We start from the raw sequence: 87928 nt of genomic DNA, 5'->3' as shown, positions 1-87928 counted from the left end.
ATCATTTATACCTAGTGAAAAACTAGGTATAAATTTTTCCTTCAATTTAAATTTTTCATCAAAGTTTCTAAAAAGTTTCCAAATATTTTTATACTTCCATTGTTTTAAATTTTAATATGGAGTAAAAATAAATGGAAAGAAGATTGTTTTTAAAAGGTTCAGCTTTAGGTTCTATGGTGGCTTTTTTTGCAAGTTCAAATTTAAGTGCTGCTATGCTTAAGGATAAGGATTTGCTAGGTTTTAAAGCTGTTAGTGCAAGCACGCAAGATAAAGTTATAGTACCACAAGGTTATGAAGCAAAGGTTTTAATTTCTTGGGGTGATCCACTTTTTAGTAAAGCAAAACCTTATGATGAAAGTAAAATCATCGATATGAATGCAGTTAAAAATGCTCATTTGGTTTTTGGAGATAACGATGATGGTATGAGTTTTTTTCCACTTTCAAAAAATAGAGGAATTTTAGCCGTTAATAATGAATATATAAATCCTGAAATCATGTTTAATCATCATGGTAAAAATTTAAGCAAAGAAGATATTTTATATGAGCAAGCCAGTGTGGGTGTGAGTATCTTAGAAATCGAAAAAAAGGGTGATGATTGGACTGTGGTTTTAGACTCTAAGTATAACCGCAGAATCGATGCAAACACTAAAATGCAAGTAAGTGGAGCAGCTAAAAAAGAAGTTTTAAAAAATGAAAAATTTGTTCATGGAACTTTTGCAAATTGTGCAAATGGACAAACACCTTGGGGAACTTATATCACCTGTGAAGAAAATTTTGACGATTTTTTTGGAAGTTCAGACGAAAATCTAGAATTTAATGACTCTCTTAAACGCTACGGATTTAACAAAACTAGTCTTTATGGATGGGAAAAATTTGATGAAAGATTTGATTTAGCTAAAAATATCAATGAAGCCAATCGTTTTGGTTGGATAGTGGAAATCAATCCTTTTGATGCAAAAAGCACACCTGTTAAAAGAACTTCTTTAGGGCGTTTTAAACATGAAAATGCAGAAATTATCGTAGAAAAAGATGGTTCTGTTATAGTTTATATGGGTGATGATGAGATGAATGAATTTATTTATAAATTTGTTAGCAAACGCAAATACAAAAAAGGTACTGATACAAGTAAAATTTTAGATGAAGGTACTTTGTATGTAGGACAGTTTAATGGCAAGGTGGGAGATTTTAAAGGACAGGGAAAATGGATAGCTTTAGAATATGGCAAAAACAGCTTAGATGAAAAAAATGGTTTTAAGTCTCAAGCTCAAGTACTCATCAATACGCGTCTTGCTGCAAGCATTGTAGGTGCAACTCCTATGGATAGATGTGAATGGATAGCAAGCCATAAACAAAGTGGTTCTAAAGAGGTATTTGCAACACTAACGAACAACAAAAATCGCCAAGAACCTAATACAGCAAATCCAAGGACTAAAAATGTTTATGGACAAATTTTAAAATGGATGCCAAAAAATTCTCATAAAGACGATGATTTTACTTGGGAAATTTTTGCTCTTGCTGGAAATCCTGATAACCAACAAGGCTTATATAAAGGCTCAAATAATATTACAAGTGAAAATAAATTCAATTCTCCTGATGGACTTAAATTTGATAGAGATGGAAGACTTTGGATACAAACAGATGGATCTTATTCTAATAAAGATGAATACGAAGGTATGGGAAATAACTGCATGCTAGCAGCAAATCCAAAAACAGGGGAAATCAGACGCTTTTTAACAGGGCCTATTGCTTGTGAATTAACAGGGATTGCTTTTAGTGAGGATTATACTACAATGTTTGTAGGCATACAACATCCAGGAGAAGGTTTAAAAGGTAGTACTTTTCCTTATGGAAAAACACCAAGATCGAGTGTAATAATGATAAGAAAACTTGATGGTGGAGTGATAGGAAGCTAATAAATTCCAAGCTTAAGGCTTGGAATTTAATTACTGCATTAGTAATTACCAGTTTTTAAATATTTTATAATAGCTTCGCTAGCACGATAGGCTAAAGCATTTAAGGTTAAGGTAGGGTTGTAGCCTGGATTATGTGGAAAATTTCCTGCACCTATGACAAAAAGATTATTAACATCCCAATGTTGTAAATAAGGATTAACTACACTTATGTTTTTATCTGTATCCATTATAGTTCCGCCAGCAATATGTGTAGAAATATACCAACCATTTGAAACTACTCCATAATCTCCTAATTTTGGCGAAGTGTAAATATTTTGCGCTCCCATTTCTTGCATGATACTTTTTAGTTTTGGAAGCATAAAATTATAAAGATTTTTATCTTGCTTGGTAAAATTATAGGTTACGCGGATAAGCGGTAGTTCATAAGCATCTTTATAAGTTGGATCAAGGGATAAATAATTACCCATATAAGGAATAGATGCACCCTGAGCTCCAATATAAGTAAATCGAGTATAATTATAAATAGAAGCTTTTTTAAATTCGGCTCCCCATGAAGGTGTGTTAGGTTCTGTAGGGTTTGAAGCTATAGGACGAGTCCCGTTTTGAGAAAGTCTAAAGCTTGCTCCATGAATAAAATCAAGTTTGGAATGATCGAAATTATCCCCATTAAAATCATCTATCCAATTGCAAAGTGCCCCAGCTCCAAGATAAGAATTAAATGGATCTTTGAAAAAACCATTAACACTAGGTGTGATTTGATAACTATAATTTTTTCCTAAAGTTCCTTTGCCTGTTTTTGGATTATAAATTTCGCCTATATTAGAAACCATTAAAAGTTTAGCATTGTTGCAAACATAAGAGCCTAGCATAACCACTTCTGCAGGTTGTATGAATTCTCCCAAAGTTAAAGTATTAACAAATCTTACTCCTGTAGCCTTACTATCTTTATGCAAAATTTCTAACACATTAGCATAAGTTTTAATATCTAAATTTTTTGTTGCTAAAGCTGAAGGTATAGTTGTTACTATAGGAGAAGCTTTTGCACCATATTCACAGCCAAAATGCTCACAAAAAGCACAATATTGACATGCTCCTAAACTTTGTTTATCGGGATTTGTATAAGTTTGAGATGAGTTTGAAGCAGGAACCATACATGGATGATATCCAAGTTTTTAGCCGCTTCTCCAAATTTTTTAAGTATAGTAGTTTTTTCCAAAGGTGGATTAGGATAAGGATTGCTTCTTTTTCCTGAGAAAGGACTTTTATCTTCTCCAGAAACCCCATCATTTTTCAGCTTTGTCGTAGTAAGGTTCCATTTCATCATAGTTTACACCCCAATCTTGAATAGTGTATTCTTTAGAAACTTTATTTTTGCCATATTTTTCTTCTGTTAAAGATTTTATTTGAAAGTCATAAGGTAGAAAACGATAACTCATACCATTCCAATGAACTCCTGCTCCACCAACATTATTACCGACATCAAAAGCATAATTTTTTCTCATTGGCAAAGCAATTTCATTATCATTATTCCTAACACATATACTTTCTTTACTTAAATCTTGTTTCATTGCAGCATTATTTACATATTTATATTCATCGTGTGCGCCCAAAAAATCAGAAGTATCTTGATATCCACCCCTTTCTAAGGTGACAACTTTAAGTCCTGCTTTAGCGCACTCATTTGCAACAATAGACGAACTCCAACCTAAACCTATAACAACAACATCTGTTTTTTAAGTATTTTTGCCATTTGTATTCCTTTAATGCGACATATCAGCCAAAGAAATAGGCTCTATCACTTCAAATTTATCTCCATCTAAAACTTGAGCTGTGTAAGTCATTTGTGCCCCTGGAAATTTTTTCATACGCCAAGCTTGTATATTTGCATTGCCACTATAAATTGGATCAGCATAAACTCCTGCTATAGTTATGTTTCTTAATTCTGTGAAAAAATCACTCGCCTTTATCTTATCTTCAAAAGAAACCTTGGTTTTATCTTGCTCAAAAGCTCTTAAGACTTCATCTTTTTGATTTGCGCTAAGCTCTACAAAGCCTTTTTTATAACGAAGTTTTACTTCTTCATCTAAAGCATTAATTCCCATTTTAAAAAGTTCAGCTCTAGTTAAAGGATATTGATAACCTTGATTTTTCTTTCCTTGTATAAAAGGTCCAAAGCGATAATTTTTTGCTCCACTTCCGTAATTTCCTGCAAGTTCATTATCTATAAAAATAGCTACACCTAATTTTTTAGCACCTGGTCCTAAATCATCTTTGGGAAAAATTCTTTCTACTGCTTCACTCAGAATATCAAGTTGTGCAGAATTATTAAAAAAATTCTAGCACGATAATTTTGAGTAGAATTCAAATTGTTTTGATTGTGCGTATGAGCAAAAACCATACTTGGTGCGTTAGCACCTACTAAAGCAAACAAAGATGAGGCTTTAAGAAAATTTCTGTGACTTTGTTTTTTGTCCTTATTTTTTCCTTCCTTATTTTTTTAACATAAATAAGTTATAGCTTTTAATATAAAAATATTAATTTAAAAAAATAATATTTTTGTATTTTTTTAAATATATAATTATGTAACAAAATTAAATATAATTTAAATTATATTTAATAATATTTTAAAACATTATGAAAAAATATTTTATATTTTTAAGGAGTGTTGATATAAAGATTTAGGCTAGGAATTCTAGCCTACAATAAGAAAAAATCAATGCAAGCTTTCTATATAAGCCATAGCACTTAATGCAGCTACAGCTCCATCACCTGCAGCACAAATCACTTGCTTAGGTGCATCTTTTCTAAGATCTCCTGCGGCAAAAAGTCCAGCAACACTAGTTTGCATTTTAAGATCAACACTTACTTGCCCACCTTCTTCCATATTGCATAAAAACTTACCATCGTCTTGTTTTAAAATTTCATTTCTTACATTAAGACCAACAAAAGTAAAAATTCCTGGAACATTTAAATCTCTAATACTACCATCTTTTAATTTTACTTTTACACCAGTAACACCCATTTTATCACCATATACTTCATCTACACTTGCACTAGTAATGAGTTCTATTTTTTCATTTTTCTTAACTTTTTCTACTGTAGATGGAGCTGCTCTAAACTCATCTCTGCGGTGGATAAGATAAACCTTAGAACAAATATTTGCTAGATATAAAGCTTCTTCTAAAGCCGTATCTCCACCACCTAAAACTGCAACTTCTTTATTTTTATAAAAAAATCCATCACAAGTTGCACAAGTACTTACACCTTTTCCAAAAAATTCATCTTCGCCTTTAAAACCTGCTCTTTTTGGAGCCGAGCCTGTGCAAACTATCACAGCTTTAGCAAGTTCTGTTTTGCCACCTTCTAATTTGATGGTAAAACTTCCATCACTATTTTTTAAAATTTGCTCTACTCCAACCATTTCATGTTTTAAACCAAAACGCATACATTGTTCATTCCAAGGAGCCATAAAAGAAATTCCATCCATAACTTGGGCTACACCTGGATAATTTTCTATTTCAGAACTTGAGGTAATTTGTCCACCAGGCATACCTTTTTCAAACATTACTACATTCTTAAGACCACCTCTAGTTGCATAAAGTCCGGCACTAAGTCCAGCAGGACCTCCACCTATGATTGCTACATCTAACATTTACATTTCCTTTATATTGAATTTTATTATTAATAATGATATAAAAATTATTCTTAATAGTAGTTAATAAAAATTATTATTTAGTATAAATTTGAAATTTTTAAGAAGAAGGCTAGTTATACTAGCCTTTAGTTTATAGTAAAGAGTTTAGTTTATCGCTAATTGCTTGTTTAGATTGTGCACCAACGAGTTGATCTACAACTTCACCATTTTTAAAGAAAATAAGTGTAGGAATAGAGCGAACACCAAATTCAGCTGCTAAATCACCTTGTTCATCTGTATTTACTTTGCAAATTTTAGCTTTACCATCGAAGTCATTTGCAAGTTCATCAATAACTGGAGCAAGCATTCTACAAGGTCCGCACCATGGAGCCCAAAAATCAACTAAAGCTACACCTTCTTTTGCTTGAGCAAAATTATCACTTGTTAATTCAATATATTTTCCCATAATTTTTCCTTTCTTTAATTTTTGTCTAATTGTATTTTATTTTTTTAAATATCAGCTTAAAAACTTATATTTTCGCAAAATTGTATCACATCATTTTTAATGCAAATCAGATCAATCTGAAAATCCGATGAAATTCCATTTTTAAGATGATAAAATTCTATAGTTTTTAAAATTTTTTCAAGTTTTTTTCTATCCAAACGCTCGGAAACTTCATAATCATCTTGAGTAAATTTAACCTCTATAAAATGTAAAATTTCATCTTTTTTGGCTATTATATCGATTTCTCCAAATTTAGAATGGAAATTTCTTTTTAAAATTTCAAAGCCCTGTTTTTTTAAAAATTTACAAGCCTTATCTTCACCTAAAATTCCATCTAAATAAGCTTTTAAACCCATTATTCTATACGCATCATAAAAGGTTTGGTTTTTATAAAATCTTGTTTGCGTAAAATTTCAAGCAAATTTTGTATGCTTTTTTCATAAGTTAAATGTGTAGTAAAAAACAAAGTGCTGTAATTTTCATCATTTTTTTTAGGTTTTTGTAAAAAACTATCGATAGAAATATTATTTTCACTCATCAATTGTGTGATTTTAGATAAAACTCCTATTTTATCTTCAACTTTCACCCTTAAATAATATTTTGTATAAATTTCATCTTTGCTTAAAAGCTTGTATTCTAAAGTATTCACAAAACCAAGCATTGGTGCTTTTACCTGATCTCTTGCTATATCCATAAGATCTGAAATTACAGCACTTGCAGTAGCCTCTCCTCCTGCTCCTGCTCCATAATACAAACTTTCACCTAGCAAATCTCCATTAATGCTTATAGCATTCATCACTCCATCAACTTTTGCAAGCATTTTTTCTTTATCTATCATAGTAGGATGCACTCTTAATTCTACTTTATTTTCACGCACCTTAGCTATACCTAAAAGTTTTATGGTAAATTCAAACTCATTAGCAAAATACATATCTTCAGGTGCAATTTCGCTAATACCCTCGATCAAAATATCTTCAGGTTTAGCTTTAAGATTATAAGCGATACTTGATAAAACAAGCAGTTTATGTGCTGCATCTTGCCCTTCTATGTCAAAAGTTGGATCAGCTTCTGCGTAACCTAAATTTTGAGCTATTTGTAAGGCTTGTTCAAAACTCATATTTTTTTGACTCATAGAACTTAAAATATAATTACTCGTACCATTTAAAATCCCTTTGATAGCCAAAATATTATTTGCACTTAAACCTTCTTTTAAAACCTTGATAATAGGAATTCCTCCAGCCACACTTGCTTCATAACCAAAAGCTAAATTTTTAGCCAAATTTTCAAGTTCATAACGATGATAAGCAAGCATAGCTTTATTTGCAGTAACAACAGCTTTTTTCTTTTTTAAAATTTCACTCACTATTTTAAAAGCTTCATCCACCCCACCCATTAATTCTACAAAAACATCTACATCAGCATTTAAAATTTCTACAACGCTATGAGTAATTGGAATTAAAGCATTTTTTTTAGGACTTCTAGCAAGAGCGATCACAGGAGTTATGCTTTGCCCACATCTTGCACGAATAAGTTTATCATTTTCTAAAAGAAATTTAACCACCGCACTTCCAACAGTGCCATAACCAAGAATCGCTACTTTCATAACTTACTCTTTTAAATATTTTTTGATATTACGTGCAGCTTGGCGTATGCGATTTTCATTTTCAATTAAAGCAATTCTTACATACTTATCACCTGCTTCGCCAAAACCTACTCCAGGACTTACTGCAACACTAGCACGCTGTAAAAGTTGCTTTGAAAATTCTAAACTTTTTAAATGTCTTTTGCTTTCAGGGAGTTTTGCCCAAACAAACATACTTGCTCTTGGTTTTTGAAGTTTCCAGCCTGCATTTTCAAAAGCTTCAAGTAAAATGTGCATTCTTTTATCATAAGTTGCACGGATTTCATCTACACAAGTTTGATCTCCATCTAAAGCTATGGTAGCTGCTACTTGAATAGGTGTGTACATACCATAATCAAACCAAGATTTTATTTTTTTAAGCGCACTGACTAAGCGTTTATTTCCTACTACAAAACCCACGCGCCAGCCTGCCATATTGTAAGATTTTGAAAGAGTGTAAGTTTCTACCGCTACATCTTTTGCGCCTTCAATTTCCAAAATAGAAGGAGTTTTATAGTCATCATAAGTTAAATCTGCATAAGCAATATCTGAAATAATATAAAATCTTTCTTTTTTTGCCGTTGCTATCAATCTTTCATAAAAACTTTTCTCACAAGTTACTGTTGTTGGATTATGCGGGAAATTAACAACGACATATTTTGGACGCGGGATGCTTTCATTTAAAGTTTTATGTAAATTTTCAAAAAATTGATTTTCATCAAGCTCAAATTTTTCATTATAAGCTAAAGGCATTTTTGCTACATTACCTCCTGCTATAATAAAAGCTTGAGTATGTATAGGATAAGCAGGAGTAGGTACAATAGCAACATCTCCAGGATTTATAATCGCTCTTGCAAGATTTACAAAACCTTCTTTTGAACCCATGGTAGCTACAACTTCATTTTCAGGATTTAGATTAACATTATATTTTCTTTTATACCAATTACAAATTGCTAAACGAAGTTTATAAATCCCCATGGATGTAGAATATCCTGAGGTTTTATCTTTGTTAGCACTTTCACAAAGTTTATCTATAATGTGTTGTGGAGTTTTACCATCGGGATTTCCCATTGAAAAGTCGATGATATCCTCTCCAGCACGTCTTGCTGCCATTTTTATCGCATTTACTTCTGCGAAAACATAATTTGGAAGTCTTTCTATGGTATTAAAACGGATTTCATCAAACATTTCTTAATCCTTTATTTTTTAAGTGTGATTTTTAAACCCCTGCGTATATTATCTAAACTATACATATCGCTTACAATAGCATATATAGCACCATTTGGAATAAGTTCTGAAAAATGATTATTTTTATTTTCGCTTTTTACTGCTTTAATTAGATTCAGATTTTTATCTAAAAAGAAGATTTTAGGAAACCAATTGTCTAAATCATTTGCATCAATAATCAAATTTGTAGCATTTTTTAAATCAAGCACATAGTCTTTAAGGGGTTTTTCTAATGATTTTGGAGTATTTAAATTAACATTTGTATTGGTTTTTAATACAGCATTGGAAAAATTTAAATCATATTCATAATCATATGTCCCAATGCGCTTAATATTATCTATATAGACAGAATTTTCTTTTAAGAGATTGTAAAGCGTTCCAGGATCTAAAACATATTGAGATTCTACTTGTATGGTATAGTCAATATTTCCTTCTCTTAAAATCAAATCTGTGGGGATAAAATATATGTATCCAGCATCTGTTAAAACATCAGATAAAATTTTAAAAAACATAACTTCATCAGCTTTTGCTTTAAAATTTAATCTTAGACTTTGAGGATTTGATAGTGTTAAGGCGATTAAAGAATTGGTTTTTAATATTTGAGATATTTTTGCAATATCGCAATTTCCATTATTATCTATGTAAGAATTATTTGAAAATAATAATTCTAGTTGAGAATTTTTACTAGGATTGTTTACTAAATTTTTTGCCAAATCAAAACTTGAGATTGCAAAAGATATATTAACCCAAAGAGTAAGAATAATAATTTTTTTTACCATTCTTTACCTTTATTTAATTTTGCAAATTCAGCAGGTGAAATACTTGTAATTTTTCCATCTTTAATCAAGAAACGTTTTGAAATTCCTGCAGGAAATTTTTGTTCTTTATTTTCTTGATTAAACATTGTTAAAGCTGCAGCCCCTGTTAAAATTAACTGATCTTTATCTAAAGAAATGTTAAAATCTTTTTCTTTAACAAAGCTTGTTTTTTTAAGGTTTTTTAAATCTATCAAACCTATCCATATCTTGGAAGAAGTTTTAAAATGTGCTTCTTTTAAAGAATCAGTTTTTGGTGTATTTGTGTCTTCTTGGATTTGGGTATTTTTTTCTTCATCAAGTAGGGTTGTGTTATTTTCACTGATGTTATTTTCTATGCTTATGTTTTTATCATTTTCTTGTAATGAGATGTTTTGGCTTGGTAAAACGCTCTCTGTTTGATTTGTTTCTTGTGCTTTATTGTTGTCTATAACAACAACATTGTTTCCACCTAAAGATTTTAAATTTTCTTGTGCTTGTCCTATGATATCTATAACTGTTGCGCTAGTATTATTTTGTTCATCTTTGAAAAAAGTTTTAAGTGTATCAAAATAATAAATTCCACTTCCTATAATCACTAAAACAATAAGAACAATCAAAAAAGGCCAAGCGTTAGAGGATTTTTGACTATAAGCATCTAGTTTTGGGGTTATCATTTTTGATTTTGTTTGTGGAGTAGGATTGTTTTCGTTAAGATAAGCTTCATACTCTTCGTTAAAATCACTAAAGTCGAGTTCGTATTCTCTGCTTAAAATTTTAACAAAACCTTTAACATTAAAACGACTTAAAACAGCAAAATTCTTTTCTACTAAAGCTTCAAGAAAATCAAGTTCAATTTGCGTTTTTGCTGCAACTTCTTTTAAATTTAATTCTTGTATTTTTTTCCAATTAAGCATTTAACATCCTATCACAAAGTATTGCAAAAGCAGCGCTGACATTAAGACTATCAAAATTATTTTTCATCGCAATGCCTACACATTCATCGCATTTTTTTATAATTTTAGAGCTTAAACCAAAACCCTCACTACCCAAAACTAAAACTTTTTTACCATTGCTTATTTTTACACTGTGAATTTCTTTTCCCGAGCCATCGCTCGCATAAAAATAAAAACCTACTTGTTTTAGTTCGTTTATTACACTTAAAGCATCGTTGCTTATTGCAATAGGTAAATCAAGAGCCGCTCCGCTACTTGTGCGAATTACTCCTTCCATGGCTAATTTTTCACCAATAAAAATTAAAGCCCCAACCCCTAAAGCATAAGCTGTACGCGTGATAGCCCCTATATTTCCTACATCACTAATTCCATAAAGCATAACAATAAAATCATTTTTTTTGATCTCATTTAAATTTGCAAAAGAACTTTCTTTAATATCTAGCAAAAAACCTTGATGATTTCCACCTTTCGCATAAGCTTGAGCAGTTTTAAAATCAAGTTTTTTGATTTTAAAACCTGATTTTGCGATTTTGGAAAAAGTAGTTTTATCACATTCTTTTGCTAAATAAAGCTCATTGATACAGTCTTTATGATATTCTAAAATATAAAAAAATATTTGCTTCCCATAAACTATCATATTAAAATTTTACCTAATCTTGACTTAAAAGCAGTTTTTGATAAATTTCTTTTGCATTTTTTCCATTGATCTTTGATAATAATTTTGCTTTTGCTTTTAAAGGCAGCTCTAAATCCATAATATCTTTTTCACAAAGAGTATTTTGCAAAAAATTTTGTTCTTTTGATTGTAGTACTACAACCCATTCACCGTTTAAATTAGACTTTTTTAAAATTTCAAAAAGCTCTTTAGCATTGCCTTTAAATTTTTTTTCAAATTTTTTACTGATTTCTTTAATCAAAAAAATTTCTCTTTGGCTGTCTAGAATCATAATTTGTTCTACTAAAGATAAAATACGCTTAGGGGATTCGTAAATAATACTTGGATAAGGAAGATTTAAAATTTTTTCTATATCTTTTTGTCTTTCTTTGCCTTTATTTGCTAAAAAACCGATAAAGATAAATTCTTTTTGACAAAATGCCGAGCTTACAAGAGCAACTAAGGCTGCATTTGCACCTGGTAAAATTTCATAGGCGATATTATTTTCTTGTGCAAATTCTACCAAAGTCTTGCCAGGATCACTAATCCCTGGCATTCCTGCATCGCTTAAATAAGCTACATTTTTTTCAAATATCTTTAAATCAATACTTGCTAAAACTTCTTTTTCATTATGAGAGTGTAAGGCTATAAATTTAGAAATATGTATATCAGTGTGAAATTTCGCATTTAATAGTGAAATCAAAGACTTACTTACTCTTGTATCTTCACAAAACACAAGATTGCAAGTCTTTAAAAGTTCTAAGGCTCTAAAAGAAATATCGCTTAAATTTCCTATGGGGGTAGGAATAAAATAAAGCATAATTATTGCATTGCGTATTTTTTCTTAAATTTCTCTACACGACCTGCAGCATCTACAATTTTTTCACTACCTGTAAAAAAAGGATGGCAATTTGAACAAATATCTACTCTTAATTCTGCTTTGTTTGACTTTGTTGTAAAAGTATTTCCACAAGCACAACTTACTTTGCATTCTACATATTCTGGGTGAATTTCTTTTTTCATTAGTTTTCCTTAAAAATTAAAACAATAAGCCGTGATTATAAATTATTTAACATAAAAAAGAGATTAATTTAAGAAAAGTTAAAGCAAAATTTTTGAAGCTATAGCTATAATAGCTGTTTGACTTTTTAGAATATTAGAGCTTTTAAGAGAGATTTTCCGGTTAAACAATAATCTCTCATCATTGTTAAATCCACCTTCAGGACCTATAAAATATAATTCTTTTTCATCGAAATGACTTTGTTGTTCTCCTTGAAAATCAACCATAATTGCATTTGGAAATTTTTGAACAAATTCTTGAGTGCTTTGGTGGATAATTAAATCCATTTTAGTATTTCTACCGCATTGTTCACAAGAAGAAATAATGATTTTTTCAAATCTTTCTAAATCGATTTTAAAATTTCTTTGTGAAAAATTTGTAAAAACCAAATGTAACTTTTTTACTCCAAGTTCATTTAAGAAAGGTAGAGTTTTTTCTAAAATTTTAATATCTATAATGGCTAAGGCTAAGTTTAATTCACTTTGTTTTATATTTTGTGATTTTTTGTTTAAAAATTTTAAAGTGCAAGAATTTCTTGTTAAATTTGTGATTGTATAGTTGTAAAGAAAATTATCTTGTAAATTTCTAAGATTTAGCTCCGAATTTTCCTTTACTCTTCTTACTTTTAAATGGTTAAAGTTTTCACCTTGAAGTTGTATAAACTCTTCTCCAGCTTGCTTGTTATACAAAAATTGCATTTTATAGATATCTTTCTATTAAAAAAGGCAAAAACAATAAAAAAATTTCAAAAGGTAAAATCAAACAACTAATCCATCTAAAAGTGGCATATTTTCTAAATCTTCTTGCTTTTTTAAAACAAACAAAGTGAAAAATTGCTAAGGCAAAAATTAAGATCCAAGAAAAAATCATTACCCAGATATTGACATTCATTTGAAATTGTTTCATTGCTGATAACAAACAACCTGTAAAAATAATCAAAGCTAAAAATAAATAATAAATTGGTAAAAATAATCGTATTCTGCGAATAAAAATGAATTCGGTTTTAAAATTTCCTTGTGTTAGTATAAGATAAAAAAGCATTAAAAAACCGCTCGCATAAAGACTATAAAGATGTAAAGCTAAAAAGAATTCGTAACTTTGATCCATTATTTTCCTTTGTTTATAAAATCAGCTAAATTTTGAATTTGTTCATCACTTAAAAAACTATGGTTTTTATCTTTTATCGTTTTTATTTTTTGTATAAAAATTTTATTGCTCAAGGTTTTAATGGCCGTGCTGTTTTTAGGTTTTAATTCCCCTTTTTCTCCATGACAAGTGGCGCATTTTTGTTTATATAAAGAGTTGATAATAGTAGGATTGGCTTCATGTTCATCATTTGAACTTTGTGCTTCATCATCTACAGGTAAAGGCAGGTTGGAGTCACTTAATTCTGTTTTTTCATCGTTTTGTTCTATTTGGACTACTTCTTGATCTGTATTTTGAGTCTTGGAAATATTTTTTTCATCATTAGAACAGGCAGATAAAACTAATAAAAAAAAACTTAAGGCAATTAAAATTTTAGCTTTTTGCATTAAATCTCCTTTGGATTTATAAAAATTTCTTCATTTTTTAATTTGTTATAAAAATCTATATCATTCCATTCTACTTTAATGCCATTGGAAAATTCTATGTCTTGAAGTGAAATTTTTGGCATTAGCTCACTATAGGCATCTTCTCTAAAACCTTGTGCATAGCCTGTTCTTGTTTCATGAACAATGATACTTTGTAAAGTCACTCCTTGTTCTCCATTTACCATTTTTGTTTGTTTTAATAAAGCATCTATAAGTATGAAAAATACACGACAAAAATTTTCAGCACTTACATTAACAGGCAGGCAAATCCAACGACTTGAATATTTTTTCATTTCTTCTAAATATTTTGCGTCATCATATTTAAAAAGAGTTATAGCATGATCAAAACTATCAATAATTTGGCGTATATAGGTTTTTAAAAGTCCAAAATCATAGACCATTCCAGCATTATCTAAATATTTGCTTTCAAGTAAAACTTCAACTTTGTAAGAATGTCCATGAATGCTACTTTTGCAACGCTTAGAAGAACAAAATCTAACAATGTGTGCGTTTTCAAATTCAAATAATTTTCTTATAATCATACACCCTCTTTATCGTTCCAAAGACGAATATGAATTCTATCAGAATAATTATAACCATTCTTAATACAAAATTCAGCAATTTTTTGAGCATTTTTTTTAAGGTTTTGCTCATTTTCACCCATAGGCATACAAAAAATTTGATTTGGAGCTTCTTTTAGAATTTCATTGATTTCTAAAAATGAATTATCAAGGGTATTGGCATCTAAAACAAATTTATAAAAACTATCTTTTGCGTAATTTTTAAATGCTTTTAAAGCTTTAAAATTTAATCGTTTATCTTTTTTTATCCCACTATTTTGGAGTTTAACGCTTAAAGCAAAAATACATTCTTTGTAAAAAGGATATCTATCAAAATCAATTTCTATACTTCCATTGCTTTCAAAGTGTATTTCAAATTTATTTTTTAATAACATTTGGATAAATTTTATAAATTCAGGATTTTCATAATGGATTAATGGCTCTCCACCTGTGATAACAACTATAGGATCAAAGTCTTGTTTTAATTTTATCACTCTTTTTAAAAGTTCATTAGCATTTAAAGTTTCATAACTTTCTTTAAAATCTTTTGTGAAAACAGCTCTTATCGTGTCACATCCAATGAGAGTTTTATCGTTTTTTGATATTTTTACATTAAAACCTAAACAGTTGAAATTGCAACCAGCAAAACGCATAAAAATAGCTAATTTTCCATTATATTTGCCTTCTCCTTGAATGCTTAAGAAACTTTCAACAAGTTGCAAAATTAACCTCCAGTTTGATAAAAAGCACGAGATGAGGTTTCATTATCAACAACACTCCATTTATTTTTTTCTGGTTTATTTCTTAATACTTCTTGTAATATTTCTACAGCGGCTTTAATATCACCTTTTCGAACCGCTTCTTTTATGCTTAATGCTTCATCAAAATAAAGGCAAGGTATTAACAAGCCTTCAGCACTTAAGCGTATGCGATTGCAAGAATCGCAAAATTCATGGCTATGAGGATCTATAATTCCAAATTCATAATCATCTGCCTTGTAAATACTCACAGGTGCTTTTTCATCTTTTTTTATAAGTTGAATTTGATATTTTTGACTCAAAATTTGTATAATTTCATCTCTTTTTAATCCTTGTAATTTACCATAAGCATGAGTATTTTCCATAAATTCTATAAAGCGAATTTGAGCTTTTTTTGATTTTGCAAATTCCAAAAGAGATATCAGTTCATCATCGTTTAAATTTTTAAGAGCTACAGTATTAAGTTTTACTTTCAAATCTAGATTTAAAGCTTCATCAATTCCAGATAAAACACTATCTAATATATCTTTTTGCGCAAGAGTTTTTGCTTTTTTGTGATCTAGGGTATCAAGTGAAATATTAAGTCGTTTAAGTCCAGCATTTTTTAGGTCTTTAGCAAAGTCTTTTAGTAAAAATCCATTTGTAGTTATAGCAAGGTCAATATCGCTTTTATAATCGCTAATCATTTTTATAAAAATACTTAAATCTTTTCTTAATAAAGGTTCTCCACCTGTTATACGGATTTTTTCAATTCCTTCGTCTATAGCTGCTTTAACAAATAAAAAAAGTTCTTCGAAGCTTAATAAATTTTCTTTTGGCTGATAATCGAAAGGAATTTTTGGCATACAATAAAGGCAGCGAAAGTTACATCTTTGTGTAACTGAAATTCTAAGATAATTTATCTTTCTACCGAATTGATCTATAAGCATTTATTTTCCATTCTATTTTATTAATTTCTTAAATTTTAAGACAAGTTCTACATTTCCAGTGCCAATGCGTAAATCTTTAGCGATTTGTTCTATGCTTTTTCCTTCTTTGAAAAGATTTTCTATTTTTTGTTCTTCTGTATCGTAATTTGGTGTAAGTTTAGCCATGCTTTGTGCTTTTTGTTCCAAATTTAAAAGACGATTTTGTTGTTCATTTTGAAAATCTTCTATGATATGTTCCATAGTTTTTAGTGTTCTTAAAACAGGAGTGATTTTTGAACTGATTTGTTTATCAAGTTCAATCATAATTTCTTCTTTTAAAAGAGAGGTTTTATAGTCTTCATCCTCTTCGCTATCATCTTTAACTCCTAATTCTTTACGAAAATAATGAAGTTCTTTGGTAATATCTTCTATCACATTTTGAAGTTTTGCTATTTTTGCATTATTTTCTCTTTCTTTGATATTCATATAGGCTAGCATTGCAATTAAAAGCACAATTATAAAAACTAAATAAAGTACATCATCACTCATTCTTGGCCTTTCTTATTTCTTATCATATTTCTTTGAATTTCAACAACAAAAGCATCAAAAGCCATTTTGTCTTCAGGCTTAATTTTGATAATTTTTGCCAATGTTTGACTTTGAGCTTTGATAAAAATAGCTATTTTTTGATTATTTAAATCAAATCTTAAATAATATTCTTTATCTTCTTCTAAAATAGTATCCAAAAAATTTAGATATTCAAAATTTAAAGATTCTATTACCCCTTTTTGCTTAAGCGGTATAAGTTCTTTATTTTTATCTAAAGAATTTTCAAGCCTTAAAATATCTTCTTTTAGGCTTAAAAGAAGATCAAAAATAATTTTTTCACCCTCATCAAAATCAATGCGTAAAGCAAGTTTTTTCCATTTTAAAATTTGAGAAATTGCTCCAAGTTTTAGGTATTCTCCAAGAAAACGGTTATTTTCTATTTCACAACATTCTAAATGAGCTTCAAATCCTGCTTTAAAAAGTGCTAATTCCATAATAAATCAATCCAAATAAAAATAAAAAAGATAATACTTAAATAACCATTTAGAGTAAAAAATGCTCTATCAATATGAGCAAAATTCTTGTGAACAATTTTATGTTCCAAGGCTAAAATAATACCGCTTATAATTACCCCAATAAGTGCTATTTTTCCAAGTGCTACACCCCAAACTTCCCACACAAAAAGAAGCCAAAATAATACCGCTAAAATATGGCAAAAAGCTGATATAAATAAAGTAGCCTTTGAACCAAATTTAGCAGGAATAGAGTGAAGTCCTATTTTTTTATCATACTCCATATCTTGTAAAGAATAAAGCAGATCAAACCCAGCTGTCCAAAAAGTTACACCTAAACATAAAATAACGCTATAAATGTGAATTTCACCCATAATTATAACACTTCCTGCAATAGGCGCAAGTCCTAAACAAAATCCTAAAACTAAATGTGCTAAAGAACTAAAGCGCTTAAAAGCTGAATAAATAGCCAATACCAAAAGCACAGGAAAAGACAAATAAAAGGCCAAGGTATTAATAAAATAAGAACATGATATAAAAATAAGTGCATTAATAATGATAAAAATCCATACGCTTTTTCTACCTATTTTTCCACTGACATTAGGGCGATTTGCACAACGAGGATTATCCTTATCTATATCTTCATCCATTAAACGATTTGTAGCCATGGCAAAATTTCTTGCACTTACCGCACAAATAATGCCTAAAATCAACGCCTTAAAACCAAACCAAGCAGTGTCATTTACAAGTTTTGATGCTACAATCATAGAGGAAAATAAAAAAGGCAAAGCAAAAATAGAATGCTTAAATACTACAAGTTCTAAAATATCTTTAAATTTTATCCAGAATGTGTTCATTTTTCTACTTTAAAATATTTTTTGCTATGATTTTACTAAAATTTTTATAAATTTTAGGATAAATATTAAAATGTTTTTTGAAATAGCATTAATAGGAACAACTGCGAGTGGAAAAACATACATAGCCAATACTTTAGCAAGAGAATTTAATGCTGTTGTTTTAAGTCTTGATAGTCTTTGTGTTTATAAAGAGATTAATATAGCAAGTGCCAAGCCTTCACAAGATGATCTTGCGAGTATAAAATACTTTGGGGTAAATTTATTGAGCGTGAATGAACATTTTAATGTTGAGTTATTCATAAGAGAATATCAAAAAGCAAAAGAATTTGCTTTAGCTAGAAATTTACCTCTAATTATAGTAGGTGGAACTGGATTTTATTTAAAAACTATGATAGATGGTTTAAGTGAAAAAACCTTAGAGTCAAAGAGTTCTTTAAATAACGATGAAATTTATGCTCTTTTATTAAATATTGATCCAAACTATAAAATAGAAAAAAATGATACTTATAGATTAAAAAAATGGCTGGGTATTTATGAACAAACAAGAGAAATTCCTAGTGAATTTTTAAAAAGAACACAAAAAACTGGGGTGCTTAAAGATATAGAAATTTATGAGCTTGCGTGGGATAAAGAAATTTTAAAAAAACGTATTAAAACTAGAACAAAAGAAATGCTTGATAATGGACTTTTAGATGAAGCAAAAATTCTTTTTTCTAAATTTGATCATAAACTTAAAGCATTAAATTCTATAGGTTTGAAAGAGTGTAAAGAATATTTAGATGGAGAAATTTCCTTTAAAGAGCTTGAAAATTTAATCACGATACATACTACACAACTTGCCAAAAGACAAAGAACTTTTAATAAAAAATTTCAAAGTAAAGCCTTGGAATTTGATAAAGCTTTAGCTACTTTAAGAATGAAATTTTCAATCGAAAAATAAATGTTCTATTAGAATTTTTACTCCTAGTATAATTAAAACCAATCCGCCTAAAAGTTCAGCTTTATTTTTAAGATAAATTCCAAATTTATTCCCTGTTTTTAGAGCAATGATACATAAAATGAAGGTGATAATACCTATTAAAAATATAGCTAATAATAAATTTACATTTAAAAATGCAAAACTCACACCAACTGCTAGTGCATCGATACTCGTAGCAATTGCTAAAGCTAGCATGGTTTTAAAGCCAAATTGATTGGCATTACTATCGCAATTTTCATTTTCCAATGACTCTTTGATCATTTTTAATCCTATTAAAGAAAGTAAAATAAAAGCTATCCAATGATCAATACTCGCAATAAAAGATGCAAAAGTTATGCCTATAAAATAACCAATAGTTGGCATCAAAGCTTGAAATCCACCAAAATAAATTCCAACAATAAGATAATGTTTTAAATGTAGTTTTTTAACACTAAAACCTTTGCATAGTGATACAGCAAAAGCATCCATTCCTAAAGCACAGGATAAAAAAATAAGACTATAAAAATCCATAATAAATCCTAAAATTTTATAAAAAATTGAAGATGAAATTATAATCAAACAAAGATAAAAATCACATAATTTTGATATATTTAATTAAATTTTAAGAAATAAATATATATAATTCAATTTCATTTTTATTTTTTACTCCTTAAAAGTGGCCCATTCGTCTAGCGGTTAGGACATCGCCCTTTCACGGCGGTAACACGAGTTCGAGTCTCGTATGGGTCACCACTTTTTAATTTTTCTTTTAAAATAACAATTTTTTCATTTTTTCTATTGAAATTTAATAAATATTAATAATTTATTTTGTAGAATACGAATAGCTTTTGATATAAGTCTATTATAGACTTATATCAAGGCTGGGCATTATTGAGCTGGTGTTTGCTCTTTTGTTTTTTTGTGAGTTTTAGCTTCATGTTTTTTATCAGCTTTAGCTTTTGAATGATGAGCTTTTGTATGTGTTTGATTTACATCGCTTGGAGTATTAGCTGCAAAAACATTAGCTGCGAAAGCACCTAGTAATGCTGAGATTAGTACAACTTTTTTCATATTTTCCTCCTTATGAATAATTTTTAGTTGCAAATTAATTGTAATTATTAAAAATCAACAAATAGATATTTTTGTAAAAATATTTCAAAAAAATATAATTTTTTATATATATTTAAATTATTATTAAAATATATTATAAATGTATCTTATTTTATTTAGGTTAAATAAATAGAAATTTTACCCACTAAGCTTTTAAGATATTTTTACTCTTTTTAATATTATTATGGTAATATTTTCAATATCAAACTAAAAATAAAGGAGAAATTATGTTTGAATTAAGAAAATTACCTTATGATACCAATGCTTTTGGTGATTTTTTGAGTGCTGAAACTTTTAGCTATCATCATGGAAAACATCACAATACTTATGTTACAAATCTAAATAATCTTATTAAAGATACTGAATTTGCAGGTAAAGATCTTGTAAGTATTATCAAAACTTCAAATGGGGGCGTATTTAATAACGCAGCTCAAGTTTATAATCATGATTTTTATTTTGATTGCATTAAGCCAAGTACAGGCTGTGGCTGTGGCGGTTCATGTCAAAGTATAGATGCTAATTTACAAGCGGCACTAGAAAAAGAATTTGGATCTTTAGAAAATTTCAAAGCTGAATTTATCAAAGGCGCTACAGGAGTTTTTGGTTCAGGATGGTTTTGGTTAGTTTATAATACTAAAAATCAAAAACTAGAATTTGTAGGTACTTCAAACGCAGCTACACCAATTACTGAAGATAAAGTTCCTTTACTTGTTGTAGATGTTTGGGAACATGCTTATTATGTAGATCATCGCAATGCACGCCCTGCTTATTTAGAAAAATTCTATGCTCATATTAACTGGGAATTTGTTGCAAAAGCTTACGAATGGGCTTTAAAAGAAGGCATGGGATCAGTTAGCTTTTATGCAAATGAACTTCACCCTGTAAAATAACTTTAATCCTTTTTGTGCTAGAATGGATTTTGACATTAAGTCAACATTCTACACAAAAAGGAGCAAAAATGGATAATTCTTTATCTGCATATACTCAAAAATATGACAAAGAAGGTTATGGACTTCAATATCCTGATGGTCATGTTATAAGATTTTACGAGAGAATCTTAAAATACAAACTAAGCAAAACAAGTGGAAAATTACTTGATTTTGGTTGTGGAAATGGAGTGCATTCTAAGTATTTTAAAAATATAACCGGGGGGGGGGTATAGAGCCTTATGGCATTGATATAGTTCCTAGTTTAAAAAAAGTTTGGGAAAAAGATCCTTGCTTAGATTCTAAAAATTTTCACATCATATCTCCTAATTCTAGCTTTAAAAAACTCTTCAATACAAAAATGGATTTTATATTTGCAAATCAAAGCTTATATTATCTTACAAAACAAGCTTTTAAAGAAGCTGTGCAAGAATTTTATGAACTATGCAATGAAGGAGCTATTATATTTGCAACCATGATGAGCGATAAAGGCTATAGTATGTATGAAAGAGGAGAACTTATGGATAATAGCTTGCGTGAAGTAAAAGGATGTCCAAGTGGTAGATTGAGTGGTTCTTCATATATACGCTTTACTAAAGACATAGAAGAATTAAAAGAAGATTTTAAACCTTTTAAACCTTTATTTTGGGGAGATTATGAATTAATTAATCTGTATAATTTTGAAGGCAGTGTGGAGCACTTTATTTATATAGGACAAAAGTAAGTGCTCTAGCACTTACTCTCCTAAGCTTGGAGTCATTTCGATAATCTTCCAAGGAAGTCCTTGAGAATTCAGCTCTTCCATAAAAGGCTTAGCGTCAAATTCTTCCATATTAAACACGCCTTTTCCTTGCCAAATTCCTTTAGCGATTAATTTCGTACCTATCATAGCAGGAACACCTGTAGTATAGCTCACAGCTTGCGCGCCAGTTTCTTTGTAACATTCTTCATGATTGCAAACATTATAAATATAAACTTGTTTGTCTTTTCCATCTTTTTTACCACGAATCACGCAACCTATATTGGTATAACCTTTAGTGCGTGGTCCTAAACTTGCAGGATCAGGAAGCAAGGTTTTTAAAAATTCTATAGGAATGATTTCTTTACCTTGGTGTATCACAGGTTTAATCCCTAGCATTCCAACATTTTCAAGACATTTCATGTGAGTTAAATAACTTTGTCCAAAAGTCATAAAAAAGCGTATTCTTTTTAAACCTTTGATATTTTTTACCAAGCTTTCAAGTTCTTCATGATAAAGCAAATAGCTATCTTTCACTCCTACTTCTGGATAATCCCACTCCATTTTTATTTCCATAGGCTGCGTTTCTATCCACTTGCCATTTTCCCAATAACGCCCTTTAGCAGAAACCTCACGCAGATTGATTTCAGGGTTAAAATTCGTCGCAAAAGCATAGCCATGATCACCTGCATTGCAATCTAAAATATCTATATAAGAAATTTCATCAAATAAATTTTGCTGCGCATAAGCACAAAAAACATTAGTTACACCAGGATCAAATCCACTTCCTAAAAGTCCTAAAATTCCTGCTTGTTTAAACTCATCATTTCTCGCCCATTGCTCTTTGTATTCAAATTTAGCTAAATCAGGATGTTCATAATTTGCCGTATCTATATAATCAATCCCTGCTTTTATACAAGCATCCATTAAACTCAAATCTTGATAAGGCAAAGCCACATTGAGTAAAATTTGTGCTTCTGTTTTCTTGATAAGTTCTACAACTGCATTGCTATCATCAGCATCAATTTGCGCCGTTTCAATTTGAACCCCTAAACGCTCTTTGATAAAAGCAGCGATTTCATCACATTTGCTTTTTGTTCTACTAGCTAAAGTGATTTTACTAAAAGTATCAGAATTCATTGCGCATTTTACAGTAGCCACACGACTTACCCCACCTGCGCCTATGATTAAAAGATTTTTCATGAAATTTGTCCTTAAAAGATTTTTAGGAATTTTAACTAAAAATTGATAATATCAAAATTTATTTTTTCTTCTAAGTTATAATTTGAGCTTAATAACATAAAAAATTCTATATTTTTATATCTTAACTTAAGTCTATAAAAAGCCCCTAAAAATTCTTTTTGTAAAATTTTAGCCTCAAAGCGATTTCCTATTTTAAGTTCTGCATAACCAAAAATATAATTTTTTGAAGCTATCCAAGCAAAAAATTCATCTTCTAAATCAAGTTTTTCTTCTATGATATTTAAATCAGGTAAAATTTGCGCACTTTTAAAATCGGGCTTAAAATAAAGCTCTTTAGGATTTGCATGAGCTAAAATTTTTCCTTTTTCTAAAAAAGCGATTTGATCAGACATACAATAAGCATCTTCAATATCATGAGTTACCATAATAGCCGTAATGCCTTGATTTTCTATCATTTTTTTCAATTCTCTTCTTAAATCCTGTTTTAAATTTTGATCCAAATTAGAAAAAGGTTCATCTAAAAGCAAAAGCTGACATCCTCTTGCTATAGCTCTAGCAAAAGCCACTCTTTGCGCTTGCCCTCCTGAAATTTCATCAATTTTTTTATATCTTAAATCTTCAATTTCAAAAGTTTTAAGCAAATGATTTAAAATTTGATTTTTATCTTTTTTATCGTAAAGTGCAAAAAGTATGTTTTTCTCAACATTTAAATGAGGAAATAAAGCATAATTTTGAAACATTAAAGCCACTTCACCTTTGCAAGAAAACAAATCATAAGAACTAGCTTGTTCAAGCTTAGCAATAATCCTTAAAAGCGTGCTTTTTCCACTTCCACTACCTCCTAAAATGCTTAAAAATTCTCCTTCTTTGACATGAAGATTGATATTTTCTAAAGCTTGTATTTTTTCAAAATTTTTAGATAAATTTTTAATTTCTAACATCATCTTTCCTTGTGATTTTATCCATCCAAACAACAACCATTAAAGAAAGAAAAACGATAAACAAGGAAGGCAAAGCTGCATCATAAATTCTTTCATCACTTGCAAACCAGAAAGCTTTAACACTTAAAGTTTCAAAGCCAAAAGGCGCTAAAATTCTACTTAAAGGAAGTTCTTTAATCGTATCAATAAAAACAATAATAAAAGCCAAAAATAAAAAATGTTTCATTAAAGGTGTGTGAATTTTAAAAAATAAAATAAAATAACTCGCTCTTAAATTTAAACTTGCCTCATCAATATTTAGATGAATTTTATTATATCCTCCTTCTAAAGAATAAATTGCACTCGCTAAAAAACGAATTATATAAGCAAAAACAAGAACAAGTAAAGAATTTCCCAATAAACTCATGTGAAAAAATTTATCCAAAAATACAAAAAGCACTATAATGCTAATCCCTAAAGCAGCAGCAGGTATAGAATAACCCAAAGAACTTATTTTTAAAATAAATAAATTAAAAAAATGATTTTTAACTATCCTAGAGCTAAACATCAAAAAATAAGCTAAAAAAGTGGTAATTAAAGCAGTGATTAAAGCTAAGATTATAGTTTGAAAACTGATAATATAAAATTGCGATTCAAAAAGCTTATGATCTTTTAGCCCCCAATAAACTAGCCAAATAAAAGGTAAAATAAAACCTACAAAAGCAATCATAAAACAATAAATACAGGATAGAATTTGTTTAATAGGATTTAATTTTCTTTTTTTGATAAAAAGAGCTAAATTTTGATTAAAACTATAATGATGTTTATTTTTATAATAATAATCCACATACATAATCAAAAATACAAAAAGCATTAAAATACCCGATAAAACACTAGAAGAATAAGAATCATTCAAATCATACCAGAGTTTAAAAATTCCAGCCGAAAAAGTATCCACTCCCAAATAAGCACTTGCACCATAATCACTCAAAGTTTCCATTAAAACCAATAAAGCTCCAGAAAAAATGGCAGGTCTTGCACTCAAAAGTGCCACGCGTGTAAAAATTCTAAATTCAGAATATTTCATGATTTTAGCTACTTCATAAGCCTCTTTAGCTTCACTTTTAAAAGCTGTTTTAGCAAATAAATAAATATAAGGATATAAAGAAATAGCCAAAACAAAAATAACACCATAATGATTGAAAAAATCTATCCTAAAGCCAAAATTTTCGTGAAAAAATCCTTGAAAATCCATAATTCCCACATAAACAAAGGCTAAAATATAAGCAGGTATGGCTAAGGGTAAAATGAGTAATTTTTCTAAAATTTTACAGAAATAAAAATCATAATTTGCGATCAAATAAGCAGAACTCACACCCAAAATCAAGCTTAAACACAATACTCCCATGCTAATTATAAAAGTATCTTTGATGAATTTTAAAAATAAATAATCAAAAAAATGACTCAAATTTTCTTTAATAGATGAAAATTGGGTTAAATCACTTGTATTAAAATTTTGAAATAAAATATAAAAAAGTTCAGCAAAAATACCAAAAATAGGTAAAGCAAGAAAAAGGGCAAGTAAAATTGCCCCGAGTTTATAGTATTTTAAGGTTTTATACATTATCTAAAACCGACTTCATCGTAAATTTTAACCGCTTCTTTAATATTTTCTGCTATCTTACTCACAGGGATTTGATCTTCTTTGAAAGTTCCAAAATCTTTTACAGTTTGGCTTAATTCTACATCATTTCTTATAGGAAATTCATAATTACTATCAGTAAGAATTTTTTGAATTTCAGGACTTAACATAAATTCCATAAATTTTTTAGCCGCATCTTGATTTTTACTTGATTTTGTCATAGCAATACCGCTAATGTTAATATGCGTTCCTCTATTGTCTTGATTAGGAAAAATAATACCCAAAGAATTCCCCACTTCTACATCTTTTGGATTTTTAGAATTCTTTAAAAGCCCTATATAATAAGTATTCATAACTGCAAATTTAGCTTCGCCTGCAAATACTTGTCTGGCTTGATCTCTATCCCCACCCTTTGGATTTGTCGCAAGATTTTCAAGCACACCTTTAGCCCATGCTTTAGCCTCTTTATTTCCGTCATTAGCTATAATAGATGCTAAAAGAGTTTTGCTATAAGGAGCTGTAGCACTTCTCATAACAATTTCTCCTTTAAATTCAGCTTTTGCTAAATCTTCATAATTTTTCATTTTGCTAATGTCAATATTTGCGTTTTTATTATAAGCAATAATTCTTGCTCTTTTTGTAATCGCAAACCATTCTTTATCCTTATCTCTTAAATGAGCGGGTATAAATTCTTCTAAATATTTTGATGAAACAGGGGATAAAAGTCCTAAATTCTTAGCTTCTGTAAGATTTGAAATATCAGCTGTGATGAAAATATCAGCAGGAGAATTACTTCCTTCAAGAGAAAGTCTTTTAATAAGTTCTGAAGCTTTAGCTTGAGTATGATTGACCTTAATGCCCGTTTTTTCTTCAAATTTCTTAATAATCTGAAAATCAGCATCATAATGTCTTGCTGAGTAAATATTAAGCTCACTAGCACCTAAAAATGAAACAGCCGTTAAAAACATAAAGAAGATTTTTTTCATATTTTATCCTTTATTGAGAATTATACTCGGTCTTATTAAGATCTTTAAAATCAGTATGAGAATGTTCAGAACAAGCAAAAGCAAAGCCAATGCATAATAAAAATAAAATTATTTTTTTCATAGACATTAATTCCTTTTAGATATTTTGATAAGAAATATTAATATTAAAAAGTAAATATGACGTAATCTTTATATTTTTATATTTCTTTAAAGAATAAAGAGGTTTATTTTTGATACATATGTTGATAAATTTATGTTTTTAATAAACTCTTGATTAAATAAAGTTGATTAAAATTTTTCTTTTAAAAGGTGGTAGCATGTTTTCTTCATTTTTTGCAAGTAAAAAATGGGCTTTATGGGCTTATTTAGGACTTTTTTTACTCTTATTTTTTCTTTTCATTCAAACAAGTCTTAATGTTGCTATAAATTCATGGTATAGTGATTTTTATAATGTCTTGCAAAAACCTAAAATAGAAATTTTAGATTCAAATTTAACACAAAAAATAGACACTAATTTCGAAAATAATACCACTTTAATCCAAGAGGCTAATCAAAGAGCCGAGCAAAATTTCCAAAAAGCTAATTTTATCAATAAAGGCGCATTGTATTATTATCAAAATTTATTAGAATATTTTTTCAACTCTAGGGCTATGATTGAAAAGCTAAATTATTCAGCAAATGATTTTTATGCTTTGATTTTAGTTTTTTTGGCTATTGCTATTCCTTATGTTTTAATCGCTACGATTAATATCTATTTTGCTAGTGTCTATGCTTTTAAGTGGCGTGAGGCTATGACTTTTTCTTATTTAAAATTTTGGAAAAATAAAGATGACAATATAGAAGGAAGTTCGCAAAGAATTCAAGAAGATACTTATAATTTTTCCAAAATCGTAGAGAGTTTAGGACTTAGTTTTATAAAAGCTTTGATGACCCTTGTAGCATTTATTCCGATTTTATGGAGTTTAAGTGATGTTGTGAGTAAAGCTTTATTTGCAAATTTAAGCGAAAATTCTTCTTTTTATTTTTTAAAAAACATTGATGGTTTACTTGTTTATATTGCACTTTTGATTTCTTTAGGAGGCTTGGTTGTGTCATGGTTTGTAGGTATTAAGCTTCCCGGACTTGAATATAACAATCAAAAAGCTGAAGCAGCTTTTAGAAAAGAGCTTGTTTATGCTGAGGATAATCGCAAAGAATACGCTAAAAATGAGACTATGATAGAGCTTTTTACAGGGCTTAAATTTAACTATAAAAGACTTTTTTTACATTATGGATATTTTAATATTTGGCTCATTTTATTTGAGCAAATGATAGTTATAGTGCCATTTTTAATCATGGCACCAGGGCTTTTTGCTGGAGCTATAGGACTTGGTATTGTAATGCAGATTAATAATGCTTTTGATCAAGTGCGAAGCTCTTTTAGTGTTTTTATCACAAACTGGACAACTATCACTCAACTTAGAAGTATATATAAGCGTTTAAAGGAATTTGAGAAAAACATAGCTTATAAAGAACATTAGTGCCTATAAAAATATCTAAATTTGATAAAAACAAGTAAAGCAATAAAAAGCAAAGAGGCTGTGAATATACATAAAAATTCCCAGCCAAAACTTTCATAATAAAAACTTGGTAATACAGAACCTATAGCACCCCCACTGTAATAAAATGCTAAGTATAGCCCATTTGCCAATCCTTTTTTATTGGTAGATGAATTTAAAAGTCCTGAAAATATGCAATGACTGATAAACATTCCGCTACAAAACACAAACATGGCAAAAAATGTGAAGTAAAAATTATTTATTAACATACAAAAACAACCTGTAATAAAAACAACAAAACCAAAAATGGCTGTACGAATTTTTGAACCAAAAAAAGCTATAGTTTTTCCTATAAGTAGGGAGCTAATAACTCCTGTTAAAAAGCCCAAATAAACAAGTCCAATTTGTGTTTGTGTTATATTGGCTACACTTTCTTTTAAATGGAAAGGTAAAAAACTTACTATGCTTTGAAAGGAAAAAAAGATGATAAAAACACAGGATAAAATCACTATAAATTTAACCTCTTTAATAAAAGGTAAAAAATCTTTTAGTGAAATTTGCGTATTTAAATTGGTGCAGTGTTCTTTAAAAAATAAAAACAAAAAACCAGAACAAAGCATTAAAATAGCAAAAAAATTTAAAGCAAAATGCCAAGAAAAAAGATCACTTAAAAAGCTCCCAAACACTCTACCAACAAAACCTCCAAAAGTTGTAGCACCTACATAAATTGCTATATTTTTTTGTATATTTTCATTTTCTAAACGACTAAGTAAGGTAAGAAGTGCTGTAAGTATAGCAGGTATGCAAAGAGCTTGTAAAAATCTAAAGAAAAGAAAAAAATAAAAATTATTGCTTAAATTTCCGATGATTCCAAAAAATGCACACATAAACAAAGAAAAAATAAGAATTTTTTTTAAGGAAAAAATTTCAAGCAAATATCCATAAATTAAAGGAGCTACAGCCAAAGGAATGAGTGTGATACTAATCACCCAAGAAATTTGATGCAAACTCACATTAAAATAATTAGAAAGTAAAGGAGTTATAGGTTGTGGAGCATAAACGATAGCTAAGGTTAATAGGGCGCAAAAAATAATTAAAATTTTTAGTATTTTCATAATTTTAATTAAACTATAGCAAAAATTAAAGTTTAATTAAAAGAGTCTTTTAAGCAAAAATTTTACTTTTAATTGTGTATAATAAGGTTCAATAATATTTTATTTCTTAAGGAGCTTCATTGGACCCCAGTCAGGTTTTGGATTTAAACCAAACTTCTACAGCATCTTTTGATGCAGGATATTCTATGCTTATGGTTGTTGTTGCACTTGCTCTAGTGTTTTTAAATGGTTTTTTTGTTTTGTCTGAATTTAGTATTGTTAAAGTACGTCGTTCCAAGCTTGAAGAGATGGTAAAAGAAAAAAAAGCTGGTGCCAAGAAAGCTTTGGAGGTTACTTCAAGGCTTGATACGTATCTTAGTGCTTGTCAATTAGGAATTACTTTAAGTTCTCTAGCTCTTGGTTGGATAGGTGAGCCTGCTATTGCAAAAATGCTAGAAATTCCGCTTATTAATCTTGGTTTTAGCACTGTTATTATCCATACTATAGCTTTCATTATTGCTTTTAGCATTATTACTCTTTTGCATGTGGTTTTAGGAGAACTTGTGCCGAAAAGTATAGCTATTGCAGTTGCAGATAAAGCGGTTTTATTTATAGCTAGACCGCTTCATTGGTTTTGGATGCTCTTTTTGCCTTGTATTAAAATTTTCGATTTTTTAGCAGCTATAAGTTTGAAACTTTTTGGAATAAAACCTGCTAAAGAAAGCGAGCTAACTCATAGCGAAGAAGAAATTAAAATCATAGCAAGTGAGAGTCAAAAAGGTGGAGTTTTAGATGAATTTGAAACAGAGATCATACGCAATGCTGTTGATTTTTCAGATACTGTTGCTAAAGAGATTATGACTCCTAGAAAAGATATGATTTGTCTAAATAAACAAAAAAGTTACGAAGAAAATATGCAAATCATTTGTGAGCATAAACATACTCGCTTTCCTTATATTGATGGTTCTAAAGATACTATTTTAGGTATGATACACATACGAGATATAATACAAAATGAATTAAACCATAAAAGTCAAAATTTAGATACTTTTGTTAAACCTTTGATTTTGGTTCCTGAAAATATCAGCATTTCAAAAGTACTTGTAATGATGAATAAAGAACGCTCTCATACTGCATTAGTAGTTGATGAGTATGGTGGAACTGCTGGAATTTTAACCATGGAAGATATCATGGAAGAAATTATTGGCGAAATTAAAAGCGAGCATGAAGAAGACAGCTATAAAAAACTTGCTGAAAATATCTATGAATTTCAAGGACGATGCGATATAGAAACTGTTGAAGAAATGCTTGTAATAAACTATGATGAGGATTTAGAACAAGTTACTATAGGTGGTTATGTATTTAATCTTTTAGGACGCTTGCCTATGGTAGGAGATCGCATTGAAGATGAACTTTGTTACTATGAAGTTAAAAAAATGGATGGGAATTCTATAGAGCGTGTTAAGGTAGTTAAAAAAACAAATAAAGATGAAGAATAAGCCTCTTTAGGCTTATTTCTTTTTGTAAATTTGGTTTTTAATTTCTATACACTCAAAACCTTTTTCATCTAGTGTAACTACGCGTAAATATCCACCATCATCTATTTTACCCTCGCATAAAAATACTCTTTTGGCTATTTTCATAGGAAGTTTTTCTTTATTTCTGTGTCCAAAGATTTGATAAAGATTGTCCGAGGTGAAATTACAAAATTGATTTGCTACTTTTTGACTGTCTTCATATCCACCTACACCATAAATAAAGTCATGGCTTGGTATAAAACTTATTTTTTCAGGTTTGGAGGGTATAAAATTTACTCCTCCATGTGAACAAAATATGAATTTATTTTGGAATTTGTAGTATAAACATTCTTTTAGATGAGGATAGAGTTTTCTAGCATCTCTTGGAGTAAGTTTTTCTTTTCTAAAATCCTTTAAAGTATTTTCATTAAATTCTTTGGAATTTGACAATTCTCCATTAGCCCATTTTATAAGATGTCTTTCGTGATTTCCTTCTAGTAAGCATACATTTTCTTTTTCACAAATTTTTAAAAGAAATTTTATTACTTTGCCATTTTCTATACCTCTGTTGATATAATCTCCTAAAAATATATAAAATTCATCTTCTTTGATTGTTTTAATGTATTCTTTTAAAACACTATAACAACCTTGTAAATCTCCTATATGATGAATTTTTTTGTATTTGCTTAAATTTGGCATTTGGTAAAGACATTTTTTCCAGTCACTTGAGTCTAAAATTGCGTATTTTTTTGGATTTTTTTTGAGCAAATCTTGAGTTTTTTCCAAAAGAGCATAAGGGATGATATATCCATTTTTTTTAGCTTCTAAAAGATTTTTTTCTTGACATTGTTTTAAAGAGCTATCAAAAACAATAACATACATTTTATAGCGATATTGTTTCGCTAAGTCTTTGTAAATTTTTAATGTTTCATTGTAAGCGTTTATGATGCAAAACTCACCTTTTTGCATACGCATTTCTAGAAGTTTGAGTAAAATTTTACTCAAATCTTCATCATTTTTAACATTTAAAATTTTATATTCACTGACTATATTTTTGACGCTTCCTGATAAAAGACGCAAAGCATTTAAATCAAGTGTATAATTTTGAAGTTTATTATTTTTGATAAATTCTTCTTGTCCTGCGTAATAATTCCCTCTTAAAACAAGTAAGATTCGCACATTCTTTGCCTAGATTTTCTTTAAAAATTCAGTTTTTAAAACAATAACGCCAAATTTATCTACTCTAGCTTCAATTTCACTTTCTTTAGAAGTGAGCTTAATATTTTTTATAGTAGTTCCACGTTTTAAAGTTGTGCTTGCACCTTTAACTTTAAGATCTTTTATTACACTCACGCTATCACCTGTGTTAAGTTCTATTCCATTAGCGTCTTTAGCCATTTTTTTCCTTTCTTTGATCTAAAATATTTAAAATTTGCACCACTAAAGCAAAAGCCATAGCGGTATAAATATATGCCTTATCAATATGAATATCAAAACTTTCAGCAACTAAAACTACGCCTATTAGCACCAAAAAAGCTAAGGCTAAAATTTTAATGCTTGGATATTTTTCAACAAAATCTGCTATAGGTTTAGAAGCAAAAAGCATCACAGCTACTGCGATAATAACAGCGATAATCATGATGGTTACATCTTGAGCAATTCCTACTGCGGTAATAACACTATCAAGTGAAAACACTATGTCAATCACAGCAATTTCGGCCACAACTATCCAAAGTTTATTGCTTGCTTTAAAATGACTTTGGCCTTCTTCTTGATGAGAAATTTGTTCTTTAATTTCTTTAATAGACTTTACAATCAAGAAAAGCCCACCTAGTAAAAGAACTAGATCTCTTCCTGAAATTTCATTGCCCAATACACTAAACAAAGGTGTTACAAGTTTCATTACCCAAAAAAGAGATAAAAGAAGTAAAATTCTTGTAATCATTGCAAAAGCTAAACCTAAGATACGTCCTTTATCACGATGTTCAGGGGGTAGTTTGCTTACTAAAATAGCTAAAAAAATGATATTATCTATCCCTAGTACAATTTCAAGAGCGCTTAAAGTAGCTAAAGTAATCCAAGCATCAATACTAAATATCCATTCAAACATAAATTTCCTTGAAAATTTTAAAATTTTTTAAAGCGATATTTTATAGTTTTAAAGCAAATACCTTTAATTCTTTAAGAAAAAATTTCAATCACACTTAAGGGTAAAATTTCATGTTCTAGGTTATGGATTTTTTTTTCAAATTCTTCAAAACTCAAATTTCTTTTTTCAAAAGCTTTTTGAGCTATAATCATTCCACCATCAAGTTCTTCACTGACCCAATGCACACTGACTCCAGCCACTTTCATATCACTTTCATAACTTTCTTTAATCGCATGTGCTCCTTTAAAAAGGGGTAATAAAGAAGGATGAAGGTTAATTGCCTTAATATTTTTTGTAAAAACAGGACTTAAAATTCTCATAAAACCTGCTAATATAGTAAGATTTGCTCCACTTTCTTTGATTTTTTGTACCAAAATCGTATCAAATTCTTCACGAGTATTATAAGCCTTATGATCAACAATGACAGTATCAAGACCAAATTTTTTTGCTCTTTGTACACCAAAAGCATCTTTTTTATTACAAATGCAAAGTACTACTTCATAGGTATTTTCCCCTATGGTTTTTTTATGAAGTTTTTCTAAAATATTTTCTAAATTACTTCCATTTCCGCTAAAAAGCACGGCTAATTTTACAAGCATTTTAATCCTTTGATAAGTTTTAAAGCGTCAAAGCTATTTTTATTAAATTTATATTTTTTTGCAACAAGTCCATGAGCTAAAGTAGCATTTTTTGCTGCTTCTAAAGCGCTAAAACCAAAACCTAAATGTGCAGCAATCATTCCACTTAAAACATCTCCACTCCCACCTTTAGCTAAGGCTTGATTTCCTAAATTTACAACAAATAATTTTTCTTTTTGCACAATAATAGGATTTGCTCCTTTTAAAACAAGAACACAATCATAATTTTGCGAAAATTTTCTAGCATAGAAAAAGCGATTTTTTTGCAATGTTTCTATATCTAAATCCTCATCAAAGCACATTTTATAAAGTTTTATAAATTCTTTTGGATGAGGGGTTATAACAACATCTTTTCTGTTTAAATACCAAAGCAAAGCTTCACTTAAAAAGCAGTTTGCATCCAAGATCAAAGGAGTGTTTTGCAAAATTTCATCTTTTAGAAAATCCAAATTTTCAAGCCCCATGCCTAAAGCAATAGCACTTGCATTATTTTCAATTTTTTCTTTTAACATCAAAAGAGGCGAGAAACTTTTTTGTGCTACTAAAGAAACAAGACCTGCTCCAAAATTTAAGGCTCCAAGTCCTGCTAAAGTTCCAGCACTTGCATTGGCAACTGTATAAATATGGCCAAAATTTCCTTTATTGGCGTTGATTTTTCTATCTATAGTTTTTAAATCTTTTTTTTCAAGCAAAAAAGCTTGAGAATTAGGGTAAAATTTCTTAGATCTAATGCCTAAATTGGCTATTTTAATCCTTCCTACAAATTCCTTAGCAAAATCTTCAAGTAAAATTTCCTTTAAAGCTCCCATACAAAGTGTAATATCAGCTTTAAAACAAGGATAAAATCCCAAATTTGTAGGTATATCACAAGCTATTTTTAAAGCCTTACTTTGATTAACTTTTTGAATAATTAAACTTGTTTTTTCATCTAAACAACGATTTGAACCTGTACCTAAAATACAATCAATGATAATATGAAATTTTTTAAAATTAGGCTCCTTTTGACAAAATTTAAAAGCATAATTTTGTAAAATTTGCTCTTGTTTTTTAAAAAGCGTATTTTCTTTAAAGCCTATTTTATAAGCTTTAGCGTGTTTTAAATTTCTTAAAGCCACCAAGCCATCTGAAGCGTTGTTACCCCCGCCTAATAAAAAAAGTATTTTTACTTTTTTAATCTTGCGTTGAATACGGATCTTTTTAGCTTCTTTTTTAATCAGTTTAGCTAAATTTAATCCCGCATTTTCCATTAAAATAAGCTCATCTAAGCCTTTATTTATAGCATTTTGTTCTAAAATTTTTATATTATCAATAATAGCTTTCATAGTCTTTTTTCACCAAAAAATATATATTTTTTTCTCTTTCTTCTTCAAATTTTTTCATTTTGGGTAAAAATTTCTGGATCAAAGCGCGAAAATTCTTAAAACCATAATTTTGCGGATGAAAATCCGAGTATTTGCGGTTCATATTAGTGCGGATTTGTGCGTATTCGGCACGCCCTTTTTCATCGATGAGTTGTTCGGTGATATTGATTAAAGCTCTTAAATAATCCTTGCTTAAAATATCTTCTTTTTTACTCTCGTCTTTATCTAAATAAAAAAATTCACTAAAAGCATTTACATAGGATTTTATAGATTTTTCAAGCCCCATTCCTATAATTTGTTTTTTATTTTCTCTTAATTTTTGAATGAGTGAAGTATAATCACTATCGCTTGAAACAATAACAAAAATGTCTATATTTTTTTCATAAAATATAGACATGATTTCAGTGATTAAATACATATCGCTTGAGTTTTTGTTGGCTGCAAAATTAAATTGTTGCATAGCGATTAAAGAATATTCAGCAATTTGCTCTCTCCAACCTTGTATATTTTTTTGAGTCCAGTCTCCATAAATGCGTTTAATGATAACTTCTCCGTAATCTGAAGCAATATCAAAAATACTTTTAGCGTATTTTGCAGGGATATTTTCTGCATCTATAAAAATAGCTATACTTTTATTTTCCATTTTAATTCCTTGCTCTAAAGCTTAAAGCTTCTAAAATATGGGTTTTGTTAATATTAAGACTTTGTTCTAAATCTGCTATACTTCTTGAAACTTTTAAAATTTTATTGAGTGATCGCAAAGAAAGATTATAACGTGAAATTGCTAAATCTAGCGTATCTTTAGCATCTTTTTCCAATACACAAAAACGACTCAAATCTTCATCTTTTAATTTCCCATTAAATTCTTTTTGCCCCCGTTTTTTACCAAAAATAAAAGCTTGTAAAATTTTTTCACTCATTTCTTTAGAACTTATACTTACTTTATCATCCTTGCTGATCTCATCCATAGCTACATAAAGATCAATCCTATCCATAATAGGAGCTGAAATGTGATTTTTATACTTTTTAATCTCATTTTCGCTACAAACGCAAGAAAGATTTTTGGAGAATAAATTTCCACAAGGACAAGGATTTTGGGCAGCTATAAAGCTAAATTTTGTTTCATAAGTGATTTTAGAATTTACTCTTGAAATATGAATTTTATAATCCTCCAAAGGTTCTCTTAAACTCTCTATGATTTGCTTGTTAAAATGTGGAAATTCATCAAAAAACAATACTCCACCATTTGCAAGTGCTACTTCTCCAATTCTGGCATTTTTTGTTCCTCCGCCAAAAATACTTGCTCTTGTAGAAGTATGATGAGGATGGCGAAAAGCACGAATTTTAGTAAATTCACAATCTTTTGAATCTAAAGACATATAAGCATTTTGCATTAAAATTTCACTTAAACTTTGAGGGGGCATGATATAAACAAGGCGTTTAGCACACATGCTTTTACCACTTCCTGGACTTCCTTCAAATAAGATATTATGCATACCTAAAGCAGCTATCATGCAAGCTCTTTTGGCTTTTTCCTGTCCTTTGATATCTTTAAAGTCAAGTTTAAAATCCATATTTTGTAAAAAAATTTCATTTTCTATTTGTAAAGGGTTTGTAAATAAAGGATGATTGTGAGAAAAGCGAAAATTTTCATAATTTTTTTCTTTAAAAAACTCTATTGCTTCATTTAAATTTTCAAGTCCATAAACCTCTAAATTTGGTATCATGGAAGCTTTTTGTGCTATACTTTTTGGAACAACGATCTTAGTTTTTTTAATTTTAGCAGAGAGAAACAAAATCAAAGAAAAAAGCTCGTTTGTACTTTTAATACTTCCATCAAGTCCTAATTCTCCTACTACAAAAAAGTCATCTAATTCTTCATTTTGTAAAAGAATTAATAAAGCGATAGCCAAGTCAAAATGCGATCCCTTTTTTGGGATGCCTGAAGGACTAAGATTGATAGTAATTTTTTTAGCAGGAAAAGCAAAATCACAACTTAAAAGCGTGGCTTTGATGCGTTCGACACTTTCCTTAATCGCTGTACTTGCAAGCCCTACTATGCTTAAATTTGGCAAACCTCTTGTAAAAGTGGATTCTACCTCTATAATGTCTAAGCCTTCATGAAAGCTTATGCACTTTAGTTTTTTCATTTCTCTTTTTTATGATTTTTCTTCTTTTTCTTAAATTCTTTATCGAATTTTTGACGCTTAGCAAAGGAAATTTTTTCTATAAATAAATGTCCATTTAAATGATCATTTTCGTGTTGAATAGCCACAGCTAAAAAACCTTTTGCTTCAAGTTCTTTAAATTCTCCAAAGCGATCTTGATATTTAAGCAAGATATGATTATAGCGTTTCACTTCTTCAAAAAAATCTGGCACACTCAAACACCCTTCTGTGCAAGTGATCATTTCTTCATCTAAAGGAATAATTTCAGGATTGATAATCTCTAGCAAATCTTCTTTTTTTTGTTCATCATTTTCATTAAAAATATTCACAAGTAAAACACGCAAAGGAATATCCACTTGAATAGCTGCTAAACCTACTCCATTACTTGCTATCATAGTTTCATACATATCATCAAGCAAGGTGTGAAGTTCTGTATCAAATTTATTTACAATTTCAGAGTTTAAAAAAAGTCTAGGATTGGGATAGGTGATAATTTTTCTAACCATTAAAAAACCTTTGTTTTAAATGATCTCCAAAGAAATCATTTAAAACTTTTTTCCAAAACCTTATCAATCAGCCCATATTCTTTAGCTTCTTGTGCTGACATGAAAAAATCTCTTTCTGTATCTTTTGCTATTTTTGCAACTTTTTGCTTAGTATTTTTTGCCAAAATATCATTAAGTATAGTTTTGAGTCTTAAAATTTCTTTGGCTTGAATTTCAATATCTGTGGCTTGACCTCTAGCTCCACCTAAAGGTTGATGAATCATAATACGTGAATTAGGCAAAGCAAAACGTTTTCCTTCTGCGCCACAACTAAGCAAAAATGCTCCCATAGAAGCAGCTTGTCCTATACAAATCGTACAAACATCAGGTTTGATATAGTTCATAGTATCATAAATACTAAAACCACTTGTAATTACACCACCTGGAGAATTGATATAAAGATAAATATCTTTTGTAGGATCTTCAGCTTCTAAAAAAAGAAGTTGTGCTACGATAGAAGCGGCAAGTTCATCATGAATTTCACCACTTAGCATAATAATTCTATCTTTTAAAAGGCGTGAATAAATGTCATAACTTCTTTCACCACGACTAGATTTTTCAATAACATAAGGAATAAACATTATTTATCTTCTTTCTCTTTTTTGCTCACTTTTTCCGATTTTTCTGTTTTTGGCATAAAAATATCATTAAAAAGTTTTTCTTCAATTAAAGCCATTTTCACAGCAGGCAAAGCTCCTTGTTTTTTATAGTTTTCTAAATGCTCTTTTGGATTCATACCATAGCGATATGCTTCAAAATAAATCGCTTGAATCAATTCTTGATCATTTACTTCAATCTTACGCAATTTTGCAAGTTCATCAATGATAAAAGTAAGTTTTACACTTTTTTGTGCTTCTTCTTTAAAAGAATCACGTTTTTCTTGATATTTTTCTTTACTTGCTTTAAGCTCTTCAATTTCTTTTTCGCTAAAAGTATTAAAAGCCGCACGCATCTGCATATCAGTTTCTTGTTCTACTATGCCTTTAGGTAAATCAAAATTATATTTTTCAATCAAAGCATCTGCAAATTTGCCTTTTAATTCATCATTTACAAGTTTGAAAAGTTTTTCATTTTTGATTTGCTCTTTTAATTTTTCATCTAAAACTTCAACACTAGCTTTTTCTTCTCCTGGTAAAAGTTTTTTAAGCATTTCATCATCAAGTTCTGGAATTTTAAGCTCTTGAATTTCATGTAGTTTTACTTTAAATACTGCATCTTTACCCGCTAAATGCGCTGCGCCGTATTCTTTAGGGAAAGTTACTTTGATATCTTTTTCTTCACCTATTTTCATTCCCACCATACCATCTTCAAAACCTGGAATAAATTGCTTAGAACCAATTTCTAAAACATAATTTTCAGCTTTACCACCTTCAAAAGCTTTATCATCTACAAAACCTTCAAAATCAAATTTTGCAAAATCACCTTCTTTTAAAGCTCTTTTTGTTTTTATAGCTTCAGGAGTAGCAAAACGCTTTAAAAGTTCATCTTTTTTCTCATCAATTTCTTTTTTACTTACTTTTGGAGTTTGATATTCAGGGATGAGTTTTTCATAACCCTCAAGTTTGATTTCAGGTTTAAAAGAAAGTATTAATTCAGCAATAATTTCTCCATCTTTACGATCAAATTTTTCAAAATATGGCTCACCTACAAGCTCTTTATTTTCTTTTTTAAGTTCTTGTAAAGCGCTATTTACAGCGGATTTAAAAAGATTTTGTTCTGCATCTTGAGTGAGCTCTCTTTCATATCTTTTAAGTACGGCACTTACAGGAACTTTTCCTGGTCTAAACCCATCCATTTTTACACTTTTAGAAGCTTTTTTTGCTAAATTTTCTACTTCATTTTTGATCATTCCTGAAGGAATTTTTACACTAGCAGTCGCATTAACAGAATCTAGTTGCTTTGCCTTTACTTCCATAGTTTTTTTCCTTATAAAATAAAATTTGCTTTTAATGATAGCAAATTTTTCCTTATTACTTGCATAAAATTTTAAAGTAATTTATGATAAAATTGCAATATAACATTACTATTAAAATATAAAAATATTTTTGGAGAAAAATTTGCAAAAAAAATTTGAAGATTGTGTTAAAACCATGCTTGAAATTATAGGAGAAAATCCAAATCGTGAAGGGCTTATTAAAACACCAAATCGTGTTTTTAAAGCTTATGAATTTCTTACTAGTGGTTATACGCAAAATGTCAAAGAAATTTTAAATAATGCTTTATTTGAAAGCTCTAATAATGAAATGGTTTTGGTGCGTGATATAGAATTTTATAGCCTTTGCGAACATCATCTTTTACCTTTTTTTGGGCGTGCTCATGTAGCCTATATTCCTAATAAAAAAGTAGTAGGTTTAAGCAAAATTCCACGCCTTGTAGAGGTGTTTGCAAGAAGACTTCAAATTCAAGAACAACTTACCGAACAAATCGCACAAGCTTTAATGGAAAATGTCGATGCCAAAGGTGTTGGCGTAGTCATAGAAGCAAGACATATGTGTGTTGAAATGCGTGGAGTACAAAAAGCTAATTCCACCACTACAACTTCAGCTTTGCGTGGAATTTTCTTGAAAAATGAAAAAACTAGAGAGGAATTTTTTTCTCTCATAAACTCTGCTAAACAGGTAAGATTTTAATGAATCTTGAAAAACTACGATCAAAACTTGGTAAAGAAAATTTAAGTGCTATTTTTGGAGAGATTACAAAAATTTCTGCTACGAGTATAGAAATTCGTGGGCTTAAAACAGGGGTTGGAGATATAGTGAAGTTAGTTTCCAATGAAAATGAAAATTTAAACACTCTAGCTATGGTCGTAGAAATCAAGGAACAATTTAGCTATTTAAGTCCTTTTTCTTTTATAGAAGGTTTTAAAATAGGCGATCGTGCTTTCATAAGTGATGCAGGTATGCAAATAGGCGTTAGCGATGAACTTTTAGGCAGAGTAGTAGATCCTTTTATGCGCCCAAAAGATGGTAAAGGAGCTATAGAAGTAAGTAAATATATGCCTATAATGCGTGCACCTATTGATGCGATGAAAAGAGGGCTTATAGAAGAAGTTTTTCCCGTGGGTGTTAAAACTATAGACGCGCTTTTAACTTGTGGTGTAGGACAAAAACTTGGTATTTTTGCAGGAAGCGGGGTAGGAAAATCCACTCTTATGGGAATGATAGTTAAAAATTCCAAAGCTCCTATAAAAGTAGTGGCTCTCATAGGAGAAAGGGGGCGTGAAATTCCTGAATTTATACAAAAAAATTTAGGCGGAAAGCTCGATGATACAGTGATTATTGTTGCTACAAGTGATGATAGTGCTTTGATGCGTAAATACGGTGCTTTTTGTGCAATGAGTGTGGCAGAATATTTTAAAGAACAAGGTAAAGATGTACTTTTTATCATGGATAGTGTAACGCGTTTTGCTATGGCGCAAAGAGAAATAGGACTAGCTCTTGGGGAGCCTCCTACAACCAAAGGTTATCCGCCAAGCGTTTTAAGTCTTTTGCCTCAACTCATGGAAAGAACGGGTAAAGAAGAAGGTAAAGGCACTATAACAGCCTTTTTTACCGTTTTAGTAGATGGAGATGATATGAGCGATCCAATCGCCGATCAAAGTCGTTCTATCTTAGATGGACACATTGTTTTAAGTCGTGAATTAACAGACTTTGGAATTTATCCTCCTATTAATATACAAAACTCTGCTTCAAGGGTAATGAGTGATATTATAAGTCCTGAACACAAAATTTGGGCAAGAAAATTTAAGCGTTTAAACTCGCTTTTAAAAGAAAATGAAGTACTGCTTCGCATTGGTGCTTATCAAAAAGGAAGTGATAAGGAACTTGATGAAGCTATTTCTAAAAAAGAATTTATGCAAAAATTCTTAGGACAAAACCCTGAGGAAAGCTTTGAATTTAACCAAACTTTAGAGCTCTTAAGTCAAATTGATACGCCAAATACTCCTTTGCCACCAACTCAAAATATAAATGTAGGAAGTGCAAGTGCAACCTTGCCTAATCCTAATTTAAAATAAAATTATTTGATAAAATAATCTCCATCAAAACTGATTAAAGAATATTTTCTTTCATCACCTATGCTTTGAGTTAGCTCTTCTATGCTTAAAAAACTTAGCGTATCAGCTTCTACATATTCACGCACTTCTTCAGCATTTTTATTTGCGCTGATAAGTTCTTCAAAAGTTGGAGTATCTATACCGTAAGTATCAGGAAATTTGATCTCAGGACAAGCTATGGCAAGATGGATTTTGCTCGCTCCTGCAGCACGAAGTAAGGAAATTATTTTTTTAGAAGTAGTGCCACGCACCAAGCTATCATCAATGACTACGATTTCTTTGCCTTCTAAAACTTTACGCATAGGGTTAAGCTTTAATTTTACTTTTAAATTTCTAAGCTCTTGAGTTGGCTCTATAAAAGTTCTTCCTACATAATGATTTCTTACTATTGCCATTTCAAGAGGGATTTGTAAATATTGAGCAAAACCTATAGCTGCACTTACTCCACTATCTGGCACAGGCACGACAAAGTCTGCTTTATAAGCAAATTTTTTAGCTAAAGCTTCGCCCATTTTTTTACGCACTTCATACACGCTTTTACCTTCTACTATGCTATCAGGTCTAGCAAAATAAATGTATTCAAAAGCGCAAATTCTAGGAGTTTGAGAAAAAAGTTCTATGCTTTCAAATTTATCATTTCCCTGAGTAAAAATAAGCATTTCCCCTGGTTTAACATCGCGAATAAATTCAGCCTCTATAAGATCAAAAGCACAAGTTTCACTAGCAACTATATAGCCTCCATCTTTTAAACGTCCTAAAGACAAAGGACGTACCCCATGAGGATCTCTTACAATATAAAGTTTATCTTTGCTTGCTAAAACAAAACAATAAGCTCCTATACATTCTTTTAAACTCTCAATAAATCTATCTTTTAGACTTTCTTGCTTACTTCTTGCGATAAGATGAACAACATTTTCTGTGTCCATATTGGTTTGAAAAATAGCCCCATCTTGAATAAGTCTTGATCTTACTTCTTCTTTATTGACTAAATTTCCATTATGCGCTAAAGCAATATCACCTAAAACCGAAGTGGCTGCTATGGGTTGGGCATCGTTTAAACTTGAATTTCCTGCTGTAGAATAGCGATTATGCCCTATAGCGATTTCACCTTCTAAAGTTTTTAGATTATCAGGATTAAAAATTTGACTCACTTCACCTTTAGCTTTAATAGTCTTAATATTTTTACCATTACTCACACTAATGCCACTTGCTTCTTGCCCACGGTGTTGCATAGCAAAAAGCGCATAATACGCATAAGTGCTAGCATTTTTTGAATTGATAACTCCTACAACTGCACACATTTTAAATTCCTAAAAAATCATTGATTGAATACATTTTTGCTTCTTGCTTGCTAAGCCAAATAGCGATTTTAATCGCACCTTTAGCAAAAGTCGCCCTTGAAGTAGCGGTATGATTAAGTTCTAAAAACTCACCATCTTCGTAAAAACCTACCGTATGGCGTCCTACTATATCGCCACCCCTTAAACTCATCACGGCAATCTCATCTTTACTTCTTTCACCTATAATGCCATCTCTTCCACTTACTCTTACTTTTTCAAGTTCTAAATTTCTAGCTTTTGCTACACTTTGAGCTAAAGTCATAGCTGTACCACTTGGGGCATCTTTTTTATGGCGATGATGCATTTCTAAAATTTCTATATCAAAATTTCTTAGCATTTGACTGGCTTTACTAGCAAGATAGTTTAAAACCGCAACACCTAAAGACATATTGGTCGCGTAAAAAATCGGCATCACTTCACTAGCACTTTGCATCAAATGTAAAATTTTCTCATCAAGCCCTGTTGTACCTATTACCAAAGGTTTAGGCATAGTTCTTGCATAATTTAAAAGCTCATGAGTTCCACTTGGGGAAGAAAAATCAATAATCACATCGCTTTTTTCAAAAAGCTCTCCTAAATTTCCACCCTTATCATAAAGTATCGAAATTCGTGCTTGTGTTTCGCTTTTTAAACATTCTTCAATCTGTTTTCCCATTCGTCCTTTAGCGCCATAAATTCCTATTTTAATCATCTTTTTCCTTGAAAATAAAATATTGATTTTAGCATTTATTTTGTAAATTTTAAATAATAAAATTAAGCTTTATAGTTTTTTAATTTATATAAATTATCTAACAATTTTGCTTCTTCTCCTAAGCCCTTGCTATGATAAAATTTTAAATTTTTACTAAGATATTTTTGCTCTACCCAGCCACCAAAATCATGTGGATAAAGATAGTTTTGTTTTTCTTGATGATTGTTGTTAAGATAATTAGGTATTTCTAAAGCTTCATTATTTTTTACATAGTTTAAAGCTTCATTGATAGCTTTGTAGCTTGCATTGGATTTGATTGTGCTTGCTAAATAAACTACGCATTGGGCTAGGATAATTCTTGCTTCAGGATAACCTATATTTTTAACAGCTTCTAGAGTCGAAACTGCTAAATTTAAAGCATTTGGATCGGCATTTCCGATATCTTCACTTGAAAAAATCACTAAACGCCTAGCGATAAAATCCGCACTTTCTCCTGCATCAATAAGTCTTGCAAGATAATAAATAGCTGCATCAACGTCACTTCCGCGTAAACTTTTTATCATTGCACTTGCTAAAATATAATGTGTATCTTTTGAGCTAACACCTTCACTATTTATGGTGTTGCGAAGTTTTTTAAGATTTTCAAGACTGATATGTTTTTCATCTAAAACCAAGACAAATTCAAGCAAATTTAGCATAGCTCTTGCATCAGCGCTTTTAAGTAGAAAATCTTTAGCTTCTTTATCAATACTAAATTTCATTTTTTCTTGTACACGCAAGAGTAAAGTTTCAAGTTCTTTTACCCCTAAAGATTTAAATTCAAAAAGCATGGAACGACTTCTTATGCCAGAACTTAAAACAAAATAGGGATTTTCAGTGCTTGCGCCGATTAAAATTAAACGGTAATTTTCCATAGGAATTAAAAGCATTTCTTGTTGGGTTTTGCTAAGGCGGTGAATTTCATCAATAAAAATTAAAGGCTTATAAAGACTATTTTTATAATTATCTAAAATTTTTCTTAGTTCTTCGAGTTTAAAATTTCCTCCATCAAATTCATAAAAATCTAAGCCAAATTCTTTGGCTACAACTCTAGCAAAAGTTGTTTTTCCAGAACCTGCTGTTCCAAAAAAAATACTATGAGGAAGTTTTTGTAAAGCAGTAAATTTTTTGAAAATTTCTATAAGCTCATATTGTCCTAAAATATCATCAAAGTGTTCAGGGCGAAAGGTCAAAGCTAGGCTCATTAATTTAAATCCATATTTGAAAATTCACTACCATTAATTTTTAGCTGAGGATTGGCTAAACTATCATAAGATAAATTTAGAAAAAAGTTATTATTTTCTTTTAAAAAATATTGATTTAAACCTCCATAATCCTTTGTCCAAGGAAAAATTTCATCAGGTTCATCTGAACTGATAACTTGCAATTTTGCTTGATAAGAGTTGTTAATATTTAAATTGCCTTGTAGGCTGATATTTTGTTTATTTTTTTCAAGAATTAAATTTTGTATTGTTAGATCAAGATTTTTTTGAATAAAATGAGAGATATTGAAATTTGAATTAAGAAATTTATTTATGGTTATATTAAATTTTGTTTTGTTAAAATTCAAATTCTGACCCAATAAAGATTTAAGATCAATATTAATTTCATTGGATTTTCCTTGTATGTTTAAGTTTACTACTGAATTTTCTTCATTAAAATTTACTTGGTTTTTGCTATAAAAAGAATTGATTTTATTATTATCTAGTATAAGATAATCAAAGTTGATCTCTTGTTGGCTATCGTTAAATAAATTTAACTCATAAAATTGCACAGGATTGTTAAAAAATTGTTCGTAATTTAAATTTTGCAATACAAATTTAGTATAAAATTGAGAAAAATTAATCATATCAAAATGTATTTTAATGTTTTTAATTTCTAAATTTTTATTCATTAAAGCTTTAATATATCCACCGTTTATGATGGTATCTCCGCCTTCATTGCTTAAATTTATATCTTTAATATTTAGAAATATTTTAGAGTTGTTATCGTGTAATTTGAGAGTAAAGGTTCCTAATTTATTGTTTTTTAACACTTCATCTAAAAAATCAAAAGGATTTGTAAAATTTCCTTTTATAATTTTATTTAAGAAAAAATAATTATTAAATTTAAGGTTGATTTTGGTTGAAAGCTGTGTATGAGAGTGATTTAAAGTAAAACTTCCTTTAGAAGTTAAAAAACCTTTTTTGAAGTAAATATCTGTAATTGTATAATCAGGATTGCTGTTTTTAATAAATTTATTAAATAAAAGTTCGTTAGTGTATCCTATATAAAATATATGAATAATAAAACCTAATATAAAACAAAAAACAATAAAAATCCATTTTTTCATTATTTGCCTTAGATGAAAATATAAGTGTTATTTTATAAATTGCTTGTTAAAAAAGAGTTTAAATTTTTATTTAAGAGTGATGAAGTAGTTTAGTAAAGAATGATTTTATAAATCCCTTGTTAAGGGATTTATATTAATAAGCTTTTTTATAACATTGAATTTCAATTTTTCTAGCTATTGGAATAGCTTGAGTATTTGGTGTAGCAGGTGCTCCATAAGAAATTTTACTTTCTAAAAAATTTCCAACTTGTAAATCTTTAAAAGTTCCATCTTTATCTGTTCCAAAAATACCACAATCATCCATTTCTATTTCGGTATTTGGTAGAACTTTTATAGCCATTTGTCCGCCATAAATTGAGTCAATAAGTAAGGTTTTATTGTTATCATAAATTTGTGCAATAGTACCTTCAAGTTTTAGACTATCTGCAAAAAGCATTGAGCTAGTTAAAAGTGCTGATGCGAATAAAATACTTTTTTTCATAATTATTTCTCCTTAATGTAAAGTGATGACATTATAAAATTTTTAAGTGAAGTGAATGTGAAGTTAAAAATTTTGACTTTCATAAATTAATACGCTTTGATTATTTTCAAAAAAAGTTTGTGGAAAAAGATATAAACCTTCATTAAAAGGAGCTTTGATTAGAGTGTATTGAAGATGAAATGGGGTAATGGAGTTAATAGATTGTTCTAAAAAAGTAGTGCAGTAAAAAGCATCTTTGTCTGTGTTTATGATAAATTTTCTGCCTAAATATTCCAAAGCTTTAGTAACTATTTTTTGCTTGGTTTTTTCATCAAATTTTAATCTTTTAATAGCGATTTTATGACTCAGTTTTAAAAAATCATCCATAGAGCTTAAAATAACTTGGTTTTTAGCATTTTTGTCATCATCTGTTGTAGCATGTATGAGTATAGTTGGAGAAGTTTTAACTACCATAGCGATATGAGAATAAGGGCTTTGACTTAAATTTTCTATTAAAAAACTTTCACTTCCTATTCCTGCACGAAAGACAAGATCGCCTATTTCAAGAGAAGGTAGATGGGGTTTTTTGATGATTTGATTTGAAGGATTGGAATTTAGAAAGAAACCCCAAATTCCAATCAATAAAAATAAAATTAAGAAAAAATATAAAATTTTATTTAAGTAAAACAAGCCATTTTCCATCTTTTTTAGCAAGGAAAACATTACTGCTTTGATTATTATCATCATTAAATAACACTAAAACTCTGATTTTAGCAGAATCTTCATTGATTGTTTTTTCTTCAATTTGAATATCTTTAACACCACCCATTCTTTTTGCTTTGGCTGCATTTTCAGCAACAACTTGAGTGATTTTACCATTAACAAATGTTTTTTCTTCATCATTTTTAGCTTCGCTAAGATCAATGTAACTCATAACAGATTTAGCATCACCACTATAAAGATCTTTTGTAAAATTTTTAGCTAAATCTTCAGGATTTGAAGAACCGCAAGCCACTACAAAAAAGGCAACTAAAGCCAAGAAAAAAAGTTTGAAAAATTTCATTTTTTTCCTTTGATAGTATAAATTAAAATATTCATAATTATAGCAAAATAATTAAAAATTATTTTTTTATTCTTGTTTAAAATAGTTACATTGGAAAATATATTTTTTTCAAAAAGCTATAATTTAAGCACATATAAGTCAGACTTAAAATATCCTATTTTATTATCGAATAAAAATGATACAAAAGGATAGGATATGGAAATTTTTTTAGCTTTATTGGGTTTTTTCTCGTTAGGATTGATAGTTTGGCTTTTGCTAAAAGATTATACTACTCCAGCACTAGCTTTTATAAGTGTAAGTATTAGTGTAGCTTGTATTTTACTTATTCTTGAACAGCTTGGTTTTGGTGTGGGTGTAGCTTTAGGGGTTAAAGGAGGTGTTTTTGATATTAAAACATTGGTTGCTTTTATTAAAGATGGAGTCAAAAGCGTAACGGATACGGCAGCTTTGTTTGTTTTTTCTATACTCTTTTTTAGTGTTTTAAATGCAAGTGGTTTTTTTACTAAAATTTTAAATGCATTTTTATCAAAAATGAAAGCTAATGTATATCAAGTTTGCATTCTTACTGTTTTTATTGCTGCTGCTGTACATTTAGATGGTTCGGGTGCTTCTACTTTTCTTATTGTAATACCTGCATTATTACCTATTTATGAGCGTTTAGGTATAAGAAAGACTTCAATGTTATTGATTATTACTTCGGCTATGGGGGTTATGAATGTTATTCCTTGGGGTGGTCCTACTTTAAGAGCGGCTACTAATATAGGAATGGATGCAAATTTGCTTTGGCACCATATTATACCTATTCAGATTGTAGGTTTGGTATTATCCCTTCTTTTGGCAATTTGGATTGCTAAGATAGAAATAAAAAGAGGCGCAGGCGCAGGTAACTTGTCGGGAATAAAATTAAATATAGAAAAAAGCGAACACCATAATGAAAAATGGTTTTGGTTAAATTTACTTGTAACTATTGGGGTTATTGGGCTTTTAATTAGTGGTATTATTCCTAGTTATATTTGCTTTATGATAGGACTTGTAATAATTTTACCGCTTAATTATCCTAATTTAAAAATAGCTAAAAAAGTTTTAGATCGTGCAAGTGCTGGTGCAATGCTTATGTATATTACTTTAATTGGTGCTGGGATATTAATAGGCGTATTTGATAAAAGTGGTATTATGGAGAAAATGGGTGTTTTGATTTTAAATTTTGTTCCAGATTATTTAGGTACTTATATTCCTTTAATGGTAGGGATATTGGCTGTTCCAATGGCAATTATTTTTTGTACGGATTCTTATTTTTATGGAGTGACGCCTATAGTTTTGAGTGTAACTAAGGCTTTTGGTGCTGAACCTTTGACTATAGCTATTATCATGGTGATAGCAAGAAATTGTGCGACATTTATTTCTCCTGTTGTGCCTGCAACTTTGCTAGGTTGTGGTTTAGCAGAGGTTAATATTAGAGATCATATCAAAAGAAGCTTTTTTTATATATGGGGTATAAGTATTATTTGCTTGATTTTTGCTGAGGTAGTTGGGATAATATAATTAAAATAAAAGAACTTTTGATTTTTCAATGATTAGTTCATTGTTTTATGATATTTTTGAGTCAAAAATTTATAAAAATATAAGCGTTTTTTTGTATTATTTTATTTTGCTTTAGAGAAAAATTATAAATTTAAACTTATAAGAATATTTTTTAAGTTGAAAGTAAAATTTTAAAACGGAGAAATGATGTACAAAAAACAAAATTTACCAGAACTTACCTTAAGGGGTTTGGTTTTGGGAAGTATTTTAACTATTATTTTTACAGCTTCAAATGTATATTTAGGGTTAAAAGTGGGACTTACTTTTTCATCATCAATTCCAGCTGTGGTCATCTCCATGGCGGTTTTGAGTCTTTTTAAGACTTCAAATATTTTAGAAAATAATATGGTTCAAACTCAAGCTTCAGCAGCAGGAACTTTATCATCAGTTATTTTTGTTATCCCAGGGCTTTTTATGTGTGGATATTGGAGTGAATTTCCACTTTGGCAAACTTTTATGATATGTCTTTGTGGTGGCGGACTTGGAGTGCTTTTTACTATACCATTAAGAAGGGCTATGGTGGTTGAAAGCAAGCTTGCTTATCCTGAAGGTAGAGCTGCAGCTGAAATTTTAAAAGTAGCCAATAAAGATCAGAGTAGTAAAAAAGGAAAACAAGGCATTAAAGAAATAGCATTAGGCTCTTTTATAGCTGCTATTTTTAGTTTGTTAAGCAATGGTTTCAAGCTCGCTGCAAGTGAGAGTAATTTTGCTTTTATTTGGAATAAAATGGCTTTTGGTTTTTCTATGGGATATTCTTTGGCACTTTTAGGGGCAGGTTATTTAGTTGGTTTAGCAGGTGCTATAGCTCTTTTTGTAGGCATGTTTTTAGCTTGGGGTATTTTTACTCCCTATCTTTCAAATTTTGAATTCGATAGTGCAAAAAATGCCGTAGATTTAGCTTCTAGTGTATGGAGTTCTAAAGTAAGGCTTATAGGAACAGGAGCTATTGCTATAGCAGCGCTTTGGACTTTAATAGAACTTTTAAAACCCGTTATTGAAGGTATTAAAGAAATTGTTAAAAATGTTAAAATTACTAATCAAGAAAAAAATGAAAGAACAAATATAGACCTTTCTTTAAAAAGTATTTTTATACTTTTTGTTTTAATGGTTGTGGGTTTATTTATTACTTTTTATAGTTTTGTTGAAGATGCTAATTTAAGTATTTATTATCAAATGCTATTTTCATTTGTTGGAACTTTAGTTTCTGTTTTAATAGGTTTTTTTGTTGCAGCAGCTTGCGGATATATGGCAGGACTTGTAGGATCTTCTTCTAGTCCTATTTCTGGAATCGGACTTATTGGTGTTATTATTTCTTCTATTGTTTTTTTGGTTTTAGGTGTGGAACTTTTTCAAGATCCTATGCTTTCTAAATTTGCAGTAGCATTAGCTATTTTTACTACTAGTGTTATTTTAGCTACAGCTGCTATTTCGAATGATAATTTACAAGATTTAAAGACAGGACATTTAGTCGGAGCTACTCCTTGGAAACAACAAGTTGCTTTACTTGTAGGCTGTGTTTTTGGTGCTTTGGCTATAGTTCCTGTTTTAAATTTGCTTTATCAAGCCTATGGTTTTGTCGGAGCAATGCCAAGAGAAGGTATGGATGCTTCATCAGCTTTAGCAGCACCGCAAGCGAATTTAATGAGTACTATCGCCCAAGGAATTTTTCATCACAATATAGAGTGGGGTTATATGGCTTTTGGTGTATTTGTAGGAATTTTAATGATTATTATAGATAAAATTTTAAAAGGAACACAGAAAATGTCTTTGCCGCCTTTAGCCGTTGGAATAGGTATTTACCTTCCACCTGCTGTAAATATACCTTTAGTTATAGGTGGAATTTTAAAATATATTGTAATGCAATACTTGACTAAAAAATATGCAAAAAATTCTCATAAAGAAGAAAAACTTGCAAGTTGTGAGCAAAGAGGTACGCTTTTTGCTTCAGGGCTTATAGTGGGTGAAAGTATTTTTGGGGTAATTATCGCAGGAATTACTGTATTTTCAGTAAGTATGGGTGGTAGTGAAAATCCTTTAGCTTTAAATTTAGCAAATTTTCATGATAGCGAGCTTTTCGCACTTATCTTTTTTGTGGGAGTTGTATTATATTTCATTAAGCGTATTGTTAAAAAAGATGCTTAATTTTTGGGGTTAAAACCCCATTTAATCCATTCTGATATAATTTTTCTTTTGCAATTATCATTCAAGGATTAAAATGGAAAATTTATATGCTTTAATACTTGGAATTATAGAAGGTCTGACTGAGTTTTTACCTATTTCTTCAACAGGACATATGATTTTAGGTACGACTATTTTAGGTATCGATATAGATGAGTTTTGGAAAAGCTTTTTGATTATCATCCAGCTTGGTTCTATTTTGGCGGTAATTTTTGTATTTTGGCGTAAATTGTTTCAAGGGCTTGATATTTGGTTAAAACTTGCAGCGGGATTTTTTCCTACTGGAGTTATAGGGCTTTTTGTGGCAAAATACTTAAATGCTTTATTTAATGGTTGGGTTGTGGTTGGAATGCTCATTTTTGGCGGTGTTGTGTTTATTCTTATAGAACTTGCACATAAAAATAAACAATATCGTATCAATTCTTTAGAAGAAATAAGTTTTAAACAAGCTTTTTGCATAGGTATTTTTCAATCTTTAGCCATGATTCCTGGTACTTCAAGAAGTGGAGCAAGTATTATTGGTGGACTTTTGCTAGGATTTAATAGAAAAGTTGCGGCTGAATTTAGCTTTTTACTTGCTATTCCAACGATGATTATTGCTACAGCTTATAGCATTTATAAAGAGCCTGAGCTTCTTAGCAATGCAAATTCTTTAATTCCTTTAGGCATAGGTTTTATCACTGCTTTTATTGTTGCAGTTTTAGTTATAAAATTTTTCTTAAAATTTATTTCTAAATTCGACTTTATCCCTTTTGGAATTTATCGTATTATTTTAGGATTTGTTTTCTTTTATTTGTATTATAGTGGGATTTTAAACGCTGGAAGTGAATTTAAGCTATAAATAAATATTAAATTTATTCTAAGATTTTTTTAAAAATAAGCTGAATTTCAAAAATAATTAAGTCTTAGAAAGTTAAAATTAGAACTTTATAAACACTCACAGGGTAAGTGAGCGACAAAGGGCTAAAAATATGGAAAAAGAAGTTATTGCGTATTTGGACAATGAGACAATAATTGACTCTCAAAGTGTGAAAAATACAAATTTAAAAGAAATTTATTTTGATAATTCTAAAGAAAGTTTAGAAGTAATCCGTCATTCTTGTGCGCATTTAATGGCACAGGCGATTAAGAGTTTGTATCCTGAAGCTAAATTTTTCGTTGGTCCTGTTATAGAAGATGGATTTTATTATGATTTTCGTGTAGAAAGTAAGATTGGCGAAGAAGATTTAGTAAAAATTGAAAAAAAGATGAAAGAACTTGCTGAAGCAAAGATTGAAATTTCAAAATATGAAATCACAAAAAGCGAAGCTTTGGCTAAATTTCAAAATGATGATTTAAAACAAGAAGTTTTATTGCGTATTCCTGATGGAGCTGTAAGTATTTATAAACAAGGTGAATTTGAAGATTTGTGTCGTGGTCCTCATGTGCCAAATACGAAATTTTTACGCTTTTTTAAACTCACTCGTGTTGCAGGAGCGTATTTGGGTGGCGATGAAAAAAGAGAAATGCTTACTCGAATTTATGGAACTGCTTTTGCAGATAAGGAAAGTTTAAAAGAGTATTTAACCATTATCGAAGAAGCTAAAAAACGCGATCATAGAAAGCTTGGAACAGAGCTTAAGCTTTTTACTTTTGATGATGAGATCGGAGGAGGTCTTCCTATCTGGTTAAGTAATGGTGCAAGACTTAGATCTAAACTTGAACATATGCTTTATAAAATTCATCGTTTACGTGGTTATGAACCTGTGCGCGGGCCTGAACTTTTAAAAGCAGATGCATGGAAAATCAGCGGGCATTATGCAAACTATAAAGAAAATATGTATTTTACACAAATTGATGAACAAGAATATGGCATTAAACCTATGAACTGTGTGGGGCATATTAAAATTTATCAAAGTGATGTAAGAAGTTATCGTGATTTGCCTTTGAAATTTTTTGAATATGGCGTAGTGCATCGTCATGAAAAAAGTGGGGTTTTGCATGGACTTTTTAGGGTGAGAGAATTCACTCAAGATGATGCACATATTTTTTGTATGCCAAGTCAGATTAAAGAGCAGGTTTTAGAAATTTTAGCTTTTGTGGATAATTTGATGAAATTATTTGATTTTAGCTATGAAATGGAAATTTCAACTAAACCTGAAAAAGCTATAGGTGATGATGAAATTTGGGAAGTAGCGACTAAGGCTTTAAAAGAAGCTTTAGATGAACAAGGTTTAAAATACGGTATTGATGAAGGTGGCGGGGCTTTTTATGGGCCAAAGATTGATATTAAAATCACCGATGCTTTAAAAAGAAAGTGGCAATGCGGAACCATACAAGTAGATTTTAACCTGCCAAGTCGTTTTAAACTTGAATACACTGATAGTGATAATGAAAAAAAACAGCCTGTAATGTTGCATCGTGCGATTTTAGGTTCTTTTGAAAGATTTATAGGAATTTTAACCGAGCATTGTGCGGGTGAGTTTCCATTTTTTATCGCACCAACTGCGGTGGGTATAGTGCCAATAGGCGAAGCACATATTGCTTACGCAAAAGAAATTCAAAAAGAATTATTAGAGCTTAATATCGATAGCGAGGTGTATGAAAAAAATGAGAGCTTAAGTAAAAAAATTCGTATCGCTGAAAAGCAAAAATTACCTATGATTTTAGTTTTAGGCGATGATGAGGTGGCAAAGCGTAGCGTTGCTTTAAGAGATAGAAGAGCTAAAGAACAAAAAAATCTTAGCTTGGACGAATTTATTAAATTAGTTAAGGAGAAAATGAGTGAGGTACACTTTTGAGTAAAGAAAAAGAAGTATTGCTCAATGAAGAAATAAGAGCGGATGAAATCAGATGTGTTGGCGATGATGGCAAAGTTTATGGTATTATCAGTAGTGATGAAGCTTTAGAAATTGCAAATCGTTTAGGACTTGATCTTGTAATGATAGCTGCAGATGCTAAGCCACCTGTTTGCAAGATCATGGACTATGGTAAATTCCGTTATCAACAAGAGAAAAAACAAAAAGAAGCAAAGAAAAAACAAAAAGTGATTGATATAAAAGAAATCAAACTTTCTGTAAAAATTGCTCAAAATGATATTAATTACAAGGTAAAACATGCTTTAGAATTTTTAGAACAAGGTAAGCATGTGAGATTTCGTGTGTTCTTAAAAGGACGTGAAATGGCAACTCCTGAAGCAGGTGTAGCTTTGCTTGAAAAAATTTGGACTATGATAGAAAATGAAGCTAATCGTGACAAAGAGCCAAATTTTGAAGGTCGTTATGTAAATATGCTTGTAACTCCAAAAAAAGCTTAATCCACTTTTGTGGATAAGGCTTTTAAAGGTTTTAAATTTTGAAAGAAAATCCTTCTTTTTTAAAAGAGCAAATTATAACTTATCTTGGAAATAAAAGAGCACTTTTAAGTTTTTTAAATAAGGGCTTTAAGGTAGCTAAAAAAGAACTTGGTAAAGATAAATTTAGTTTTTGTGATATATTTAGTGGCTCAGGTGTTGTAAGTCGTTTTGCAAAAGCACACTCAAATTATATTTTAGCTAATGATTTAGAAGATTATTCAAAACTCATCAATGAGTGTTATCTTGCTAATAAAGACAAAGATTTACTTCAAAATATCAAAAAGTATTATAAAAATTTAATCCAAAATTTAGATTTTCAAAAAGGTTTTATCAGTGAGCTTTATGCTCCAAAAGATGATGATGATATTAAAAAAAATGAAAGGGTTTTTTATACTTTTAAAAATGCTTTATATCTTGATACTATAAGGCAAAAAATCGAAAATGAAATTCCAAAAGAATTGAGGCATTTCTTTATAGCTCCTTTGATTTATGAAGCTAGTGTGCATTCAAATACTAGTGGGGTTTTTAAGGGTTTTTATAAGGGTAAGGATGGCATCGGAAAATTTGGCGGTGAAGGACAAAATGCACTTAAACGCATTAAAGGAGAAATAGAGCTTAAAATGCCTATTTTTTCAAATTTTTCTTGTGAATTTGAAGTGATGCAAAAGGATGCAAATATGCTTGCAAAAGAACTTGATTTTTTTGATGTAGCGTATCTTGACCCCCCTTATAATCAGCACCCTTATAGTTCTAATTATTTTATGCTAAATTTAATTGCAAATTATAAAAAACCTGAAGAAATTTCTAAAATCAGTGGCATTCCAAAGGATTGGAACCGCAGTACTTTTAATAAGTCAAAATTTGCCCAAGATGCTTTATTTGAACTTATTAATGATTTAAAAGCAAGAGTGATTTTACTTTCTTATAATTGTGAAGGTTTTGTAAAAAAAGAAATTTTTTTAAAGCACTTAAGCACTCTTGGAAAATGCCGGATTTTAGAGCAAAAATATAATACTTTTAGAGCTTCTCGCAATCTTAAAAATCGCAATATCCATCTTCATGAGCAACTTTATATTTTAGTTAAAAATTAAATTTTGTGCTAAAATTATATTTATAAAAAGGAGGGATTTATGAAGCTAAAATTATCTTTTTGTGCATTAATGGCATTTGGTTTTTCTAATTATCTTTTTGCTTCGGCCATTGATCCAAAGTTATTTTCAAGAATATCTTGATTTTGCCAGTAATAAAGGCAAATTTCAAGTAGGTCAAAGTAGCTTTGAAATTTTAGCAAAAAATCCTAGTCAAAATATCTCTTTTAATGTGCCTATGATTGATTTTTCTACTTCAAATCGTGGAGGAAAATTCCAAGGAGAATTTACCAATATAGGACAATCTTATATAGTCAGTGCTTCTCATATGAGTACAAGTTCAAATACCGGAAAGTAAATAAAAGTTATGTGAAACAAGGTAGTGTTTTACCTTTGGAGGTGTAGCAAATAGAATCGTAAGCTCAAGTGATAATTTTACTTATAAAAAAGAAAATGTGGATTTTACTGTTTTAAAAATGAGTAAGATTAGTCTCAATAAAAGTGCAAATTTAAGTAAAGATTTAAATCTTATTGAAAAAGATTCTGGCGATGGTGGAGATATTTATGAATACAAGGATTCATTTTGGGATAGTTGCCAAAGTAGAATAAAAGGTAAAGGCAAGCTTTTTGACAGTTCGCGTTATGAGTACTTTGCAAGAGAGGGAAGTGGTATTGTAGCTTTAGGTTTTGAAGATACAAATAAAGTAACCCATTAAGATTTTTGATTCTAATGAAATCAATTTAGGGGGTTTTGTCAGTTTAACTCCTAAAAATACTGAAGATAAGCGTTTTAAGTTGCAATTTCTTAATTATACCAATGATAAAAGAAATTCTTTTACAAGTTCTTCAATATCCTAGGATTCTGGAAGTGGAGTTTATGTTTATGATAAGATGGATAAAAATCGTATTTAGTGGGTGTGGTAAGTACGAGTAATTGTAATGTCCATTTTACTATGGATATACTTGTTTACAGGTTGATTATGCTTTGATCAATCAAATAAAGATCAATGAATTTTAAAATGCTCATAAAGTAGTCATAGGATCTGGAACTTATACACTTAGTAGCGATGGTTTGATGAAAGATGGTAAAAAAATAGAAAATGTAAGTTTGATTTCTAAGACTAATGTGGGTTATGTAAGCTATAAAAATTCTTTTGATGATAAAAATAATTGTGATAAGAGATTGGATTTATCAGGCTTAATATTAAATTTTGATCAAATTAAAACTGACTCTAATAATGTTTTTATCACAAGTTCTTAATCAGGAATACATTTAAATTTAGAAAACAAGCAAGATTATCTTTATCATGGCAATATCTTTTCAGATGAAGCTGTAACAATGAGTGCCAATGCAGACAAAGCTTTGATTTTTGATGGTAATATTTACAATAAAGAAGGTGTTTTTAGGACAGAAAATGCCAATAAATTTTCAAGGACATGCTAGAATACACGCTTATGTAAGCAAAGAACAAGCTAAAAAACTTCAAGAACATGGTTTAAGTGCTTTAACTAAGCCTGTAAGTTTTACACAAGAAGATTGGGAAGATAGGGTTTTGTTTTAAAAGAGCTTAATTTAGAAAAAAGCGAGTTTTATTTAGGGTGTAATGTAAGCTTAAAAGTAGAAAACCTTAATGCTAAAAATTCCAAAATAGAGCTTGGAAGTAAAAATTTGTGGATCGATGAAAAAGATGGGGAAAATATTATTGATAAGACTGATGATCATTCTTATGGAGATGTTGTATAAACAGGAGTTGGCAAAGAAATGGCTTTTGAGCAAAAGCTTTAAAATACCCAAAATGCTAAGGTAGAAAAGGTTTATTTTAGTGGAAATTTAAATCTTGATCATTCTGATGTTACTTTACAAAACACAGTTTTTAGTGGTAATATCAAAGGTATCAATGATACGCAAAAAAATCTTGCGATTAAAGATTCTTTGCTTGAGTCTCATATACAAATGAGCAATATTCAAGTAGAAAAAAGTGCCATTTATGGGAAAGTTGATGCAAAAAAATTAAGTGCAAATAATACAATATTTAAAATCAATGTGGATTTTGAAAATTCTAAAGCAGATTATATTAATTCTAAGGAAAGCACACAAGGAGTAAATAATACTTTAGTATTAATTTTTCTTAATAATCCTAGTAAAAAGCGGGTTTAAATATCTTACTAGCTCATTTAAAAGATGAAAATAAACATTTAACAAAGGAATTTTTTACTATGCCAAATGTGAGCAAGGTTTTAGTACGTATATCCCAAATGTTGTTTTTTCTCATAATGAGGAAAATTTTGCCCAGAGTGGAATTTAGAAAAAATTGATTCTAAGATTAAAGATGAATATTTTTTTACTAATGATAATACTCAAGCTATTGTAAAAACTAAATCTATACTTGCTCAAGCTATTTTATGCTCCATGATAGAATGGAATAATATGCACAAAAGAATGGGGGAATTACGCAATAATCCTTATGAAAGTGGTGTATGGTTAAGAACTTTTGGATGGGGTACGAGTGATGAGTATAATAGTGGAAAATACTTTGAAATTCAAAGCGGACATGATAAATTAAACGAGTATTCGAATTTCGAGCTTTACAGTGGAGTAAGGTTTTTATAGTGATTTTGTTTTAGATATATTTATTATCAAAATGAAATAAATGCAAATTTTATTCCAAGAAATCAAGGTAGATTAGATGATAATGATGGTTCGCATAATATTATCTTAAGTGCTGAGTTAGGTTATAGAAAAGCTTATGATAAATTTTATCTTGAGCCGAGTTTGGAATTTATCAGTGGTTATGTAGGAGCTATGGATCTAAAAGGAGATATTGCTAGTTTAAAACGATTTTCTTATATTCCTTTAGTCGTAAAAACAGCATTTTTCATAGGAAGTCAAAATTAAAATTTAAATTTTAGAACAGGACTTGGTTTGTATGCGGATCCGATTAAAGCAGGAGATCAAATCTTGGAGAATCAAGCAAGTCAGAGAAGATATGAAGGAAAAAAGATCAAGGAATGTTTATAAATTTAGGAAATGATTATAAGCTTAACGATAAAACACGCTTTAGTTTTGATTTGAAAAGACATTTTTTGGCGATTTAAATGTAGATTGGAGTGCAAATGCTAATTATAAGATATAGTTTTTAAATAAAAAATAATTTAAAAATTGTATTTTTATTTTAAGCTTTTTTGTTTATAATACTTGCTTTTACATTTAAAGGATAAAGATGAAAATAAAAGTTGGGATTTTAGGAGCGAGTGGTTATGCGGGAAATGAACTTGTTCGCATTTTGCTTAATCATCCCAAGGTTGAAATTTCTTATTTGGGTTCGAGTTCTAGCGTGGGGCAAAATTATCAAGATCTTTATCCTAACACCCCTTTAAATTTATGTTTTGAAAATAAAAATTTAGATGAACCTGAACTTGATCTTTTGTTTTTGGCTACTCCGCATGAATTTAGTGCTAAACTTTTAAATGAGAATTTATTAAAAAAGATAAAAATCATTGATTTAAGTGCGGATTTTCGTCTTAAAAATCCTAAAGATTATGAGCTTTGGTATAAATTCACTCATCCTAATCAAGAGCTTTTGCAAAATGCGGTTTATGGACTTTGCGAGCTTTACAAAGAAGAGATAAAAAAAGCAAATTTGGTGGCAAATCCAGGTTGTTATACCACTTGTTCGATCTTAAGTCTTTATCCCCTTTTTAAGGAAAAAATCATTGATTTTAAATCAGTTATTATTGATGCAAAAAGTGGAGTAAGTGGAGCAGGAAGAAGTGCGAAGGTGGAAAATCTTTTTTGTGAAGTTAATGAAAATATCAAAGCTTATGGTTTAGCTTCACACCGCCATACTCCTGAAATTGAGGAGCATTTAAGCTATGCAGCTAAAGAAAAAATCACTTTACAATTTACCCCTCATCTTGTGCCTATGCAAAGAGGAATTTTAATCAGTGCTTATGCAAATTTAAAAGAGGATTTACAAGAACAAGATATACGTGATATTTATACAAAATACTATCAAAACAATAAATTCATAAGGCTTTTACCACCGCAGTCGTTTCCGCAGACTCGGTGGGTTAAATCAAGCAATTTTGCGGATATAAATTTTAGTGTAGATCAACGCACAAAGCGTGTTATTGTGCTTGGTGCTATTGATAATTTAATCAAAGGTGCAGCAGGACAAGCTGTTCAAAATATGAATTTAATGTTTGATTTTGATGAAGATGAAGGACTTAAATTCTTTGCAAATTTGTAAAGGATAAAAATGTTAATACGAGCTATGCAAAAAAGCGATTATGAAGCCGTTTATAAGCTTTGGTGTGAGATAAAAGGCTTTGGGATAAGAAGCATTGATGATAGCAAAGAAAATATAGAAAATTTTTTAGATAGAAACCCAAATCTTAGCGTTGTAGCAGTGATTGATGAAGAAATTGTAGGAAGTATACTTTGTGGGCATGATGGACGCACAGGAGGATTTTATCATGTATGTGTACATAAAGATCATAGAAAAAAGGGCATAGCGCACGAGATGACAAAATTTTGTCTTGAGGCTTTAAAAGCTCAAAAAATCAATAAAATCGCCCTGATCGCTTTTAAAAACAATGATTTAGGCAATGAGTTTTGGAAACATTATGGTTTTACTTTAAGAGAAGATGCGAATTATTACGATCTTTCTTTAAATGAGTATAATCAAACTAGCTTTAATGCTTAAGGAATGATCATGCAAAAATATTTAGAAAAAGCTAATGTCTTAATCGAAGCTTTGCCTTATATACGCAAATTTAATTCTAAGATTATACTTATAAAATACGGTGGATCAGCTATGGAAAATGAAGAGCTAAAGCATTGTGTGATGCAAGATATAGCTCTTTTAAAACTCGTGGGTTTAAAGCCTATTATTGTACATGGTGGGGGAAAAGATATTTCTGCTATGTGTGAAAAACTAGGCGTAAAGAGTGAGTTTAAAAACGGTCTTAGGGTTAGTGATAAAGCCACTACTGAAGTAGCCAGCATGGTTTTGAATCATATCAATAAAAATTTAGTCCATAGTTTGCAAAATTTAGGAGTTAAAGCCATAGGGCTTTGTGGTAAAGATGGCGCGCTTTTAGAATGTGTGAAAAAAGATGAAAATTTAGCTTTTGTTGGCACGATACAAAAGGTAAATTCGAAAATTTTAGAAGAGCTTTTAGAGAAAGATTTTTTACCTATCATTGCTCCTATTGGCATGGATGAGGATTTTAATACTTATAATATTAACGCTGATGACGTAGCTTGTGCGATCGCCAAGGCTTTAAGGGCTGAAAAACTTGCTTTTTTAACCGATACTGCAGGGCTTTATGAGGATTTTAGTGATAAAAATTCTTTGATTTCTAAAATTAGCCTTGAACAAGCTAAAATTTTAGCTCCTAAAATAGAAGGTGGTATGCATGTAAAATTAAAATCCTGTATTGATGCTTGTGAAAATGGAGTCAAAAAGGTGCATATTTTAGATGGACGCGTGAAGCATTCTTTATTGCTTGAGTTTTTTACTGATGAAGGTATAGGCACTTTGGTGGGTTAAAGGATGAAAATGGATTATAAAGAACAAAGTCATATTGTCCCTACTTATAAGCGTTTTGATATAGTTTTAGAAAAAGGGCAGGGGGTTTATCTTTTTGATGATAAGGCTAAAAAATATCTTGATTTTTCAAGTGGTATAGGTGTTTGTGCTTTAGGATATAATCATGCTAAATTTAATGCTAAAATCAAAGCTCAAGTGGATAAACTTTTACATACTAGCAATTTATATTATAATGAAAACATAGCCGCTGCAGCTAAAAATTTAGCCAAAGCTAGTGCTTTAGAGCGTGTTTTTTTTACAAATTCTGGTACAGAAAGTATAGAAGGAGCGATGAAAACAGCTAGAAAATACGCCTTTAACAAAGGTATTAAGGGTGGACAATTTATCGCTTTTAAGCATTCTTTTCATGGGCGTACTTTAGGGGCTTTATCGCTTACTGCTAATGAAAAATATCAAAAGCCTTTTAAACCTTTAATTTCAGGGGTTAAATTTGCAAAATATAATGATATTTCAAGCGTTGAAAAACTGGTGAATGAAAAAACTTGTGCCATTATCTTAGAAAGCGTGCAAGGAGAAGGTGGAATAAATCCTGCAAATAAAGATTTTTACAAAGCCTTAAGAAAGCTTTGCGATGAAAAAGATATATTATTAATCGCTGATGAAATTCAATGTGGCATGGGTAGAAGTGGAAAATTTTTTGCCTATGAGCACGCACAAATTTTGCCTGATATCATGACTTCAGCTAAGGCCTTAGGTTGTGGGCTTAGTGTGGGTGCTTTTGTAATAAATCAAAAGGTAGCAAGCAATTCTTTAGAAGCAGGCGATCATGGTAGTACTTATGGTGGAAATCCTTTAGTTTGTGCAGGAGTGAATGCAGTTTTTGAAATTTTTAAAGAAGAAAAAATTTTAGAAAATGTCAATAAACTCACGCCTTATTTAGAGCAAAGTTTAGATGAGTTGATAAATGAATTTGATTTTTGTAAAAAACGCAAAGGCTTAGGGTTTATGCAAGGGCTGAGTCTTGATAAAAGTGTAAAAGTAGCTAAGGTCATTCAAAAATGTCAAGAAAATGCACTTTTATTAATAAGTTGCGGGGAGAATGATTTGAGATTTTTACCTCCTTTGATTTTACAAAAAGAACATATTGATGAAATGAGTGAAAAGTTAAGAAAGGCTCTAAAGAGTTTTTAATAAATTTTGTAAAAAAATTTATTCTTTTCCATCTACTATAGGCACAAATAAACATTCTTCTAAAATTTCTTTTTGTAAATTTGTGCCATTTTTTCTAAGGCGTGTGATGAATTGTTTGCCATTGTGTAAAATAGGAGCGACTAAAATACCGTCATCGCTTAATTGATCAAGTAAAATTTCAGGAATTTGTGTCGCATAAGCAGAAAATAAAATCCTATCATAAGGAGCATAATTTTTCCAGCCATTTTGTCCATCATCAAATTTTACATTGATATTAAAAAGTTCTAATTCTCTGAAAGTTTGAGCGGCTTTTTTGGCTAAATTTTCTATGCGTTCTATGGTAAAAACACGCCTTATGACTTTGCTTAAAATCGCAGCTTGATAGCCACTTCCACAACCTATCTCTAAAATACTATCAGCATTTTTAAAATCTAAAGCCATAGTCATTTTAGCTACAGTTAAAGGTGAACTAATCCATTGAGAATTTGCTAAAGGCAAAGCATCAAGGCGATAAGCATGGGCTTTTAAAGGAGAAAAAATTTCACGTGGAATTTGACAAAAAGCATTAAAAAGTTCTTCATTGATAAAAACTTTTTGTGCAATTTCTTCAGCCATATTTTGACATCTTTTTTGTTCAAATGTGTTCATTACTTCTCCTATAAATTTAAATAAAAATTGTAACTAAAAAAGTTGAAATAGAGTTAAACTTAGCTATACTTAAATAAAAAGGAAAAAAATGCTTATAAAATTTAAAAATCATAGTCCCAAACTAGGTCAAAATGTTTTTGTTGCAGAGGGCGCTAAAATCATAGGAGAAATAGAAATAGGAGATGAAAGTAGTATTTGGTTTAATTGTGTTTTAAGAGCCGATGTTAATTTTATAAAAATTGGCAAAAGAACCAATATTCAAGATCTTAGCACGGTACATGTTTGGCATAGGGAATTTGATAAAAAAGGAAAGTTAAAAGATGCTGGTTTTCCTACGATAATAGGAGATGATGTAACTATAGGACATAATTGCGTTATACATGCTTGTGTGATAAAAAATCGTGTTTTAATCGGAATGAATGCTGTTATCATGGATAGTGCTTTGATAGAAGAAGATAGCATAGTGGGTGCTGGAAGCGTTGTAACAAAGGGTAAAAAATTTCCGCCACGCTCTTTGATACTTGGGAATCCTGCAAAATTTGTGCGTGAATTAAATAATGAAGAAATAAACTTTCTAAAACAATCCGCTTTAAATTATGTGGATTTTAAAAACGAGTTTTTAAAAGATCTTCAGTGATATTTTGAAGTTTAGGCGAGAGTTTTACTTCAAATTTCACAAAACGATCAAGATCTAAAAAATTCTCATCGAGTTTTGAAATTTGCTCTTTTGTATAATCTTGAATAGTATTCAAAGATGACTTTTTAAGAAGTCTTTTTTCTTTGTAGACTAATTTTAAAAGTTCTTTGCGTTCTAAATTTTCATCTTGATTTGGGTTTTCGTCAAAAACATAAAGTTCATCAAAAAGGATTTTTTGCGTGTTTTTATCATAAACCCTAAAAAGCTTTTTAAAATGAGGTAGGGTTGATTTTTCGTTATTTTCGCTGATTTTGATTTTAGGTTTTATGCCTTGATCTTCTAAGGCTGCGAGTTTATAAACGCAACTAAAAATAGGGTCACTTGAAGCAGTGATCAATCTTTCACCTACACCAAAGATATCAATAGGTGCATTTTGTTCTTTGAGTTTTTTAATGCTCCATTCATCAAGTGCGTTAGAAACTATGATTTTACATTTTTGAAGTCCTGCTTGATCAAGTTCTTGTCTGATTTTCAAACTCAACTTAAGTAAATTTCCAGAATCTATTCTCACGCCGCCTTCTTGGATACCAAATTCTTTAAAAACTTTAATCGCATTTTTAAGTCCGCTATTTAGACAATCATAAGTATCAATCAAAAAAATAGGATTTTTTGGATAAATTTTCACATAAGCTTTAAAAGCTTCAAGTTCATTTTCAAACATTTGCACCCAAGAATGTGCCATAGTTCCATTGATAGGGATATTATAAATTTTTCCTGCTAAAGTACAAGCACTTCCTATGCAACCTCCTATAAAAGCTGCTCTTGCTCCTTTTAAGGCTGCTTCACTTCCTTGTGCTCTGCGTGAACCAAATTCTAAAATTTTACTGTCTTTAGCTGCACGCACGATACGATTGGTTTTGGTAGCAATAAGGCTTTGGTGGTTTAAACTTAAAAGTAAAAAAGTTTCTAAAAGCTGTGCTTCTATAGTTGTAGCTTTAACGCAAAGTAAAGGTTCGTTTGGAAAAATCACTTCTCCTTCACGCATGGCATAAATTTCACCTTTAAATTTAAAGCTGGCTAAAAAATCTAAAAATTCTGTATCAAAAATACCTTGTTTTCTTAAAAATTCTATATCTTCTGTATCAAAACTCAAATTTTCAACAAAGTCTAAAATATCTTCAAGACCTGCAAAAATAGCAAAAGAACCTGAATCTGGAATTTTTCTAAAAAATATATCAAAATAACAAATTTGATCTTTTTTATTGTTTTTGAAATAGCCTTGAGACATTGTAAATTCATAAAAATCACAAAGCAAGGCTAAAGAAGTTTTAGAAGTCATCAAAGCTTATACTACCCTTAGAATAATTCGTTACTTTGCTTTCAAAGAAATTGCTCTTTTGATCGTTAAATTTTGAAAAATCATCTACCCATTTAATAGGATGTTTTGCATTGTATAACTTATCTAAATTGATCGCGCTTAATCTTTGATCTACAAGATAATGGATATATTCTTCTATGATATCATCAGTAAAGCCCATGATTTGATTTTGAGTGATGTATTTACCCCATTTGATCTCAAGATCTCCAGCTTTTTTAAACATATCATAAATTTTATTGATATTTTCATCATGGAATAAATCAGGTCTTTCTTTGCGTACTGAATTGATCATATTTTGAAATAATAAAAGATGTGTGATTTCATCTCTTTGGATAAAGCGGATCATTTGTGCTGAACCTAGCATTTTTCCTGCACGTGCAAGTGCGTAAATGGCAGTAAAACCACTATAAAAATATACTCCTTCTAAAATTTGATTTGCCACCATAGCCAAAAGGAGTTTATTATCATCTACATCGCCTGCTAATTCTTCATAAATGCTTGAAATAAAGTCATTTTTTTCACGCAAAGTTTCATCATGCTTTTCCATTTCATAAATCAAATCTGTATTATCGCAAATCGCTTCTACCATAACAGCGTAAGATTTTGAATGGTTTGCCTCTTCATAAGCTTGGCGTGCTAAAACCGCATTGATTTCAGGAGCTGTGATGTAAGGATTGATATTATCTGCTAAATTATTGGTTTGAAAACTATCCATAGAAATAAGCTGACTCCAAACCAAATCATACATTCTTTTTTCACCTGCAGTTAAATTACAGCGATAATCAAGTGCATCTTTAGTTGTGTCCACTTCTTTTGGAAACCAAGTATTTGCCTCCATTAAATCCCAAAGTTTTAAAGCCCAAGTATATTTTGCCTTAGTGAAATTTAAAATTCCATGTGGGTTACCATCAAAAACTTTACGATCTCCTAGGGTTTCGTTTGAGCTTGGATTGTAAATTCTTTTTCTTTGCATTTTTAACCTTTCTTTATGCTTTGGTAGCTATACAACTTTGAGTTAAAATATCGTGTAAATTTAAACGATCTTTTCTTACAAAACTGACAAATAAACCAAAGAGTAAGCCAAAACTTATAATAAATATCACATATCTTAGTAAAATTCTAAGAAAACTTAGTTTCTTTCCCGTTTTTATATCAATAAGATATAAATCATATGCTTTAAGACCTGGGCTTTGTGCCTTTTTTGTTAAAAAAATAGCTTGAATCAAGCCAAATAAAAAAGTACATAAAGTTGTGATAAAATGGTTGTTTAAAAAAGCTTCTTTAGAGCCTAATAGAAAATAAAATAAATACAAAATAGGAATATAAATAAGAAAAATATCTATAAGCAAAGCTCTAAATCTTAGCCATCTAGAGCTAATTTTTGCTTTAGTTTTCATTTAATTTCCACGACTTCCTGGTTTTATAGCTTTACTCCCTTTTTTACAAAGTGGACAATTTGTTTCATCGTAAATTTCAAATTCAAAATTTCCTAGAGTAAAGAGTGGTAAATTTTCAGGTAATTTCGCATTATCTTTTCTTGGAGATTTTAAATTTTCTACTGCACAAAAACCACGATTTGCCAATGCTGCAAAACCTACAACAATGCCACCTAAACTTTCAATGATTTTTGCACTCTCTAAAGCACTACCACCTGTAGTAATGATATCTTCACAAATTATAAATTTTTCACTCTTTTTTACTTCAAAACCACGTCTTAAAGTCATTTCTTTATTTACTCTTTCGGTAAAGATAAAACGTTTACTACAAGCTCTTGCAAGCTCATAACCTGCTAAAATTCCACCTAAAGCAGGAGAACAAATGCTATCAAATTCTATCTTATAGCTTGCAATAATCTTTGCAAGTTCATCACAAAGTTTTGCTGCTAATTTTGGATCCTCTAAAACTTTTGCACTTTGAAGATAAAATTGCGAATGTTTACCTGAACTTAGCAAAAAATGCCCTTCTAAATAAGCACCACAATCTTTATAAATTTGCTCTAAATTCATCGTTAAACCTTTAAAAGTTCACTTTCTTTGCTTTTTACACTCTCATCAATTTTTGTTGTATAGGTGTCGGTAAGTTTTTGCACTTCATCATAAGCTTTTTTTGCTTCATCTTCGCTTATTGCCTTATCTTTTTCTAGTTTTTTAACTGCATCGTTGGCATCTTTGCGTATATTTCTTATAGAAACTTTTGCCTTTTCACCCATAGCTTTAGCTTGTTTTACATTTTCTTCTCTTTGCTCTCTAGTCATCGGAGGGAAAAATAATTTTACACTTTCGCCGTCATTGTTTGGATTTATACCGATATTTGCAGCTGCAATAGCGCTTTCTATGGTTTTTAGTAAAGGTTTTTCCCAAGGAGTGATGCTAATAGTTGAAGCATCACTTGCTAAAACAGTTGCTACTTGATTTAAAGGAGTTTGAGTTCCATAATAATCCACTGTAATATGATCTAAAATATGGGTATTAACTTTTCCAGTTCTTAAAGTGGTGAAGTCTTTTTTTAAGGCTTCTAAAGATTTTTCACTTTGGGTTTTTTGTTTGTTAAAAATTTCATTTAGCATTATCATTTCCTTTAATTATTTACTTGAATTAACATCGCTTGGAAGTTGTGGTGCACTTGGAGCGATAGAATTTGTGTTTGGGGTAGCAGGCACAATAGGAGCACTTGGAATAGTAGTATTGTTGTTTTCTACTTTAATTTTCTCTGCTAGAGAGTCTTTGCTAACTTTATTGTATAAATAACCAAGACCAATAGTATTTGCAATAAGTAAAATTCCCATAACAAAGGTAAATTTTGCCAAAAATCCAGCTGGTCCTTTGGCGCCAAATAAACTTTCATTGCTTCCACTATAAGCTCCAAGTCCTATACTTGAACTTTTTTGAAGTAAAACTGCTATACAAATAACTACAACGATGATAAATTGTAAAATGATTAAAAGAGTGATCATTGAAATTTCCTAAAAGTTAATTTTTAAATGATTATTTTAGCTAAATAAAACTTGAAAAGTTTTGAAACTTGAAAAGTTTTTGTGAGAAAAATCCCACAAAAACTTATCTGCTATTGAAGCTTCTTAAGATATTAAGTAAAGATACGAAAAGATTAACAAAATCAAGATAAAGTGCTACTGCACCTTCGATTGGAGTTTCATAATTTCCGCGGATAATATTTTGCGTATCATAAAGAATGTAAAATGAAAATAATATTGCAGCTACTGCTGAAATAGCTAGATTAACTATACTGCTTTGGAAGAAAAGGTTTAGTAAAGATGCTGCTACAATAACGATTAATACTATAAATAAAGCTTTACCCATAACAGTAAAATCTTTTTTTGTATTCATAGCAAATACACTAAGTCCTGCAAAAGCAACTGTTGTTAAAGCAAAAGCTTGAGCGATGATAATTCCTCCAGCTGGTAGAGCTAAAACTGAAATAAGTAAAGGTGTAAGCGTTAAACCTGAGCAGAAAGTAAAACCAAAAAGTAAAACAAGATTTAATGGAGCTTCTCTTTTTTTCCATTGCAAAGCAAATAAAAGTCCGATTTCAACAGCAAAAAGGATCCAAAAAGTTACTTGTGATTGTATAAAAAATGATGCTAAAGCAAAAATTCCTACATACGCACCTACTGTTGCAGCTAATAATGAAGCAGCAAAAAGTTGATAAGTTTGTTTAATAAAAATACTTAATTCGCTTGAGCGTGTATTTTCAAATTCTTTTGATCTTGAGTAGTCTCTATCATAAAGACTCATAAAATTCTCCTTGCAAAATTGTTAGATTTTTTAAAATCTTGAGCGAAATCTAACATATTAGACTAAATAAAAAGTTAATTTATATAATATCTTATGCTTAAATGAAATCTTTGCTGAAATTTTGTTATAATTTCAAGATTTTAGTTTCAGGTTGGTTTTATGGAAAATCTTATTAGCGGTGCGATTAAGTTTATGCAAGAAGACTTTAAGGAGCATGAAGAACTTTTTGAAAGTCTAAAAAATAAGCAAAATCCCCATACTCTTTTTATAGGTTGTTCTGATTCTAGAGTAATTCCAAATTTGATCACTAATACGGGTCCAGGTGAGCTTTTTGTAATACGAAATATTGCAAATATAGTTCCACCTTATCGCGTTGGAGAAGATTACTTAGCGACAACTTCAGCAATAGAGTATGCTTTAAATTCATTGCATATTAAAAATATCGTCGTTTGTGGCCATAGTAATTGTGGAGGTTGCAATGCTCTTTATTATTCTGATGAAGAGTTAAATAAAATTCCTAACGTGAAAAAATGGCTTACTATGTTAGATCCGATAAAAAAAGATGTGATGATTTTTGCAAGAGACGATTTGGCTATGCGTTCATGGCTTACAGAAAAATTAAATTTAGTAAATTCTTTGCAAAATATACTTACTTATCCAGGCGTGCAAGAAGCTTTAGATGAAGGAAAAATAGAAGTACATGCTTGGTATTATATTATAGAGACAGGTGAAATTTATGAGTATGATTTTAAAGCAAAAATTTTTACTTTAATACAGGATAGGAAAGTTCAATGAAAAAAATTATTTTTAGTTTATGTTTTTTTATTTTATACCTTGGAGCACAAGAATTTAAATTTATTGATGCGAATATTAGTAAAGAGGATGAAGGAATTTATGCTTTAGTTGAAAAATATGTTGATCTTAACAATCAAATTAAAGAATTTAAGAAAAACAATGATGAAAATTCAAGCACTTTTAATGGTATTTTAAGTGAATTTGAAAAAGACAAAAAGACTATTTTAGCAAAAATACCCGATATGATAGTAGGACAAAAGATTAATGAAGAGGCAGTGGCTAGATTTTTAAAAGCAAAAGAAAAATTACTAGATGTTCAAAAAAAGAATATTAATAAGCCTTATATTTATACAGATGCCACTCTTAATCTAGTTTATTTTAATATTGTGGAAAGTTTTTATTCTTCTTTGTTTGAAGTGGAAAAACTTTTTAAAAATACAGCAAGTAGTGAAGATTTGATTGCTACTGTTGATAAGGCAATGGAAAATTTACAAAATTCTTCTAATGTTAATTTAGATAGTTTTAAAAGCAAAATTACAAATTCAGAAGAATTAGAAAAAATTACCCTAAAAGAAAGATATATCAGTAATGCTGTAGATTCTTATTCTGAAATTCTTAAGTATTTACGCTCAAATGCAGATTTGCTTGAAAGTAATTATATTTTTTCATTACTCGAGCTTCAAGTTTGGATAGATCGTATAAATGAGGCAATTGGGGTAAGTTTTGTTAATATCGGAAAAATAGTAATTTCTGCTTTGGTTTTAGTATTTTTTACATCTTTAAGACGTTTTTTTGCAAATATAGTATATTTTTTCCTTGTTCAGTTTTTTTATAGAAATAAAAATGATGTAGATGATATTAAAGTCATTTTTATTGAGAATATTAAAAAACCCGTAGGCTTCTTGTTGATTGTCTATGCTATTTCTCTTTGTCTTACTATAGCAACTTATCCTGCACCTTTGAGTGTAAATTTAAGTAATTTTTTTCATATAGTTTATGCAGTTTTAATTGCATGGCTTATTTTAAGAATGCTTGATGGTTATGGCGTGGTATTGGTTTCTAAACTTGCTCAAAAAAGTGGAAAAAAAGAAGTTGTAAATTTAATTATTAAAATTTTATATTTTGTCATTATTATTATAGCTTTATTATATATTCTTGCTCAACTTGGTTTTAATATTTCGGCTATTATTGCATCTTTGGGAATTGGTGGTTTAGCTGTTGCTTTAGCGGCGAAAGATATCATTGCAAATTTCTTTGCTTCTATACTCTTACTTTTTGATAATAGCTTTAATCAAGGAGATTGGGTAGAGGTTTCAGGCATAGAAGGAACAGTGGTTGAAACAGGACTTAGAAAAACTACTATTAGAACTTTTGATAATTGTCTTGTATTTTTACCAAATTCAACTATTATGGGAGCTAATATCAAAAATTGGAGTAAAAGACGCATGGGTCGCCATGTTAGAATGTATTTGGGTGTTGGTTATGATGCTACTCCTGAAAAACTAGAACAATGTGTAAAAGATTTAAGAGAATTTTTGCATACAAGTGATTTAGTAGCTCACGATGAGGATAGCGCATTAAAATATGGCGATCATACAACAAAATATCGTCAAAATCTTGTATCTATTAATGATTTAGAAGGCTATAAAAATGCTTGTTATGTGGCTTTAAGTGAATTTGCAGATAGTAGTATTAATATAGAGCTTTATTTTTATACCAAAGAAATAGGTGGAAAAGATTTTAGAGAAGCTAGACAAAGTTTAATGCTTGAGTTTATGCGTATAATTGAAAAAAATGGTTTAACCTTTGCTTTCCCAAGTCGTAGTATTTATATAGAAAATTTACCACCTCTTGATTTAAAAGCAAAGCTATAAAATAGCAAGGTTTTATCTTGCTATTTTTTAAACCGGCATAACGCGTATATTTGGACTTAATTCTTCTTGTAAAATTGTTTCAATAGCATAAAGTGTTGCGCCACTTCCACTAGAACAACCGCTACAAGCACCAAGATAACGAATATAAACATCAATTGCTGCACCTTCAGCCTTTTGTATATCAATCACTTCCAAATCTCCACCATCATTATGAAGCATAGGGCGAATTTCAGCATCTAAAACACTTTCAACTGCTTTTAATTGTCCCACTACGGTCATTTCATCAAAAGCCACATCGCTTTTCATTGTATTTTTGAGTTTTTCTCTATCTATTTCAGCTCTAGTTTCAGCTAAAATATCTACAAGGTAATAATCTCTTTTTTCATGTCCGCCTGGTTTGATACAGGATTTACAAAAAGCACCCGCTTTAGTATATTGTGTGATTTCTTCTACAGTATGCAAATCATTAAGTTTAATCACTTCTTTAATAGTTCCAAGACTTACCCTAGCGCACTCGCAAACTATAATTTGATCTTCAAAATCTTCAGGACTTATACCTTTATAATGCGCTGCTGCTTGTTTGATTACATCATAAGCCATAACCGAACAGTGCATTTTTTGAGGTGGAACAGCTGGAGTTTCTGGATTATCACGCATAGCAAATTCCACATCTAAATTTGTGATTTTTACTGCCTCATCTACAGTTTTTCCTATACAAAGATCCACCATAGTATCACTACTTGCTATAGCTGTACCACAACCAAAACTTTTAAATTTTGCATCGATAATTTTATCAGTTTTTTCATCTACAAGCCAAAAAAGTCTTACCGCATCGCCGCAACTTTCTGCGCCAAAATCAGCTACGATCAATTTTGCATTGCGTGCTTTAGCATCTTCTTCACTAAATTCTCCCATATGTTGAGGATTATTCATTCTATCTTGAACTTTTTGTGAATACTCATCCCAAATGGATCCACCAATTAAACTATTTTTTCCCATTTTTCATCCTTATTTGTAATTATTTGGATTATAAGCATAAGTGCAAGAAATTGCTCTTAATCTCTGTGTTGCATTTTTAATTTGTTTTGCTGCATAATCAATTTCTTCTTCAGTGTTAAAACGTGACAAAGAAAGCCTTAAAGCTGTATGCGCTAAATCATGCTCCGCACCGATAGCTTCCATAATAGGATTGCTTTCTAAAGCTTCACTTGCACAGGCTGAGCCCGTACTTGCAGCTATACCATTTTTATTTAAATCCCAAAGCATTGCTTCGCCTTCAACACCTTTAATACTTGCTAAGATTGTATTAGGCACACGGTGTTCCCTTTTTCCAACCACTGTTGTATCAGGCAAGGCTAAAATTTGATCTTCGAGTTTATCTCTTAAACGGCGTATATGAGAATCTTCAAAATCAAGCATAGTATTTGCAATACGCAAAGCCTCGCCCATAGCCACTATGTAAGGTACATTTAAAGTTCCACTTCTACGACCACCCATGTGTTCTCCACCGTGTAAAAGTGGAGTAAGTTTAAGTCCTTTTTTTATAAAAAGTCCACCCACGCCCTTTGGTCCATGAAATTTATGTGCTGAAAATGAAGCAAAATCAACTCCTACTTGAGTTAAATTAACCTTTATTTTACCTACTGCTTGAGTAGCATCTGTATGAAAAAGAGCACCAAATTCATGCGCAAGTTCTGCCATTGCTTTAATATCAAAAATCATACCTGTTTCATTATTTGCCCACATAACACTTACAAGCGCTGTTTTATCGCTAATCACTTTACGCAAATCTTCTACAGTAGAAACCCCTTCTTCATTTACAGGAAGTTCTATGACTTTTACTCCAAGACTTTTTAAAAAATAAGCAGCAGCAGTAACAGCAGGGTGTTCTACACTAGAAATAATCACTTCATTGCGTTCTTTATCTAAAATATGATCAAAATACACACCCTTAAGCACCCAGTTAATGCTTTCTGTCGCACAGGAAGTTACAACTATATCATCTAAGTCATTTGCTCCAAGTCCTGCATAAAGTTTATCCAAAGCTTCTCTTAAGGCAGGATGTGTTGCGCTACCATATTGATGAAGGCTATTTGGATTTCCATACATATCCTTTAAAAAAGGTAGCATCAACTCATAAGCATTAGGATCAAGCATTGTCGTTGCGTTGTTATCTAAATATACTTTCACTTTAAAATCCTTAATTTATCCTTAATTTTAATTAGGATATTTTTTATCTTTATTTGAAAACGGATAATAACAAAAATTTATAAAAATTAGGTTAAAAATTATAACAAAAATAAAATGCTAAAGTAAAATTTTAAAGTGAAATATTTTGTGAATTTTATATAGCAAAAATGAGAAATACTATTTCTTAAATTTTTCTTCGTAATACTTTACTATTTTTGAATCTTCTTTGGCTGTATGTTTAAAGATAAAATCTTGAACAACGAGATTTAATTTTTCGGTCATTATATTTACAAATTTAGCTTCACTGATGATAATTTCTTCAATTTCTAAGATAATTTTTCTGTGAATTCTTGTATGATGGTTGATATAAGGATATTCTATTTTTCTCATAAAGGCTTCTTCATCTGAAAAATGTCTATTGATCATTATCAACAACTCTCTTAAGACAATTTTTAATTCTTTTGTTCCAACATGACATTGGTTCATTAAAGAGAGTTTTTTAGAAATTTCAAAAAGTTCTTTATGTTGATGATCTAAAATATCATTATTCATTGAAATAATTTTTTCATTATAAATCATGGTTTTGAGTACTTTTATATTTATATTTTTCGAGAGCGGATTATAATGCTATAATACTTAAAATTTTATTAATTAATTATATAAAAATTATTATTATTAAAGTATTTATAATTTATATATTTTTTAAAAAATTATTTTAAACCATCACAGACATATAAGAGTTTAAAATTTTATTTATATTTGCTTGTTTTTGACGACGATCTAAAAAATTTTCTATAGAGCTAGAACGTAGTTGATTTGCTTCTTCTAATCTTTGCGTATCTTGACTTTGGTTTTGATATTGTTTTTTAAGAGCATCAAAATCATTGCGATTTTGATCGATATAAATTTGAAATATTGAACTTGAATTTGCAAATTCTCTTAAATCCATATCTTTTTGGTAGTTAATATATTGTTGAAAAAATACAGATAGTTTATCTTGAGTACTTGTTTTTTTATCTACGCCATTCACATAAAGATAAAGATCAAAACTCATCTTTTTTTCATTTTCTTTTTTGATGTAATCTTCTATATCTGTTTCACCCTTGAGAATTTTTTGTAAATTTTGATGAGAGCTTAGTTCTAAAGTGGCAGGTTTCATAAAAAAGTTAAATTCTTGTTCGTTTTGAGTTTTTATATCATGGTAGATAAAATTCATTAAAAGACCAGATTTTGATACTTCTGCATTTTTAGTTAAATAAGGTTTTAAAATTTCATTAGAAGAAGTATTTTCTATGGCTTTATCAAAATGAAAATTAGTTATTTTATTATCCAACATTAAAGTATTTAAATTTGCGATATTGCTTAATGCCAAATCAATTTCTTCTTGATTGTTGTAAATTCTTGAAATTTGGCCTAAAAATTCTCCATTATCTGTTGAAAAACCTGATGATAGTTTTGAAATAAGATCGCGACTTAAATAAGCATTATCATCTTGTAAAAATTCTGAATTTATAGATTTTAATGAACTATGATAGCTATTTAAAAGATAAGGTAGATCAATTTTATTGTAGTTTAAATTTTCATCTTGTTTTGCGAGTTCTTTTGCTATGCTTCTAACACTTTTAATGTTGATATCATAAGATTCTGGTATATTTGCAATTTTATTTAAATCTTTATCAAAAAAACCTTCTTCATTGATTCTAAATCCAAATTCACTAGCATAAGTGGTATTATTAAAAATATAACTTAATTGTTCTAAGCTATTTTCATTTCCTTTTTGATCTAAGGCTTTGCTATCTTTAATCAAATTTAGAGCAGAGCTATTCTGCAAAGGATTAGATAAGGTTAAATTTTGATATGGATTTGCCGAATTTATAGTCATTTTAAATCTTTCCAAAATATTGCTGATTTTTTTATAAGCAAAATGTGTGCCAAGTTTTTTAAAAATTAAATTCAGTCAAAAATTAGAAAAAATTTGATAGTATTTATCTTTTCTTTTAAAGTTTGAAAATAAAAATTTATCTAAATAAAGGAAAGCGTATGCCAAAGATGAAAAGCGTTAAAAGCGCAGTTAAACGCTTCAAAGTAGGTAAAAATAAAATCAAAAGAGGCTCAGCTTTTAGAAGTCATATTTTGACTAAAAAACCTGCAAAAAGAATGCGTGATCTTCGCACAGCTAAATATGTGCATAGCACAAATGTAAAAGCTGTTGAAAAAATGCTAGGAATTTAAGTTTTTGACTAAAAGTCATTCAAACTCCCCTCTGAGATAAAATTTCAAGGGCAAGCTCCAAATTTGGACGCCACTTTATGAAAGGAAATAAAAATGGCAAGAGTAAAAACAGGTGTTGTTAGACGCCGCAGACATAAAAAAGTTTTAAAATTAGCGCGTGGTTTTTATAGTGGACGACGCAAACATTTTAGAAAAGCAAAAGAACAATTAGAAAGAAGTCTAGTCTATGCTTATCGTGATAGACGCCGTAAAAAAAGAGACTTCCGCCGTCTTTGGATTGTGCGTATCAATGCTGCTTGCAGACTCAATGATTTAAGTTATTCAAGATTTATCAATGGTCTTAAAAAAGCAGGTATTGAACTTGATAGAAAAATTCTAGCAGATTTAGCTATGAATGATGCTGCTGCTTTTGCAAAAATTGCAGAGGCCGCAAAAAAAGCACTTTAATTTTTAGTGTAAGAATTTCAAGATTTTTGATTCTTGAAATTCTTAATTTTTTAGTATTAATTTAATTTAACTAGAACATCTTCATAACATTTGAGTTGATTTAAGATTATTTTATTAATCTCATTTGTCATTTCTAGTTTTTGACCTTTTATATTAAGATAATAGTATTTAAAATCACTGTATTTTTGTATGAAAGTTTTTAAATATCTAAGTTTGAAATCATTAAAATTTTCAACTTCATAAAAAAATATTGCCACTAAACTTTTTGCAATTCCCGCTCCATAAATTTCTCCAAAACTAGAAAAACCAACTATAGGAAAATCATTAAAATGGATTTGATTTAAATGTTCTTTGTTGTGAAGTCTTCTTAAGATACAATCGTTAAAAATTGCTCCTAGTGATTTTGGTTTATTAAGAGAAAATTTTTCATAATCTTTTTTATAGCTTCAATAAAATTTGTTTTTTTAAGCAAGCATAATTCTTGAGCGCTTTCTATATCACAATAACTAAATAATGTTTTATTTGAGTTGATTTCCATAGGGGAAATAAGATAGTCTTCTCCAATTTTTAAAGTAAAAGTATATTCTTGCATTTTATTTTTAAGTTCTTCAAAAGTACAGTTAAAATAATTACATAAAGCTTCAACCGCGTTGATGGATTGAAAGGTTTTTTATTAATCAATTCGCGTACGGTTTTATCATATAAGCTTACATCAAGTATGGTAAAGGTAATGTTGCTTTTGAGGATTGAAATTTTGAGACTTCATTAAATTAAAACGGTATTTAGGTTTAAATTGAACATGTATGCTTAAAGCTTGATTTTTAATATTTCTCCGTTATAAAATATAAATGCTCCGCTAAAGTCCATGTTTCCGCTAGACCCACCCCCTACTAAAGCACAAGGATAGGGGTTGTGTTTGTATAAAAGTTCTAAAAGAGAACTTTCGCTTTGACTTAAACCATCATAAATTAAATAATGCAAAGTATTTATGCAGTGTGCTTCAAAAGGTATATTTATAAATAAAACTTCTTTTTCTATCAGTTTTTTTCTTTCTGTATAATCTTTTATATCACTAAAAAGCTTGATTTTATTTGTGCAAAGATTTTCTATCATATCTTCACTAAAAAGTATCAAGCTTATTCCTTGGATATTTTGTTTATAAGGACTGTTTTCAATGTTTGAGTTAGAATCAAGGTTGCACAATAAATCAGTAGCACTGCTTAAGATGATATCACATTGCTCATTTATAGAATTTTGAATCTTATTTCCTATGATCGCTAGATTAAGTTGATTGACGCAAAGCCTATAATTAATTTTGGCTTGATGTTTATTGTTTTTAATTTTTCTTCAAGTTCATTTTATTGAAGATATAGAGCTTCTAAAACTTTTTTACTTCTTCTTTTTTTGTTGAGCTTTTATTTTTAAAATTAAAAAAACATCAATTTAACTCCATTAAAACTATTTTTTAATTACTAGTTAACTAAATCAAGACACCATAAATTAGGCATTTATTTGTAATTTTTATTATACCTTAAGTCATAAAAAATGCAATAAGTAAATTAAAATTTAGATATAATTGCAAATTATAATAATATTAATTAAGGATAAATTAAATATGATTGGAGATATGAATGAGCTTTTATTAAAAAGCGTTGAAGTATTGCCACCTTTACCCGATACTGTAAGTAAGTTAAGAAAATATGTGAGCGAGGCTAATTCAAATATAGAAACTATGAAAGTTGCTGAAATCATTTCAAGTGATCCATTGATGACGGCTAAGCTTTTGCAATTAGCAAATTCTCCTTATTATGGTTTTACAAGGGAAATTACAACCATAAATCAAGTGATTACTTTATTAGGCATTGGTAATATTATCAATATAGTTACGGCTGATTCCATTAGAGATAGTTTTAAAATAGACGTTTCACCTTATGGTTTAAATACTCAAAATTTTTTAAAAACGTGCAATGAAGAGGCAACTTTTATCGCAAATTGGCTTAATGATGAAGATAAAAAACTTTCTCATCTTTTAGTTCCTTGTGCAATGCTTTTAAGGCTTGGTATTGTTATTTTTTCAAATTTTCTTATACAAAATCATAAGGATAAGGATTTTTTAGCTTTTTTAAATAAAAATGAAAATCTTGCTTTAGCGGAGAATGAATTTTTAGGCGTAGATCATATTTCTTTTTTGGGATTTTTATTACATCGTTGGAATTTCGATGATGTTTTGATTGAAAGCATATGTTTTGTTCGCACTCCTCATGCTGCTCGTGAAGAAGTGAAAAAATCCGCTTATGCTTTAGCAATAACAGATCATCTTTTTGCTCCGCATGATGGCTCTTCTCCATTTAACGTAAAAGCTGCAGTTGCTTTACTTGAAGAGGCAAAAACTCAAGGAATTAATTTTGATTTAAACAATCTTTTATCTAAGCTTCCTAGCAAAGCTAAGGAAAATTTAAACAAAGAAGATTAAAGAGCCTTTTTAAGGCTCTAAATTGTAGTGATGAAAAGTTTAATCTTGCCACCTAATGAATTTTTAGATCACTATATTTTAAACGCTGAATTTCATCGTTTTGCTGGAATTTCAAAAAATGCTTATAAATTTTGGAAAAATGCAGAAATAGGTAGATATCAAGGAACAAGAATTATATTTTTGCATAGAAATTGCATTTTAGAAAAACATCAGCAAGCTTTAAGGCAATGTAGTGGTTTAAATGGTTTTGTATTGGCAAGTGCTTTTTGTTCTTTTACTGGATTAGCTCCCTCTCATTTAGTGGAAAAAAATAATTCTTCTATTTATAAACTTTTAGAGCTTAAGGAAATTTGTGGGATTAAATTTGTTAATTTAAAAAAATTTTATGATTTTTTAGGGCTAAATTATCATCAGCATATTTATATAGAAAAATGCCATTTTTTTAGCCCAGCTCCTTTTGAAAAGCGTATTAAAATCACTGAGAGTATGTGCGTTGGGTATTATTAAGATAAGAAAAAATAAATGCACATAGCAAAGCTATAATAGCCAAAAAGAAAACATAAAGTCCCAAAGAAAAACGCCAAAAATTACTTAAATTATTTAAGGCAAAACTATGCAAGAAAAAAGCAAGTTGCGGAGTTAAACCTCCAGCTATAGCATAAGCAATATTATATGAAAAAGAAAGTCCTGAAAATTTAATTTTTGCATCAAATACTTCACTCATTATTAAAGGGCAAAAATTCATCACTCCGCTAAAAAAACATACAAGTAAATATAAGCAAGCTACTAGGTTAAAATCAGCATTTTGTCTATATAAAGTATTAAAATAAAGCAAGCTTGCAATTCCAAAAAAAACACTAAAAAATACACAAGATTTAATAACGCCTATTTTATCCGCTAAAATTCCACTTATAATACACCCTAGGCAAATAAGCAAAATTCCACCTATTTGAAGATAGGTTTGTATAGAAGTATTAATTTGAAGTATTTTTGCCATATAACTAGGCATAAGCAAAATCATTACAACAATACAACCTGTCAAAACCCAAGTAATCATCATAGAAAGAACAATTCCCATTTTAGCTTTTTTAAACACTTCTTTTAAAGGAAATTTTTCTAAAGCCTTGTCTTTTTTCATTTGTTCAAAAACAGGAGTTTCTCTTAAAAATTTTCTCAAATAAGCAGAAATAATCCCGAAAATTCCACCTAAAAAGAATGGAATTCTCCAAGCCCATTCATGAAGTTCTTCTTGGGTATAAATTTTATTCATAATTAAAAAAACTAAACTACCTAATAAAATTCCACCTACAACCGAAGCGGTTAAAATTCCCAAATAAGTTCTTTTTTGACCTTGTGGTGCGTGTTCGTATACAAAAACCCAAGCTCCAGGAAGTTCCCCGCCTATAGCAATGCCTTGACAAATGCGTATAAAAACTAAAAGCACAATACAAAGAAAACCTATGCTTTCATAATTTGGAATAAAAGCTAGAGTAAAAGTTGGAATAACCATTAACAAAATACTAATCATAAACATTCTTTTGCGTCCAAATTTATCTCCAAAATGTGCCAGTATCACACCCCCTAAGGGACGCGCTAAATATCCAGCCGCAAATATTCCATAAGTATTAAACATTTGCCAAAAACTACTTAAATCTTTTGGAAAAAAGTTTGTTGAAATATAATTTGCAAAAAATACAAAAATAATAAAATCATAAAATTCTAAAGTTCCACCTAATGATGAAAGTCCTAAAACTTTTATATCTTTTTGGTTAAGGGTTTTGCTCATTCTTAATCCATCTCATAAAAATCATCATCATTGTTATCATCATCGTATTCATAATCATCATCATCGTAATTATAATTTTTATGGTGATTTTGTGGATATTCTTCATCTTCGTTTTCATAATCATCGTAATTTAAATCTTCTTCATCTTCATAAGCCATTGTTTTCTCCTTAAATAAAAATACAAAGCTTATTTTATCTTAAATTTGTTTGGTTTTGCTATAATTTTTATAATTTTTTAAAAGGTGAATTTATGAAATTAAGTCATTTAGATGAAAAAAATCATCCTAAAATGGTAGATGTAAGCGATAAAAATATTACTTCAAGAATAGCCACAGCTAGTGGTATGATATATATGAGTCAAGAAGCTTTTGATGTAATTAAAAACAATACCGCAAAAAAAGGTCCTGTTCTTCAAACAGCTATTATTGCGGCTATAATGGGGGCTAAAAAAACAAGTGAAATTATTCCTATGTGCCATCCTTTAATGCTTTCTAAAGTCGAAACTGATATTGTGGAATTTGTTAAAGAATGTGCATTTAAGCTTATTGTAACAGTTAAGTGTGAAGGTAAAACAGGGGTTGAAATGGAAGCTTTAAGTGGGGTTAGTATAGGACTTTTAACTATATATGATATGATTAAGGCTATAGATAAATCAATGAGGATTACGGATATATTGCTTGAAAGCAAAGAAGGAGGCAAAAGTGGTAAATTTGTGCGATCTTAAAAAAGAACCCCAGATCAATTATCCTACTTTTTGGGATTATAAGGTGATTTTTGAGGTGCATATTAAGGCAAGTGAAATTTTTGAAGAAATTTTAGGTCAAAGAGAATATAAATTTGAACATTCGAATTCAAGTGCGAGTGGAAAATATCAAAGTTATTTATTAAATGTTTATGTTGATAGCAAAAAAGATCGTTTGGATATATTTGATAAATTAAAAGTTAAAGCAAAATTTGTACTTTAAGAAAGAAGGAAAAATGAAAAATACTTTAATTATTTTTGAAAATTCTTTATCAAATCTCGGTAAAGATGAAGCAAGTGATTTACTCGAAGACTTGAGTTTTAATCTTGCGTATAAGCAAATTTCACATAATCCTCATGAAACAAAAAAAGTTTTAAATTCTCTTTTGGTTGAATTTTTAACTATTTTGAAAAAACTTGATTTTTTTGATGATGAAAATGTTACAAAGGTTATCAAAGCTTTGGTTAAGGCGAGTATTGTAGATGCTCAAAATTCACTTTATGAGTATATTAGCGAAGCTGAATTATTAAACAAACAGATTGAAAATCAAAAGAATTTGATTAAAAATCAAATCAGCGATAATTTTTTTGAATTCGAGAATATTTTACAAGAATGTTCTTTTTGCGATGAATTTAGTGGCGGTTTAAATGATGCTATTTTATTTGATATAGAAATGCTTGGAATTTTAAAAGAAACCGCTGAAAGTGCTTTTTTAACTACATTAGAAAAGGCTGAAGATATAGAACTTACAAGTAGTGAAATAGCTAAAAATCTCGTATATAATGCCATTTGTGAAGCTCATTTTGAAAAAGAAAGAATTTTAAAAATTTCAAGTATTATTTTAAATACCGCTTTTGAAATAGCTAATGAATCTATGGCTTATGCAAAAGATCTTTGTTTAGGCGTGATTAAAGGCACAAGGGATGGTATTGTTTTGGCAATGGAAAAATTTAAAGCTTCATTAACTTATGCAAATTTTGAAGAAGATGTTAGTTTAAAAAGCAAAGAACTAATAGGTATAGAAGATGATTTTATTGCTCTTTTAAAAAAAGAGATTCAATTGCAAAATGATCCTTGTAAGAGTATAGTTGAGAATTTGCTAGAACATGAGCTTGATAATCTTTTTGCTAAATTTAGACGTCTTGCAGGTGAAAGTAGAGAGCAACTAATATTAGTTTTAAATGATATTAAGAAAAATCCAAAGATTAATGATTTTAACAAACTTACTCAAAGAAAATTAAATCGTTTTAAACAAGAAATTTTTGAATTAGAAAAAATTGCTAGTGAAAAATACAAAGATTTAAATTCCAAAAAAGCTAAAAAGCTTGGTGTAAGACTTTGGGAAAAAGCAAAAAAATTCGTTAAAAAATAATATCCCATTTTTGGGATATTAAATATCTATTTCTATACCTACAGGTGCGTGATCAGAGCCAAAAATATCATCTCTTATGAAAGCGTTTTTAAGTTTATCTTTTAAACCCTTTGAAATGAAAAAATAATCAATCCTCCAGCCTACATTTCTTTCTCTTGCTTTCATTCTATAGCTCCACCACGAGTATTTTTCTTTGATTTCACCATTAATTTCTCTAAAAGTATCTATAAAACCAAGTTTTAGCAAATCATCAATCCAAGCTCTTTCTATAGGTAAAAAACCTGAAGTGTTGGCATTGGCTTTTGGATGAGTAAGATCGATTTCTTTATGAGCGGTATTGACATCACCGCAAATGATAATTTCAAATCCCTCCTTTAAAAGCTTATCCAAATATACTAAAAAATCTGCATAAAATTTCATCTTAAAATTTAAACGCTCTTCATCTTTTTGACCATTTGGAAAATAGATATTAAAAAGTGCAATATTTTTAAAGCGGTGTTCTAAAACCCTACCTTCTTCATCATCAAAAAATTCGCATTTTTTTACTTCGCTATTAAAATTACAAAGACTCATTACCCCAGAATACCCCGCTCTTTTAGCAGAATTAAAATACATGTGTTTAAAAGGATATTCATAAATTTTTTTAGGAAATTTATCTTCATGTGCTTTGATTTCTTGAAAACCTATAAAATCAATTTGTTCTTGTGCTATCCAATCAAGTGCATTTTTATCACAAATAGCTCTTAAGCCATTGACATTCCATGAAAGTAGTTTCATTATTTTCCTTAAAATTTTCATTAAAAGTGTAAATCATAACATAAAAAGATTTAAAACTACAATCTATTTAAAAAAATTCAATAAAATTAAAAGCTTAAATTTGGAGGTGGGATTTATATGCTTAGATTAACTTGGCTTCAGTTTACTTTTTTTAATTCTTTGATGATTGCAATATTAAATTTTAATTTATTTTATTTTGTGTATGAAAAAAATACACAAAACTGGTTTATAACTTTTGTTTTTATTGTGGCCTATTTTGCCCTTGTTCACGTGATTTGCTCTTTGCTTTTTATAAAGTTTTTTACTAAATTTTTTTCTATATTATTTATAATATCATCTTTTTTAAGTGTTTACTTTATTAGTTTTTATGGGGTGCTTATAGATTCTGATATGATACAAAATGTTGTTCAAACAGATATCAAAGAAGTAAAAGATTTGTTAAATTTAAAATTAATCTTATTTGTTGTTTTGGCTTTATTGTTGGTTTTTTATGTTGTTAAAGTAAAAATTGATTATTATGGTAGTTTTAAATCCCATCTAAAAATTAAAATTATCAATATAATATCAGGTTTGATTGTTGTTTGTGCGGTTTTAATCCCTTTAAGTAAAACTTTCTTGCCTTTTTTTAGAAACTATAATGAAATAAGAATGTATAATACTCCTTTTTATCAAATTTATTCCGTATATTGCTATTATGTTCGTTTTGTAAAAACTAAGCCAGAATTTAAAACTATAGCTAATGATGCTTATAGAGAAAACAATCACACTAAAAAACTTTTAGTTTTGGTGGTGGGTGAAACCGCTAGAGCGGCAAATTACTCTTTGGGTGGATATACTAAAAATGATACCAATTTTTATACCAAAAAAGATAATGTAGTCTTTTTTGATAATTTTTCATCATGTGGAACAGCAACAGCGGTAAGTTTGCCTTGTATGTTTTCTATTTCTAAGCGTGAAAATTATTCAAGTTCAGAATTTCAAGAAAATGCGATGGATGTGCTTTATAAAACAGGTGTAGATACTGCATGGTTTGATAATAATTCTGGTGGTTGTAAAGGGGTTTGTGATAGATTAGCTTATAAGCAAAAGCTTTCTAGTGATTTGGATGAAAATTTACTCGCTCCTTTTAAAGAAAAATTAAATCATTTAAGTGATCAAAATATAATAGTTCTTCATTTGCAAGGTTCTCATGGGCCAACTTATTATAAACGCTATCCAAGTGAATTTAAAAAATTCACTCCAACTTGTGATACTAATGAGCTTTCAAAATGTGATAGCGAGGCTTTAATCAACACTTATGACAATACTTTACTTTATACAGATTATCTTTTAAGCGAGATTATAAAACTATTAAAAGAGCAAAAAAGCTATGAAAGTTCTTTGTTTTATCTTTCAGATCATGGTGAAAGTTTGGGTGAAAATAATATTTATCTTCATGGTATGCCTTATGCTATAGCGCCAAGTTATCAAACCCGTATTCCTGCTATTTTTTGGAGCAATGATGAAAAATTAATGAATTTAGCTAAAGAGCATAAAGGTTTAAAACTTTCTCAAGATAATCTTTTTAGTACTCTTTTAGGATATTTTGATGTAAAAACAAGTGTTTATGAGCCAGAATATGATTTATTAAATCCTAAACTTAAGGCAAATCCATGAAGCCTAAATATCATTTTTTAAATAATGCAAGATATGCTTTAGAAGGGATTTTTGCTTTATTTAAAAATGAAATGGCATTTAGAATTGAACTTTGTATTATTATCCCTGCGATAGTTTTTAGTTTTTTCTTAAAAGTTAGTTTTTTGGAGCATTTATTATTGGTAAGTGTTTTAATGCTTATTTTAATTATAGAGGCTTTAAATTCGGCTATTGAAGCTTGTGTTGATTTGATTACAAATGAATGGCATGAAAAGGCAAAAATTGCTAAAGATTGTGCGAGTACGGCAGTGTTTTTTAGTGTGCTTTTAGCTCTTTTTGTTTGGAGTTTTATTTTATATAGCATTTACTTATGAAATTTGAAAAATTAATACAAGAAATTTTGGGAAAAAAGCGTTTTGAATTGTTAAAATTTTTATGCGAAAATGCCGATGAAAATGGTTTTATTATGATTAAAATCAGTGAGCTTGAAGAAAAATTAAACCAAAGCAAGCCCACTATCATCGCTACTTTTAAATTTTTAGAAGAAAAAAAGCTTTTTAAGCGTCTTAAAAATGGATTTTATCAGCTAAAAATATAGGAGATAAAATGAAACTTAAAAATCCTTTAGATATGCATTTGCATTTAAGAGATAATCAAATGTTAGAACTTATTGCACCTTTGAGTGCAAGAGATTTTTGTGCAGCTGTGATTATGCCAAATTTAATCCCTCCACTTTGCAATTTAGAAGATCTAAAAGCTTATAAAATGCGTATCATTAAGGCTTGTAAAGATGAAAATTTCACTCCTTTAATGACACTTTTTTTTGAAAATTATGATGAGAAATTTCTTTACAGTGCTAAAGATGAAATTTTTGGCATTAAGCTTTATCCAGCAGGAATTACAACAAATTCAAATGGCGGAGTTTCAAGTTTTGATATAGAGTATTTAAAACCTACTTTAGAGGCTATGAGTGATTTAAATATTCCTTTGCTAGTGCATGGAGAAACCAATGATTTTGTAATGGACAGGGAAAGTAATTTTGCTAAAATTTATGAAAAATTAGCCAAACATTTTCCACGACTTAAGATTGTTATGGAGCATATTACCACTAAAACTTTATGTGAACTTTTAAAAGATTATGAAAATTTATACGCGACAATCACTTTACATCATTTAATCATCACTTTAGATGATGTTATCGGAGGTAAAATGAATCCTCATCTTTTTTGTAAGCCTATAGCCAAGCGTTACGAAGATAAAGAAGCCCTTTGCGAACTTGCTTTTAGTGGTTATGAAAAAGTTATGTTTGGAAGTGATAGTGCGCCTCACCCAAGAGATACTAAAGAGTGTTGTGGTTGTGCCGCAGGTGTATTTAGCGCCCCAGTGATTTTACCTGTGTTGGCTGAATTATTTAGGCAAAATAGTTCTGAAGAAAATTTGCAAAAATTTTTAAGCGATAATGCTTGTAAAATTTATGATTTAAAATTTAAAGAAGATAAAATTTTAACTTTAGAAGAAAAAGAATGGCAAGTGCCAAATGTTTATGAAGATAAATACAATCAAGTCGTGCCTTATATGGCTGGAGAAATTTTAAAATTTCAATTAAAACATTGATTTCCCACCTTAAAGGTGGAAAATTTAAGCTTTATTTACAAGAGCATCTCTGATATCTATAACAAGATAGATTACAAAAAAACTTAAAAATAAAGCAATAAAACTGACTATCAGCGATAATAAACCAGCTAAAAATCCAATGCTAAACATCATAAAAAGAGAATAAAGCAAAGCTACAACAAAACTTATCGCTGCAATTGCATCAAGAATCAAGCGTCCAAATTTGATGATTAAATTTTTAACCATTAAAAACTCCTTTGAAATAATGAGTGAAATTGTAATAAATATCAGCTTAATATTTTTATAAGTTATTTATAATTAAAAGTTTTATTTTAGATTCTATAGTTTCAATAATATCATTTTCAACAAAAGAACTTACAGCTTCTTTAGAAGTTGTGATTTTGTTCATGCTTAAATGCCATAGAGCATTTTCTATAGCCTCTTCTTTTGTTCTTTGGACTTTGCGTGTTTCATCAAAAACAATCTTATGAAAAAATATATTTTTTTCTAGTAAATAATTTTCTAAATCTTTTTTATAAAAACCTTTAAATTCAGTATTAAAATATTTAAAAATCGGATCTAAAAAATCACTTTTTCTATAATCAGCCCAACCAAGATAAATTTTTATTTTGGCTAGATTTAAGAAATTTGTATAATCTTTTTCATTTTGTAAAGCAGGAGACATACTTAAAAAGGCTAAGTCAAATTTTGCGTTATTATTTTTATAAAAGCTTTCAAAGTCTAAATTCAGGGTTTTTAAATTTGATATGGTATGAGTTTTTACATCTTCTTGTAAAATTTCAAGCATAGTATTTGCACTATCTAGGGCTAAAATTTCTTTAGCTTCTTTAGCTAAGTGTAAAGTCCAAACCCCAGTTCCACATCCTATATCTATAATACTTTTATCTTGAAAGGAAATCTTTAAATTTTGTAAATATTCAAAAGTTTGTTTTTGTATAGTGTTTAAAGTGTTTTGATATCTTGCGTAAGTTTTAGCCTTTTTATCCCATAAATTCATATATTTTCCTTTATAAAATATACAAAATCATAGCATAAATTTTTAAAATTCAAGCCCTTTTTTTGGGCTCGAATGAC

General features: G+C 29.6%; 97 protein-coding genes, 1 tRNA gene and 3 pseudogenes. 35 read left to right on the top strand and 66 right to left on the bottom strand.

The window, feature by feature from the left end; translation table 11 throughout:
* Positions 1 to 131 precede the first annotated feature (131 nt).
* Positions 132 to 1913: a PhoX family phosphatase gene (locus ELQ06_RS07205; protein WP_134237497.1), complete on the top strand. Its 1782-nt coding sequence runs from the start codon at positions 132 to 134 to the stop codon at positions 1911 to 1913.
* Between the two features lie 38 nt (positions 1914 to 1951).
* On the opposite strand, the gene ELQ06_RS07200 is transcribed toward ELQ06_RS07205, so the two are convergent.
* The 22 genes from ELQ06_RS07200 to mqnP all read right to left on the bottom strand — a co-directional run bounded on the left by ELQ06_RS07200 (position 1952) and on the right by mqnP (position 18080).
* The gene (locus ELQ06_RS07200) at positions 1952 to 3064 is read right to left on the bottom strand and encodes a GMC family oxidoreductase (protein WP_225904062.1); all 1113 of its coding nucleotides are present in this window, start codon (positions 3062 to 3064) and stop codon (positions 1952 to 1954) included.
* A 132-nt stretch (positions 3065 to 3196) separates the two neighbouring features.
* Positions 3197 to 3523 carry a GMC family oxidoreductase gene (locus ELQ06_RS08990; protein ID WP_243833227.1) on the bottom strand — a complete coding sequence of 109 codons (327 nt, stop codon included), beginning with the start codon at positions 3521 to 3523 and terminating at the stop codon, positions 3197 to 3199.
* A gap of 150 nt (positions 3524 to 3673) precedes the next feature.
* Complete coding sequence (locus tag ELQ06_RS07195; protein WP_228583764.1) at positions 3674 to 4216, bottom strand: gluconate 2-dehydrogenase subunit 3 family protein; 543 nt, start codon at positions 4214 to 4216, stop codon at positions 3674 to 3676.
* Between the two features lie 410 nt (positions 4217 to 4626).
* Positions 4627 to 5565 (bottom strand): thioredoxin-disulfide reductase, encoded by a 939-nt coding sequence (trxB, locus tag ELQ06_RS07190; protein ID WP_052798022.1) that lies wholly within the window; start codon positions 5563 to 5565, stop codon positions 4627 to 4629.
* A 133-nt stretch (positions 5566 to 5698) separates the two neighbouring features.
* The gene (gene trxA, locus ELQ06_RS07185) at positions 5699 to 6013 is read right to left on the bottom strand and encodes a thioredoxin (protein WP_002778629.1); all 315 of its coding nucleotides are present in this window, start codon (positions 6011 to 6013) and stop codon (positions 5699 to 5701) included.
* Between the two features lie 56 nt (positions 6014 to 6069).
* On the bottom strand, positions 6070 to 6408 hold the full coding sequence (locus ELQ06_RS07180; RefSeq protein WP_052798021.1) for a YraN family protein: 339 nt from the start codon (positions 6406 to 6408) through the stop codon (positions 6070 to 6072).
* A complete protein-coding gene (locus ELQ06_RS07175; RefSeq protein WP_052782218.1) occupies positions 6408 to 7655 on the bottom strand; it encodes a homoserine dehydrogenase in 1248 nt (415 codons plus the stop codon). Before ELQ06_RS07175 ends, ELQ06_RS07180 begins: the two co-directional genes overlap by 1 nt.
* Before the next feature lie 3 nt (positions 7656 to 7658).
* Positions 7659 to 8861, bottom strand: coding sequence for an LL-diaminopimelate aminotransferase (locus ELQ06_RS07170; protein WP_052782219.1), 1203 nt, complete (start codon positions 8859 to 8861; stop codon positions 7659 to 7661).
* Between the two features lie 11 nt (positions 8862 to 8872).
* Positions 8873 to 9679, bottom strand: coding sequence for a hypothetical protein (locus ELQ06_RS07165; RefSeq protein ID WP_052782220.1), 807 nt, complete (start codon positions 9677 to 9679; stop codon positions 8873 to 8875).
* Positions 9673 to 10611 carry a hypothetical protein gene (locus ELQ06_RS07160; protein ID WP_052798020.1) on the bottom strand — a complete coding sequence of 313 codons (939 nt, stop codon included), beginning with the start codon at positions 10609 to 10611 and terminating at the stop codon, positions 9673 to 9675. Before ELQ06_RS07160 ends, ELQ06_RS07165 begins: the two co-directional genes overlap by 7 nt.
* Entirely contained in the window at positions 10604 to 11287 is a 684-nt protein-coding gene (rlmB, locus tag ELQ06_RS07155; protein WP_052798019.1) for a 23S rRNA (guanosine(2251)-2'-O)-methyltransferase RlmB, read from the bottom strand. Before rlmB ends, ELQ06_RS07160 begins: the two co-directional genes overlap by 8 nt.
* Before the next feature lie 13 nt (positions 11288 to 11300).
* The gene (rsmI, locus tag ELQ06_RS07150) at positions 11301 to 12125 is read right to left on the bottom strand and encodes a 16S rRNA (cytidine(1402)-2'-O)-methyltransferase (protein ID WP_052798018.1); all 825 of its coding nucleotides are present in this window, start codon (positions 12123 to 12125) and stop codon (positions 11301 to 11303) included.
* A gap of 2 nt (positions 12126 to 12127) precedes the next feature.
* A complete protein-coding gene (gene rpmE, locus ELQ06_RS07145) occupies positions 12128 to 12328 on the bottom strand; it encodes a 50S ribosomal protein L31 (protein WP_002851603.1) in 201 nt (66 codons plus the stop codon).
* 78 nt (positions 12329 to 12406) lie between these two features.
* Entirely contained in the window at positions 12407 to 13063 is a 657-nt protein-coding gene (locus ELQ06_RS07140) for a 16S rRNA (uracil(1498)-N(3))-methyltransferase (protein WP_002851903.1), read from the bottom strand.
* A gap of 1 nt (position 13064) precedes the next feature.
* Complete coding sequence (locus ELQ06_RS07135; RefSeq protein WP_002851635.1) at positions 13065 to 13472, bottom strand: membrane protein; 408 nt, start codon at positions 13470 to 13472, stop codon at positions 13065 to 13067.
* Positions 13472 to 13897, bottom strand: coding sequence for a cytochrome c (locus ELQ06_RS07130; protein ID WP_052798017.1), 426 nt, complete (start codon positions 13895 to 13897; stop codon positions 13472 to 13474). Before ELQ06_RS07130 ends, ELQ06_RS07135 begins: the two co-directional genes overlap by 1 nt.
* Entirely contained in the window at positions 13897 to 14478 is a 582-nt protein-coding gene (locus ELQ06_RS07125; RefSeq protein ID WP_002851757.1) for a 6-carboxytetrahydropterin synthase, read from the bottom strand. Before ELQ06_RS07125 ends, ELQ06_RS07130 begins: the two co-directional genes overlap by 1 nt.
* Positions 14475 to 15218 carry a 7-carboxy-7-deazaguanine synthase QueE gene (locus tag ELQ06_RS07120; protein WP_002866333.1) on the bottom strand — a complete coding sequence of 248 codons (744 nt, stop codon included), beginning with the start codon at positions 15216 to 15218 and terminating at the stop codon, positions 14475 to 14477. Before ELQ06_RS07120 ends, ELQ06_RS07125 begins: the two co-directional genes overlap by 4 nt.
* Before the next feature lie 2 nt (positions 15219 to 15220).
* Entirely contained in the window at positions 15221 to 16183 is a 963-nt protein-coding gene (gene moaA / locus ELQ06_RS07115) for a GTP 3',8-cyclase MoaA (RefSeq protein WP_052798016.1), read from the bottom strand.
* 12 nt (positions 16184 to 16195) lie between these two features.
* Positions 16196 to 16711 (bottom strand): hypothetical protein, encoded by a 516-nt coding sequence (locus ELQ06_RS07110; RefSeq protein WP_002851715.1) that lies wholly within the window; start codon positions 16709 to 16711, stop codon positions 16196 to 16198.
* Positions 16708 to 17205, bottom strand: a complete 498-nt coding sequence (locus ELQ06_RS07105) for a hypothetical protein (RefSeq protein ID WP_002851641.1) — start codon at positions 17203 to 17205, stop codon at positions 16708 to 16710. Before ELQ06_RS07105 ends, ELQ06_RS07110 begins: the two co-directional genes overlap by 4 nt.
* The gene (gene mqnP / locus ELQ06_RS07100; protein ID WP_002934845.1) at positions 17196 to 18080 is read right to left on the bottom strand and encodes a menaquinone biosynthesis prenyltransferase MqnP; all 885 of its coding nucleotides are present in this window, start codon (positions 18078 to 18080) and stop codon (positions 17196 to 17198) included. Before mqnP ends, ELQ06_RS07105 begins: the two co-directional genes overlap by 10 nt.
* A gap of 70 nt (positions 18081 to 18150) precedes the next feature.
* Between mqnP and miaA the strand changes: the two genes are divergently transcribed.
* Complete coding sequence (gene miaA / locus ELQ06_RS07095) at positions 18151 to 19020, top strand: tRNA (adenosine(37)-N6)-dimethylallyltransferase MiaA (RefSeq protein ID WP_002851982.1); 870 nt, start codon at positions 18151 to 18153, stop codon at positions 19018 to 19020.
* Here miaA and ELQ06_RS07090 read toward each other — a convergent pair.
* Complete coding sequence (locus ELQ06_RS07090) at positions 19006 to 19569, bottom strand: manganese efflux pump MntP family protein (RefSeq protein ID WP_002857544.1); 564 nt, start codon at positions 19567 to 19569, stop codon at positions 19006 to 19008. The two genes, miaA and ELQ06_RS07090, sit on opposite strands and share 15 nt — an antisense overlap.
* Before the next feature lie 147 nt (positions 19570 to 19716).
* Between ELQ06_RS07090 and ELQ06_RS07085 the strand changes: the two genes are divergently transcribed.
* Positions 19717 to 19791: transfer RNA gene (locus tag ELQ06_RS07085), tRNA-Glu, on the top strand.
* A gap of 135 nt (positions 19792 to 19926) precedes the next feature.
* Here the strand turns inward: ELQ06_RS07085 and ELQ06_RS07080 are convergent.
* Positions 19927 to 20109 (bottom strand): hypothetical protein, encoded by a 183-nt coding sequence (locus ELQ06_RS07080; RefSeq protein ID WP_002851904.1) that lies wholly within the window; start codon positions 20107 to 20109, stop codon positions 19927 to 19929.
* A 266-nt stretch (positions 20110 to 20375) separates the two neighbouring features.
* On the opposite strand from ELQ06_RS07080, the gene sodB reads away from it, so the two are divergent.
* The 3 genes from sodB to ELQ06_RS08980 all read left to right on the top strand — a co-directional run bounded on the left by sodB (position 20376) and on the right by ELQ06_RS08980 (position 21798).
* The gene (gene sodB / locus ELQ06_RS07075) at positions 20376 to 21038 is read left to right on the top strand and encodes a superoxide dismutase [Fe] (protein WP_002851662.1); all 663 of its coding nucleotides are present in this window, start codon (positions 20376 to 20378) and stop codon (positions 21036 to 21038) included.
* 68 nt (positions 21039 to 21106) lie between these two features.
* On the top strand, positions 21107 to 21310 hold the full coding sequence (locus ELQ06_RS08985; RefSeq protein ID WP_002851823.1) for a hypothetical protein: 204 nt from the start codon (positions 21107 to 21109) through the stop codon (positions 21308 to 21310).
* Between the two features lie 125 nt (positions 21311 to 21435).
* Complete coding sequence (locus ELQ06_RS08980; protein WP_002851711.1) at positions 21436 to 21798, top strand: hypothetical protein; 363 nt, start codon at positions 21436 to 21438, stop codon at positions 21796 to 21798.
* A 12-nt stretch (positions 21799 to 21810) separates the two neighbouring features.
* Here the strand turns inward: ELQ06_RS08980 and ELQ06_RS07060 are convergent, their stop codons facing one another.
* The 5 genes from ELQ06_RS07060 to ELQ06_RS07040 are packed head-to-tail and all read right to left on the bottom strand — an operon-like array spanning position 21811 to position 26691.
* The gene (locus ELQ06_RS07060) at positions 21811 to 23016 is read right to left on the bottom strand and encodes a saccharopine dehydrogenase family protein (protein ID WP_002852026.1); all 1206 of its coding nucleotides are present in this window, start codon (positions 23014 to 23016) and stop codon (positions 21811 to 21813) included.
* A 35-nt stretch (positions 23017 to 23051) separates the two neighbouring features.
* Complete coding sequence (locus ELQ06_RS07055) at positions 23052 to 23960, bottom strand: ABC transporter ATP-binding protein (protein ID WP_072227273.1); 909 nt, start codon at positions 23958 to 23960, stop codon at positions 23052 to 23054.
* A complete protein-coding gene (locus ELQ06_RS07050) occupies positions 23944 to 25560 on the bottom strand; it encodes an iron ABC transporter permease (RefSeq protein ID WP_052796477.1) in 1617 nt (538 codons plus the stop codon). Before ELQ06_RS07050 ends, ELQ06_RS07055 begins: the two co-directional genes overlap by 17 nt.
* Positions 25560 to 26564 carry a Fe(3+) ABC transporter substrate-binding protein gene (locus tag ELQ06_RS07045; protein WP_052794265.1) on the bottom strand — a complete coding sequence of 335 codons (1005 nt, stop codon included), beginning with the start codon at positions 26562 to 26564 and terminating at the stop codon, positions 25560 to 25562. The genes ELQ06_RS07050 and ELQ06_RS07045 overlap by 1 nt, the downstream gene beginning before the upstream one ends.
* 10 nt (positions 26565 to 26574) lie before the next feature.
* Entirely contained in the window at positions 26575 to 26691 is a 117-nt protein-coding gene (locus ELQ06_RS07040; protein WP_079460120.1) for a hypothetical protein, read from the bottom strand.
* Between the two features lie 190 nt (positions 26692 to 26881).
* On the opposite strand from ELQ06_RS07040, the gene ELQ06_RS07035 reads away from it, so the two are divergent.
* Positions 26882 to 28084, top strand: a complete 1203-nt coding sequence (locus tag ELQ06_RS07035; protein WP_052794264.1) for a putative transporter — start codon at positions 26882 to 26884, stop codon at positions 28082 to 28084.
* Here ELQ06_RS07035 and ELQ06_RS07030 read toward each other — a convergent pair.
* Complete coding sequence (locus ELQ06_RS07030; RefSeq protein WP_052794276.1) at positions 28081 to 29211, bottom strand: MFS transporter; 1131 nt, start codon at positions 29209 to 29211, stop codon at positions 28081 to 28083. The genes ELQ06_RS07035 and ELQ06_RS07030 overlap by 4 nt on opposite strands.
* 125 nt (positions 29212 to 29336) lie before the next feature.
* On the opposite strand from ELQ06_RS07030, the gene ELQ06_RS07025 reads away from it, so the two are divergent.
* The gene (locus tag ELQ06_RS07025) at positions 29337 to 30695 is read left to right on the top strand and encodes a hemolysin family protein (RefSeq protein ID WP_002869507.1); all 1359 of its coding nucleotides are present in this window, start codon (positions 29337 to 29339) and stop codon (positions 30693 to 30695) included.
* Between the two features lie 12 nt (positions 30696 to 30707).
* On the opposite strand, the gene ELQ06_RS07020 is transcribed toward ELQ06_RS07025, so the two are convergent.
* The 10 genes from ELQ06_RS07020 to tig form a co-directional block, all read right to left on the bottom strand.
* A complete protein-coding gene (locus tag ELQ06_RS07020; protein ID WP_002937148.1) occupies positions 30708 to 31892 on the bottom strand; it encodes a metallophosphoesterase in 1185 nt (394 codons plus the stop codon).
* A gap of 9 nt (positions 31893 to 31901) precedes the next feature.
* On the bottom strand, positions 31902 to 32111 hold the full coding sequence (locus tag ELQ06_RS07015; protein WP_052794263.1) for an alkylphosphonate utilization protein: 210 nt from the start codon (positions 32109 to 32111) through the stop codon (positions 31902 to 31904).
* Positions 32104 to 32823, bottom strand: a complete 720-nt coding sequence (locus tag ELQ06_RS07010) for a TerC family protein (protein ID WP_002873212.1) — start codon at positions 32821 to 32823, stop codon at positions 32104 to 32106. The genes ELQ06_RS07015 and ELQ06_RS07010 overlap by 8 nt, the downstream gene beginning before the upstream one ends.
* A gap of 71 nt (positions 32824 to 32894) precedes the next feature.
* A complete protein-coding gene (gene purN, locus ELQ06_RS07005) occupies positions 32895 to 33461 on the bottom strand; it encodes a phosphoribosylglycinamide formyltransferase (RefSeq protein ID WP_052794262.1) in 567 nt (188 codons plus the stop codon).
* Complete coding sequence (locus tag ELQ06_RS07000; RefSeq protein WP_052794261.1) at positions 33452 to 34822, bottom strand: bifunctional ADP-dependent NAD(P)H-hydrate dehydratase/NAD(P)H-hydrate epimerase; 1371 nt, start codon at positions 34820 to 34822, stop codon at positions 33452 to 33454. The genes purN and ELQ06_RS07000 overlap by 10 nt, the downstream gene beginning before the upstream one ends.
* The gene (locus ELQ06_RS06995) at positions 34806 to 35504 is read right to left on the bottom strand and encodes an NYN domain-containing protein (RefSeq protein ID WP_044260743.1); all 699 of its coding nucleotides are present in this window, start codon (positions 35502 to 35504) and stop codon (positions 34806 to 34808) included. The genes ELQ06_RS07000 and ELQ06_RS06995 overlap by 17 nt, the downstream gene beginning before the upstream one ends.
* Position 35505: 1 nt before the next feature.
* Positions 35506 to 37011 (bottom strand): YifB family Mg chelatase-like AAA ATPase, encoded by a 1506-nt coding sequence (locus tag ELQ06_RS06990; RefSeq protein ID WP_044260744.1) that lies wholly within the window; start codon positions 37009 to 37011, stop codon positions 35506 to 35508.
* Positions 37008 to 37535: a peptide deformylase gene (def, locus tag ELQ06_RS06985; protein ID WP_002869061.1), complete on the bottom strand. Its 528-nt coding sequence runs from the start codon at positions 37533 to 37535 to the stop codon at positions 37008 to 37010. The genes ELQ06_RS06990 and def overlap by 4 nt, the downstream gene beginning before the upstream one ends.
* 35 nt (positions 37536 to 37570) lie before the next feature.
* Positions 37571 to 38155 (bottom strand): ATP-dependent Clp endopeptidase proteolytic subunit ClpP, encoded by a 585-nt coding sequence (gene clpP, locus ELQ06_RS06980; RefSeq protein ID WP_002806309.1) that lies wholly within the window; start codon positions 38153 to 38155, stop codon positions 37571 to 37573.
* Entirely contained in the window at positions 38155 to 39489 is a 1335-nt protein-coding gene (gene tig, locus ELQ06_RS06975) for a trigger factor (RefSeq protein WP_032604007.1), read from the bottom strand. Before tig ends, clpP begins: the two co-directional genes overlap by 1 nt.
* Before the next feature lie 142 nt (positions 39490 to 39631).
* Here tig and folE point away from each other — a divergent pair, with 142 nt between their 5' ends.
* Positions 39632 to 40204, top strand: coding sequence for a GTP cyclohydrolase I FolE (folE, locus tag ELQ06_RS06970; protein WP_002937171.1), 573 nt, complete (start codon positions 39632 to 39634; stop codon positions 40202 to 40204).
* On the top strand, positions 40204 to 41589 hold the full coding sequence (gene fliI, locus ELQ06_RS06965) for a flagellar protein export ATPase FliI (protein ID WP_052782237.1): 1386 nt from the start codon (positions 40204 to 40206) through the stop codon (positions 41587 to 41589). Before folE ends, fliI begins: the two co-directional genes overlap by 1 nt.
* A gap of 2 nt (positions 41590 to 41591) precedes the next feature.
* On the opposite strand, the gene purF is transcribed toward fliI, so the two are convergent.
* From purF to ELQ06_RS06930, 7 genes are all read right to left on the bottom strand, one after another.
* Positions 41592 to 42929, bottom strand: a complete 1338-nt coding sequence (purF, locus tag ELQ06_RS06960) for an amidophosphoribosyltransferase (protein WP_002857257.1) — start codon at positions 42927 to 42929, stop codon at positions 41592 to 41594.
* Position 42930: 1 nt separating this feature from the next.
* The gene (dapB, locus tag ELQ06_RS06955) at positions 42931 to 43659 is read right to left on the bottom strand and encodes a 4-hydroxy-tetrahydrodipicolinate reductase (RefSeq protein WP_002851754.1); all 729 of its coding nucleotides are present in this window, start codon (positions 43657 to 43659) and stop codon (positions 42931 to 42933) included.
* Between the two features lie 62 nt (positions 43660 to 43721).
* A complete protein-coding gene (locus ELQ06_RS06950; protein ID WP_002937186.1) occupies positions 43722 to 44903 on the bottom strand; it encodes an AAA family ATPase in 1182 nt (393 codons plus the stop codon).
* Entirely contained in the window at positions 44903 to 46030 is a 1128-nt protein-coding gene (locus tag ELQ06_RS06945; protein ID WP_052798015.1) for a hypothetical protein, read from the bottom strand. Before ELQ06_RS06945 ends, ELQ06_RS06950 begins: the two co-directional genes overlap by 1 nt.
* Positions 46031 to 46163: 133 nt before the next feature.
* Positions 46164 to 46511 carry a hypothetical protein gene (locus ELQ06_RS06940; protein WP_052798014.1) on the bottom strand — a complete coding sequence of 116 codons (348 nt, stop codon included), beginning with the start codon at positions 46509 to 46511 and terminating at the stop codon, positions 46164 to 46166.
* 63 nt (positions 46512 to 46574) lie between these two features.
* Complete coding sequence (locus ELQ06_RS06935; RefSeq protein ID WP_002937199.1) at positions 46575 to 47180, bottom strand: YiiX/YebB-like N1pC/P60 family cysteine hydrolase; 606 nt, start codon at positions 47178 to 47180, stop codon at positions 46575 to 46577.
* Positions 47164 to 47505, bottom strand: a complete 342-nt coding sequence (locus ELQ06_RS06930; protein ID WP_052798023.1) for a DUF4878 domain-containing protein — start codon at positions 47503 to 47505, stop codon at positions 47164 to 47166. Before ELQ06_RS06930 ends, ELQ06_RS06935 begins: the two co-directional genes overlap by 17 nt.
* A gap of 243 nt (positions 47506 to 47748) precedes the next feature.
* On the opposite strand from ELQ06_RS06930, the gene ELQ06_RS06925 reads away from it, so the two are divergent.
* The 11 genes and pseudogenes from ELQ06_RS06925 (at position 47749) to ELQ06_RS06850 (ending at position 62480) form a co-directional block, all read left to right on the top strand.
* Positions 47749 to 49095: an SLC13 family permease gene (locus ELQ06_RS06925; protein WP_052794258.1), complete on the top strand. Its 1347-nt coding sequence runs from the start codon at positions 47749 to 47751 to the stop codon at positions 49093 to 49095.
* A gap of 183 nt (positions 49096 to 49278) precedes the next feature.
* Positions 49279 to 51276: an oligopeptide transporter, OPT family gene (locus ELQ06_RS06920; RefSeq protein WP_079460119.1), complete on the top strand. Its 1998-nt coding sequence runs from the start codon at positions 49279 to 49281 to the stop codon at positions 51274 to 51276.
* A 73-nt stretch (positions 51277 to 51349) separates the two neighbouring features.
* Positions 51350 to 52153 carry an undecaprenyl-diphosphate phosphatase gene (locus tag ELQ06_RS06915; RefSeq protein WP_052798013.1) on the top strand — a complete coding sequence of 268 codons (804 nt, stop codon included), beginning with the start codon at positions 51350 to 51352 and terminating at the stop codon, positions 52151 to 52153.
* Between the two features lie 130 nt (positions 52154 to 52283).
* Entirely contained in the window at positions 52284 to 54092 is a 1809-nt protein-coding gene (thrS, locus tag ELQ06_RS06910) for a threonine--tRNA ligase (RefSeq protein ID WP_044260760.1), read from the top strand.
* Positions 54089 to 54607, top strand: a complete 519-nt coding sequence (gene infC, locus ELQ06_RS06905) for a translation initiation factor IF-3 (RefSeq protein ID WP_002851726.1) — start codon at positions 54089 to 54091, stop codon at positions 54605 to 54607. The genes thrS and infC overlap by 4 nt, the downstream gene beginning before the upstream one ends.
* A gap of 38 nt (positions 54608 to 54645) precedes the next feature.
* Positions 54646 to 55737 (top strand): DNA adenine methylase, encoded by a 1092-nt coding sequence (locus tag ELQ06_RS06900; protein ID WP_052798012.1) that lies wholly within the window; start codon positions 54646 to 54648, stop codon positions 55735 to 55737.
* A gap of 39 nt (positions 55738 to 55776) precedes the next feature.
* Positions 55777 to 58868 (top strand): annotated as a pseudogene (locus ELQ06_RS08775) (autotransporter serine protease VvfC).
* A gap of 87 nt (positions 58869 to 58955) precedes the next feature.
* Complete coding sequence (gene argC / locus ELQ06_RS06865) at positions 58956 to 59984, top strand: N-acetyl-gamma-glutamyl-phosphate reductase (RefSeq protein ID WP_052798011.1); 1029 nt, start codon at positions 58956 to 58958, stop codon at positions 59982 to 59984.
* A gap of 9 nt (positions 59985 to 59993) precedes the next feature.
* Positions 59994 to 60440 (top strand): N-acetyltransferase, encoded by a 447-nt coding sequence (locus tag ELQ06_RS06860; protein ID WP_002860626.1) that lies wholly within the window; start codon positions 59994 to 59996, stop codon positions 60438 to 60440.
* A 3-nt stretch (positions 60441 to 60443) separates the two neighbouring features.
* Positions 60444 to 61289, top strand: coding sequence for an acetylglutamate kinase (argB, locus tag ELQ06_RS06855; RefSeq protein ID WP_079264061.1), 846 nt, complete (start codon positions 60444 to 60446; stop codon positions 61287 to 61289).
* Between the two features lie 3 nt (positions 61290 to 61292).
* Positions 61293 to 62480 (top strand): aspartate aminotransferase family protein, encoded by a 1188-nt coding sequence (locus ELQ06_RS06850; protein WP_074470996.1) that lies wholly within the window; start codon positions 61293 to 61295, stop codon positions 62478 to 62480.
* A gap of 18 nt (positions 62481 to 62498) precedes the next feature.
* On the opposite strand, the gene ELQ06_RS06845 is transcribed toward ELQ06_RS06850, so the two are convergent.
* Entirely contained in the window at positions 62499 to 63128 is a 630-nt protein-coding gene (locus ELQ06_RS06845; protein ID WP_002874477.1) for a protein-L-isoaspartate(D-aspartate) O-methyltransferase, read from the bottom strand.
* 88 nt (positions 63129 to 63216) lie between these two features.
* Here ELQ06_RS06845 and ELQ06_RS06840 point away from each other — a divergent pair, with 88 nt between their 5' ends.
* Positions 63217 to 63765, top strand: coding sequence for a gamma carbonic anhydrase family protein (locus ELQ06_RS06840; protein WP_002874478.1), 549 nt, complete (start codon positions 63217 to 63219; stop codon positions 63763 to 63765).
* Here ELQ06_RS06840 and ELQ06_RS06835 read toward each other — a convergent pair.
* The 7 genes from ELQ06_RS06835 to ELQ06_RS06805 all read right to left on the bottom strand — a co-directional run bounded on the left by ELQ06_RS06835 (position 63734) and on the right by ELQ06_RS06805 (position 68895).
* On the bottom strand, positions 63734 to 65107 hold the full coding sequence (locus tag ELQ06_RS06835; RefSeq protein ID WP_079460118.1) for a nicotinate phosphoribosyltransferase: 1374 nt from the start codon (positions 65105 to 65107) through the stop codon (positions 63734 to 63736). The genes ELQ06_RS06840 and ELQ06_RS06835 overlap by 32 nt on opposite strands.
* Entirely contained in the window at positions 65094 to 66116 is a 1023-nt protein-coding gene (locus ELQ06_RS06830) for a ribonucleotide-diphosphate reductase subunit beta (RefSeq protein WP_002851758.1), read from the bottom strand. The genes ELQ06_RS06835 and ELQ06_RS06830 overlap by 14 nt, the downstream gene beginning before the upstream one ends.
* A 13-nt stretch (positions 66117 to 66129) precedes the next feature.
* Positions 66130 to 66540, bottom strand: coding sequence for an RDD family protein (locus ELQ06_RS06825; RefSeq protein WP_002892687.1), 411 nt, complete (start codon positions 66538 to 66540; stop codon positions 66130 to 66132).
* Entirely contained in the window at positions 66541 to 67149 is a 609-nt protein-coding gene (gene pyrE / locus ELQ06_RS06820) for an orotate phosphoribosyltransferase (RefSeq protein ID WP_044260786.1), read from the bottom strand.
* A gap of 2 nt (positions 67150 to 67151) precedes the next feature.
* Complete coding sequence (gene frr, locus ELQ06_RS06815) at positions 67152 to 67715, bottom strand: ribosome recycling factor (RefSeq protein WP_079462199.1); 564 nt, start codon at positions 67713 to 67715, stop codon at positions 67152 to 67154.
* Between the two features lie 9 nt (positions 67716 to 67724).
* On the bottom strand, positions 67725 to 68096 hold the full coding sequence (gene secG / locus ELQ06_RS06810; protein ID WP_052798008.1) for a preprotein translocase subunit SecG: 372 nt from the start codon (positions 68094 to 68096) through the stop codon (positions 67725 to 67727).
* Positions 68097 to 68199: 103 nt separating this feature from the next.
* Positions 68200 to 68895 carry a Bax inhibitor-1/YccA family protein gene (locus ELQ06_RS06805; protein ID WP_002851668.1) on the bottom strand — a complete coding sequence of 232 codons (696 nt, stop codon included), beginning with the start codon at positions 68893 to 68895 and terminating at the stop codon, positions 68200 to 68202.
* A 159-nt stretch (positions 68896 to 69054) separates the two neighbouring features.
* Here ELQ06_RS06805 and ELQ06_RS06800 point away from each other — a divergent pair, with 159 nt between their 5' ends.
* Entirely contained in the window at positions 69055 to 69690 is a 636-nt protein-coding gene (locus ELQ06_RS06800) for a carbonic anhydrase (RefSeq protein ID WP_002851887.1), read from the top strand.
* Positions 69687 to 71564: a mechanosensitive ion channel family protein gene (locus ELQ06_RS06795; RefSeq protein WP_134237496.1), complete on the top strand. Its 1878-nt coding sequence runs from the start codon at positions 69687 to 69689 to the stop codon at positions 71562 to 71564. The genes ELQ06_RS06800 and ELQ06_RS06795 overlap by 4 nt, the downstream gene beginning before the upstream one ends.
* 27 nt (positions 71565 to 71591) lie before the next feature.
* Here the strand turns inward: ELQ06_RS06795 and ELQ06_RS06790 are convergent, their stop codons facing one another.
* From ELQ06_RS06790 to ELQ06_RS06775, 4 genes are all read right to left on the bottom strand, one after another.
* Positions 71592 to 72563, bottom strand: coding sequence for an iron-sulfur cluster assembly scaffold protein NifU (locus ELQ06_RS06790; protein WP_002777977.1), 972 nt, complete (start codon positions 72561 to 72563; stop codon positions 71592 to 71594).
* Between the two features lie 9 nt (positions 72564 to 72572).
* Positions 72573 to 73754: a NifS family cysteine desulfurase gene (locus tag ELQ06_RS06785; protein WP_002858709.1), complete on the bottom strand. Its 1182-nt coding sequence runs from the start codon at positions 73752 to 73754 to the stop codon at positions 72573 to 72575.
* Positions 73755 to 73931: 177 nt separating this feature from the next.
* Entirely contained in the window at positions 73932 to 74333 is a 402-nt protein-coding gene (locus tag ELQ06_RS06780; RefSeq protein WP_044305730.1) for a hemerythrin domain-containing protein, read from the bottom strand.
* 136 nt (positions 74334 to 74469) lie between these two features.
* Positions 74470 to 75636, bottom strand: a complete 1167-nt coding sequence (locus ELQ06_RS06775) for a hypothetical protein (RefSeq protein ID WP_134237495.1) — start codon at positions 75634 to 75636, stop codon at positions 74470 to 74472.
* A gap of 158 nt (positions 75637 to 75794) precedes the next feature.
* Between ELQ06_RS06775 and rpmI the strand changes: the two genes are divergently transcribed.
* Together rpmI and rplT are read left to right on the top strand one after the other, a co-directional pair.
* Positions 75795 to 75986, top strand: coding sequence for a 50S ribosomal protein L35 (rpmI, locus tag ELQ06_RS06770; RefSeq protein ID WP_002777995.1), 192 nt, complete (start codon positions 75795 to 75797; stop codon positions 75984 to 75986).
* A 93-nt stretch (positions 75987 to 76079) separates the two neighbouring features.
* Positions 76080 to 76433, top strand: coding sequence for a 50S ribosomal protein L20 (gene rplT, locus ELQ06_RS06765; protein WP_002851731.1), 354 nt, complete (start codon positions 76080 to 76082; stop codon positions 76431 to 76433).
* Between the two features lie 56 nt (positions 76434 to 76489).
* On the opposite strand, the gene ELQ06_RS08770 is transcribed toward rplT, so the two are convergent.
* Both ELQ06_RS08770 and ELQ06_RS09105 read right to left on the bottom strand, forming a co-directional pair.
* On the bottom strand, positions 76490 to 76690 hold the full coding sequence (locus ELQ06_RS08770; protein WP_002892691.1) for a hypothetical protein: 201 nt from the start codon (positions 76688 to 76690) through the stop codon (positions 76490 to 76492).
* A 310-nt stretch (positions 76691 to 77000) separates the two neighbouring features.
* A pseudogene (locus ELQ06_RS09105) lies at positions 77001 to 77567 on the bottom strand (FIST N-terminal domain-containing protein).
* A gap of 481 nt (positions 77568 to 78048) precedes the next feature.
* Between ELQ06_RS09105 and cheP the strand changes: the two are divergent.
* Both cheP and cheQ read left to right on the top strand, forming a co-directional pair.
* Positions 78049 to 78906, top strand: coding sequence for a cheVAW transcriptional regulator CheP (cheP, locus tag ELQ06_RS06755; RefSeq protein WP_044260795.1), 858 nt, complete (start codon positions 78049 to 78051; stop codon positions 78904 to 78906).
* A 27-nt stretch (positions 78907 to 78933) separates the two neighbouring features.
* Positions 78934 to 79413 (top strand): cheVAW transcriptional regulator CheQ, encoded by a 480-nt coding sequence (cheQ, locus tag ELQ06_RS06750; RefSeq protein ID WP_002851877.1) that lies wholly within the window; start codon positions 78934 to 78936, stop codon positions 79411 to 79413.
* Here the strand turns inward: cheQ and ELQ06_RS06745 are convergent.
* Complete coding sequence (locus ELQ06_RS06745; protein ID WP_002851616.1) at positions 79382 to 80692, bottom strand: MFS transporter; 1311 nt, start codon at positions 80690 to 80692, stop codon at positions 79382 to 79384. The two genes, cheQ and ELQ06_RS06745, sit on opposite strands and share 32 nt — an antisense overlap.
* 2 nt (positions 80693 to 80694) lie before the next feature.
* A complete protein-coding gene (locus ELQ06_RS06740; RefSeq protein ID WP_002851965.1) occupies positions 80695 to 80850 on the bottom strand; it encodes a highly acidic protein in 156 nt (51 codons plus the stop codon).
* Positions 80851 to 80942: 92 nt separating this feature from the next.
* Between ELQ06_RS06740 and moaC the strand changes: the two genes are divergently transcribed.
* The 3 genes from moaC to ELQ06_RS06725 are packed head-to-tail and all read left to right on the top strand — an operon-like array spanning position 80943 to position 82807.
* Entirely contained in the window at positions 80943 to 81416 is a 474-nt protein-coding gene (gene moaC / locus ELQ06_RS06735) for a cyclic pyranopterin monophosphate synthase MoaC (protein ID WP_134237494.1), read from the top strand.
* Entirely contained in the window at positions 81394 to 81657 is a 264-nt protein-coding gene (locus ELQ06_RS06730) for a DUF493 family protein (protein WP_044260799.1), read from the top strand. The genes moaC and ELQ06_RS06730 overlap by 23 nt, the downstream gene beginning before the upstream one ends.
* On the top strand, positions 81647 to 82807 hold the full coding sequence (locus ELQ06_RS06725) for a hypothetical protein (protein WP_010891847.1): 1161 nt from the start codon (positions 81647 to 81649) through the stop codon (positions 82805 to 82807). The genes ELQ06_RS06730 and ELQ06_RS06725 overlap by 11 nt, the downstream gene beginning before the upstream one ends.
* An 18-nt stretch (positions 82808 to 82825) precedes the next feature.
* On the opposite strand, the gene ELQ06_RS06720 is transcribed toward ELQ06_RS06725, so the two are convergent.
* Positions 82826 to 83584 (bottom strand): exodeoxyribonuclease III, encoded by a 759-nt coding sequence (locus ELQ06_RS06720; protein ID WP_134237493.1) that lies wholly within the window; start codon positions 83582 to 83584, stop codon positions 82826 to 82828.
* Positions 83585 to 83701: 117 nt separating this feature from the next.
* Between ELQ06_RS06720 and eptC the strand changes: the two genes are divergently transcribed.
* From eptC to pyrC, 4 genes are read left to right on the top strand one after another with little or no spacing between them, the layout of a single operon-like run.
* Entirely contained in the window at positions 83702 to 85240 is a 1539-nt protein-coding gene (gene eptC, locus ELQ06_RS06715) for a lipid A/FlgG phosphoethanolamine transferase EptC (protein WP_134237492.1), read from the top strand.
* On the top strand, positions 85237 to 85593 hold the full coding sequence (locus tag ELQ06_RS06710; protein WP_002859416.1) for a diacylglycerol kinase: 357 nt from the start codon (positions 85237 to 85239) through the stop codon (positions 85591 to 85593). The genes eptC and ELQ06_RS06710 overlap by 4 nt, the downstream gene beginning before the upstream one ends.
* Entirely contained in the window at positions 85590 to 85817 is a 228-nt protein-coding gene (locus tag ELQ06_RS06705) for a replication/maintenance protein RepL (protein WP_002870142.1), read from the top strand. Before ELQ06_RS06710 ends, ELQ06_RS06705 begins: the two co-directional genes overlap by 4 nt.
* A gap of 8 nt (positions 85818 to 85825) precedes the next feature.
* Entirely contained in the window at positions 85826 to 86833 is a 1008-nt protein-coding gene (pyrC, locus tag ELQ06_RS06700; protein ID WP_002873617.1) for a dihydroorotase, read from the top strand.
* 31 nt (positions 86834 to 86864) lie between these two features.
* Here the strand turns inward: pyrC and ELQ06_RS06695 are convergent.
* Positions 86865 to 87079, bottom strand: a pseudogene (locus ELQ06_RS06695) (hypothetical protein).
* A gap of 55 nt (positions 87080 to 87134) precedes the next feature.
* Complete coding sequence (locus tag ELQ06_RS06690) at positions 87135 to 87851, bottom strand: class I SAM-dependent methyltransferase (protein ID WP_134237491.1); 717 nt, start codon at positions 87849 to 87851, stop codon at positions 87135 to 87137.
* Between the last annotated feature and the right edge of the window lie 77 nt (positions 87852 to 87928).

Source organism: Campylobacter sp. CH246 (genome assembly GCF_004378835.1).
Lineage (GTDB): Bacteria > Campylobacterota > Campylobacteria > Campylobacterales > Campylobacteraceae > Campylobacter_D > Campylobacter_D jejuni.
This window is presented reverse-complemented; position numbering and strand designations above follow the sequence as displayed.

Excerpts from the sequence above, each read along its gene's own strand:
- ELQ06_RS06950 (WP_002937186.1), bottom strand. The coding sequence starts at position 44,903 with ATGAGCCTAGCTTTGACCTTTCGCCCTGAACACTTTGATGATATTTTA.
- dapB (WP_002851754.1), bottom strand. The coding sequence starts at position 43,659 with ATGATTAAAATAGGAATTTATGGCGCTAAAGGACGAATGGGAAAACAG.
- eptC (WP_134237492.1), top strand. The coding sequence starts at position 83,702 with ATGCTTAGATTAACTTGGCTTCAGTTTACTTTTTTTAATTCTTTGATG.
- miaA (WP_002851982.1), top strand. The coding sequence starts at position 18,151 with ATGTTTTTTGAAATAGCATTAATAGGAACAACTGCGAGTGGAAAAACA.
- argB (WP_079264061.1), top strand. The coding sequence starts at position 60,444 with ATGATCATGCAAAAATATTTAGAAAAAGCTAATGTCTTAATCGAAGCT.
- ELQ06_RS08985 (WP_002851823.1), top strand. The coding sequence starts at position 21,107 with ATGGATAATTCTTTATCTGCATATACTCAAAAATATGACAAAGAAGGT.
- ELQ06_RS06940 (WP_052798014.1), bottom strand. The coding sequence starts at position 46,511 with ATGAAAAAAAGTATTTTATTCGCATCAGCACTTTTAACTAGCTCAATG.
- ELQ06_RS06945 (WP_052798015.1), bottom strand. The coding sequence starts at position 46,030 with ATGAAAAAATGGATTTTTATTGTTTTTTGTTTTATATTAGGTTTTATT.
- ELQ06_RS07035 (WP_052794264.1), top strand. The coding sequence starts at position 26,882 with ATGTTTTCTTCATTTTTTGCAAGTAAAAAATGGGCTTTATGGGCTTAT.
- ELQ06_RS07130 (WP_052798017.1), bottom strand. The coding sequence starts at position 13,897 with ATGCAAAAAGCTAAAATTTTAATTGCCTTAAGTTTTTTTTTATTAGTT.
- ELQ06_RS06775 (WP_134237495.1), bottom strand. The coding sequence starts at position 75,636 with ATGACTATAAATTCGGCAAATCCATATCAAAATTTAACCTTATCTAAT.
- trxB (WP_052798022.1), bottom strand. The coding sequence starts at position 5,565 with ATGTTAGATGTAGCAATCATAGGTGGAGGTCCTGCTGGACTTAGTGCC.
- ELQ06_RS07160 (WP_052798020.1), bottom strand. The coding sequence starts at position 10,611 with ATGCTTAATTGGAAAAAAATACAAGAATTAAATTTAAAAGAAGTTGCA.
- ELQ06_RS08980 (WP_002851711.1), top strand. The coding sequence starts at position 21,436 with ATGGATTTTATATTTGCAAATCAAAGCTTATATTATCTTACAAAACAA.
- trxA (WP_002778629.1), bottom strand. The coding sequence starts at position 6,013 with ATGGGAAAATATATTGAATTAACAAGTGATAATTTTGCTCAAGCAAAA.
- ELQ06_RS07045 (WP_052794265.1), bottom strand. The coding sequence starts at position 26,564 with ATGAAAAAAATCTTCTTTATGTTTTTAACGGCTGTTTCATTTTTAGGT.
- ELQ06_RS07180 (WP_052798021.1), bottom strand. The coding sequence starts at position 6,408 with ATGGGTTTAAAAGCTTATTTAGATGGAATTTTAGGTGAAGATAAGGCT.
- ELQ06_RS06850 (WP_074470996.1), top strand. The coding sequence starts at position 61,293 with ATGAAAATGGATTATAAAGAACAAAGTCATATTGTCCCTACTTATAAG.
- ELQ06_RS06800 (WP_002851887.1), top strand. The coding sequence starts at position 69,055 with ATGGAAAATCTTATTAGCGGTGCGATTAAGTTTATGCAAGAAGACTTT.
- rlmB (WP_052798019.1), bottom strand. The coding sequence starts at position 11,287 with ATGATAGTTTATGGGAAGCAAATATTTTTTTATATTTTAGAATATCAT.
- ELQ06_RS07105 (WP_002851641.1), bottom strand. The coding sequence starts at position 17,205 with ATGGAATTAGCACTTTTTAAAGCAGGATTTGAAGCTCATTTAGAATGT.
- thrS (WP_044260760.1), top strand. The coding sequence starts at position 52,284 with ATGGAAAAAGAAGTTATTGCGTATTTGGACAATGAGACAATAATTGAC.
- ELQ06_RS06830 (WP_002851758.1), bottom strand. The coding sequence starts at position 66,116 with ATGCAAAGAAAAAGAATTTACAATCCAAGCTCAAACGAAACCCTAGGA.
- ELQ06_RS07125 (WP_002851757.1), bottom strand. The coding sequence starts at position 14,478 with ATGATTATAAGAAAATTATTTGAATTTGAAAACGCACACATTGTTAGA.
- ELQ06_RS06745 (WP_002851616.1), bottom strand. The coding sequence starts at position 80,692 with ATGAGCAAAACCCTTAACCAAAAAGATATAAAAGTTTTAGGACTTTCA.
- purN (WP_052794262.1), bottom strand. The coding sequence starts at position 33,461 with ATGCTTGTAAAATTAGCCGTGCTTTTTAGCGGAAATGGAAGTAATTTA.
- ELQ06_RS07175 (WP_052782218.1), bottom strand. The coding sequence starts at position 7,655 with ATGAAAGTAGCGATTCTTGGTTATGGCACTGTTGGAAGTGCGGTGGTT.
- ELQ06_RS06740 (WP_002851965.1), bottom strand. The coding sequence starts at position 80,850 with ATGGCTTATGAAGATGAAGAAGATTTAAATTACGATGATTATGAAAAC.
- ELQ06_RS07015 (WP_052794263.1), bottom strand. The coding sequence starts at position 32,111 with ATGGCTAAAGACGCTAATGGAATAGAACTTAACACAGGTGATAGCGTG.
- ELQ06_RS07170 (WP_052782219.1), bottom strand. The coding sequence starts at position 8,861 with ATGTTTGATGAAATCCGTTTTAATACCATAGAAAGACTTCCAAATTAT.
- ELQ06_RS07165 (WP_052782220.1), bottom strand. The coding sequence starts at position 9,679 with ATGGTAAAAAAAATTATTATTCTTACTCTTTGGGTTAATATATCTTTT.
- ELQ06_RS06790 (WP_002777977.1), bottom strand. The coding sequence starts at position 72,563 with ATGGGAAAAAATAGTTTAATTGGTGGATCCATTTGGGATGAGTATTCA.
- ELQ06_RS06860 (WP_002860626.1), top strand. The coding sequence starts at position 59,994 with ATGTTAATACGAGCTATGCAAAAAAGCGATTATGAAGCCGTTTATAAG.
- ELQ06_RS07060 (WP_002852026.1), bottom strand. The coding sequence starts at position 23,016 with ATGAAAAATCTTTTAATCATAGGCGCAGGTGGGGTAAGTCGTGTGGCT.
- argC (WP_052798011.1), top strand. The coding sequence starts at position 58,956 with ATGAAAATAAAAGTTGGGATTTTAGGAGCGAGTGGTTATGCGGGAAAT.
- rsmI (WP_052798018.1), bottom strand. The coding sequence starts at position 12,125 with ATGCTTTATTTTATTCCTACCCCCATAGGAAATTTAAGCGATATTTCT.
- ELQ06_RS06805 (WP_002851668.1), bottom strand. The coding sequence starts at position 68,895 with ATGAGTCTTTATGATAGAGACTACTCAAGATCAAAAGAATTTGAAAAT.
- ELQ06_RS06920 (WP_079460119.1), top strand. The coding sequence starts at position 49,279 with ATGATGTACAAAAAACAAAATTTACCAGAACTTACCTTAAGGGGTTTG.
- ELQ06_RS07080 (WP_002851904.1), bottom strand. The coding sequence starts at position 20,109 with ATGAAAAAAGTTGTACTAATCTCAGCATTACTAGGTGCTTTCGCAGCT.
- ELQ06_RS07010 (WP_002873212.1), bottom strand. The coding sequence starts at position 32,823 with ATGTTTGAATGGATATTTAGTATTGATGCTTGGATTACTTTAGCTACT.
- ELQ06_RS06915 (WP_052798013.1), top strand. The coding sequence starts at position 51,350 with ATGGAAAATTTATATGCTTTAATACTTGGAATTATAGAAGGTCTGACT.
- ELQ06_RS06925 (WP_052794258.1), top strand. The coding sequence starts at position 47,749 with ATGGAAATTTTTTTAGCTTTATTGGGTTTTTTCTCGTTAGGATTGATA.
- rpmE (WP_002851603.1), bottom strand. The coding sequence starts at position 12,328 with ATGAAAAAAGAAATTCACCCAGAATATGTAGAATGCAAAGTAAGTTGT.
- ELQ06_RS06780 (WP_044305730.1), bottom strand. The coding sequence starts at position 74,333 with ATGATTTATAATGAAAAAATTATTTCAATGAATAATGATATTTTAGAT.
- ELQ06_RS07050 (WP_052796477.1), bottom strand. The coding sequence starts at position 25,560 with ATGTATAAAACCTTAAAATACTATAAACTCGGGGCAATTTTACTTGCC.
- frr (WP_079462199.1), bottom strand. The coding sequence starts at position 67,715 with ATGATAATGCTAAATGAAATTTTTAACAAACAAAAAACCCAAAGTGAA.
- cheP (WP_044260795.1), top strand. The coding sequence starts at position 78,049 with ATGATTGGAGATATGAATGAGCTTTTATTAAAAAGCGTTGAAGTATTG.
- ELQ06_RS07110 (WP_002851715.1), bottom strand. The coding sequence starts at position 16,711 with ATGAGTGATGATGTACTTTATTTAGTTTTTATAATTGTGCTTTTAATT.
- ELQ06_RS07140 (WP_002851903.1), bottom strand. The coding sequence starts at position 13,063 with ATGCAATTTTTGTATAACAAGCAAGCTGGAGAAGAGTTTATACAACTT.
- sodB (WP_002851662.1), top strand. The coding sequence starts at position 20,376 with ATGTTTGAATTAAGAAAATTACCTTATGATACCAATGCTTTTGGTGAT.
- def (WP_002869061.1), bottom strand. The coding sequence starts at position 37,535 with ATGGTTAGAAAAATTATCACCTATCCCAATCCTAGACTTTTTTTAAAC.
- ELQ06_RS07055 (WP_072227273.1), bottom strand. The coding sequence starts at position 23,960 with ATGATGTTAGAAATTAAAAATTTATCTAAAAATTTTGAAAAAATACAA.
- clpP (WP_002806309.1), bottom strand. The coding sequence starts at position 38,155 with ATGTTTATTCCTTATGTTATTGAAAAATCTAGTCGTGGTGAAAGAAGT.
- fliI (WP_052782237.1), top strand. The coding sequence starts at position 40,204 with ATGAATCTTGAAAAACTACGATCAAAACTTGGTAAAGAAAATTTAAGT.
- moaC (WP_134237494.1), top strand. The coding sequence starts at position 80,943 with ATGAAATTAAGTCATTTAGATGAAAAAAATCATCCTAAAATGGTAGAT.
- ELQ06_RS06690 (WP_134237491.1), bottom strand. The coding sequence starts at position 87,851 with ATGAATTTATGGGATAAAAAGGCTAAAACTTACGCAAGATATCAAAAC.
- ELQ06_RS06825 (WP_002892687.1), bottom strand. The coding sequence starts at position 66,540 with ATGAAAACTAAAGCAAAAATTAGCTCTAGATGGCTAAGATTTAGAGCT.
- ELQ06_RS07205 (WP_134237497.1), top strand. The coding sequence starts at position 132 with ATGGAAAGAAGATTGTTTTTAAAAGGTTCAGCTTTAGGTTCTATGGTG.
- ELQ06_RS07200 (WP_225904062.1), bottom strand. The coding sequence starts at position 3,064 with ATGGTTCCTGCTTCAAACTCATCTCAAACTTATACAAATCCCGATAAA.
- secG (WP_052798008.1), bottom strand. The coding sequence starts at position 68,096 with ATGATCACTCTTTTAATCATTTTACAATTTATCATCGTTGTAGTTATT.
- tig (WP_032604007.1), bottom strand. The coding sequence starts at position 39,489 with ATGGAAGTAAAGGCAAAGCAACTAGATTCTGTTAATGCGACTGCTAGT.
- purF (WP_002857257.1), bottom strand. The coding sequence starts at position 42,929 with ATGTGTGCAGTTGTAGGAGTTATCAATTCAAAAAATGCTAGCACTTAT.
- ELQ06_RS06845 (WP_002874477.1), bottom strand. The coding sequence starts at position 63,128 with ATGAACACATTTGAACAAAAAAGATGTCAAAATATGGCTGAAGAAATT.
- moaA (WP_052798016.1), bottom strand. The coding sequence starts at position 16,183 with ATGCTTATAGATCAATTCGGTAGAAAGATAAATTATCTTAGAATTTCA.
- mqnP (WP_002934845.1), bottom strand. The coding sequence starts at position 18,080 with ATGAACACATTCTGGATAAAATTTAAAGATATTTTAGAACTTGTAGTA.
- ELQ06_RS06795 (WP_134237496.1), top strand. The coding sequence starts at position 69,687 with ATGAAAAAAATTATTTTTAGTTTATGTTTTTTTATTTTATACCTTGGA.
- ELQ06_RS07135 (WP_002851635.1), bottom strand. The coding sequence starts at position 13,472 with ATGGATCAAAGTTACGAATTCTTTTTAGCTTTACATCTTTATAGTCTT.
- ELQ06_RS07090 (WP_002857544.1), bottom strand. The coding sequence starts at position 19,569 with ATGGATTTTTATAGTCTTATTTTTTTATCCTGTGCTTTAGGAATGGAT.
- pyrC (WP_002873617.1), top strand. The coding sequence starts at position 85,826 with ATGAAACTTAAAAATCCTTTAGATATGCATTTGCATTTAAGAGATAAT.
- ELQ06_RS06995 (WP_044260743.1), bottom strand. The coding sequence starts at position 35,504 with ATGGAAAATAAAAGTATAGCTATTTTTATAGATGCAGAAAATATCCCT.
- ELQ06_RS07040 (WP_079460120.1), bottom strand. The coding sequence starts at position 26,691 with ATGTCTATGAAAAAAATAATTTTATTTTTATTATGCATTGGCTTTGCT.
- ELQ06_RS06840 (WP_002874478.1), top strand. The coding sequence starts at position 63,217 with ATGCTTATAAAATTTAAAAATCATAGTCCCAAACTAGGTCAAAATGTT.
- ELQ06_RS06705 (WP_002870142.1), top strand. The coding sequence starts at position 85,590 with ATGAAATTTGAAAAATTAATACAAGAAATTTTGGGAAAAAAGCGTTTT.
- ELQ06_RS06710 (WP_002859416.1), top strand. The coding sequence starts at position 85,237 with ATGAAGCCTAAATATCATTTTTTAAATAATGCAAGATATGCTTTAGAA.
- ELQ06_RS06720 (WP_134237493.1), bottom strand. The coding sequence starts at position 83,584 with ATGAAACTACTTTCATGGAATGTCAATGGCTTAAGAGCTATTTGTGAT.
- rplT (WP_002851731.1), top strand. The coding sequence starts at position 76,080 with ATGGCAAGAGTAAAAACAGGTGTTGTTAGACGCCGCAGACATAAAAAA.
- rpmI (WP_002777995.1), top strand. The coding sequence starts at position 75,795 with ATGCCAAAGATGAAAAGCGTTAAAAGCGCAGTTAAACGCTTCAAAGTA.
- ELQ06_RS07000 (WP_052794261.1), bottom strand. The coding sequence starts at position 34,822 with ATGAAAGCTATTATTGATAATATAAAAATTTTAGAACAAAATGCTATA.
- ELQ06_RS06990 (WP_044260744.1), bottom strand. The coding sequence starts at position 37,011 with ATGAAAAAACTAAAGTGCATAAGCTTTCATGAAGGCTTAGACATTATA.
- pyrE (WP_044260786.1), bottom strand. The coding sequence starts at position 67,149 with ATGAATTTAGAGCAAATTTATAAAGATTGTGGTGCTTATTTAGAAGGG.